Source organism: Mycobacterium senriense, from assembly GCF_019668465.1.
GTDB classification, from domain to species: domain Bacteria; phylum Actinomycetota; class Actinomycetes; order Mycobacteriales; family Mycobacteriaceae; genus Mycobacterium; species Mycobacterium senriense.
Genome location: NZ_AP024828.1, coordinates 1,884,854 through 2,000,196, shown reverse-complemented (window position 1 = coordinate 2,000,196; position 115,343 = coordinate 1,884,854). Strand labels below are relative to the sequence as shown.

Below are 115,343 nucleotides of genomic sequence, written 5' to 3'. Positions count from 1 at the left end.
GATCACGACGCGCCCCGGGTGATCGGCTGCGCGAGCATGGGCCTGCTGCGCCTGCTCGTCGTGCGGGTCGTAGCGCCGGGCGATCTCGGCCAGGAACCACAGAATGCGTTCGCGGTCCCGGACGACCTCGCTAATTCCCTTGAAGGACAACGACTTCGAATGACCCATCGAGGTGCCCATCGAAGAGATGACCACGCACGAGCGGGGATCGCGCATGATCGCTTTGACGCGAACGCGGGATTCCTCGGCGCACAGCCAAATTGCGCCTTCAGCGTGGATGAACGCCTCAGTCAGCGCGACCGGGTCGCCAGCGCGGTTCGTCCAGCAGAAGGTGCACTCGAATTGCTCTGCCAGCAGTTGCGCGACTTCCTCGTCGCTGAGTGTGAACGCGCGGGCATCAGCGAGCGAGTCAACCTGAACGTCGCCACGTGAGGGCGGCGAGGAACTTCGGGTCATCGAGCATGTCCTTCCATGCGGCGGCTCAACAGGTTTCGTGACACGTCCGACGTGACGTCAGGCCCGTGCGGTATGCACCACTTGAGGCTCGGTGAACGCCAGCAGCCCGTCGACCCCGTTCTCCACACCGATGCCGCTCCATTTGGCGCCACCGAACGGCACCGTCGGCAGCAGCGCCGCGTGGGTGTTGACGAAGGCTGTACCGCACTCGAGGCGTTCGGCCACCTCACGCGCCGCCACTTCATCGGAGCCCCACACCGAACCGCACAGGCCGTACATCGTCGCGTTGGCCCGCTCGACCGCTTCGTCCACCCGCGAATAGCGCAGGATCGGCAGCACCGGACCGAACTGCTCCTCATCGACGACCGCGACACCCTCGGCGACATCGGCGAGGATGGTGGGCTTGAAGTAGTAGCCCGGCCCGTCGATCGCGTCGCCACCGGCGACGACCCGGGCACCGTTTGCCACGGCGTCCTGCGCCAGGCCTTTGACGCGTTCGAATTGCGGTCGGGTGGACAGCGGACCCATTTGCGTCGCCGCATCGGTCGGGTCACCGACCGCGATCGCCGATGCCGCGGCTCCGAAGGCCTCGATCGCCTCGGCGTACACCCCGTCTGGCACGTAGATTCGCTTGGGCAGGGCGCACGCCTGGCCGGTATTGAAGAAAGCCACGCCGAGCAGCGCCGGGATCACCGAAGCCAGATCGGCGTCGGGCAACAGGATTGCGGCGTCATTGCCGCCGAGTTCCAATGTCAGCCGCTTGAGGTCGGCGCCGGCCGCGACGGCGACATTCTTGCCGCCGGCGATCGAACCGGTGAAGGTGATTTTGCGGGGAATCGGATGCGCTACCAGCGCCCGTCCCAAATCGTCTCCACCCGAGATCACGTTCAGCACGCCGGGCGGCAATACCTCGCCCATGATCTCGCCCAGCAGCAGGGTTGCCATCGGGGTGAAGGGTGAGGGCTTGACGACGACGGTGTTGCCGGCCAACAGCGCCGGCGCGATCTTCCACATCGCCAGACCCAGCGGGAAATTCCACGGTGTGATCGCGCCGACAACACCGATGGGCCGCTGCGCGACTTCGATGAGCGCGCTGCTGTCGTCCTGCAGGATCCGCCGCGGGATTTCCATCTGGGCGAACACCTGCAACCACGCGACGCAGATCTGCACCTCACTGGCGGACAGCGGGGCGGGCTTGCCCGTCTCCGCGGTCAGCGTGGTCGCGAGTTCGCTGTGGGCAGCGGCGATCGCGTCCGCCAGCCGCAGTAGCGCTTTGCGTCGCTCGGCTTCGTCCAGCCGCCACGACCGCCCGGCGGCTTGCGCACCTTCCAGCGTGTCATTGAGTTGCTCCACGGAGCACTCCGGCGCTTGACCCACCACGTCGCCCGTCGCGGGATTGATCACGTCAAAGGTCGCCTGCGCGTGGACTTTGTTCCCGTTAATCGTCATCGCGACCATAGTTCTCGCCTTCTCTTTCTCGAGTGAGGTAGCAGGCAGTCGATGCGGCCCGGCTGGGGCGCCAGGTGACCGCAGTCACAGGGTGTAAAGCTAACACCGATTGGTTTAGGCCGAAAGCATCGGCGTCGTCCGTATCACTTCCCGCATCGAACGGCATTGAGTAGCCTAACGTTGTTTGATAACCTCGGCCCCCAGCACGCTGCTCGAACACATCGGGTGAGGAGACAGTCAGTGAGCGGACCCTTGTCCAGAGAGCGCGACGCGGATGTCCTCGTTGTCGGCGGCGGCCACAATGGGCTGGTAGCCGCGTGCTATCTGGCTCGAGCCGGGCTGGACGTCCTGGTGCTGGAAAGTCGCGATGTGCTCGGGGGCTGTACGACCACGGAGATCCTGATCCCCGAGGCGCCCGAGCACTGGTTCAGCCCCTGCGCAGACGACGTCATATCGCTTCGAGCCTCGACGGTTCCCAGGGATCTCGAGCTCGCCCGGTACGGCTACCACGAGATCGACGTCGATCCCCCGTACGTAGCGCTCGCCCCCGACGGCGGGTCGCTCGCGTTCTGGCGCGACGTCGGTCGCACCGTGGCAGAGGTAGCACATTTCTCCCGGCGCGACGCCCGAACGTTCGAACAGCTCATCGAGCAGCTGATGCCGATATCGGATGCCGCGATCGAACTGATGGCGACCAATCCGACCCGGCCCGATCTGGGCAGCGTGCTGCGCGCCGCGCGCAAGCTGCGCCGCCCACGGGGTATCCCCACCCTCGCCTCGTTGGCCACCGTCTCGGCCGCCCAGGCGATTCAGGAGCGGTTCGAACATCCGATAGTGCAAAGCGGCCTGGCTCAGCTCGCCAACTTCGGTTCGCCGATTACCATGGAGCACACCGGGATCAACTTGCTGATCGTCCCACTGATCATGCGTGTCGGCATGGCACGCCCGCGCGGCGGGATGGGCATGCTGCCCCGAGCGCTCGAACGTTCCCTGGTCGCGGCCGGCGGCCGGGTCCAGACGTCGGCCCGCGTCCAAGGACTGCTGGTCGACGGCGGTCACATCGCCGGCGTGCGGCTGACCACGGGTGCGGAGCTGCGCGCCCGCACCGTGCTGACGGCGACCGAGCCGACACAGGTGTTGAACAAATGGCTACCGGACGGTGCATTGTCAGAACGCATGGCCGCGCGCGCTGCACACATACCGACGCGTAGCGGCAACTGCGCACACTTCAAGATTCAGGTCGCTTTTCGCGGCAAGCTGCGGTTGAAGCGGCACGACGCCGCGCGCACCGACGGACTCGATCTACGGCTGCCCACCCACGTCGTGGGAAGCATCGACGATATCTGCCGGGCGATCACCGACGCCGGCAGCGGCCGACTGCCCAACCCACTGCCCTACGCGAGCATGATCAACACCGCGATGGACTCAACTCTGGCACCCGCCGGCCAAGACTGTCTGAGCCTGTGGTCAGGATGGGTGCCGTTGGAACCCGCCGAAGGGTGGGACGACATGAAGGCCGCCACGGAGAAGGCTCTGGTCGAACACGCAATGAGTTACCTGGACGGCTTCGAGTCTTTGGAGGTCGCCCGCTGGGTCGAGTCACCACCGGAGATGATGGCACGAACCAGCGTGCCCACCGGCAACGTCTACCACGTCGACATGACCATGATGCACCTCGGCCCATTCCGGCCGGCGTGGGGTTTCGGGGGCTACCGGACACCGGTGCCGGGCCTATATCTCAGCGGCGGCGGCACCCATCCGGGGCCCTCGGTATCCGGCCTGCCCGGTCAGCAAGCTGCCCGCACCCTGCTGCGCGACCTGCGCAAAGGGAGAACACGCACGTCGGACAACGCACGGCTGGCAGAGCACGCGACCTGACGTCGGCCGTCGGCACGAGCGCTGGAGCGGCCGGGCGACTCTCAATTGCTGCCGTAGTCCAACTTGAGCTGCGCCCTGGACACCTTGCCGGTCACGTTGCGTGGCAACTGATCTACCACCGACAGTCGCTTGGGCAGCTTGTAGCGCGCCAAGCGCTGCGCGGCAAAGACGTTGAGCTCGTCGAGGGTCACTGCCGTGCCCGGGGCCGGTACCACGACCGCCAGCCCGACTTCGCCCCACGTCGCGTCGGTGACGCCGACAACGGCGACGTCGTGGACGTGCGGATGCAGAGCGAGCACCTGTTCGACCTCGGCCGGGTAGACGTTCTCGCCGCCTGATTTGAACATCTCCTTGGTGCGTCCCGACGGGTAGTAGAAGCCGTCGACGTCCCGGTAGGCGGCGTCGCCCGTCTTGAACCAGCCGTCCTCAGTGAAGTATGCGGCCTTGTCCTGCCCCCAGTAGCCGACGGTGATGCTCGGACCGCGCAACCAGATTTCGCCCGTCACCCCGGTTTCGACGTCACGGCCGGCGGAATCGACCAACCTGATCTGGGTGTGTGGTGCCGCGCGGCCCGTCGACCCCTTCTTGGCGACGCCGATGTTCGCCCTTTCGTTGTCCAAAACCGTTGCCATCGGCCCCATCTCGGTGCCACCGTACTGGGGCTGAAGCGGAAAACCGTGGTCGGCCCACCGCTGTAGCAGCTCCGGTCCGGCGACCGCCCCGGCGATCACCCCGTGCCGAAGGTGCGACAGGTTCGCACTCGAGAAACCGGGCAGGTCGGCGATGCGCTGGTACATCAGTGGAATCGCGGCGAAATGCGTGATCGGCGGCTGCCGGCTCAGCATCTGCTGCAGCACCTGCTCGGGGTCGAAGCGCGCCATCGTCGCCACTGCCCCGCCGAAGTAAAGAATCGGATTGGCCATCACGTTCAGTCCCCCGGCGTGGAACAACGGCATCGGGTTGAGATGGTGGCAGCCGGGTTGTGAGAAGCCGGTGGTGTGCGCGGCGCTGAGGGCCTGCCACACCAAAGTCGAGTTGGTCGAGATGGCACCCTTCGGCTTTCCCGTGGTGCCCGACGTATAGAGGATGTGGGTCGGGTCATCCATCGTGATCTCACCCGTCGCCCGCAACGGCCTGGCTGTCCAGATCGCATCTTCATAGTCGATAGGGCCTTGCGGGCAATCCCAGGAGAGCTGGCGCGGGATCCCTGCCTTGGTGGCGACCTCGAGAGCGACCTCTGCCCAGACACCGTCGTAAACAATGATGCGTGGCTGAGCGTCCTGACATATCTCTTGGATCTCAGCGGTATGCAGGCGCCAGTTGAGTGGGACGAACAGCGCCCCGAGGCGCATGCACGCGAATTGCACCTCGAACACCCGGGGATGATTCTCGGCGATCAGCGCAACCCGGTCACCGTGACCGGCGCCGAGTCCGCGCAGCGTGGCGGCAAGGCCTGCCACCCGTTGCTCGAGTTCGGCCCACGTCGTTCGGATTCCGTCTTCGGCGCAGCCGAGCGCGAGCGCATCCGGGCGGTGCTGCGCGTGGTAATGCACCCAGTCGGTGGCGAAGAAGGCCAATTTTGCTCCAATCGCAACGGAGTTACCAAACGACGTATGAATGGTAGTAAATGGCGCGCATGCTCACATCCGAAGCCGCACGGCGGGCAGGGCAATGTTGTTTTACCAAACGCTGATCGGTATCGTCCATCCCAATGGCGCCGGACGAAGAGGCCCTGTCGATAACCGGAGATCACCATGACGCAGTTCGACCACCATTCCGAGGATTTTGCGCAGAACTGGCGAGAGATTTACGCCAGCATGCGCAACGAATGCCCGGTGGCGCACAGCGACCAGCACGGGGGCTTTTATGTCCTCACCCGCTACGACGATGCGAAGCGGGTGTTGCGGGAGTCCGACACTTTCGTCTGCGGGCGCGACCTGACATTTGGTGACACCGTCGTCAAGGGCGGGGTGACAGTGCCGACCAACCCGGTCCGGATGGGCATGATGGAGATGGATCCTCCGCAGTCACAGGCCTATCGGCAAGTGCTGGCACCGTGGCTGTCACGCAAGGCCGTGGAGAGGTACCGGCCCCGCATGCAGGAGATCGTGTCCTGGATCGTCGACCGGGTGATCGAGGCCGGTCAGATCGATTTCGTCGACGACATCGCCAACCCGCTGCCCGCGATGGTCTCGCTCGACTACTTCGGCTTGTCGCTGGAGAAATGGAGTGACTACGCGACAATTCTGCACAAGGCCGTCTACCGTGAGCCGGGCTCTGCGCGCGACCTCGCCGGGCTGCTGGACGACTTGCGCGCCACCGTCAAGGCGCGACGCGCGACGGCGCACACCCCGGCGACCAATCTCACCGAGGCGCTGCTCAATGCCGAGGTCGAGGGCGTGCCCATCGACGACGAAACCGTCACCGAGATGGTGTTCATGTTGCTCAACGGGGGTGTTGACACCTCCACTGCGCTGATCGCCAGCATGTTCCTCTACTTGGACGAGCATCCCGACGAGCGGGCTAGGTTACAAGCGGACCCCGGGCTGATTCCCGCAGCGATCGACGAGATGCTGCGCTATTTCACGCCCGGTCCCGGAGTCGCCCGCACGGTCGCCCGCCCGGTCGACATCAACGGCCAGCACCTCGAACCGGGCGACCGGGTATGGCTCGCACTTGGTTCGGCGAATGCCGATCCCGCCACCTTCACCGATCCGGAGCGGATCAATTTCGACCGCGACCGTGGCAGCACGCACCTGGCATTCGGGTTCGGCATGCACCGCTGCCTCGGCGCGTTTTTGGCTCCAGTGGAGATCGCCATCCTCCTCGAGGAGGTGTTGCGCCGGTTGCCGGACTACCGCATCGATCGGGAACGGGTCCGGCACTATCCGACGATTCCGCTGGTCAACGGCTACCTCGCGATGCCGGCAACATTCACACCGGGACCACGGGTACTGAGCGGCTACGCCGAGGCGCTGCCGATTCGGCTGGAACCCGAGGTCGTGGGACGAGGCTGATCGTCGGTGCCCCGACGGCGCACGCTATTCCCGATCTAACGTCGGGTCGGCGATGACACTCCGGTCGAACTCGCTCTGCGCGCCGCGCGGATGGCAGTGGCCGCGCCTCAGCGCCGTCGACCGCCGCTCAGCGTCATCCGTCCTTGGCGAGTTCCGCCTGCAAACCGGCCATCAGCAGTTCAAGACCGAAGGTGAAGGCCTCGTCGTCCAGGTGGATGGCGTAGTCCGTGGCCAGGCCGGACAGGCTGGGGAACTCGGTCTCGGGCAGCTCTCGGATGCGCTCCGGCAAGTCGATCGGCGCCGCCGCCGCCTGCGCTCCCGCGAAGCCGAGCGCGTAGTTACACAGCACGCCAAGGGCGTGCAGCGCGGTCACCTCGGTAAAGCCGGCATCCAGCAGGGCGGTCAGCATCCGCTCACGCAGACGAAACAAGCCGGGGGTCGCCGAATGCTGACCCAGCACGAGGATCACCAGGTTCGGGTGGCGGCGGCCGACACCGTGCAGATGGCGCGCCTCGGCCCGCAGGCACTCATCCCAGGCCGGAGCCGTCCCCGCGGTGGGAAGGGGGTCTGACATGAGCTGCGCAACAAGGCCTTCCAGAATTTCTTCTTTGCTGCGTACGTATCCGTACAGGGTCATGACCCCGACGCCGAGATCATCGGCGACCCGACGCATCGTGAAGGCGCTAGGCGGGACCGAGTCGATGACCCGTAGCGCCGCCGACAGGACCTCGTCGCGGCTGAGCCGGGGACGCGGCCCTCGCTTCGCGGCCAGGGTCGTCGACTCTCTTGACACTCCCACACCGTACACAGTACGGTCCGAGACAGAAATTCCGTACACCGTACGGTAATACCTTCAATACTCAGCGAGGAGTCCGGACCGATGACCGTTACCGCAGATAAGGGACAGCTCGGCAGCGTCGAACTCCCGCCTGTGACAGACGATTTCAGCGCCTTCATCATCGCCGGCGCGGTGAGTTCGGATGGGAGCAAGTTCGAGCGCGAGACCGAAGGCCGGACCCCGGCTCAGGGCATCCAGGATGGGGTCGACGCCGAGCAGATCGGCTTTCGACGCGTCTTCATCTCCGAACGATGGGATCTGAAGGAAGCCGACGTCATCCTCGCTGGCATCGGTGCGCTGACGACCCGCCTCGAGCTGGTCACCGGGATCATCGTGCCGACCACGCGACATCCCTGGATGCCGGCCGCACTCGGGGCCACGATGCACTCGTGTTTTGGTCCGCGTTTCGTGCTCGGGCTCGGCCGCGGTGAGGCCGGTGCGTTCCGCGGCATGGGCATCCCGGTGACCACGACCAAGGCGATGGTGGAAAGCGCGAAGATCACCCGGCGGCTGTGGGCGGGCGAGTCGGTGTCCTACACCGGTCAGCTCGGTTCGTTCACCGCGTTGACTTTCGCCGAGACCTATCACGGACCGCAACCGCCGATCTGGATTGCGGGCTTCTGCCACGAACGCGGGGCGGCGGCTGCGGCCGAGGCGTTCGACGGGGTCATCCTGCCGCCCATGCTGACCCCTGACGCCGTCGCCGACGCGGTCCAGCGCATTCGCACCGCGTGCGAGCGGATTGGTCGCGACCCCGCAGAAATTCACATCGTCGCCCCGGTGGTGACCGCCCCAGACATGGACGAGATCGAGACCAAGTCCATCTCGGCCGGGCGACTGGTGACCTATCTCCAATACCCGCTGTACGGCGACGTCCTGGCCACCGCGAACCACTGGGATCTGGAGACCGTCAACCGCATGCGCAACCACGAGCAGTTCCACAACCTCAACCGCGCCGCGGACCTGACGTTTCACCGGCACGAGATGCTGGGGCCGGCATCGGTGCTGCCATCGAGCTGGATCACCGACTGCAGCGCGGTCGGCACCGTCTCCGAATGCGTAACGTCGCTGCAGCGTTTCATCGACGCCGGCGCCGACGAGGTCACCACATACGGGTCCACTCCCCGGCAGAACGCGGCGCTGCTCGCGGCATGGCGGGAGCGACCACAAGCGACGACATCGGTCGCGGCGAGCTCTCGGGCCGACGGGTCGTGACCGTCGCGGCGGACGCCCGGCAGTTCGCCAACGCGCCGGCCGAGTTCTTCGGCCATTCATGGCACGCGATGCAGCATGTGCCGGTCGACGAGCTCGCTGCTCTGCAGCTGGAGGCACTGCAGCTGCGCTTCGGCGAGCTCCGTCACACCGTTGCGACGCTCACCCGGCTCGCCGACGAAGCCGGGATCGACACGGTCGGTCAGCTCAATGACGTTGTCCCGCTGCTGTTCCAGCATTCGGTGTACAAGTCCTACCCGGCCACGCTGCTGGTGCGGAGTCGGTTCACCGAACTCACCCGCTGGCTTGATCGGCTGACCACGATCGACCTCGCCAGCGTCGACGTCTCGGACTGCGAGACGATCGATGCCTGGCTCGACACACTGGAGGCAGCCACGCCACTGCGGGCCGTGCACTCCTCGGGCACCACGGGGACGATGTCGTTTCTGCCGCGCTCGACACACGAGTGGGATCAGATGGGCCGGGCGTCGCGGTGCGGGCTGTTCCAATACAGTGACCCGCTCGGCGTGGGGGGCCGACACGACGGCGAATGGTTCGAGCTGATCTGGCCGCTGTGGCGCTCGGGCCGCAGCGCGATCACCCGCTTTCCCGGCATGGCCCTTCCCCACCTGCTCGGTTCGGAGGACCGGCTGCATGCGCTGCGCCCGGGGCGCATGAGCTCGGACGCGGCCTATCTCGCCGGACGGGTACGCGCCGCCGCGGCCCGCGGCGAGCTCGCCAAGCTCGAGATCAGCCCCGCGTTGCGGGCGCGGCGGGAGGAGTTCGAACGCGAGCAGCGCGAGATGGCGGAATCGCTGCCGAAGTTCATCAACGAGATCAGCCGGGATATGCGCGGACGGCGGATCTGGATGCTGGCCACCTGGAACGTGCTGTACAACATCTCCAAGGCCGGCCTCGACGCCGGCCTGGAGAACGTGTTCGCCTCCGATTCGCTCATCACCACCGGCGGTGGCGCCAAGGGCCAGGTCGTCCCCGATGACTGGGAGGAGACGGTCCGGCGGTTCTCCGGCGTGGAACACATCCAGCACAGCTACGTGATGTCGGAGATCACCGCGCTCAACAAGATGTGCGAACGCGGCCGCTACCACTTCGAACCGTGGATCATCCCGTTTGTCCTCGATCCTGTCGACGGATTGCCGTTCCCGCGGACCGGCGAGCACACCGGGCGGATGGCGGTATTCGATCTGCTCGCCGCCACCTACTGGGGCGGTTTCGTCAGTGGCGACGAGTTCACCCTCAGCTTCGAGCCATGCGGATGTGGGCGGACCACCGCCCACGCCGCGCCGACCATCGAGCGCTACAGCGACAAACACAACGGAGACGACAAAATCACCTGCGTCGCCGCTGAGGACGCGCACCGCGCGGCGCTGGAATTTCTCACCGGCGAACTCGTGTGACCGTCCGCCAATGAAAAACACCATGACCGGATTCGCCGCACCCGCGATCATCCGCGGGCAGTTGATCGACGACGACCTCGTAACATTCGGCGGCCGCGGCGGCACCGCCACCTTTCGGGCACCGGACCCGCACCGCCTGCTGGGTTCTTTGGAGCTGTCGGACCCCAGCCGGCTGCGCGAGGTTCAGGACCTGCCGTTCAGCGAGATCGTCTCCTACCTGGCGGCCCTCGGTGACGCGCTGGCGCTGCCCCGTAATACCCACATGCAAGAGGCGCTGGAGCTCTCCGCGCAGTTCTCCGACATGACCCCTCCGCTGGTCCGCTCATCGTTCGAACAGCTGCCGGCTCTGTTCAGCGCCGCCGCGGTGCGCGAACTTGCCGAGACCACAATCGGGATCCCGTACCTCGAGGGCTGGGTCCCTCGGGTAATGGCCGACGGCCGGACGGCGTCGGTCCGGGCGTTCGGCGCCCGCACCGTACACATCATCGCCGGCAACAGCCCACTGATCGCGGCGCTGAGCATCATCCGCAACGCGGTCGGGCGCTCGGACGCGATCATCAAAACCCCGTCCAACGATCCGCTGACCGCGCTTGCGATCGCCCGCACGATGCGCGAGCTCGACCCGGCGCACCCGATCACCCGTCATTTGTCCGTCGCGTACTGGAAGGGTGGGGATACCGGGTTCGAGGAGCGGCTCTTCCAGCCCGCCGGCGTTGAGAAGATCATCGCCTGGGGCGGGCTCGCCTCGGTCACCCATGTGCTCCGCTATGTCCAGCCGGGGCTCGAGCTGATCTCGCTCGATCCGAAACGCAGCGCGACGATCATCGGGCCGCAGGCTTTCGCGTCCGAGGAGGCGTTCGTCGATGTCGCGTTGCGTACGGCCACCGACATCGGTGCCCTCAACCAGCTCGGGTGCGTCAACGCGCGCGTTGTCTACGTAGCCAGCGGCACCAATCCCGACGGTCTCGAGCTTGCCAACCGGCTCGGCGAGGCGATCTATGCACAACTGCAGCGGTTGCCGGAGCGCCTCAGCACGCCTGCGAAATGGTCGGATCCAGAACTCGTCGCCGAGATCGACGCGCTGCGGTCCAGCCCCGACTGGTACCGGGTCATCGGCGGCCGCGGCGGCAAGGGGGCCGTCATCGTGTCGCAGCTCGATGAGCCGGTCGATTTTTCGGGACGGCTGTCGGGGCGGGTCGCCAACATCGTGCCCATCGACGATCCGGCAGACGCGATCCGCGGGATCAACGCGTACACCCAGACCGTTGGCATCTATCCCGAGTCGCTCAAAGCTCAGCTGCGGGAGCAACTTCCGTTGCACGGAGCTCAGCGCCTGGTGTCGCTGGGGTACGCGGCCGACCCGAGCGTGTCGCTGCCACAAGACGGAATCGAGCCGATGCGTCGAATGGTGAAGTGGATCGTCGACGAGCGGTGCGAACCCGACGTGGTTCGACCCCTGTGGGCCGGCGCCGACAGTAAGGAAGTCCGATGACACATATCGTCGACACGACCGACGAGCTGACCCCGCAATGGTTCACACAGGTGTTGCGCACCAACGGCGCCCTCGGAGCGCAGGACGCGGTGGGCTCAGTCGATGCCCGGGTGATCGGTACCGGGCAGGCTGGGTTCGTTGCTCGCGCACAGTTGGGGTACGCCGGTGGCGCCGCCGGTCCGGCCTCGCTGATCGTGAAACTGCCCTCGGCAGATGCCAGTTCGCGGCAGATGGGTGCGGCGATGGGCATCTACGAATCCGAGGTTCGCTTCTATCAGCAGGTTGCGCCCAGACTCAGTGCCGCGATACCTGCCATCTACTGGGGCGACGTCGAGCCGGCCAGCGGGCGGTTCACGCTGGTGCTCGAAGATCTGCAGGCGACCTCGGACGTCGGCGACATGGTCGGCGGCGGAAACCTGACACAGGCCGAACTGGCGATCGGAGCGCTGCCCGGGCTACAGGCACCGATCTGGAACGACCCGGGCCTGGCAGAGCTGCCGTGGGCCGGCCTCGCGCGCACCGAATTGTTGTTTGCCGCCGTCGAACCCTTGATCGAGGCGTTCGTCGCTCGATTCCACAACCGGGTCGACCCCACTCATCTGGAGTTGGCCAAGCGGCTGGCTCCCGCCGCGGCCGGCAGTGCACAGCGGCTGTGGGGTCCGCCGTTCGTGATAGCCCACGGCGACTACCGGCTGGACAACATGATGTTCGCCCGACTCGGCGGGGCGCCACCGGTCTCAGTGATCGATTGGCAAGGCGCCCGGCTCGGACCACCTCTGCTCGACGTGGCGATCTACCTGGGGTCGTGCCTGGGCGTCGACGAGCGCCGGGCGCACCAGGACCGCCTGCTGCACCTGTATCACGACGGACTGCGGGCGGCCGGTGTCGACGACTTTTCCTTCGCCCAGTGCCAAGACAGCTACCGGGTGAGCTCGCTGTATCCGTTCTTGCTGACGATCGCGGTGTCGATGACGCTGCAGCAGACCGAGCGGGGTGATCAGATGTGGGCGCAGATGTTCACCAATTCGGCATCGATCGTCGCCGACACCGGCGCGGACGCGCTGCTACTGAGCTGATCGAGACGATGGCGATCCCCTCTCCCCGAAGCGGCGCGGCGGCGCTGATCACCGGTGCGTCCTCAGGCATCGGCGCCGAACTGGCGCGCGGCCTGGTTGCGCGCGGCCATGACGCCATCTTGGTGGCGCGGCGGCGTGATCGGCTGACGGCGTATGCCCGCGAGCTGTCCGCCGGCGGCCGGCGCCGCATCGAGGTGATCGCCGCCGATGTCAGCGATCCCGACGGCCGCGCCGGACTGCTCGCGGACCTGGCGCAGTCCGGTTTGGAGATCGACGTGCTGGTGGCATGCGCCGGGTTCGGGATGGGAGGACCGTTCATCGACGCCGACCCCGGGCGGATCCAGGAGCTGATCCGCACCAACGTCGAGGGAACTTTCCTGCTCACCCGGGCGCTCGCTCCCGCGATGGTGGCGCGGGGTGAAGGGGCGATTCTGCTGGTCTCATCGATGGCGGGCAACCAGCCGATGCCGAACTTCGGGGCGTACGCCGCGACGAAGGCGGCGGTGACCTCGCTCGCCGAAGCGCTGCACTGGGAGCTCGGGCGCCACGGGGTGACGGTCACCGGGTTGTGTCCCGGTGGCGTGCGAACCGAGTTCTCCGAGGTGGCGGGGATGCTCGGCACCGAGAGCCGCACCCCGAGCGCGTTGATGGCCGAGCCTGCCGAGATCGCCGAGGCCGGGTTACGGGCGCTCGCACAGAGCAAACGCGTCGTCATCCCGCGCCGAAGCGTTCGCGCCTTCGCCTGGGTGGGTAGCCACGCCCCGCGGCGAATGTGGTTGCCGTTGGTCGGCCGCATGATGGGCGACGGGAACTGACTCCGACCGCCGCGCGATCACGACGACGACGCGGAGGTGTCGCTCATGTAGCTGTCGCGGGTGCCGTCCAGAAAGGTCTGGCGGGCTTTGCTGCTGTCGCCGAGCATATTCAGCTCGAAGGTGTAGCTCAGTTCCTGCCGATACAGCCGGCGCAAGTCGCGCCCCGCGGTGTTGTTGAGCGTCAACTTGAGGGCCCTGATCACCCGGGGCGCTTTGGCCGCGATCGTCGCCGCGACCTCGTAGGTTCTGACCAGCGCGGCGTCGGCCGTCGCTTCCACGTGGTACACGCTGCCATAACTGTGCAACTCGGCGATGTCGAACGGCTCGCAGGTGAACATCGCCGAACGCAGCCGGCGTTCCGGCAGCAGGCCCAGCGCCTGCACCGCGCCGGTCGTCGCGCCGTTGTCCGCCTCGGCGAGCACGAATCGTGTTCCCCGGGAACCGATCAGCACATCGCAGGTGCCGGCCAGCAGCACCCCCAGGCCGACGCAGTAGCCGTGTACGCAGCCGATGACCGGAACCGCGCACTCGGCAATGGCCACGCTGGTGTCCTGGGACCCCCGAGCCTGACCGAGGATGCCGTCGAATCCCGGCAGGCTCTGCACCTCTTTGACGTCACCGCCGCCGCAAAACCCTTTGCCCTGCGCTCGCAACACCACGGCCCGGACTTCTTCGCGACGCTCGTAGCTGCGCAACAGTTCGGTCAGCTCGGCCAGGTCGCCGATCGAATAGGCGTTGACCGGCGGGCTTTCAACGACCAGTTCCGCGACACCCGCCAGTCGGCCGCTGTCGTGGACGGTCTCGGTTACCGGCACGCAGGTTCTCCCAGCGCCACCCCTGCCTCGCCCAGCAGTCCGCGCGCCTGGGTCACGATTCGCCCGACCAGGTCGGCGACCGTCGGGATGTCGTGTATGGCCGCGGACACCTGACCGGCCACCATCAGGCCTTCCACCACGTCGCCCTCGCGCTGGGCCTTGCGGATCTGCTCTTCCTCCCACACCTGAAAGTCCTCGGGAGACATGGTCTTTCGCACGTCCTCCATGAGCTCCAAACCCTTGTTGCGCAGGCCACGGATCGGGGCGTAAATGCCGCCGTAAACGACATCCTCCCACTCCTTCGCCTCGACGATGCGCTGTTTGTACGCCGCGTGCCACTGGTGCTCCTGGGTGGCGATGAACCGGGTGCCCATTGCGGCGGCGGCGCCACCCATCGCCAGCACCGCGGCCAGCCCGCGGCCGTCGCAGATCCCGCCGGATACCACGACGGGGATGTCAAGCGCGTCGATCACCTGCGGGGCCAGCACCATGGTGTGCACCCCTTTGGCGTGCGTGTGGCCCCCCATTTCGTAGCCCGAGGCGATGATGACGTTGGCACCGCTCTCGGCAGCCTTGAGCGCGTGCCGGACCGACCCGACCTTGGCCATGTGCACCAGGCCGGATTCCCGGATGGCTGCGCCGAACTCACCGGCGAAGCCGGCCGAGGTGACGATGGCCCTCAGCTGGTCGCCGGTCCGTCCGCCTTCACGTTTGACCGCGATGGCCTCGTCGATGCAGATGCGGCTGACCAGCAGGAGCTCGCCGCTGGCCGTCCGGCCGACCGGGACGTTGACGGCAAACGGACGGTCCGTGCTGGACGCCACGTGCTCGATCGCCGCGCGGAATCCCTCGCGGAGGAACTGCTCTGAGCTGTTCACGATGGAAGGACAGCTGACGGTGCCCAGCCCGCCGGCCGCTGACACCGCGGCGGCCAGCAAAGTGGTCGGCGACGGGCCCATGCCGTCCTGCATGATCGGGTACTCGATCCCGACCATGTCCTGAAAACGACGCCACATGGTCGTCATGGGTTCCTCCTGCAAGAAATCAACGGCCGTCCTGGTCACGGCCAACGGAAACGGTTTTCGGATGGGGCATCGGGTGACGCACGTCTGGCGCCTCGTCCGGGGCCTGGTCTCGCACCCAGCCGACGGCCTGCGTGTAGGCCTCGATCAGTCGGTCCTCGGCCGGGTAATCGAACCTCGCCGGATACAGCGGGTAGTCCTCGCTGGTGACCGGATGCGCCTCGAGCCACTCTACGGCCTCCACCATCGCGTCGCGGGCGGATATGACCTCGCAGTAGCCCAGCTCGCGCTTCGCCTTATTGGTGTCCAGCAGGATGTGCGGCCGCCCGGTCGGCGGCAACAGTTCGATCAGCGCCGAACCCGCGAGCTCGCCGGGAATGCCGACGAATTCGAGCTCACCGCCCATGATCTGCGCGATCGCCTCGGCCCACTGACGCACGGTGTATTGGTCGTCGTCGCCGGCGTTGTAGGCCTGGCCGTTGGCGACGTCAGGGTTGTCGACGGCGCCGAGCACGACCTCGGCGGCGTTACGCCCAGCGGCCCGGGAGATGATCCATAAACCGTTGTCGGGCAGTATCATTCGGGTCCTGCCGTCGCGGATACGGCGCATCACAGACCATTCCCAGGGCACCAGGTTGCGTGGGCCGTAGATCGCGGGGTACCGGATCACCGTGCCGCGGAACGCGCCGGACGCCGCCCGATCCAGGACGGCGCGCTCGGCCGACCGGATCAGCTTGGCGAAACGCGGCACCGGTTCGGTGCCGTCGGCCAGCGGGCCATCCTCACGCGCGTTGAGCGCCATGCCGTAGGGCGTGACGGTTTCGGGCTGCAGACAACCGCGGTAGGCCGGCACCCCGCCGATGCTGATCAGCTGCCCGCACCGTCCGGCGAACACCTCCGCGATCGCAGCGACTCGCCCGTACATCGCCAGCACCACGTCGAAGGACTGGTCGCCCACCGCCTCGGTGATCGATTCGGCAAAGTGTGGGTCGGCGTGGATGTGCGGAACGTCCGGCAGGTCGGCCGGCTCGTGCACGCCGCGGTGCAGCATGGTCACGTCGTGACCCCGTTGCAGAAGTCCCTGCAGTACTGGGACGCCGGTTGCGCCGCTCCCGCCGATGACAAGCGCTTTCATACTTCATCCGCCTATCTACCGAACCAAACGGCAATTGGTTCTCTATACAACCACACGCCCGGCCGCCTTGGCCACCGCCTCCCCGATGAGGGCGCGGTCGTCGTGCAGGAGGGCCATCTGACGGCTCGGCGCTGCTATGGCGTCGGCTTTAGGCGGTAGCCCGCTCGACTGCAGCTATGATTGAATTCGAAATCAACCAATGTTTGGTTTGAGCGGAGGGTCGCATGAGCCTTGCCTACGTCAGCACCATCATCGAAAGCGACGTCGACACCGTGTGGTCGGTGATCGGCGACTTCCACGGGTTGCCCGCTTGGGTCACGATGGTTCGGTCCAACACGCCCGAGAACGGTGCCGGACCGGGCGCGGTGGGTTCGGTGCGCAACCTCACGCTGGAGCCCGGCGGCGGCACCGCCCGCGAACGGCTGGTGCGCTATGACGCACCCGCCCGCAGCTATTCCTACGACTTCGCCGACGAGATACCTTTTCCGGTGTCTACCTACCGCGGCACCATTCGCGTGCTGCCAGTGACCGACTCGAACACCACGTTTCTCGAGTGGTACGGCGAGTTCGACTGCGAGCCAGCTGTTCTCGAGACGATGACCGCGACCTTCCGGGCGATCTACTCGCAATTCATCGAAGATCTGCGCCAACACCTGAAAGACCGCGATTTGAGCGTCCCCCAAGCATGAGCGGCGAGCTCGACGGCCGGGTCGCGCTTGTCACCGGTGCCGCGTCCGGGATCGGCGCGGCAAGCGCGCAGGCGCTGGCCGAGGCGGGAGCGGCAATCGCGGTCACCGACGTCAACATCGACTCCGCCGAAGCCGTTGCCGCAGCAATCGAGCGAACCGGTGGGCGGGCCCTCGCGCTGCGGCTCGATGTGGCCGACGAAGAACACTGGGCCGCCGCGATGCCGGTCGTGCGCGCCCGGTTGGGGCCCGTCACGGTCTTGCACAGCAACGCCGCCGATGTCTCGATCTTCGACCGCGACAACGACTTACTGACGTTGGAGGTCGCGACGTGGGACCGCGCATTCGCCGTAGCGGCCCGCGGATCGATGCTCAGTGCCAAACACACCCTGCCGGACATGATCGAAGCCGGCCGGGGCAGCATCATCTACACCTCGTCGGTCAAAGGGCGCTCGGGCTCCACCCGCCAGGTCGCGTACTCGTCGGCGAAGGGCGCCATTGAGTCACTGACGCGCATTATCGCGACGACATACGGTCCGTCAGGTGTGCGTTGCAATGCAATCGCGCCGGGCGTTGTAGATACGCCGGCTGCGCGCGCGAACGTCTCTGACGAACTGCGCAGGCTGATCATCGAGGGCCAGGTAGTGGGTCGGCTCGCCGAACCGGCGGATATCGCCCGCGTCGCGGTCTTCCTTGCCTCCGACGCCGCCGCGATGATCACCGGTCAGGTTCTTGTCGTCGACGGCGGGATGACCGGACACATTCCGGCGCTGTCCTCACGGTGACGCGACCGGCCACTGGTGCCGGAGTCAGGCGCGGGTGACGCTTTGCGCCGAGGGCGACATCGCGGCCCGGATTCGCTCGGTCACCAAGCGTGCGGATTGCACGCAGCCGCTCTGGCCTGCCGTGGCCCACTCACGCACGCCGTCCCCGACGTTGAAAAGGTTTGCGATCGGGGTGGTTTGCGGCAAATCGCGGCCGGCGATGGCTCGCTGTGCGGGCCAGTCCTCCCCTGCGCAGATCTCGACCGACAAGATGCGGGCGGAGTCGAAGCCCGGAAAGTGTTCGTGCAGATCCGCTTTCAGCAACTCGACCTCGTGGTCGACGTCGAAATCGCCGGTCGCGGGGTGCGGCGTGGAGGCCGCCGCGTACAGGTTCCATCCTGCGGGCGCCATCTCCGGACATGTCGCGGTGAGATTGGCGGCGTAGGCCAGCCGGCGGGTAGGGCCGAAGAACACCAGGCCGGTGACCGAGCCCAACGGCTGCTCGCTGGCGAAATTCACGGTGATCAGGGTGCTCGGATTCGACTGTGCCCGAACATGTTCGGCGTAACCACCGGGCAAGTTGACGTCGCCGCACATGCGTACCGTCGCAACCGGTCCGGCGTTGCTGACCACCACGCGGGCGCTGATGCGGACCGTCCCGTCGGGCCGGCGGATCGTGGCACCGTCGACCCGACCCGAATCGTCGAATGTCAACGCGACGACCTGGCTGTTAAGCCAGAGCGTGCCGCCGTTGTGCTCGAAGTGATCTGCCAGCTGCCGCCACGGTCCGATGCTGCCCTCCGGATGCATGGCGTAGGTGTCGAGCGCCTTGGGCTTGGTGAGGTAGTCGAAGAATACGGCTGCCTCGACATCGCTGGGTTCGGCGGCGAACATCGCGCTGGTGAGGTTGCGAACCAATCCATGGAGGAAGGCCCCGGCCCGCAGGCGGGACAGCCACTGCGCGGTGCTGATACCGCGTGGCGGACGCATCCGTGGCGCGCGGCGAGCGACGGCGCCGACTAGCGCGAGCAGCGCGCGAAACATCAGGCCCGTCAGCCCGCTCATCATCGGCACATCCCAGCGGCCCAGCCGCAGCACTAGAGGCCGTTTGGGCGTCCGCGCGTTGATGGTGAGGCCGAGATCCTCGAACAGCTTGGCGTTTTCACCACCGAGCTCGATGATCAAGGCACCGGTGTTGACCCGGAATCCGTCGACATCAATGGTGGAAGCCCGCCCGCCGACACGGTCGTATCTTTCCACCAGCAGGGTCGTGAAGCCGCTGGCGTTCAGCCGGGCCGCGGCGGCCATTCCGCCGGCCCCGGCGCCAATCACTATCGCGTCGTAGGTCGCCAGGCTCTCTGCGTGATTGGTCACCACTGCCTCCCACAGGTCGTAAAGTTGCTGGGATGACTCAACCTGGCGCTCGCCGCGGACCCGGCCGTCCGTTGGGCGCCGACGGAGCCGAAACCCGGCTCAAGATTCTGCACAGTGCCCGAGAAGTGTTCAGCACCATAGGATTCGACCGTGCCAGCCTTCGGCAGATCGCCGAGGAAGCCGGCTTCACCCGCAACGCGATCGCCAACTATTACCCGAGCAAGATCGAGTTGTACCGGGCCGCTTTGGCATCCGTGCACGAGGTGGTGATCTCGGAGATCCTCGGCCCGGCGCTGTGCCAGACCGGCTCGATCGACCGCCGGATCGTGGCGGTCTTCGACCGTGCGGTGGCGACCATCCGGATTGACCAGACCTTCGTGCGCTTCTTCGTCACGTCGACGGCCGACGCGATCCATCACCCGGATCTGCGGGACCAGGCCATGCAGCCTCTGGTCGCGGTACGCGAGCACTTTGCTGCGGCACTGGCAGCGGCGCAACGCGACGGCGAAGTCGACGCCGGCATCGACACCGAAGCCACCACGCAGGTCCTGGTCGACCTGCTGTGGGGACTTGCCGTCGACGCCGGTTTTTACTCTGACCAACACCGGACCCGTCGAACACTGGAGGCGCTCGAGCGGATCGTCGTGGCACTCACTTGATGGAGGCACCGGCGTCGATCGGCAGCGACACCCCCGTGATGTAGCGAGCTTCATCGCTGGCCAAAAACAGCACCGCATTGGTGACGTCGATACTTTCGATCCACGGAATGGCCAGTGCGTTCATCTCGGTAGCCGGTACCGCGAACTTCTCCCGGGTGGGATTCGGGTCATCGGGGAGGAATACGCGGTATGTCGGCTCATTCTGGATCATGTCGGTGTCGACATTGGTCGGGTGGACGCTGTTGACCCGAATGTTGAACGGCGCCAACTCAAGTGCCAGTGTCTTCATCAACCCAACGACGCCGTGCTTGGCCGACACATAATGCGCTAGTCCGGGTTGGGCGATCAGGCCAGCGATGCTACTGGTCAGCACGATGGATCCACCGTTTCCGGCAGCGATCATGTGCGGAATGGCCGCCTTGGTGGTCCGCCACGATCCGCTGAGATTGATGTCGATCATCTCTGTCCAGGTCTGCTCCGTCAGTTCGAATGACGGACCGACAGAAAGGATGCCGGCGTTCGCGGACACGATGTCCAGACGGCCGAGTTCGCTCACCCCCTCGCCGACTGCCGCTGTCAACGCCTCGCCGTCGCGAACGTCGACCTGGCGAGCGACCACGCGTCGGCCTCGAGCTTTGATCTCGCGGGCGGTCTCGTCCAGATCAGCAGGAGTGGCCAACGGGTAGGGCGCAGACTCAACCTGGGCGGCGATGTCGAGCGCGATGATGTCGGCGCCCTCGTCGGCCAACCGCAGGGCGTGGCTGCGCCCCTGCCCGCGGGCGGCGCCGGTGATCAGTGCGACCTTGCCCTCGACGCGTCCGGTCATAGGGTTCTCCTCGTTGAAAGATGTTGTGGGGAAGAGGGATTGACAGCGAGTGTCTAGACCTTGTCGAAAATCAGCGGAACACGGTCCGGGTAGTTGGCGATTCCGGGCACCCACTTCAGGTCGGCCGGGTCTGCGTCCAGCCGGAAGTTGGTGACGCGAGCGAGCAATTCCTCGAACGCGATGGCGATCTCTACCCGGGCCAGGTGCATGCCGATGCAACGGTGGATTCCCAGGCCGAAACCGGCGTTGCCACCGCGGGGCGGATCGAACTGCAACTGGTCGGCATTGGGGAACTTGGCGTCGTCGCGGTTGGCCGAATCGAACCGGATGAGCAGACGCTCGCCCTTTTTGACCGGGCACCCGGCGATCTCGGTGTCCTTCATGACGGTGCGCCCGAACGTCCCCACCGGCGACGTCAGGCGGATGAACTCGTCCATGTCGTTGCGCACCCAACGGGGGTCTCGGACCCGTTGCTCGAGTTCGGGATTGAGCGCCATGTACATCGCGATGGCGCCGATCGCAGACCGGGTGGTGTCCAGCCCGCCGAGGAACAACACCGAGATCGCACCGAGTGCCTGCTCGTTGGTCAACCGCTCGCCATTGATAGTCCCGGTCGCCAGCGCCCGTAGGATGCCGTCCTCTTCCGGCGGATTCTCGATCGCCGCAAACAAGTACTCCGCCGAAAGCATCCCGAGGTTCATGAACGACTCCTCGGTGCCGTCCTCGGTAACCCGGTACACGATCTCTTTTGCGCGTTCCATCTTGGACATGTCGTTCTCGTTGAACACCATCCGCGCCAAGATGCGGGAGACGAACGGGCTCGCAAACTCGCTGAGCAACTCGACCTTGCCGTTTTCGATGAATCCGTCAATCAGCTCATTGGCGGTTTTGCGCATCTCGTCGGCGTATGTCAGCGCGAACTTGCGGGTGAGGTATGGGCTGAGCAGCGCGCGGAAGCCGGTGTGCTCGGGCGGGTCGGAATCCAGCGGACCCAACCGCACCGGCGCGGGAGCCGGCGATCCGCCCACCGAGGAGAACGTTTCTGGATCCTCGAGCACTCGCCGGACATCTTCGTAGCGCGTGATCATCCACATCGGCCCGGTGAGCTCGGTCTCGGTCCGCACCACCGGACAGTGCTGCCGCGCGTAGGCGAACGCGTCGTACTTCCACTCGACGTGGTCGCGATCGAACGGATCGTAAGACTCCAGCAGCGCGGCGAGGTCGCGGTCAGTACGTGCAGAGGTCATCGCATAGCTCCCCAAAGGTCGACAGCTTCGTCACTACCGTCACCGTGTTCAAACGCTGTTCGGTATTAATTGGCCACGATGCCATATGTCTTGCATCACGTCTAGGCCGGGGTGTGACGTGGCTCGTCAAGACGGCGAGAGGTCAGCCCTGCAGCACCGGGTCGAGCTTGAGTGGGCGCGAGGCCTCGACCATGATGATTTCCCACTCGATGCGCGGGTGCTGCTCCCACTCCCGCCGGGACTTGATCCGGGCCCGATCAGGGAAGCCGTGGTGGATGCCCTGCGGATCGTGACTGACCAGGCCGGCCTTCAACGGTCGACCGAGAGACTTGCCGCCGTGAATAAGCGCGATCTCGTCATAATCGGCGTTGCGGTGGAACCACGGGATGCGTTCGACACCCTGCACCGACTCGAACGGTCGCGGCAGCAGATTGATGATGTTGATGCCCTCCGCCACCAGGAAGCAATGCATCGACGGCGGGAGGTGCAGGCTGTCAGACATGATCACGTTCCAGTCGCGAATGTTGAATGCGAATGGGAAGTAGTCGCCCTTCCACCCCTCTACATCGCACGGGTGCGAGGCGGCGTAGATCGATGAATATTCGCCGTCGTATTTGACCCTGATCTCGTACTCGTGCTGGTCGGATGTCACCGGCACCGGTTCGGGTACGCGCACGACATCAGGGTCGAACGGAGCGTGCCGGCCCAGGCCGACGTACGTCGGCGCCCGCAACTCGCCGACTGTTTCGATGCCGAACAGCATGGTCTCACCGGGATCGACCACCCAACGATGGGTGACGGCCTTCGGGAGCACGACATAGTCGCCCTGCTCGTAGCTGATCGGCCCGAATTCAGTCTCGACTGTCCCCGAGCCGCGGTGCACGAACCAGCATTCGTCGCCGTCGACGTTGCGCCGGTAGAAGGGCATCGCTTCGGAACGCCGGGACAGCCAGATCGTCGCGTCGGCGTTGTAGTACAGCCGCTGCGCTGCGCCCCGGGCGTCGGTGAGGTCGTCGGTCTTGATATCGGTCAATACCGCGGAGGTGGACTTGAAGCGGCCTTCGGTGCGAAAGACCGTCGGGTCGTTGGAGCGATACAGAACCGCTTCACGTCCGTCGAAGCCGTGCCGGGTCAGTTCGTCGTCTTTGACCAACGTCCCGTTTGAACTCGAGTCCGGCAGGTCGCGATGGGCCTGCCGGCTTGTCTTGCCCTTGCTGTGCTGGATCAGGGTTCGCATGTTCATGCCCTGCAGCATACGAATATGTCAAGTTTTTGACAATCGCCATTTGGTTATGGGGTCCGCCGATCCGCGACGGTGGCCAAAAGGCGGCTGAGCAAGCGCTGTTCGGACGCGTCCAGGACCGAGAGCCACTGCCGCTGGCGGTCGGCCTGTTCGCGGATCGCATCGCGTAGTTCCGTCCGTCCTCGCTCGGTCAACTCCAGCCGGACCAGCCGCCGATCGTGGCTGTCTCTGGCGCGGTCCACCAGGCCGTCGCGCTCCAAAGTGTTCAGCGCACTCGAGATCGCTGCGCGCGATCCGCCGGACAGCCGGGCCACGTCGCGTTGCTCAACAGTGCCGAACACCCACAGCACGTTCATGATCCGAAAGCCCGCCCATGTCCACCCACGCCGGCGGTGCAAGACCTCGAAGTCCTGCGAGATTCGGGCGTGCAGCCGAGAGAGGTTGAAGACCAACTCCGCGTGCTCGGAAGCGTCGGCACCGACCGCGCCTTCCGCACGCAACCGCTGCGTGAGCAGCGCCCGATACGCCTCGACGCTCGTCGGGTTGCTCGCGTGGGACTGCGCTCGGCTGCCCCGGGGATCGTCCGACTTCGGCCCAGGCTTCATCGGCGCGAACCTACGCGCCGTCGTCCGACCACACAACCAAACTTTGTTTGATACTTTGATGGCGTGACAGGCGATTCCCCAATTTCGACCGAAGCTCCCCCGCTGAGCGGAGTGCGGGTCCTCGACCTCAGCGCACTCGGGCCGGGCCCGTTCTGTTCCATGCTGCTCGCGGACTTCGGCGCTGATGTCGTCGCCGTCGAACGACCGGGCGTCCCGCTCCCCTTCGATCCGGCCGCGAATCTGTCCCGGGGCAAGCGCTCAGCGGCCATCGACCTGCGCGCGCCCCGCGGTGCCGAGGTGATCGCCCGACTTGCCGACCACGCCGACGTGCTGCTGGAGAGCAACCGTCCCGGCACCATGGAGCGGCGCGGGCTGGGCCCGGACGTACTGTGCGCCCGAAACCCCCGGCTGATCTATGCGAGGTTGACCGGATGGGGCCAGGATGGGCCGTACAGCGACCGGGCCGGGCACGACATCAACTACACGGCGGTAGCGGGCACCCTCGGCACCATCGGCTCCGAAAAGCCTGTCACCCCCCTGGCCTACGTGGGTGACCTGGCAGGCGGGTCGCTGGTCACCGCCCTCGGAATCATGATGGCGCTCTTCGAACGGACCCGCACCGGCAAAGGGCAGGTGATCGACGGCGCTATCGTCGACGGCGCAGCCCTGCTTGCCGCGATCCACCTCGCGGAACTGAATAGCGGGCTGTGGTCCGGTCGCGGCAAGCACCTGTTGTCCGGCGGGGCGCCGTTCTACGGCGTTTACGAATGCGAAGACGGCCGATTTTTTGCCGTTGGCGCGATCGAACCCAAGTTCTACGCGCAATTCTTATCCGCGCTGGACATCGAGGACATCGCCTTAGCCGCTCAACTGGATCCGACCGGCTGGGCGCAGCTACGGGAGCGGATCGCCGAGGCGTTCCGGTCCAAAGCCCGCTCGCACTGGTCGGCGGTGTTCGCTGACATCGATGGCTGCGGCGCGCCAGTGCTGGAACTGGACGAATTGGCCGACGACCCGCACTTGCGGGCCCGCAACACGATCCTGGCAAGCGACGACGGGACAGTCACAGTGGCACCGGCGCCGCGGCTATCCCGCACCCCGGCACGCCTGCGACCGGCACCGGCCAGCCGGGGCGCCGACACGTCAGCGGTGCTCGGCGAGGCCGGCTTCACCGCAGACGAGATCCGTGAGCTGCAGGCGGACGGCACCATCACCACGACGGCTTGACGACCGACACTCAGTCGGACAGCCGGATCGCATTCTCAGGGCAGCTGAAGACCGCTTCGTCGACGTCGGGCGATGACCCGGCCTCGTCGTCCAATACCTTGCCGAAGCCGTCGTCGTCCATGTCGAAATGGGTCGGGGCGATCAGCACGCAGCGACCATGACCCTGGCATTTGCCGCTATCGATCGTTATTCGTGACACACCCATCTCCGCTCCTCAGAAATCATTTCGGTCCGCGCAGCCCAAGCCGGCGACGCCAGTCATGCGCCCCGGTGAGCCGGATCAGCCGCTTCTGCAGGCGACTCATCCGAGGCACGTAGGGATACCAGTGCGGCTCGGACTTGAGCCGGAACCGCTCGGAGACAATCGCCTGTTGCCGGCAGAATTTCAACATTCCCGCGGCTCCCCCGTTGCGACCCCCGACGCCAGAGGACTTCCAGCCGACCATCGGCAACGGGATGAGCATGGTGGCCGTCAGCGCGCTGTTGATGTTGACCGCGCCGGTCTCGAGTCGGCGCGCCACCCGGTCAGCGCGTTGCTCGTCGGCAGTCCAGACACTGGCCGCCAGCCCGTACGACGAGTCATTGGCGAGGCGGATCGCCTCCTCATCGTCCTTGACCTTCATCACCGGCAGCGTCGGACCGAACGTCTCCTCGCGCATGCACAGCATCGAATGATCGACCCCGGTCAGCACGGTCGGTTCGAAGAACAGACCCTCGTCTTTACGCCGGCCGCCGGTAACCGCGACCGCCCCGCGTTCGACGGCTTCGCCGACGTGGCGCTCGACGATCTGCACTTGGCGTTCGTTGGCCATCGCACCGATCTCGGTGGTGTAGCTGCCGTCGGGATCCATGCCTTGCCGCAGGGCTCGGACCTTGGCCACCAGCTTGTCGACGAACTCGTCGTAAACCCGCTCCTGGACGTAGATTCGCTCGACGGACACGCAGATCTGGCCCGAATTCCACAGGCCGCCCCAGACTGCGCCGCTGGTCGCGCGATCGATGTCAGCGTCGTCCAAGACGATCATCGCGTCTTTGCCGCCCAACTCCACGCTGTGCGGGATGAGGCGTTCGCCGGCACGAGCGGCGATCTTTCGCCCGGTCGCGATCGATCCGGTGAACTGGATCATGTCGACTTCGTCGAGCACCGCGGTTCCGGCGGCTCCACCACCGGTGACACACGCGATCACAGGGGGAGCGCCGAGTTCCTCGATCCAGCCGCGAGTGACCTCTGACCACGTCAACGGTGTCACCTCGGACGGCTTGAAGAGCACCGCGGCCCCGGCCATCAGTGCCGGGATGCCGTCGACGATCGGAGTCGCCAGCGGACCATTCCACGGTGTGATGATGCCAACGAGTGGGTGCGGCCGGATGAACACCCGCAGGTTCTTCGTCAACGACACCGGGCCGTCACGCTTCACCGCCCGATCCGCAAGGAAGTCGGCCGCGTGCTTGGTGAAGTAGTTGATGGTGTCGACGGCCACCGCGATCTCCATCGCCGCATCGCCCCACGACTTGCCGGTTTCCTCCTGCATGGTGCCGACCAGCCGGTCTTCGTTGTCCAATATCCAGTCGAGGAATCGGAGCAGATGCTTCTTGCGGCCGTGCGGCCCGAGCTCCTCCCACGCCGGCTGGGCGGCGCGCAGCCGGGCGGCCACCTCGTGCACCTCGGCTGCCGACATCTCGGGGACACTGCCGACAATTCGTCCATCCGCCGGACAGCGCACCACGATCCGGGCCGCTGCCGTGTCCGGATCCCCGACCTCTCGTGCGGTTGCCGTCATCGTGGACTGTCCTTTCCTCGCGAAACCGTCGAGCGCCGCACCATCACCGGATCCGAGAATACCTAACGCTGTTTGGTGGCTGGTGGCCAGCATGACATATGTTGCGCGCAACGTCGAGAGCGTCGGAACGCAGAATGTCGAGCAACTTCAGCGCAATTCAATGTCAACGGTGGCGCGGTCGCGGCCGTCGTCGCCAGTCGCCGACAGGGCGACAGACGGGCTGTCCGACGCCAACCGCTTCAGCTGCGCGGATTGCCCGCAGAACAGCGGCGCGACATTCCGGTGGCGCACGCGGTGCACACCGGCGTCCGGCGTTTCCAACCGCACGATCTCGGCAAGCGCTAACGTCACGAGCGGCCCGTGCACCACCAGCCCCGGATATCCCTCGACACGGGTCGCGTACGGCCAGTCGTAGTGAATGCGATGGGCATTGGCGGTTACGGCACTGAATCGCATCAGCAACGACGGATCCGTTTCGAACTCCCACTCCCACTCGCCGGTGCGCCGCAGCGGCGACGGTGTCGGAGGCATGATCGCGGCGTCAGCGGGATCGGAACCGCCGGAGGTCTGCGACGCCGCCTCCCGGAAGATCAGGTTCTGACGCTCAACGACGGCCAGATCGGAATGGTCGTTGTACAAGTGCGTCGTCACCCGCACGATGACCAGAGAGCCGGACCGGCCGGTCTTCTCCTCAACGCTATCCACCCACGACTCGCGTCGTATGACGCGACCGACGGTGAGCGCAGCGTGCAATTCGATCTCACCACCGGCGAACATCCGCCGTGGCAAGTCGATCGGCGGTAGGAAACTACCGCGTCGCGGATGGCCGTCGGACGACAGCGCAGAGGATGAACACCACTGCGGTAGCGCGACCCAGTGCCAGAGCGGCGGCAACTCGTCACCCGGTAACGGGGCCGGGTTGCTGTCGTCGAAGAGGGCCGACAGGGCCGCCACACGACCAGCGTCCACGACCACGTCCTCGCGGACGGTGTGCGGCTCCCATCGCGAGTCAATCACTAATGCACTATGGCTCATAGTCTTTCGCTACTGGTGTTGAGGCGGTGATCTGCAAGCGAAATTAGCAGGCCGCGTCGCTCGAGTTGGCGGCGCTGAGCAGTTCGGCAATGTCAACGAATTTCACGCGTGGCCGTGAAGTTTCGCGACCCCGTTCGCGTTCGGCGGCGTCGATGGCACGCCAACCCTGCCAGTCGACGGGCTCGGCCCCTCGCTCCGCGAGCAGATCGGCCATGGCGTCCCGGTCTGCGACCTCACGACCCAGCAAGCCCGAATCGTAGTCCTCCCAGAGCTTTTGGACCGTCTGCTCGGCACAGCTCCGATTGGTTCCGATCACGCCGCGCGGACCACGCTTGATCCATCCTGTGACATATACGCCGGGGACGTGCTGGCCGTCCTCGCGAAGTGCTCTGCCGTGTTCGTTGGATACCACGCCGTTCGCGTCGTCGAAGGGCACACCGTCGATCGGCACACCCCGCTGTCCGATCGAACGCAGGATCAGCCGGCTCTCGATCACTTCGCTTTCCCCGCCTGCATGCACCACGCGAAGACTCTCGGCATGCTCTTCACCACCCACTTCCACGGGTGAGACCATGAAACGGAACACGATCCGCTTGTTCTGCGGCTGCCTCGGCCGTTGAGTGAACTCGCGCGCGATCTCCAACTTCATGCGTGTCTCGACGTCGTCGTCGTCGTGCGCATCCAGTTCGTCGCTGTCAACGATGACATCGACCCCCGGCAGGTGGCCCAGCGCCAGGAACTCGCCGACCGAGAAGGCGGCCTCCCTTAGCCCTCGGCGCGCCAAGATGACCACTTCGTCAATTGCGCTGTCCGACAACTTATCCAACGCATGCTGCGCGATGTCGGTCTTCGCGAGATCCTCCGGCGCCATCAGCAAGATCCGGGCCACGTCCAGTGCGACATTGCCGTTGCCGATGATCACCGCCCGCTCTGCAGACAGGTCGAACGTGGAGTCAGCGTGGTCGGGGTGCCCGTTGTACCAGCCGACGAAGTCCGCGGCGGCATAACTTCCGGGCAGCTTCTCCCCCGGGATACCGAGGTCGCGGCCCTTCGGTGCCCCCACCGCGTAGATCACGGCGTGATGGTGCGCCAGCAGGTCTTCGTGCGTGATCGTCTTGCCGACCTCGACGTTGAAGTGGCACTCGAAGCGCGGGCTCGCGAACGCGGGATCGAAGAGCTTGACCACCGCCTTGGTGTGCTGATGATCCGGCGCCACTCCGGTGCGCACGAGACCGAACGGCGTCGCAAGCCGATCGAACATATTCACTTCCACGCCGGCGACGCGGGTCAGCTCCGCTGCGGCGTAACAGGCTGCCGGTCCTGCCCCGACGATCGCGACCCGTAACGAGCCCTGCTCCACGGCGGGATGATCAGTACCGGCTCGCTGCGAATCCATCGCCAAGGGATGGTGTTCGAAGTAGCTCGAATTGATGTCTTTGAACCGCTCCAGCTCAGGCGGCAGCTCCTCCTCGTAGTAGATCGCGTCGACGGGACACGCGTCGACGCACGCGCCGCAGTCGATGCACGTGACCGGGTCGATGTAGAGCATCTCGGTACCGGTGATTTCACCCGTCGCTCCCACCGGCCTGATGCAGTCCACCGGGCACACCGGCACGCAACTGGCGTCCTTGCAGCAACTCTGGGTGATGACGTAAGTCATTGCGGATGCTCCCTATTCATCGATAGACAGCGCGCCGGTCGGACAGTTGTTCACCGCCTCTTCGACTTCTGCCCTTTCGCCCTGCGCTGGTTCGGATTTGATGGCGTGCGCCTGGCCGTCGTCGCCGATCTCGAACACCGACGGTGCGGTGACCTCGCACAACCCGATTCCTGAACACTTGGTGGTGTCAACCTTGACTTTCATCAGAACAATCTCCGCATGATGTTGAGGGCGAGTCGGCTGTAGGGCGGGTAGACCAGACGCGGATCGGGTTTCGCCGTTTTGGACAGCACCGCGCGGCGGTGGCTGAGCGTTTCGAAGCCCCATCTACCGTGGTAGGCGCCCATGCCGCTGGCGCCCACACCGCCAAACGGCAGCGACGGCACCAGACAATGCATAGCAACGTGATTGATCACCGCGCCGCCGGATGGGATGCGATCAACAAGGCCGCGGCTCGCGCGTCCGGAGCCAAAAACATACAGCGCCAATGGTTTCGGTCGGCCGTTGACGAAATCGACTGCTTGGTCGACTGACCTGTAGGTGATGATCGGCAAAAGCGGACCGAAGATCTCGTCGGCCATGACCGGGTCGCTGGGTGACGGATCAACGATGACGGTCGGTTCGATGCGCAGCGTGCTGCTGTCCCAATGGCCGCCGGCGGCCACTTCGCCTTCGGTGCTGCCGATCAGCGAGACCAGCCGGTCGAATTGACGCTGGTTGACTATCGGCACCCCCAGACCACCTTCGTCCGAACGAAAGTCGCGAAGGTTGCCGACGATCTTGCCGACGAGTTCGTTGGAGATGCTGTGATCGGCGAGCACGTAATCCGGCGCGATGCACGTCTGGCCGGAGTTCAGCAGCTTGACCCATGCGATGCGACGGGCGGCGACATCGATATCGGCATCGGCCGTGACGATCACCGGGCTCTTGCCGCCCAGCTCCAGCGTGACGGGGGTGAGCGTTGGTGCCGCCGCGGCCATGATCTTCTTGCCGACTTCGGTTCCGCCGGTGAAAAGAACGTGGTCGAAGCCCGCCGCCAGCAAGTCTTGGGTGACCGCGGCGTCACCTTCCACGACACGTACAGCCTCGGGGTCGACGTACTGGCTGAGCTGTCGCGCCAACAACGCCGATGTGGCAGGCGCGAGTTCGGACGGCTTGATCACGGCGCAGTTGCCGGCCGCCACCGCGGCGACCAGCGGCGCCAGACTCAGATACAGCGGATAGTTCCACGGACCGATGATCAGCACAGCGCCCAACGGGTCGTATTGCACCCATGCCCGACCAGGCAACTGCGCCATCGGCAACGATTCCCGTCGCCGGCGCATCCACTTCTTCAGGTGCTTGCGCGCATAGACGGCCTCGCCCTTGGTCGAGGCGATATCGCCCAGCCAGGCCTCCGCAGCACTGCGACCGAGGTCATCGGCCAAGGCTGCAGCGATCGCGGGCTCGCGCTCCTCGACGAACCGCTCGATGCCGCGTAGCTGTTCCAGTCGCCACTGCAAGCCCCGCGTTCGACCGCTGTCGAAAACTTTCCGAAGATCGGCGAGCACATTGGCGCCAGCGGTGATCTTCGGTGCCGAGATAGTCACAGATTCTCCTGAGCGGTATAGGTTCTTCTTTGGGCGGTATCAGATTTCGGGCGCGGGGACTACGCCACTCGCGACCGCTCCGCTGATTCCGCCATCGACCGCGATAGCCTGACCGTTGACCCAGCGAGCGTCGTCGCCGGCCAGAAAAAGCACCACGTCGGCAACGTCGCCCGGATCGGCGTGACGCCCGAGCAGATTCTTCAATCCGTCAAGCGTGTCTTTGCCCATCGATTCTTCGAAGTCGACCAAGATCGGCGTTTCGACCGGTCCGGGCAGCACCGCATTGATCCGAAAACCCATCTCGGCCACCGCCAAACCCATCGACAGGGTGTAGACGGTGGAAACTTCCTTCGAGAAATTGTAGGCGTTGCCCTGCTGCGGGTTGGCCTTGAACCAGGCCGCACCCTCCTCAAAGGTGTCGGTCGCCAACAGATCCCGGATCAGGTCGAGCCGTTCCGGCCAGCCGAACCCTGCCGTCGACGACACGATGGTGATCGCGGCGCCCGGCTTTAATCGTTCGAAGAACGACTCCGTCAAGTGACGAACCGCAAGGCTGTTGACGGCCAGCACCAGGTCGGCCGGCGCGGTGCCCGGTATACCGGCGATGTTCATCAAGCCGTCGAATTCTCCGTCGAGTTGTTCCACCGCTGTGTCGATGCTGTGGGGGTTCGCCAAATCGACTTCGATGTGTCGGGTCACCGGCGCAGTCGGTTGGTTGCGGTCCAGGCAGTGCACCTCCGCTCCTGCAGACAGCAAACGTTCTGCCACCGCGTGTCCGATGCCTGATGCGGCGCCGGTGACGACGTAGCTTTTCCCGGAAAAGTCGGCCATAGCTCTCCTAGTCGATCGAGTAGGGCAGGGATTTGACTGCGGTGATGAAGTTTCCGGTCAAGTACTCGGGCTCGCCGACGCGCAGGCCCGGCGCCCGGAAGATCAGCTCGCGGAAGATCGACTCCAGCTGCATCTTGGCCATGAACGCACCCATACAGAAGTGCGGGCCGCCTCCGCCGAATGCGAGATGCGGATTGGGTGAGCGGGTGATGTCGAATACGTTGGGGTTGTTGAACACTCGCTCGTCGCGGTTGGCCGAGGAGTAGACCATCGTCACCCAGTCGCCCTCGCGGATGTGCTGGCCGTGCAGCTCGGTGTCCTGAGTGGCAGTGCGCCGGAACGTCATGACGGGGGTCGTCCAGCGGACGAACTCGTCCATCGCGACTTTGATCCGCCCGTCGAAATCCTGTGCCAGCAAGGCTTTCTGGTCGGGAAATTCCTGCAAAGCAATTGTGGTGAAGGTGGTGGTGGTGCGAGTGGTGTCGTTGCCTGCCACCGAGAGCAGGACGAAGTAAGGCCCCAGTTCGTCGTCGGTGAGCTGCCGTCCATCGACTTCCGCTTGGACCAGGGAGGTCATCAAGTCATTCTGCGGATGCGCCCGGCGCTTCTCGGCGAGACCGATCCCGATGTTGAGCAGCCCGACAAGGGAGTCGGTCAGCACTTCGCCGGGTTCACGACCGGCCGCGACATCGGGATCGGCCCACGCCACCATGCCCTCTGCCAGGTGCGCCGCCTCGTCGCGCTCGTCCTCGGGCAGTCCGAGCATCTCGTAGATGGTCCACATCGGAAGGCGTTTGGCCACCTGTTGTACGAAGTCGCCTTCCTTCGCCTCGATCAGATCGCTGACAATCGATTCCGCCTGGTGCTCGATCTGTTCTTTGATCTTGGCGACCTGGCGTGGCGTGAAGACTGAACTGACCAGCCGTCGCAAGCTCGAATGCTTCGCCCCGTCCATACCCAGGAAGGACTGCGTTGCATCGAGCATCTCTTCGGGAACGGCCTCGAACGTAATGCCCTGCCCGGAGCAGAAGATCTCGGGGTTTTTGCTGACGTAGCTGACGTCCTCGTGGCGGGTCACGACCCAGACCCCGTCGATTTCGGGCTCCATCATGGAACCTTCGATCGGCCGGTGCCAGCTCACGGGGCGTTCGTCGCGAAGGATCTTGAATGCCTTCTCGCGCTCGTCGAAGCTTTGCGCCCAGAATGCTTGTGACGAGATGTTTACCGGGTCGAAGGGCGGGCGGTCGGTTTTGGCTGGTGTCTCAGTAGTCATGCGGGTGCCTCCATATAGCGGTCCTTGAGACTTCTCTTAGCGAGCTTTCCGGTGGCTGTCCTGGGCAGCTCGTCGACGAAGTCGACGGAGCGGGGTGCTTTGAAATGCGCGATGCGCTCCCGGACGTAGGCGATGATCTCGTCTGCCAATTCAGGAGATGGCGTTGCCTCAGAGCGTAATTGGACGACGGCTTTGACCTGTTCCCCCATCTCCGCATCGGGCACGCCGATGATCGCGACATCGAAGACCTTCGGGTGCAGCGTCAAGACGTTCTCGATCTCCTGCGGATAGATGTTCACTCCGCCGGAGATGATCACGAATGCTTTCCGATCGGTCAGGAACAGGTAGCCGTCGTCGTCGACGTAACCGATGTCGCCGACAGTGGTCCAGTTCTCGTGGGCCGGATGCCTCGACGAAGCGGTCTTTTCCGGATCGTTGTGATACTCGAAGGGCGCCACGTCGCGCTCGAAGTAGACGGCCCCGACCTCACCCGGGGGCAACTCACGGCCCTCCTCGTCGCAGATGTGCAGGACACCCAGCGCGGCTTTGCCCACCGATCCACGCTTGTCTTTCCACTCCGCGGCGGTGATCACGGTGGTGCCGTGTTGCTCTGTGGCGCCATAGTATTCGACCAGCACAGGGCCCCACCAGTCGATCATGGCGTCTTTGACGTCTGGCGGACAGGGCGCTGCCGCGTGCACGGCCAGCCTCAGTGACGAGAGGTCGTAGCGGTTGCGAACTTCCTCTGGCAACTGCAGCATGCGGACGAACATCGTCGGGACCATCTGACTGACCGTCACTCGATACTTCTCGATGGCGGCCAGTGCCTGTTCGGCGTTGAACCGCTCCATCAGAATTACGGTGCCGCCCAATGCCTGAACCCCACCACACCACTTCAGCGGGGCGGTGTGGTAAATCGGTGCGGGCGACAGGTATACGTCATCGCTGGTGATCTTGAAGGCCTGGGCCAGCAGCCCCACCAGCGGATCCCCGGCCTCGTCAACCTGGATCGGAAGCAGGTGCGGCCTAATACCTTTGGGCCGTCCGGTGGTTCCCGATGAATACAACATCTCCGAACCGCGCGGCTGATCGGTGATCGTCGGGTTGGCGCTGGCCAGTAGGTCGTCGTAGGGCAGATAGCCGGCGATCGCATCGCCGAAGGAGTACCAATGTAGTACCCCTGAAGCCCGATCACGCAGGTGATTGGCCAATTCCCGGACCCCGGCCGAGGCGAACACGACGCTCGCGCCGCTGTCCTGCAGGATGTATGCCGCTTCCTCTGGAGCCAAGTGCCAATTGACAGCGGTGATGTACAGGCCAGAACGTAACGCGGCCCAATAGATCTCGAAAGCTTCGGGCGCGTTGTCCGAGACCAGCGCAATGACGTCGCCTCTGCGTAGGCCCATTCCGTGCAGTGCCGACGCGAGTCGGGCCGAATGATCGTCGAGTACGCCGTACGTCAGTGTCCGGCCCGACTCAGCCATGATCACAGCCGGTCGGTCCGGGGCAGACTGCGCGTGTGTACCGGGGAACATCGGCCTAGACGAGCAGGTCGTCGCGACCGTCGTTCTTGAGCCGCTCGATGTAGCTCGGATACAGCTTCTTTCCGAGGGGGGCCAGCTTGAGCAGGCTCGCGACGTTGCCGTCGACTTTGATCTTCTTCTTGGCCATCGCTAGTGGCAGGTTGACCTTGCCCTGCCAGTACCCGTTGCCGGTCTCGGCCGTCATGGACATGGTGGCGACCGGCGGCGCCCCGCCCTCGAGTCCTTCGCGCACGGATTTGTTCGCCATGTCGATGACCACAAGCGCCTCGGGATCGGAGAAGTCGAACGCCACCACGAGTCCGGTGGCGACTAGCTTCGGCCCGATTTCTTCATCCTCGAAAGCCGTCTCGAAAATCCCGCCGATGTATTTTGCGACCTCCGCCGAGTCCCTGAACCCCATGTTTCATGTCTCCTTAATCTCAGTTTTAATTTAATTAAGATTCAAATCGCCGCCGAGTCAGGTTTCGTGCCACGAAGTATGCTCAGCACGGTCTATGACCCCCGTCACAGGGACCTTACCATAAGTCCACTTATGGTAAGGCGCTGCTCCCCGTCACCAACCCGCCAATCACCCTTGCGGCCGGGCTCAGGACCCTCGCAAGACCGGGATCGATGCGGTATCGGCCTCGTCGTGCTGGTCGGCGTAATCGTCGTAGTCCTGAGCTGCGGCGTGCTTGCCGGCGTTCGCGAACGATTCGAGGATGGCCTCCTGGGCATGCTCGGGCAGCAGGTGCAGGTTCTCCCGAACCCGGGCCTGACGACGGGCCACAGCTTTGCGCTCGGGCATACCCGGAGTGCAGGTGATCTGGGGGGGCACGCCCTCGATCTCCTCGACACCACCGTCGTGGTGGCCGGCCTCAGTTTGGGCCTGCTCCTCGGCCATGGTGGCCTCGTCCTTTTCCTCGGACATGCCGATCGGCCCGATACGACGACCGTTGAGGAACTGACGCACCACCGGCTCGTCGCTGGTCAGCAACACTTCGCGGGGCCCGAACATGACCAGCTTGCGACGGAACAGCATCCCCATATTGTCGGGCACCGTGCGCGCGATGTTGATGTTGTGCGTCACGATCAAGATGGTCGCGTCGATCTGGGCGTTGATGTCGAGGATCAGCTGGCTCAGGTAGGCGGTACGGACCGGATCCAGACCCGAGTCGGGCTCGTCACACAGAATGATCTGCGGGTCCAACACCAGCGAGCGGGCCAGCCCGGCACGCTTGCGCATACCACCGGAGATCTCACCGGGGAACTTCTTCTCATCCCCGCCCAGACCGACGAGTTCCAGCTTCTCCATGACCATGTCACGGATCTCGCCTTCCCTCTTCTTGGTGTGCTCGCGCAATGGGAACGCGGTGTTGTCATACAGGTTCATCGAGCCGAACAGGGCGCCGTCCTGGAACATTACGCCGAACAGGGTGCGGATGTCGTAGAGCTCTTTGGGCGAACACTCGGTGACATCGGTGCCGCCCACCACGATCGAGCCGCTCTCCGGGCGCAGCAGACCGATCAACGACTTCAAGAACACCGACTTACCGGTACCCGACGGGCCCAGCAGCACGCTGACCTCGCCCTCCGGAATGTCCATCGTCACGTCTTCCCAAATTCGCTGAGCGCCGAACGACTTCGTCAGCCCCGTAACCGAAATACCGATACCCACGCCAAACCCCTCCCGTTTCGACACTTGCTCATCGCCGGTTCGCTCGGCGCGCGAGCAAACCGCTCATGCGTGTCCGCCGGGGCCAGCATAGCTTCGCTGCGTCGACGTGGCAGCAGGATTTTTATCTTAAATAGAAAAATCTCAGGCTGGTGCATGACGCCACCGATCGCGTCGCCTCACTGGCCACGATTGCCGATGAAGCTGATGCTGACCGCGTCTGGAGCGGTCAGCCCGAGCAGCTTCGCGACCAGTTGGGTAGCCGGATTGCTCAGCGCCATCGTGGCATCCGGCGGCAGAAGTCCGGCACCGATCATCAGGTGCGCCGCCCGAACCATCAGGATCGCCAACCGGGTTCCGGCCAAGACCTCGTAATAATCCAGGTTTCGCAACCGGTAACCCGTGATTTGCTCGTAGTAGTCGACCGTTTCGGCGTGATCGAGAATGCCCTCAGGCAGCGGCAGGCCCACACCTTCGGTGTGATGGCGCTGGAGGAACAGCCACCAGCCAATTTCTTGCTCACGGCTGGCCAGTACGACCATCTCCCAGTCGAGCACCGCCGCGGCCGCCAGGCTGTCAGAGAAGATGATGTTGCCGACCCGTGCATCGCCCCAATTGAGCACCTTCTCTGTATCGGATTCAGGCCGGTTCTCGTCGAGCCACGTAAGGGCCGCTTCGATCGTCGGGTTCGGCTCGCCCTCGGCCGCCCAGTCGAATGTCTTCCGCCAATGAGCCAGGCCGGCGTCGAGACCGCTGTGGTTCTCGGGTGCGTCGAGAAACCCCAACCCGGCCCCGAGCCAGTCGACTCCGTGAATGGCGGCCATCGTGTCGATGCCGTTATGCCACATCTGACGTCGCTGGTCAGGTGTCAGGTCGAGCACCCACCCGGCCGCCGTAAACGGTGGGTCGTCAGCCGGGATGCGTCCGTCGATGCGCTCCATGACCAGGAACGGCGAACCGAGAATGGACGGATCTTCTTCGTAGAAGTAGGCCTTGGGGACCGGCACCTTCGTGTGTCTACCCAATGCCTTGATGACGGCCCACTCCTTGTGCAGGTTGTAATCCGGGAACACGCCGGGGCCGTTGGGCTGCACCCGGGCGACCATGCCTCTCGTGACCGCCGCACCGTCCTGGTTCCAATTCACGGTGAACAGCACCGTTTCATTCGACAACCCGCCTGCACCGGGAACCTGCAAGTTAGTCACCGTGATCTGCTGGGCCTCAGGGATTTTCGAGGACAACCAGTAAGCCAGCTTGTCGGCTGCGACATCGGTGTCGATCACGTTCTTCAGTGCCATGAGATCTCCTCAACGAGAGTTCGAGATTCGCTGGCTGGCGCGACCGACCAAGCCGTTGGACCGCTTCATCTTTTTCAGTAGCCATCTGGCCGATTGCTGACCGGGAATGGCGCTGATACCGCCCGTGGGATGCGTCCCGGCGCCGCTGAGGAACAACCCCGGAACTGGCGTGTCGTAACTGCCGAAACCCGTTGCGGGCCGTAATGGTCCGAACCGCATCCCGGCTGGGTCGACGTGATACACGTTGCCGCCGGGCACATTGAAGCGCGTCGCCAGGTCCGGAATGTTGAACACCCGTCGCTCGATGACCATCGAGTCCAGTCCTTTGTAGAAGTCGGCAGCTGCGCTCAATGCGCGGTCGCCGATCTTGTCCCGGACGTCCTCCCACGGCTCGTCGGGATGTGCCGGCGTGATGCCGGACCAGTACCAGAACGTGTCCTTGCCGGCCGGTGCCTGGCTGGGATCCAGGGCTGTCGGAATGATCCCGATGCCGCAGATCGGGTCCGGCCAGCGTCCGGCAATGGTGTCCTCCCACGCCCGGATATGCTCTTCGAATGTCTGCCAGGCGCAGATCGGTTCGCGCAGATCCAAGCCGTCATCTCGCCAAGCCTGGTGGCGCGGCAGGGACAACTGACCGTCGAGTGCGACATCGATCTTGAGCGTCGCGGCCTCGACCACATCGACCGGGATGGCATCCGCGCGTCGTTGCATGGTGTCGTCGAGAACCCCGCGTGGCAAAAGCTCGCACAGGGTGAGTTTCGGGCTGCACGACGCCAACACATAAGGCGCGCGCACTACCTCGCCGCTTTCGAGTCGAACACCGCTGATCTGACCGCGGTCGAGCAACAACTCTTCCACGCGTGCGGACAGTCGTACCTTGCCGCCATGCGCCTCGAACGAACGCTGAATGGCCCCCGGCAACGCGCCCGAACCTCCCACCATCCGAGACGAGTTGGTACGCAAGCACATTGCGATATAGATCAACGCCCAACCGGTGCCATCCTGAGTCATCCAGCAGAACGGCGGCATCGACGCCAGTGCGGCGCGCAATAGTGGAGTGTCGAAGCGCTCGGTGATGATCTCGGCATGCGACCGGGTCAGGAAGCTGATCAGAGGCAGCAGATCCTTGCGCCGTCGCATCGCCACGGGTATCGCATTGAGGATCGCTTTACCTGATGGGTGGGTCGGGTGGCCGTTCATAAATGGCAGCGCGAGATCCATTGCCGCGTCCAGCTGTTTGGCGAACTCAAGATAGGCGCGAGCGTCTTTGCGCGAGAAGTACTTCAGCTCGTCAGCCGTACGCGCCGGGTCTTTCCAGAAAGCCAGCGATGGTCCGTCAGGATCGAGGTGCACGTGGAACGGATCGGCGATGACCTGCCGCAGGCCGTGGCGTTGCAGGTCCAGATCAGCCTCGACGGTACTCGAGCGGAACAGCGAAGCCTGAATACCGCCTTCGTTGATCAGATGCTGTGGTGCATTGTCGAAGATGGCGTTCGTGCCCAGCATGCCGCCAGACGTGGGCGAGGCCTCCAGCACGACCACCCGAAGTCCCGCCCGGGCGAGGTAGGCCGCGGCCGTCAGCCCGTTGTGGCCGGCGCCGATCACTACGACGTCGTAGTCATTGTTCTTCGAATGAAACACTTCCTGCCCTCCCATCACGACTGCCACGCGGCCAGCGCACGGCGTTTCATCAGTTGCTGATACTCGTGAAACCACAGTTCTTGGTACGTCGCGTAGGCGATCCGGCCCTGTTCGTCGGTCCAGCGATAGACGCTGTCGTGGAAGGACGTGTTAGGCCACGCCGGCAGCGACGCGCAGGCGATCGCCTCGCCCTGAAACCGGTACACCTCGCCAAGCTCGTCCTCGGTAGTGATCTCTTGACGCATCGGCAGATACGTTCGTTGGTGGTACTCGAGGACGTTGCGGCGTACCCACTTGATCGACCGGCTTTCGTCGCCGCGCTGAATCCAGGCGAAGTGGTGTGACGCGCGGTCGCCGACCTCGTAGAGCCCGGCCCACGCGGGATCGGTGTCCAGCGGTTCAAAGCTGATCTGGTTGAAGATCAAATCCGGACCGAAGTACATCGGTGACCAACCGACCGGCGGAACCGGGACTGCGCCGCGGCGTTCCACCCGGATCTGGCGCCACGATCGATCTCTCGGTGCGTAGCAGTTGACCGCATGAACGTCGCCGCGCAGTCGTAGTTCGCCGGTGACGTGCATGAATTGCTCAGTGCCGCCGGGCATCCGCGCTGATTCGTGGTGATCTTCCTCCCCCGGCATCACATGCCCTCGCGCCAGAAGCGGGGTTACCGCCTTGGCGATGACATCGATCGAGGCGGCTCCATCACCGCTGTCGTAGGTGAGCCGCGCGGTCTTTCCGGGCTCGGTGAAGTCGATCGTCAGCCCGTTGTCCGTGGTGATCGTGTTTCCCGACACTCTGGGCCACGGCATCGTTATCTCGTAGTCCAGGAAAGCCATGTCGGTGTATTCGATGTTGTCGGTGCCCTGAAAGATGCAGACACCGCCTTGTGATAACGGGAACGCCGGCTGGTAGCGGACGTAGAGGAATACGCCGATCGCCGCCTCGGGAACCGAGAAGCCGAAGTAATGCGTATGGATGAGGTGTGGATCCCACTGCTCCCCTGCTGCGGGCAGCGGTAACAGCAGATCGGTTTCAGCGGGATGGGTGTGTAGCGGCATGAACACTCCTATGCATCAACAGGTTTGATGGCAGACAGCAGCCGACGGATGGGCCCGCGGTAACCAGCTCGAAGCACGCGCGACCGTGCTCCCGACGCCGCCACGCCGGACACCAAGATGTTCACGATTGCCTTGCCGGCCCTGGGCATCGCCGCAAAGACCGGCGGCCCGGGATCGCCGACAGCAGCGGAGAAACCATCAGAATCTTCCTACTCATGTGGGCCAGTTCACGGCGCCACTCGAAGCTAACATGGACGTGAATAGGATTTCAAGCATGAATGCGTATTCAGCGCGTATGAATTCGGGCGTGGCCTCTGCTCCCGAAAGCAAGACGCTGACCCGCGTCGAGCGTCAGCGTCTCCGCACGCGGCAGTCGCTGATGGATGCCGCTCGCTCGCTGATCGCTGCGAAAGGCGTTGCTCGCGTGCGTATTCAGGACATCACCGAAGAAGCAGATATCGCCTTGGGCGGCTTCTACAACTACTTCTCCTCCAAAGAGGAGTTGCTGGAGGCGGTGATCACCGAGAGCCTGTCCAAACTCGCGCTGGCAACGATCAGCGACATCAACGCGGACACCGATCCGGCGATCGTGGTCGCGCTGGCCAACCTCAGGGTGATCCGACTGGCTTACGACGAACCTGACTTCGCCCGGCTGATCGTGAACATCGGCCATTCGGAGGCCCTGTTCGGCGAAGCGGTCCACCCCCATGCTCGGGTCGCTGTCGAACGCGGTATCGCGACCGACCGCTTCGTTGTCGCCGACATCGAGGTGGTACTGACTGCCGTGATCGGCGGCGCCTTCGCTCTCATTCGCGAGATCCTCGACGGACGGCATGGTCCAGACGCTGACCGGGCATTTGCCCAGCACGTCCTCGCGGCGCTCGGAATACCAGCCAGCGAAGCCCAAACCATCGTTCGCACGGCCGCTGAAGAACTGCACTGATCTGGCCTGTCCTCGCGGAGACGAAAGACACGCCCAGCACGGCGTCGCGCTCTAGATCCCTTGAGTCGCGGCTACCACCGAGACGAAAGAGACACAACTGCCCGGACGCCCGCCCAGGTTGTGGGTAAGCGCGGTATGCGGATCGGGCAGTTGTCGCTGGCCCGCCTCTCCGCGGAACTGCAGCCACGCCTCGTAGAGCATCCGCAGCCCGCTGGCGCCAACGGGATGCCCGAATGACTTCAGGCCACCGTCGGGGTTGATCGGCAAACGACCGTCAGCGTCGAAGTCGCCCGCCAGCACGTCTTTGCACGCCTGACCGGGGTCGGCGAATCCGAGATCTTCCATCAACACGATCTCGGTGGGTGTAAAGCAGTCGTGGACCTCGGCCAGAGAGAATGCGCTCCGCGGATCCGCTATGCCCGCCTGCCGGTAGGCGTCCTGGGCCGAGCGCACAACCTCGGGGAAACTGGTGTAGTCGTAACCGGGATCCATCGCGCCGCGGCCCGAGCCGGCGACCAGTGAGAGCCCGAGAACATACATCGGCGTTTCGGTGTATTCATGTGCGCGTTCGGCCGGCACGATGACTGCGCAGGCGGCGCCGTCGGACACCCCAGAGCAGTCGAAAACGCCGAGCCGTCCGGCCACCTTCGGCGCCTTGTCGATGGTTTCCCTGGCGACGGCAGAACGGAACTGCGCCTTGGGGTTACGGGCGCCGTTGGTGTGGTTCTTCCAGGCAACGTGAGTCATCGCCGCACGCATCTCGTCAGCGTGGGTGCCGTACTTCGCGCAGTAGGCCGGATCGAGCAGCGAAAAAGCCGCAGGTGCCGTCATCGACAGTTCGGGAGCGGTGCCGTCGCTGGGCGGATCTTGACGTAACAACCCGGAGAAGCCGGAATCCTTGAGCTTCTCCACCCCGACAGCCATCGCCACGTCGTAGGCACCACTGGCGACCGCGTAACAGGCGTTGCGGAAAGCCTCCGATCCGCTGGCGCACATGTTCTCCACCCGAGTCACCGGTTTGTCGCCGGTTCCCAGCGGCCGGCTCAGCGTCAGGCCCGACATCCCCGAACTCAAAGTGCCCAGCCAATAGGCGTCAATATCGTTCGCGCTCAAGCCCGGAACCGACGCCATGCACTCGCTGTAGGCCTCGAGTAGCAAGTCGTCGGCAGAGTCGGCCCACCGTTCGCCGAATCGCGAGCAGCCCATCGCCACGACTGCGACCCTGCCCGCTATTCCCCTGCTAGCCATCGCTGCTCCCGTCCAATCGGGCTTTCCAGAAATAGTTGTGCACATCGTTTGCGGTGAACAGGCGCCGGAAGGTGAATCCCACCGTTGATCCGACCTGGATGCGTTCCGGCTCGGCATCGGCAACTTGGCAGGCGAATCGGCCGCCACCGGACACGTCGACCACGGCCTGCACGACTGGCGGCGACGGTGAGTACGCCAGGTGGTCGACGGTGTAGGTAACCACGGTCCCTCGCATGGCCGCAACGGGTATGACGCCCATCTGGTCGGTAGCACCGCAACTCTTACAGACGCGGCCCGGTGGGAGATGGACGAATCCGCAAGCCTCGCAGCGCGATCCGCTGAGGCCGAACTTCCACGGCGCAGACCGCTGCGCCGCCGGCCCCGAGGGCCGGTCCGGCTCCGGACGGCGCGGGGGTTCCATCTCGACCAACCCGCGCCACGACAGGTACGTCAAGTGCGCGACGGGCAGGCCGTCGGCTCGTTGCTGGGTGACCGGCTGTGGTTGACGCGCGCCCGGCAGCGCGGTCGTGGCCCGCAACAGCATCGCGTCACAGCCATCGACTGCCCACAACACAAGGATGGTGTCCCCCGCATCGGCGGTATCGAGCACGCTGCACAATGCCAGTGCCGCATCACAGGCACCCGAGAAGCCGATGGGCGAGGTGACCACCGACTTCTCCCCTTTGACCAAGGCCGCCGCTCGCTTGACGATCGCGCTGTTCGGGCAAGCGAGCACCACGTGGTCAACGTCGGCTACACCGGCAGCGTTCAGAACGCGTTCGACCGCGGCACGGATGAGCGCCGCGTAACGCTCGGCGCCGAACCGCTCCTCCCATTGCTCGCCTGTCACCGAAGTAACCGCGCGCCAACGATCCAGGAATTCCGCTGTCAGCGATGCGCTAGCGACGACCTCGGCGAGAGCCTCATCGCTGTCTCCGAACAGCAATGCTGCCGCCCCGTCGCCGCCAAGCTTTTCGTCCGCCGATCCGGGCCGTCCCACGCGTATGTCGGCGCTCACCGCGAGGCCGCCGGTGCCCGCGGCGGCCAAGACTGCCGCGAACCCGCTTCGGCCCGTTCCGCAGAAGTCGACGGCCAGGCTGTCTTCCGCCAGACCGAGCGCGGCGTGGATCGCGGTGGCGTTGGTCTTGTCGGCGTAAGCCGGTGTGCTGGTGGCGAAATACAGCGCAGTGGCGTTCTGTGCGTCGGGTATCGCCGCTGCGGCCGCCACCGCCATCGTCGTGCTGTCCTCGTCGAACCCACCGACTACCCGGTCTCCTCGGCGTAACCCGATGTCGTTGCCGGCCAATCGGTAGCGGGGCAGGTATGCCGCGTAGCCGACCAGGTCCTTCATCGGCACACAACCTTCGCCTCGACTCGCCGCGCACCCTGGTCGCCGGTCATGACGATGTTCCACGGAATATCGCTGCGATCCCCTGCCCGCCACCAATACACATGGTCTCCAATGCCAAACCGCCACCGCGCCTGCGCAACTCGTGCAACATCGTGGTGAGTATGCGGACCCCGGTGGCGCCGATGGGGTGCCCCAGCGAGATGCCCGATCCATTGACGTTCAGCCGGTCTTCGACGTCGTCGAGCTTGACGCCCCATCCGGCCAGCACCGCCAATACCTGCACAGCGAACGCTTCGTTCAGCTCGATCAGCTCCAGGTCATCGAAGTTCAATCCTGTTCGACCAAAAAGCTTTTCCACTGCACCGACCGGACCGATGCCCATCCGTGACGGCTCACAGCCGACGGCGGCCCAGCCTTCGAAATAAGCGAGCGGTTCCAGGCCGAGATCGTCTAGCCGATCCTCGGCCACCACCAGGCAGGCTGCCGCGGCATCGTTTTGCTGGCTCGAGTTGCCTGCGGTGACGGTGCCGCCGGGCATCATTGTGCGCAGGCGGCTCAGCGTGTCCGATGTGGTGTCCGGACGGACGCCCTCGTCATGGTCGAAAACCAGCGCCTCGCCTTTACGCTGCGGCACCTGCACCGCGACGATCTCCTCGTCGAACAGACCTGCCCGCTGGGCCGCCGCGGCGCGTTGATGGCTGCGCGCGGCATAGCTGTCGGCCGCTTCGCGGTCGATGCCGTAATCGGTGGCCAGGTTCTCGGCCGTCTCGATCATGCCGCTGATCGGGCCGAATCGCGCGGGCGGCTGCGATAATTCGCGCCCGCGGTCGAGGCGATCGTAGAGAGTTTGGTTGCCCGAACGGGATCCCCACCTCGCCGTCGTGGTGTAGTGCTCGATGTTGCTCATCGACTCGACGCCGCCGGCCAGCACGACGTCGGCGGCGCCGGTCTGCACTGTCATCGCCGCGGTGACAACCGCCTGCAGTCCCCCACCGCAGCGCCGGTCGATCTGCAGACCGGGGACACTGATCGGAAGTCTGGCATGCAGTGCGGCCCACCGTCCGATGCACGGCGCCTCGGAATTCGCGTAGGACTGCGCGAATATGACGTCCTCGATGGCGGCCGGATCGACGGCGCTGTGCTCGACGACCGCGTCGATCACTCGCGCAGCGAGGTCCTCGGCGCGCAACGGCCGTAGCGTGCCGCCGAAGCCGCCGACGGCCGTGCGCAGCGGGCTGACTATCGCCGCGCGCCTCACGCGTCGCCCCGCCAACGATCGGACGAGGGATTCATCAGGGCGGTCAATCGATCCTCAGGCAGCCAGACGATGGTCTCCAGTTCCAACGCATCGAGGTAACGCACGCGACCAGATCGAAGGTCCTCCAGCCTCAGCCGCGGAGAATTACCTCTGATATCGAAATTTACTGACACTTGGGCGAACTCACTGCCGATAACCGGACCCACACCGGCCGCGCTCACGGCACCGCCGTCGCCGAATTCAATCGTCATCAAAGGCTCAGATCAGAAATCCGAGGGTAGGAATCGGCCGGTCTTTATCCACCAGATCCACCTTCTTGTACACCAGTCGTAACTCCCCGTCCAGGCGACGCACCCGGTACGTGACGCGGCCGCCCCACAGGTGATTGCCGCGAGCCCGCGATTCCAGCACCATGAAGTTGGCGCCCACCTCCAAGTCGACTCCGCCGCTGGGATTTGGCTGAGTACCGAGGATTTCGATGTTGGACAACAGACGACGAAGATTCGACGGCGGCGCCTGGGCATAACGCTTGCCGGTGCGAACCTGCTTGAGGCGAGTCGCGATGCGACTGCGGTTGTCGTAAATCACCGACATCGCGCGCAGCGGATCGTCGGTCGAGGCGACCGGAACCCAGTAGAGCGCATCATCGGTCCACAACGCCTCCCAGGCGTCGTAGTCGGACTCGTCTGCATAGCGCGCTTCCCGGTACAGGAATTGCTCGACCTCCCAGCGGTCGAAGCCCTCAGGCAGTCGCCCTACGGTGGGGGCGTCATCGCGCGTGCTCGTCACGATTCAGTCTCCATCAGCATCTTGTAATGCGACCAGAACCCGCGCATCCCAGTCTCATCGGTGGCTCCGCCGATAGTGAAGCCGTTCTCGTCGACGCTTTCGCGACTGAGTCCACGACGAACGTCGAGCCATTCTGGCGTCAGGTTCTCCAGGCCCAGTTGGTTACGCTCATACATCTCGGTGTCGTCGGCCAGCAGCATTCCGGCCGGCCCGACCGAACCCATGCACTGCGACACCATGCGCTTGTTCATCTCCGGCGCGCCGGCCAGTTGCACGGCCGTGGAGTACTGGATGCACTCACCCACCGACACCGGTTGGATGTTGAATACCTGGATCTCCGCGATGAACAGGTTGGGGAAGATCATCACGTGCGGCCCACCTTCGATGAGGATTTCATCTGCCGCATCGCCGTATCGCTTGCGGATCGCCGCGACATAGTTGGGCACCCGGTCCTCGCTGGTGCCGAACCACCGCAATGGCTGGGCGAACTTGCGGAACTCCGGCCGCAAGTCGTTTTCGCTATGACCGTTTCCCAGGTCTCGGGTCACCGCGGTCGACGATTCGCTGTACAGAGCACCGATCGGGCTACCGGTGACGCCGAAGATCGAGCCGTGCACGAACTGGGGGTGGTAACCGTCGGTTTCGTTCTCCGCCAACAATTTCCAGTTGGCACGGGTCTGATGCTGCAACCACCCGGCGGTGAGCTGGACTTCCCCCTCCGGCGAGAGCCTGACTAGCCGGTCTATCTCACCGGCGGCTGCGCCGAGGTGCTCGATAAGGCTGGGGCCGTCGGCGGCAAAGCTGCCGAACACGAACCCGCGGTAGGTATCCATTCGCGGCACCCTGCCCATTGGCAAGTCCAGCTTGCGCTCACCGTAGCCCTTGAAGAACGGGAACCCTACGAGTTCACCGTCGTTGCGGTAGGTCCATCCGTGATATGGACAACGGAAGGTCGACGAGTTGCCCTTGGCGTCGTCGCAGACCTGATTGCCACGGTGCGCGCAGCGATTGAGCAGTAGGTGCAGCTGCCCGTCGCGGTCGCGGGTCATGATGACGTCTTGTAATCCGAGGCGCTTACGCACATAGTCGCCCGCCTGGGACACCTCGCTCTCGTGACCGACGAAAACCCAGGACCGATACCAAACCTTGCGTAGCTCCTCGGCAAAGATGGTGGGGTCGGTATAGAGCGATCCATGCACCTTGTCGCGTTTGATCAACTGGTCGTAGCGACTGCCGGTCGCGGAGGCTGACTCGATCAACGAAGTCATTCTTGGGGCTCCTCTCGGGAGATCTCGCGCACGCTACCGTTTGCGATGAGGTCGGGTAAGGCGAACTTGCGCACCTTGCCGGTGGGCGTTCTGGGAAGGTCCTCAGTGAAGAACCAACGCTGCGGAACCTTGTGCGGTGTCAAGTGTTTGCGCGCACGCGCATGCAACCGATCAACGAGATCTGTCGGCAACGGATCGTGGGTCTCGATCACAGCGCCCACAACTTCGCCCAGGCGGTCATCGGGAAGACCGAAGACGCACACCCGGGCGTTCGCGTCATGCGTGGACAAACATGCCTCGATTTCTGCTGGGGCGATGTTCTCGCCACCGCGGATGATCAGCTCTTTGAGCCGGCCGGTGATGGTCAGGTAGCCACGTTCGTCCATGGCACCGATATCGCCGGTGTGCACAAAGCCGTCCGCATCAACCGTCGCAGCTGTGGCCTCAGGATCGTGCAGGTATCCGATCATCTGCTGATAGCCGCGCGCGCAGATCTCGCCCGGCTGCCCAACCGGCAAGACCACACCTGTGGCCGGGTCGACGACCTTGCAATCAACCTGCGGCAGTGCGCGACCCACGGTATGGAGCTGATCGGCACGGGCGTCGTCGGGCCGCGTTGCAGTGAGAACCGACGCCAGCTCGGTCTGACCGAAGACAGTCACCACTGCCGCGCCGAAAGTGCGTTCGGTCGCCTCGATGAGCTCCGCCGATACGGCGGACGCCCCGCCGAGGCAGATGGACAGCCGGGGTGGAGGATTGGTGGCGGTGCGCTGCGCTGCGACGAGACTGGACAGAATCGTGGGTACGAAGAATAGAACCGACGCCTGTGTGCGACGCAGGATCTCCAGCACCGTGGTGGGTTCGAACCGGCCGATCAGCACCTCGGTACCGCCGATCCACATCGGACCCAGCGTGCTGATCACGCAGGCGGCGGTGTGAAACATCGGCAGCGGGTTCACGGTTACCGCTCCGGCGGGGATGCCCGCAGACTGGACGGTCAGCTTCGCGACGTTGATCAGCGAACGGTGGCGCAGCAGTACTCCTTTCGGCGTGCCGGTGGTGCCCGAGGTGTACTGGAGCATGACTGCTTCATCAGGGTCGGTTGGAGCCGCGGCGATCACCGCGCCGTCGACAGCGTCAGCTCGCCACTGCGGTCGGGACGACAAGCTGATGGTGCGCAAGGCCGGGAGCGACTGGGCGATTTCGGCTACGACGGAGGCACAGTCATAGTCGCGGCTGCGGTCAGCATGGATCAGCACCGAGGCACCAGAATGCTGCAGCGCGTAGCGCAGTTCGCCGGCACGCATCGCAGGGTTGAGCGCGACAAGGACCACGCCGGCAAGGGCCGCGCCATACTGAATTACCGGCCACTCCACCACATTCGGCGCCCACAACGCGACATAATCACCGGGCTGCGTCAACCGGGACAGCGCGGTCGCTACCCGGGAGGCCTCATCCAGCAGCTCTCCGTACGTGAATCGCAGCTGCGCCCCATCGCCATGACGCGGGCCGACCAAGGCCTCCACATCGTGGTGGGTGTGGGCACGTTCGGTCAGCAGGCCACCGACGGTGTGGTCCACCAACTCCGTTCCGGTGTCGGCGTCCAGGTACGACCAGTCAAGGCGCCCGGCTAGTTTCGCGCTCACCGCGCCGGCGCTCCGAATTCCGGTCGTCGCTTGGTGCGGAAAGCGTCTATCCCCTCGGCGAAGTCGTCGGTGCCGAACAATTGTGCCTGGTGCTGAGCCTCGCGATCCAAGACGTCGAACGGGTCCATTGAAGGCCCCTGTGCGAGTAGCGATTTGATTACGCCGTATGCGTGCGTGGGGCCGGCGGCGAGTCGCTCAGCGTCGATTAATCCGGCTTGTAACGCAGATCCCGGCTCGACGAGCGCATCGACGAGACCCATGCTCAATGCCTCGATCGCGTCAAACGGCGTCGGCATCATCAGCATCTGCCGGGCGCGGGCCACACCGACACGGGCCGGCAGCGAGATGAAGGTGCCCATGTCGCCCGCCAGGCCCACATTGGTGAAAGTCGTCGCAAAGCGTACGTTTCGGGCGGCGACCACACGGTCGCACGCGGCCGCGAGCGCGACGCCCGCACCGTAGGCGGAGCCTTCCAAAGCGGCGACGACGGGCTTTGGGGTTCTCCAAATCGCGCGAATCACCTGCTGTGCCAGCTGAGCCCGTTCCAACGCCGGCTCGGGTTCCATACGTTGCATTGACGTGATGTCGCCACCCGAGCAAAATGCAGGCCCCGCACCTGTGAGCACGATTGCATGGATCGCGGTGTCGGCGTCGGCGCGCTCGAACGCGCCGGCAAGCTCGATTCGGACCCGAAGATCGATGGCGTTGCGCTTGTCGGGCCGGTTCAAGGTGATGATCCGCACCGCACCGCGGTCTTCGGTGACTACACAATCGGCGTTCATTGTCCGGTGAATTTCGGCTTGCGGCGTTCGATGACAGCCCGCAGGCCCTCGAGGGCGTCGGCGGTTCCGGAGAGTTCGGAAACCGTGCGCGCCTCTTCGGCCAGGCGTTCTTCGACCGACGACCCCAATCCGCTCCATACCAAGCGCTTGGTGGCCGACAAGGCGCGGTTCGGCAGCGTCGCCAGCTCGGCCGCCAATTCCTCTGCGCGATTGAGCAATTCGTCATCGTCGACGACCTCGGTGATCAACCCGATTTCAAGCGCCTCGTCGGCTGTCAGGGTGGGATTGGTCAGCAGGATCCGCAACGCCTGCCGCAGACCAACCAATTGCGCCAGCGTCACTGATGAGCCACCATCTGGTGCCATGCCGACCCGGACCGCGCCGGAGAAGAATCTTGCTGATCGCGCCGAGATGACGATGTCGGAAGCGCACACCAATCCCAGTCCGCCTCCCCCGGCAGCGAAGCCCTGGACGGCCGTCACCACCGGCGCCCGAAGCTGGATCAGCGCGGCAGTGGCCAGTTGCAGCCATGCCGTGGCCTCGCGCAGATAATCGGGGAGATCTGCACCCTTGGACTCGAAGGTGTGGATATCGCCGCCGGCGCAGAAATTGCGCCCCTCGCCTGTGAGCAACACCACGCGTACCGCGGGATCCGCATGACACGCCAGCACCTTCTCGTGCAGGGCCTTGAGGAACTCGACGTTCATCCCGTTGGACGCCTTCGGCCGGTTCAGACGCAGCCTGGCAACGCCGTCCGCGACATCGAGGGCGACCGGCGCCACAGTTTCTTTGACGCTCATCGTTTGACTCCTCGCTGTCTGAATGCGGCCGCCCCGTTCTGTCCGGCACCCTCGCAGATGTGGTTGACCACCGTGTCGATTTCGTCATCCAATCCGCGGGGTGACGCCACCTCGACTCCGGCGTAGACGAGGCGCTTGATCGACATGACAGCCTCGCGGCGCCGCCCGGCCAACGCGGTGACGAACCGTCTCACGCCCTCGTCGAAACCGGCTTGCGGAAAACTTCGATAGGCCAAACCGTGGCGTACCGCCTCGGCGCCAGAGAGTCGATCGCCGGAGAGCAGCAGTCCCAGTGCCTGCTGACGCCCCACCAGCCGGGCCAGCCGCTGACTGCTACCGCCGCCGGGAACCATCCCGAACTTGATGTGGTTGTCAGCGATTTTGGCGTCGTCGCTGACCAGCGCAATGTCTGCGGCTTGCATCAGCTCGAAACCGCCGGCCATTGCGACACCCTCGACCGCCGCGATGACCGGAACCTCGACGCGGGCAATGGCTTCACACGCACGCCGAAACCCCACGAAAAGTTCCCGCAGCGCATCAGATCCCTTCGACCGCAGGCGCTCTACTTCCTCGAAATCGCCTCCCGCGCAGAAGTTTCCGTTGGCGCCCCGGATGACGGCAACAGTGACGTCGGGGTTGTCACCTACCTCCAGGATGGTCTGCGCCAACTCCTCGTTCAGGCCGACGCTGATCGCATTCAGCTTCTCCGGTCGATTGAGCGTGACCCACGCTATTCCATCGACGACATCGCGTCGCACCAGCGTCATCGCTTGGGTCCTCCGGTGAACTGCATTACGGTAACGGTAAATTCGGCCAAATCAGCGGTACCCCTCACCCGACGCCCTTGTCGGTTATCTCCCGGTGGGCGTCGAGCCCCATCCCCGGTCGTAGCGCCGGACGGCCGGAGCCGCTGCCGTCGCCAGTGGTAGCGCGAGCGCACTGGTCGATCAACGACTCACCCATCGTGACCTCTCTCTATCGAATCCAGTTACCCCTATTTCTAATCCACGTTAAACTAAGATGACGGCGGTCACAACAGCCGCCCCAATGAGGAGCTTGGAATGGACCTTGGACTGAAAGCTGCCCGCGTGGTAGTGACCGGCGGCGCTTCGAACATCGGACGCGGCATCGTGCATGTGTTCGCCTCGGAGGGTGCTCGAATCGTGATCAGCGATATCGATAAAGCTCAGGCGGACCGGGTTCGCCGCGAAGCGCAAGATAGGGGCGCCGCCGAGGTCGAAGTCGCGATAGGTGATCTTACGGCTCCTGACCAAGCCGAGGCCGCAATTGGCGTCTCGGTCGATAGTTGGGGCGGCATCGACGTCTTGGTCAACAATGCCGGTTGGAGTGTGCCCGGTTTCATCGCGACCGACACCGACCGCGAAAAGTGGGAACGCACCATCGAAGTCAACCTGTTCACCGCGATCGCGGCCACGCAGGCCGCGATCGGCCCGATGAAGGAGGCCGGCGGCGGCGCGATCGCGTTTATCGCCAGCGACGCTGCATTCGGTCAGATACGTCAAGGCGTCTACGGTGCGTCGAAAGCAGCGATGGTCGCCCTGGCCCGCACCGTGGCGCGCGAACACGGCCGCCATGGGATCAGGTCCAATGTCATCTGCCCGGGCCTGGTGATTCCCGAGGGCCCGGAGGCGATCGGCGAATCGAGCCTGTGGTCCGTCGGCCAGGATGAGGTCTTCAACCAGGATCAAATCGACTACATGATCAAGGGCACTCCGCTTCGCCGCTTGACCAGCGCCGAGGACGTCGCGAAGGCAGTGGCGTGGTTCTGTTCGCCGACGGCGGCGCGGCAGGTCACCGGCCAACTCATCTCGGTCAGCGGCGGCTACACGATCCCGTAACAGCGGCCGTCCCGGCAGGGGCGAGCGCCGGTATCGGCGCGCCGGCAGCAGAGCCCGAAAGCAGCCGAGATTTCGCGTTCTAGGTTTGCGACTTCGTCACTACGAGTAGCACGGGCCGCCGCCGGGTGGCGCACACGATGCCGGCCCGAGCTGGACCCAGGCCAGGTCTATCCACGGCGCCGACAGCCAGGTCTTGGTGGGTTCGATGACGAACCTCATTGGCCCGCGCTCACAGTAGGTTCTGTTGTCGCCAGTTGCCGCGCAGCTCGTTCCCTCGTGGTCGATACGGGCGTGCGGCGGCAACGGTTTGTCGGCTTGGTTGCCGGGAAACCGCGCCGCTACCGACCAGTCATAGTGCACTGCCCGGTCTCCCTCGATCCAGCCGATATGGCCGATTCCCGGACCGGTGCCGGGAATATCGCCGGCACAGCCGAAGCTGCCCCGGCGCCAGATCCCACACGTCTGTCCTGTCGGGGACAAGAAAAACACTCCGCCCGGAGATGCGAAGTCTTCAGCGTTGACCTCGTCGTAAAACCGGATATCCGGAAAGGGGTCAGGCCCGGCGCCCGGTGCCGGATCGGCCTGCGCCACCCCGGGATCGCCGAGGGCCAGCATGCCTACCCCGACAGCGGCCGCAGTGCGGAAGAGGCCATCTCTGATCCCTCGACCGAGTCCGCGTCCGCGTCGAACAGTTCTTGGCTTTGACCTGATCACCAATTCTCCCGACCACCTCTCACGGCCCGCTTAGCGAAACGATGGAAATCTGCTCTGGCTACTAAGGCGATAAGGGTGGGTCTCATCGCGGGCCTACGTAATACGTGGCGTAATGCCGTAGCAAGCGGCATCACCGACATCGAGAGTGTTCTGGCACAGGAGCTTGCCCTGGTAAAAGATGCGCGCACTTACCCATTTGGACGGGCCCGCGGTCGGACGCCAATCTGCGCGAACCTGGCTTCCACTCGGTGGCGGAGCTTTTACCGAGGCTATCGTCGCGTCAATTCGCCAGGGCAGCGGCACGTTCGGTATCGCCACCCGCCCTGACGAATCCTCGTATTCGATGTTTGCCACGGTAATCACGTCGGACACGACTTCATAGGTGACGGATTCATCAGCCCGCGCAGTCGATGGGTTTATGAGCGCGGAAATGCTGATCGCCGCCAAGGCGGCGATCGACCCCGCGGCGCGCCGGAGACCGCGACTCCGCCGTTGCGCGCGCTGACCAGCCGGGATCATTTGCCCGCCAGGACGACGACAGCAAGCGAGAGGCCGGTATCTGCATTGTGGAGAAGGCTGACACCGAAATCGGTGTAGGAGCAATCCGCCAATGGCGCTGGACCCGTGTCTTCCAGCGTCTTGAACACACCCGGGCTGACATTCAAGCTAACGCCGGCGCCCTGCGTAGTCCCTTCCAGTATCGCGCCTTTGATCGCGTCGGCGTCGCTGTCGTGCCCAGCGCCCTGCAGCGACCACGATTTGCCCGCGCTGCTGCCGAGGTCCTTGAGGATGGGCAGTGCGCCTGTCGGCGAGTCCGCGGGGGAATTCCTGGTCGTGTGGCTGACGTAGGCGTCGGTCGAGCGGTTCACGATCTCCGCAGCGTGCTCGTCGATCGGGTCATACCGCAGCGGCGGGCAACTTGTGCCACTGCGCGCCGACATGACGGCTTGTTGGAGCGCGGGGGACGGATCGGCAGTGCTCAGCGGTGCGCACAGTACGGCGCTACTCAAGGCCGCGGCGAGCGCGACCAACGTCGCGCCGACTGCCGGCGCGCGACCTTGACGCGCCCGTGCCGGCACAGCCGTGCCGACATGAATTCTCAACACGTGTGCCTCCTCATCGAGATGCAGCCCACCGGACCACTTTCAGTCGCAGACATGGGACCGCTGGATCTTGCTGCCGTAGTGCATTACCCGCTGAAACGATGGTCCGGTGAACCAGGTCGGCTGATGGCCCTTGATGCCCGCGCTGACGTTCGACAGGTTCTGCCAGAGGATGTAAAAGCTTTGACCCTCGTAAATCGGGAAATACATATCTCCTGCATGGTCATAGCTCTGAGTCAGCGACTGAGTACGGGGAGCAAGGAAGTCCACCGACTGATCAATATTCGCAGTCATGGCAGCTTGCCGCTCCGGGATCCCCTCAGCATTCCAGTTACCGTTCCTGCTCAATACGCTGTTGTTGAATCTCTCGATCTGTAGCCTCAAATCCGCGTAATCGGCATTGAACCACCCACACATTTCGCGCTCGGCATTGATATCCGCGTCGGTGACGTTCCCCCGAGTCTGGTCGAACGGAAATGGAAATTTGGGCTGCCAATTTGCCATGGGCTTGACCGGCGCCAACGGCGGAGGCACCGTGTCGCGGCCCGGTGGATCTAGCGGATCAGCGCCGGCGCGAGCCATGAGAGCTGCCGTTCCAGAGAGAACGAGCAGCATGCACATCATCACGAGACTGCTCCGGAGACGAGTTCCGGTCCGGCCGGTTGCTACGGATTCCATCCCTCAGCACATCCTTTGAAACATCGCCCGTTATTTCTGTCCAAGAGCTGCGGCGATGCCGCCGACGTCGCTGATTTGCCAGTCTTTGTTGCTGTCGATTGTGAGACTGTAGGTAGCGGTCGACTGCAGTCCCTCAGGGGCTTGCATCGTCTTGGTCAGAACGCTGACGAAGGAGTCGACGACATAGGTCCCGCCCACATCTGAGCGGACTTTCGCAGCCAAGGGCCGCGCGGTCGAAACCCATTGCAGCGGAGTAAGGATCTGTTCCATTTCACCCGCGGCCTTGGTGAGCTTTTCCTTCAGTTCCGGGGAGGTGCCCTTGACGAGTTGCACCTTCCAAGCGTTGAGGTCCTGGAAGTTCATCTCGGCGGCATGCACGGCGTAGTCCTGGGCTATTTCTTCCGCATGCTTCCTGTTGCTGGTAGCGCGGGCTTCCGCACTCAATTTGTTCTGTGCGCCGATGTACAGCCACGTCAGCACTCCGATCGCGCTGGCAGCAACGCAAATGACGGCCGCGATGACCAACGTGCGCACCGATATCGACACCCGCGCGCGGGACTTGTCAGAGTCCGCCTTGGACTTGCTCTTGACGGTCGCTGCTTCGTCAGCTTCTGAAGTTGTTTCCTCTGGCTTCTCGTCCTTTGCCGGCTTCTTGTCGGCTTCTGGCTTCTCGTTCACTTCTGGCTTCTCGTCGTCGACGACGTCCGACGACGCGTTCTCGATGTCGTGGTCAGTGATGGACACGGCTTCCCCTCAAAACTTCGATGATTGCCCGGCCTACCGGTCGGGAACGGCAACGTGCAGTGTAATCGCGCCCTCCTTCGGGATGCTCTTCAATATGTTTGAGAGAATTTGTCCACTGTCGAAATTCATCAGAGCTCCGCCAATGCCTTTGAAATGCGGCAGAAGCGTCTCCGTCAGAACTTTGAGGTCAGGAGCCCGCGTGTCCAAGAATTTCTGAATTCGGTCCAGGTAATCACCGAACAGCGCCATGTCTCGCGGGTTATTCCATTCCAGGGTATGCATCATGCCTTGATAAGTACCGGCGGCCCCGAAACCCGCCGCTCGAATGGGCGAAATGAGATCACCGAGCAGGGGGCCAACCCAGCCCGCGTTGCGCAGCAGCGCCTGGAGATTGTCGATCACTTCCTGTCCCCGGCCATGCATGCTGGTCGCCTGACTCCGAAGTAGCGAGCTCGCATGTGCCAGGTTGGGCAGCACCTGCTCGGGCGCGGGCAGAGCAGCGTCGGCCTCGCCCAGAATGCGTTTGAGCTGGCCGGGATCGAGCTGGTTGAGCACGCGCACCACGCTGGTGGCCAGCTCCGAGATGGACGGCGGCGCTTCTATCGACTTCGGCGAGATACGTTGGCCGTCCTTGTATACCGGGCCTCCGCTGGTCCGTGGCGCCAGTCCGATGTAGGCCTCACCGAGCGCGGACAGATTGTCCAGCCGCACGTCGGTGTCGACGGGAATGTGGTGATCGCCGTCGACGTAGAAGTGCACGGTAGCGTCGCTGGTCGCCGTGTTGATTTGGGTCACCTTGCCCACCGGCTGGCCGCGGAGCAGCACATTCGAACCGACAACGAGGCCCTTGATGTCGGGGACCGCCATACTCAGGTTGGTCCGCTGAGCAGGCGGGCCGGTCCGAACACCGAACGACCAGATCACGCTGAGGGCGAACGCGATGATCACTCCGAACATCGCGAACGATAAGGCGCCCTTTAATTTCATGGCGTCGCTCCAAGAATCCGCAGCACGTCCTGCACGTTGTCGATGAGCTCTTTCCCATCCGGCCCTTTTATCGACGTGATGTTTATCGCCGGGTACTTATCTGCGGGAAGGAAGTAGTCCGTGAGTAGCCGCTGCCACGCGGGCGCTTCGTTCTCGAACGCCCATTTGCTCTCTTTCAGGGCTCCAAGCGCACCGCCGAGCGACTTCAGCAGGGGCACAAGCCAATAGCCACCGCTGTAGATACTGCCGATCGAGGGCAACACGGTAGCGATGTAAGACCCGACTTGGAATGAGCGTTTCCAGCCCAGCATCCCCTCCGTCGACCAGAAGTACTTGTATTCGGGTAGGTCGTTATACATGACCTGGGCTGTTCCGGATACGCCCGTAAGCCACTGATCGACCATGTCCATGTTGTTGCTCAGGTCCGCGAGGTCGGTGTCTACCCGCTTCACCAGGTCGCGGAATTCACCGCTTCGTGCCGGCGTCACCCTGTTGATCCCGATGATGGTGTTTTGGGCACGCTGAATGGATCCGCTGCCGACGAAGTTCGCCAAGTTGGCGATCGTGTCCTCCAGTTGGGGAGGAGACGTGGTCTGTGCCAACGGAACTGTCCCGGCCGGGCGCAGTGCCGGCGCAGCCGGACCCGACTCAGGACGTTCGAGCGCGACATAGGTGTCACCGAGCACCGTGGCTTGCTGCAACGTCGCATGCACGTTTGCCGGCACCACCACGTCGGGGTCGATCCGCGTTACGACGTCGACGTGATTGCTCGCCAGATTGATCTTGGTGACCAGTCCCACGGTCGTACCGTCCTGCACGACCTTCGCACGGTCGGGCAGGCTCAGGACGTTGGCGAACTGCAGGACGATTTCATAACCGTCGCCGTAGCTCTTACCCGGTTGGGGTAACGAGTTGACGGTCATGGAAGCACACGACGGAACCAACATGGCACTTGCCGCGACGGCGACAGCCGACCATATCCGCCGCCTCATCGCTTCGCCGCCTGCTGTAGCACGTACTGCAGGAGCGCGACGTCGACGGCAAAGGGCTGACCGTTGACATCCGCGCAACTGCCGGGCATCGACGCGTTCATCATGCCGCAGAGCGCGAGCCCGTCGTGGGTCCGAACCCGATACAGCGGGGGCCGATAGGCGAGGTTGAACGTGTGGAAATCACGCCTGTTGAAGTGATTGGCGATCGTGTTGATCCACCACGGCACCGGGGTGAAAAGATCCGACATCGCGGTCGCGTGGGGAGTCAGCTTCCGCACCGTGACGCTGACCGTGTCGAGCGCTTGCTGTGTCTCGTCACCCAATCTGGTTTGCAGGATCGCCACCAACTCGGCCAGTGGCCCGAGGGTCCCCATTCCGCCGCCGGGACCGGCGAGCCCTGTCGTACCGTCCAGCGCCAACGCCAAGTCCGGCGTCGTCTTGCGCGCGTCGTACATGATCTGCTTCAACGGCGGCATCAGTTCGCGCAGTACACCGGTCAGCTCGGCGGTGTTGCGGATGATCGAGCCGACGTCACTGATCGCTTCGTCCGGGCTGTCAAGTAGTGCGGACGTCCTGGTCACGAGCTGGTTGATCCCGGCGCCGTTGTTGTGCGCCAGTTCGTCAAGTCCGCGAACTGTGTCACCGACGTTCGTCGACCCGTTGGGGTTGATCGAGTTGAGAAAGGTGTAGGTCGATCCGACCACCTGCGAAATCGTCTTGGCCGAAAACGAGTGGTCGAGCCGAATGCACTTGCCGGCCTGGAGCCGCGGACCGGAACTGTAGTTGCCGACCAGTTCCAACGAACGGTCGGCAAGGATCGATGGCGACCGGATGACTGCCCTGACGTCGGGCGGGAGTGGCCTGCTCTGTGTGATTGAGAAGTCGACCCGGACCTGGGTGGGGCCAGCGGCGATGGACGTGACCTTGCCGATCTGATAGCCCATCTGGGTCACCGGGTTGCCGGCGTACAGACCGATGGTGTCTGGGAACATCGCGCAATAGGCGACGCTCTTCTCGCCGCCCATCATGGCGCACGACGAGGCACCGGCGACGGTTGCAGCGCCCGTGAGTGTAGCTACGGCGGTACGAAATATGCGGCGAACCTTTTGCGAGACCATCAGCACGGACTCCCCGCCATAGGGATGCAAAGATCTGTGGCAAGCAACTCGGGCGGCGCGTTCTGCGCGTCCAGCATCCGCTCGATCTTGTTCCTGATTCGCCGAAGTCTGGGAATGATCCGGCTGTTGTGGTCCTTCCACCGGGTGACTCTGTCCTGCCAATCGCGAACCTTCTCGATGAACTCCTCGCGGTGGTTCACCCAGAAGTCGCCGAAGGGACGCAGGAACGCATCACCGACGTCGCCCATACCTTTCAGGGCCTCGCCGAAACCCTTGCCGTACAGAACGAGCGTCTCCTCGAGGATGGCAAGCTTGCTCACCAGGACCTTCAATTCCCCGGTGAAATTACGCAGCGCCTCGATGTACTCGTCGGAAAGATTGAGGATCGAAGTAACCTGCCCCCGCTGACGCTCGATCGTGGACGTGAGGGCATTGCCCGCATCGATAACGGCAGAAAGAGTCTGCACGTTTGTGCCGGTGAGTCCCTCCTGGATTTGATCCAATGATTCGCGAATCGGCTTCGGATTAACTCGCTCGGTGATTTTTGTCGAGTCGGTCAGCGCCCGCATCAGGCTATATGGCATCGTCACGCGCTCTACCGGGATCGGATTTGCACCCAGTGGCTTTCTGCCCAGCGATACCAAATTGACATAATAACCGCCGACCACCGTGAGCATACGGACCTGAATTTGTGACTGATCACCGACAAATGCGTCGTGATCCACGGTTGCGCGAACCTTGACCTGATTCGGTTCGATTGACAGATCTTTCACTTTGCCGACCGTGATCCCGGAAATCCGCACGGTATCACCTGGATGGATCGCCGCCGCATCATCGGTGTAGAAGGAGACCGTCTTTTGGCCAGGAGGACTGATGTTGATTTCGGCAGCAGTGATCGCCAGCACGGCGACCAGTACCAGCGCGGTGACACCCCAGAACGTCGAACTCTTGAAAATTTTCATCGATTGCACAAGATCACCCTTTGGCCATTCAAGAGCACGTCCATTGAGTCGGGCAGTTGCGCGCGACCCCGCGAACAGGGCAATGGTGTATCAGGCGCCCCTGGCGGGGGAACGTTATCCCACATCACCGGTATCAGCTTGAGGACGTCCCGACTGTAGTCATCGAAACGCGTGATTGCCTTGTCGAGACCGTCGGCGATGTCGCTCCGCGAGGAGTCGACGACGTCGATTCTGCCGTCGGGTTGCTGCACCCGAGTGGCGGGCCCGAGCGGAAACCCTGCGTTGGCAAGGACTTGGAGAGTAGGCGCGGTGAAGGCAGGCCCATACAGTTCCGACTTACGAAACTCGTCCATGACCGAGATCGCCGCGTCCAACGGCTGATTCAGCCACTTCAGGACCTGGACGAAATCTTTCGAATGCCCGCCGAACGTGTCGGCCACAGCGTCGAGGTTGCGCATCACCGTCGCGATGACTTGTTCGCGGTCGGACGCGAACTGAGTCAGCTTTCGGACGCTGTCGAGCATCGGCTTGAGTCCGCCCTCACCCGACAGATACGTCGCGGCATTCTCGGTGAAGGTGTCGATATCGCTGGGACTCAAGGTCGCGATGACGGGCTGCAGCCCGTTGAACAGAGTGGTGATGTCGAACGACGGTTGCGTCATGGTGATCGGAACATGCGACACAATGCTCGCCGCCGGCGCCGTCTCGGACGGATTGACGACATCGACGTAGCGCAACCCGGTGAGCGCCTGGTATTTGATGGCCAACCGCGACGTGGACACCACTGCGTAGCGCTTGTCGAGACTGAACTCGACCGTCGCGAGGCTCTGTCCAGCCCTACGCTCGAGCGCCAGCGATTTGACTTTCCCGACCCGCACTCCCCGGACCCGCACGTCAGCGTCGACGTGCAGGCCCGACGCATCCGTGAATTGAGCTGTGTAGGAGCGTGTGGGTGCGGCAACTGGTTGTCGCAGCACATTGACCAGGACGATGAACACCGCCAGTGCGGCGGCGGCGGCCAACGCGAATCGCCATAATGCGGCCTTGGGCGTGATCACTGGGCTCCTATCGCACCGAGCGGGGCAGCCACACCGGGTAATTCATCCAGGACGATGTGTGTCTGTATCGCCCGTTGATCAGGGGATCCCGCATACAGATTTTCCAGTCGAGTTCGCAATTCCACCAAGTCTGAGGAGATATTGGCCGGTGTTATCAGACCGGGCACCACATCGGTCAGAGTTTTGACCAGATCGACCGCAGGCATCAAGTCTTGCGGGTGGGATGACAATAGCTTGCCCAATGCACCGAAGAACCTATTCGCCAGCAGGTCAAGCGTCGCTATAGACCGCTTGTTCCAATATTCATCTGTTTGATACTGGCCGAGGGAAGGGGCAAGGTTGACAAAATCTTGACCGGGCAGGCAGCCGTCGGCGGTCTGCATGAACCTCACGAATCCAGAGTTGTGATCGAAGTTATAGCCAGCAGAAGTAATCGAGTCCAGCGTGCCGGGGAATGCCACACTCACACCGGTCGTATTTCTCAAAAGTTGCTCGGTACTTACCGTCTGCACCTTGGTCACCGCCTCGGCCGCGACCACGATCGTCTCGATGAGTGGATTGAGCCCGTCGGTGAACCGCGTGGCGCGGTCCATCACGCGCACCAATTGCGGCGTCACCACGCCGCCGGTGATTTCACCCAGCCGGTAGAGCAACGCCTGCAGGGTGAAGTTTCCCTTTGGAACGGTGTCGATTCGCGAGCCATTTCGCAGCGGTGCGCCGCCCGTGCCGGCAACCAGGTTGATGGCGGTGACACCGAAATAATTGGACGGCCGAAAGTCGACGTTCATCTTGTCGGTTAAACCGGCAGTGGGTCCCGACCGGACGTCGGCGTTGAGCCGGACACCACCGCTGGCAAGGCTCGACACGGAGGTGACTTGGCCGACGTTGACCCCGTGCATTATCAGCGCGGTACCCGCAGTGACTCCCTGACCCAGATACGGCAGATCCATGACGATCGAGATCCGGCCCGCCGGGCGGCTTCGGAATGGGTTCACGGCGATCAACACGCCCGTCACCAACAAGCACAGCGCGAGCACCGCGCCGATGATGGTCAGCCGGCGCGCTTCGGCCGCCTCCGACATCCGGAATAGCAAGCTTTTCCCCTAGCCCTTGAACTCGAATTTCGGCGTCCAGCCCCAAATCATGACGGTCGTCATAATGTCGAGGACCATAATGGTGACGAGACTCGCGCGAATTGCGCGTCCGGAAGCCTGTCCGACCCCAACGGGTCCGCCCGATGCAAAATAACCGTAATAACAATGAATCAACGTTGCGGCGGCGCAGTAAATAATCGCCTTGGTGAGCGAATATGCAATGTCCGTCGGGGAGAGGAATTGAACAAAATAGTGATTGTATGTTCCGGCTGGTTGATTGTAGGAAACGCGAATCACCAGATCCGAGGTGAAGAAAGCAACCATCAACTCGAGCAGAAAGCCGGGTACCACACATATCATTCCGCCGACGAGACGCGTGCCCACGACGAACGGGATCGATCGCAGCCCCATCGACTCGGTGGCATCGATTTCGTCCGCGATCCGCATGGAGCCGATTTCGGCAGTCATCCGGCAGCCGGCTTGGGAGGCGAACGCGACGCCGGTGACCAGCGGTGCCATCTCCCGGACGTTTCCCCACCCGCCGATGATTCCGGACAGCGCGCCGAGGCCGATCAAGTTGAGCGTCGCATAGGCTTCGATGGCCACCATTGCGCCGATGGTCACACCAAGGATTGTCAGGATGCTGATCACGCCGCCGTCGACGACTATTGAACCCCGGCCCCACGCCAGGCTGTTCATCACTCGCACTGTTTCCCGTGAATACCGCCGAATGGTTGTCGGTAGCAGCCACACGGTCTGGGCGATGAACACCACCCATTGGCCCGCGGTTCTCAGCGTGCCATTAACGAGTCTGACCGGTGCCCGGCCAAAACTCAGATACTTTGACGGGACGGCGCGAGAGCCTGGCAGTGTCGGCTGCGCCACTATGCCACCGCCATGGGGAAGAACATCGTCTCCAGCTGAGTGATCGCCAGATTTGCGGTCACGATGCAGACGACGTTGAGTACGACAGCGGCGTTGACCGCATCCGCCACACCACGCGGCCCGCCCTTGGCCTCCATGCCCCGCATCGAGGAGATGATTGCGACAAACGCGGCGAAGGTGACGGTCTTGCCCATCGCAAACCAGACGTCGACCATCTTCGCAAACGAACCGAATGACAGCCAGAAGCTTCCGGGCGTCACGTCATTGACGGTGACCGAGATCGTGAAGGCTGCTGCCACGCCGGATGCGATGACGATGGTGCACAAAATCGGCGCGATGAGGATCAGGGCCAGAAAGCGCGGCACGACCAGACGCTGCACCGGATCGATACCGAGTGTTCTCAGTGCGTCGAGTTCCTCGCGGATCGCTCTGGCCCCGAAGTCGGCAGCGATCGCCGACGCCGCGGCGCCACCCATGAGCAAACCCGCGGTCATCGGTGCGCCCTGACGAACCACACCCACGCCGATTGCCGACCCAATAAGTGAGTTTGCCCCCACCTCGTTGACGAGGCCGGACACCTGGACAGCGATCATCGCGCCGAAGGGCACCGCCATCAGCACCGCTGGAACTGCCGTCACCTTGAGCAGGGTCCAGGCCTGTACGATGAGCTCACCGACGGGCAACCGCATCGAAATTGTGTCGATGACGGCATACCGCAAGACCGCGGCCGCCATCAGTACAGCGCGACCCGTGGTCGCCGTACTGCGCGCCGGAATCGTGCCGACTCGCGATGCAGCCTTGGCGACGCTGGCGCCGGGCTGCGTCAGTACCGCGCGCCAGCCATCCGGCGGGGCGCCGTTGCCGAAAGGTGCGCGATGCAGGGCGCCGCGGTGCCCGCTGTCGCCGTTTGCTGACCCGGCGTGCGTAGTCGCCGCCGTCGGCGTCTCTGTTGCCATCGAAAACTCGCCTCCTCCCCGTCGCGCTGACCACTGTCGTTTGCCTTGTGCTCCGGCTCACAACGCTGCTCCTGAGGCAAGGTACACCACATCGGAGCATTTTTGAACACAGTCTCAAAAATTCTCGATAGAACTTCCAAGGAACCAGACGGCGCGACGCCGACACACCTGCAGCGGCTCCCGAGTCGTCCCGCAAGACGAAGTAAGGCCGAAGGTCAGACGAGTCGATTCCGTTGATTGGCAAGGACATTCGCGCGACCCGGGGCTCAGCGCGGACATGGGCGTCATTGACGACGCCGATCGCGTCGCCCGTCGGCCACCTCGGAAAGGAGGCCGCATCGGGGCGCACGACAGGCCGCGGCGCCACCTCGTACGCCCTTGCGGGCGGACTTACCGGCTGCTTGCGGGTCCAGGCGCGGCATACCCCTACTCCTCATATGACAGCCCTTAGAGGCACCGCCGTGCCACCGCGAACGCTGACTGTAACGGCTGTCACAGTAGCCGTCCGCCAACGCAGTTGTCAAATAGTCGGCATCACCGTAACCTGCGTCCGGCGGCGTCGAAGTTATGGCTGGAATGGCCAGGTCCGCACGCGTCCCTAACATCGCCATGTCTCCCTATGGTCGGTGACCCGGCGCTCGTGTCCGGACCGTTCTGGACTTCACCAAGCGCACGGTGACTCCCGGGTAGGGGAGTTAATCAGCTCAACAACATCCCGCTTGGTGGTGGGGGACTTGCCATTTCGGGTGAACGGCGAATCTCCGGAGAATCCGCGCCGCAGGCAAGCGGCCGAGAGGTTTCGGTGTCGGTAATTGCACGGCCCCGAGAGGAGCGTGACGGCCCTGCGTGCATCACGGGCGCGGTTCCGGCCCCGGCCAGCAGCTCGGTGATTTCTGTTGGCAGATTGACGCCACCGCCCAAGGCCAAAAGCCGGAGCTCGTCGAGGCATCGCGGTCGTACATCGTTACGGCGAACCTCTTTGTCTCTGTTCGGATTCCGAACCACCTCGGGCGACGTGAAATGTCTGACCGCCAGCCGGCTTGACACCGGTTTAGGTCAGGTACGAGAAGTCGCCCGCAGTAATCATCCAAGGCAGCACGTCGGCGACGACCAAACCCGACTTGATCGCCGGGTCGTTTTCCGCGATACGGGAAGCCTCAGCCGCGTCGATGCGGGGACTGAGGATCATCAGTCCACCAGCGCCTTTCGCCAGCAGCGGTCCACTCAGCAGGATCGCCCCCGCCTCTTCGAGTTGCTGGACGTATGCAAAGTGTTCCGCGACGCCGTCCTGTTCGGTGGGCGCGACCTCAGGTCGAAAGTTCGGGCCTGGGAGGTGCCTGATTACGAACAGAGTTGGACGGTTGTCAAACTGGTCGGCCATTGCTTTCATACCTTTCGCTACCCACGAGGAGGGCGCTCACTATCGGCAGTGGCGCGCCACCCAACAGACGATGCTACGTTTGCGTTGATAAATCAACTACATCGTAGATCTGCCAACGATTGTTGCTCAACTGCTCGGTGGCCGGGCTGCGGCCCAGCCGGGTGATCAATTCACGCCGCGGCATCGGCGGCGAAAACGCCGACGGCGCAAAGATTGTCGACGATCAAGCCGGCGCGCGATCCCCCCGGTGGAGCCAGATTTGATGACTCAGTCCGTAAGCGGTCCCAAGCCGTCACCCGCGCCCCCGCTCTAGATCAAGTTCGGCGGCAAAATCCGCAGCCTCGAGGCGACGCTTGATCGTACTCAAGAAACGGCCGGCATCGGCGCCATCCACCAGTCGATGGTCATAGGTCATTGACAGGTAGCAGACCGACCGCACGCCGATTGACTCGTTGCCGATCGCGTCGAGCACCACCCTGGGTTCCTTACGGATCACTCCGGTGGCCAGGATCGCCGCCTGGGGTTGCACCAGGATCGGCGTATCAAACAGCCCACCCTCACTGCCGATGTTGGTGATGGTGAAGGTTCCACCCGACAATTCGTTTGGAGCCAGGTCGCCAGAACGCGCCCGCGCGGCAACGTCGACGATTGCCCGCGCCAACCCGCCAAGCGAGAGGTCACCGGCATTGGACACCACAGGAGCCAACAGTCCCCTCGCCGTATCGACGGCGAAACCAAGGTGTTCGGCGTCATGGTAGGTAATGGTTTTGGACTTCTCGTCATAGCTGGCGTTGATGTTGGGATGGGCTTTCAATGCATCGATCGCGGCGGTCGCAATGAACGGAAGGAACGTCAAGTTGACTCCTTCCCGCTCGGCGAAGGATTTTTTTGCCCGCGCCCGAAGCGCCGCGATCGCCGTCATGTCGACCTCGTGGGTCTGCGTCAATTGCGCTGTGCTCAAGAGTGATTCGTGGGTCTTTGCGGCGGTGAGCTGGCGGATCCTGCTGGCCTTCTGGACCGTGCCGCGCACCGGCGCATCGGCACGCGACGGTGAGATTTGCTGACTGCGGTCTGCTGGGTGCGTGTGTCCGGCAGTGGAGCGCCCGTCCACCGGTGCCGGCGCGGGCGGTGCGGCGGGCTTGGGGGCGGGCTCGGGGGCGAGCCTGGCTGCCGGGTCGGCACCGGGCGCCGGGTCGTCACGGGGCTCCGCGTCCGTTACGAACTGCGGTGCCGGCTCTCGTGCCGTCTGAGCTTCTCGTTGGGATTGTGGCGGCGCCTCCGATGCTCTCGGTGGCGCGGATGAAAGTGTCCGAGCCGCGCCGATCTTGCCCAGCTCGGCACCGACTGGGACGACCTGGTCTGCAGCGGCGGTGATGGCCAACAGCGTCCCCGCAGCCGGCGACGGGATCTCCGTATCGACCTTGTCGGTGGACACTTCTACGAGCGCGTCATTCACTTCCACGTAGTCGCCGACGTCCTTCAGCCAGCGAGTCACCGTGCCCTCGGTGATCGACTCGCCCAGCTCGGGCATCGTCACCGACAACGTCTCAGCGTCCCCACTGGCGGCCTGCTCTGCGGCGTCGAGTTCCGATCCGGACTGCCTGTCGGGAGCGGGCCCCCGGACGGGTTCGGGGGGCGCACCGACATAAGTCGGCGGCGGCCGGTCGTCGACCATTACGTCGGTGGGTGCGGAATCAGCTTCGCCGATGAGCGCCAGATCGCTGCCCACCGCGACGGTTTCATCCTCGCGCGCGAGGATCTCTGTGAGCACGCCCGCCGCCGGGGAGGGTATTTCGGTGTCGACTTTGTCTGTCGACACCTCCAGCAGAGGCTCGTCGAGGGCGACGGTGTCCCCCTCCTGCTTGAGCCACCGGGTCACTGTCCCTTCCGTGACGCTCTCGCCGAGCGTCGGCATTTGGACGGTGATGGGCATGTGTCGACTCCTTGAGTCCGAGCAGCTGTGAACGACATGAGTTTACACATACGACTGATAGTTGACTGTAGCGTTGATTCGATCACTGGCGCGACATCGGCTTGCGGTTCGGAGACACCCGACGAATGGCTGCTCACCGCCCCGCAGGATGACCCGATGGGTGCCACGCGTCTTCGGCGAGCGTGGCGTGGGGACTCTTGGCGCACCGCGCGTCCGGATCTCCGAAGATTGAGCGTTGCGGCAATTAAGATGGTTCGATGGCGAAAGCGACAGAGACCGCGTCGGGTTCCGGGGCACGTGAGGCAGCCCGGGACGGCAATGCGCAGTCCCCGCCGGCAGCCAGCATGCGCAAAGAGCTAGTCGAAAACCAGATGTACGAAACCGCGGCGAAGCTTTTCGCCGAGCGCGGCTTCGCCGGCACCAGTCTCCAAGATATCGCCGACGCCATGGGCATCACCCGTCCGGCTCTCTACTACTACGTCAAGAGCAAGGAAGATCTGCTCTCCAGGCTCGTCACCGAGATCACGGCGGGAAACACGGCGCAGATAGTGCGGGTGACAACCAACAAGACGATCGACCCTGTGCAGAAACTGTCCAAGGTTGCCTATCTGATGGCGCATAACCGTGCCCTGCACCCCACGCGCTTCTTACTGCTGGCTCGTTCCGAAGCCGAATTGCCCGAAGATCTGGCGAAGGTTCACGAGACCACCAAGCGCAAGATGTTGCGCAACCTCATCGAAGTCATCCAAGCTGGCATTGACGCAGGCCAGTTTCGCCCGGTGAACCCGCGGATCGCCGCATTGGCCGTGATCGGTATGTGCAACTGGGTAGCGTGGTGGTTCCACGAAGACGACCCGGCCAGCGCTGATCAGGTCGCCACCGACGTCGCCGACATGGCAGTAGCGAGCGTGCTGCAGGCGGAGAACCGGGTGACAGCGGCGACTGGACCGCGAGCCGCGTTGTCGCTGCTCCGTCAGGATGTCGCCTACCTCGAGCGCTTGCTCGACGATGCCGATAAGAAGCGCTGATCCCCTACCGGCAGAGCAACACCCGCCAGCACCGGTACGGTTCGCGATTGGCCGCCGTCAAGCTTGCCCGGAAGACAGTGGAGATTTCTGCTGCCACTGCGATCTGAGCGAGGCCATACGTTCCCAGAAGACTTCTCGACCGCTCCTGGCGTCGAGTCGACGAGCCCACAACGCGGCGAAAAGTGCGTCGTATGCCTCCATCGACGCGTCGATGATCGCTTGGTCGTCGCCGCGCTGAAGCATAAGGCCCTCCGATAAGAGAGCCCATGCAACGCCGAGTTGGATCACCGAGTCCGGGGTATCGCCCTGATCTTCTTGCAGGACGTGGTGCACGCCGGCGCGAATGACGGCGGCCATATCCGCCAGGACCGGTGATTGCAGGCTGTAGGCGCGCAGAATCTTGTCGAAAGTCGTGCCGTCGTGATCATGCATCCCCAACGCTGCGCCCGGAAGTGCGAACGGTGTGGCGTCTTCGGGCCACGGCCCGTCGGCATCGACAAAGAGAAATTGCGCCTCCGGATCCACGAAGCGTTTGATGAGCCACGGTGAGGCGACACGATCGAGGTGCACCGTCTGGCGCGTGACCCATTTCATCGACGATTACCCTTCATCGGCGAGCAATGTCGCGATCTCTTCGCGAAGAATCGCCTTATTCACTTTGTGGATATTGGTCAGCGGGAGTTCAGTTCGGATCTCAAGGCGCTCAGGCCATTTGAACTTTGCCACGCCTTGATCCGAAAGGAATTGCTTGATGGTCTCGAGCTCGATTGCCTCGGATCCCTGACGTAAAACCACGAAGGCGCAGGCCCGCTCGCCTAAACGCGAGTCGGGCATCGCCACCACTGCCGCACGCTCGATCCCCTCGTGCCTGAGTAGTAACAGCTCGACCTCTTCGGCGTTGATCTTCTCGCCACCCCGATTGATCAGGTCCTTTATCCGGTCCTCGAGTCGGTAGTAGGACTTGTCGCCGTCGAGAATCTCTGTGACGATGTCGCCCGTACGGTAGAAGCCGTCGGAAGTGAAGGCTTCGGCGTTGCGTTCCGGGGCAGCGAAATAACCGCGGATGGTGTATGGACCCCTGGCGCACAGCTCCCCCGATGTTCCCGGCGGTACCTGTCGCTCACTGCCGGGTTCGAGTACCCGCACTTCATCCCCGGGAGAGATTGGGGTTCCCTGTGTACCGTGCCGGATCTCCGCCGATGCGTCGCGTGGGGAGAACATGCACATGCCCTCGCCCATACCGAACATCTGGATGACCTTGCACGCTCCGGTCTCGTACTCGTCGATCACTGCGCTGGGCACTGAGCGGTCGGCCCAGGCGACCGTGCGCAGCCCCGCCAGGGCCGCCCGCAGCCGTGTATCAGCCTCGATGACACGCGCGATCGGTCGCGTCATCAGCATGTGGGTGATAGTTACAGTCGACGCCAACCGCAAGAATGCCGCGGTATCCGGCGGGCTGGTGGCAAAACACGCCCCGACTGAATGTGCCGCGTGAAGGGCACACACGATGCCGGCATTGTGGATCAACGGAAGCAGATGCACGGCAACGCTGGTCGAGTCCATGTTCATCGCGTCGCCCCACTGAGCGGCGTTGTACCAGTACTCGGTGCTCAGGCGCGGAATGAGTTTGGGCACACTCGTTGTTCCGCCGGAGAGTTGTAGCACCGCCAGACTCTCCGGGGAGAGTTGGCGTTGCACCTGCTCTATGGTGAGGCGTCGCTCCTGACCCGTAGATTCGTTGGCTTCGGCCAGCGATTCGATCGAGAGTTCGTCCGAGGCAGGTGCGGTCGTTCCGACCGTGAGCTTGATGCGCAGGCTCGGTTGTGCGTGTGCGATTTCTGTTGCGAGGCTGCGCAAATCATGACCAGCGAACCCGGGCTCGTACAGGTGCGCGGCCGGCGCACACTGCCCGGCGATCGCACTGATTTCGTGCCAACGATGCTGGGCCAGCGTCGCAACCGGAACGAGGCCGGCTTTCAGCACGCCGTACCAGCCCAGCACGGCCCAGACGTGATTGGTCGTCTGGAACAAGACACGCTCGCCGGGCTTCAGACCCGCCTGAAGCAAGCCGGTCGCAATCCGATCGGTGAGATCTCCCAGCTCGGCGTAGGTCAAGCTGACACCGGGATCGACCACAGCGAGCCGATCGGAAAAGCGTTCGACAGACTCCTGCAACTCCTGACACAGCGTCCGAGGCCTCCAGAATCCGGCTGCCCGATAGCGCGCGGCCAACGAATCAGGATAGGGAGTTACCTTGTCCGCGATGTCCACGTCGTCGATCCCGATCATCGCGAAGCCCGTTCGCCGGCCCACGTGGTTATCTTGTGTCCCGCCAACGGCATACCGTCAGGCTCACCATCCGCGAGCGGTCGACCGAAGTGGTCGGCGCGAATCGGATGATGGGTCACGTCAGCAGACGCTGCACTCGCCATCGCCTCGCTGATGTCGCTGGGAAACACCGAGCAGTCACCGGTGAACTCGATGATGAGTACTGGCACGGATACACCCGCCAGGGAGCGGGCCACCGATGCGTTGGCCGACAGACCAGACCATGTCGACAGCCAGGCCTCGGGTGTGGTCAGCCGACCGAACCCGTTGACGCCGTAATTTGACACTGACGGCTTGGCGCTGATCACTGAACCGTAGGGCCGCTCGGATTTGTCCAGCCGCAGGTCCGTACAGCGGAGGTCCGCGTCGGTGCGGTAGGTGGTGATGACCGGGGTGAGGATGCTGCGGCGCTTATCCGCGCGAGTAGCGGTACCGGCCTTGATCTTCTTGCGGGCCGATAGCTGCTCGGCAATCAGTTCGCGCGCCCGCGCGTCGATGCGGGCCACCCGCTCTGCCTGTGCGTCCCGGTAGGCGATAACAAAAGCCTCCGAATACTGCGAGCCGCCCTCTTCAGCGGTTCCAAAGCCATTGGCAGGATCGAAGGGATCCAGGCTCGGATCGACCGAGAAAGGATCGGCTTCGTCGGTAACCGATGGGTCGATGGCCGCTTGCAGGAGTTTGCCTTGGCCCGGATGCGGAGCGATGAGCACCAGGCCGTCGGGTGCGGGCATCGGCGCATCCCCAAGCTTCGTTGGCGCGCCGCCCGGGGTACGTGAGATTCGCGAATCCGGTTGCGCTTCTGCTTGTTCAGCGTAGTACGAGTAGAGGCCGCCGCCTCCCGAATGGCCGATCAGGAAGATGTGTTCAAAGCCTTCCCGCCGCAGCCACTCCATCGCTGCGGCCACGTCGAGTAACGCGTTTTCGTGCACAAGCCGCAGATCGTTGCCGACATCACGCCCCACCTGTGCCCATACCGCGCTCCCCGATCTGAGTAACTCGGGGATCAGCGGGTGTTGACGAAGGTCTTGACGTGGATGCATCAGGCAGAACACGGTGCGTGCGCGTGCAGGCGGTTGATACAGCGTTCCGCGGGTGACTTCGCCGTCGAAGGTAATCAGGGTTTCCGAACGCGCGGATACGCCATCGGGGAGGCGTGCGGGCCAAAAGTCGATCGCGAGCGCCGCGCGGCCCCTCCCCGAGGGTTGATAGCCGGCCGGTGCCGGCACATGCCCGGTGGTGGTTTGAGTCATCTGTCCCTACCTAGTGCTGCTATTACGTCCGTGTTGCCGTATTGCTCAGTGCTTCAGCTAATTTGGGAAGCAGGCGGACCGATCGGAGACCGGGCCCATCGACAGCGGCCTGAACCTGCTTCACACGCACGATCACCGCCGGGTTCGTTTCGCCGACCTTGGTGAATTCGGAACGAAAGGTGACCGATCGCTCGGAGACCGTGTCGACCGACAATGTGGCCTGCACTCGATCGTCGAGCCGCAGCGCCGACGCGTATTCCATTTCGCACCGCACGGCGGGCAGACCATACCCGTTGGCCAGCGCGTCGAAGGTTCCGCAGCCGACGTCGGCGAGCCAGGTGGAAACCAGCCGCTCGGCCCATAGCAGCGGGGCTCCGAAGTAGATAACCTGCGCCGCGTCAGTGTCGGCCATCACCACTCGAAATGAGCTCCGTGTCAACAGAGACGAGCTATCAGGGGCCCGGTCTGACATAGACACGCGGAATTCGCTCCTCGGTGCGACGGCGGTGATCGGTGAGCCCGACAGATCAGAAGAACGGCACGTCCGGAGCCAGTCCGCAGCGGACCCGGCCGTGCAGTTCGGCATTTGTGCTGAAGACGAGGAACGAGTGCACCGTGAGCGCTTCGATGTCATCCACGATGCGGCCCATCGGATTCGACAGGGTCAGAGCGCTTGCGCCGGCGGCTTGGCGGATGACCTCGATCGCCTCACGGCTGCGGCGAAAGCACCAGGCTGCATCCGACCGGATTCGCACCCGGCTCGCCACATCGGCGAGGTTCTCAGAGACCTTCAAGGCGGTCTCGACGGCCCGCTCGGCATGGAAGCGCGCCTCGTCGATCTTCATGATCGCTTCATCCATCTGCAGATGCGTGACCACCGCGTCGGACTGCTTGGCGTAAGTCGTGTACGTGATACCACGCTTGTGAATTCGGGATGCGAACAAATCCATTGCCGCCCGCGCCATTCCGAGTGGGGCCCCGGTGGCTCCGGCAGTAAAGAACGGGATATGAGGCACTTTAAAGTAGCTATCGGAGGCCAGCGATTCAGAACGGGTCTCCGCCATGGCTGCAACCGCGATGGGCTGCACCATGTGCTCAGGAACGAACAAATCCTCAACCGAGAGCGTGTTGGATCCCGATCCGCGCAGACCACTGACGTGCCAGTCGTCAGCGGCCACCATGTCGGAGCGTCGGATGATGAACGTGGCGGGCTCGGGATCTTGACCGTCGCGCACGATCATCGAGGCCATCAGGCCCCAGTCAGCGTGATGCTGGCCGCTGCAGAACCGCCACGAGGCCGTGATGCGATAGCCGCCATCGGTGGGAATGGCCTGCCCTGAGGGTGTGAAGTTCGAACACATCAAAGGCGCACCATCGGCGAACACCTCGTCGAGCGCCCGGTCCGGGAAGGTGCAGCTCATATAGATGCCGCCGTTGTAGATGCTGGTGACCCACGACGTTGATGCACACCCCCGCGCCAACTCTTCGCCGATCCTGATGAAGGTCGGTAGCGACACCTGGTAGCCACCGCGTGATCGAGGCGTCGTCAGCTTGAACATGCCGGCGTCACGAAGCGCCTCGATGACCGTATCAGCTGGCCGGGTCAGTTGCGACGCTTCGTCGGCGTGCTCGGCGAGCAGCGTGGACAACTCCGCAGCCTTGGCGATCAGCTGCTCCTCTGTATCCGGTTCCAGGGCCTCGTCAGTGGTGGTCATTGCGGACACAGAATTCCTCCCAGGCGATGTTCTTGTGCGCGAGAATCGCTGTAATGCCAGTCACGTTAGGGGCACCCAACGCTATTGTCAAATAGTCGGCGTCACCGTAAGCTGACACCTGCCGGCTGGTGGCAACACCGAACAAGCAGCCGCGTTGCGAAATCAACCCGACATCAGGAGGCAGCGTTGTCACCGATCGGCATCGAGCGTGTCAACTACATCGCACTGAACGCTAAAAACCCGGAGACGGCCGCGGCATTCGCGGCTGAAAGGATGGGATTCTCGCTCGTCCACGCCGATCCTGACGGTACTCACTATCTCAGTGCGCACGGTGTCGATCGATACTCCCTGGTCTACAAACCCGGCGACGATCACGGTCTGCACCACGTGAGTTATCTCGTGCACGATGCCAAGACACTGGACGCAGCGGTCAGCCGCTTGGAGGCGACGGGCGCCAAGGTATCCAAACTTGAATCGGCCGGGTGGGAGGGAGCGCCCGCGGTCAGGGTTTTGACGCCGGCCGGCCACTGTCTCGAGTTGACGACAGGCGTGAGCACTGCCATTCCGGTTGCCCATCTCATCGAGGCACCTGAGACCGGCGGCCCCGAACCCGTTGTCGCCGATCACCTCGGACTTGGAGCCGCCGATTTCGAGGCCGAGGAAGCCTTCATGCTCGACACGCTCGGTCAGCTGTACTCCAGCCGCATCATGGGTCCTGGCGGAGTACAGGTGATGGGTTTCATGCGTTCCCCTGGCCGCTACCTTTATCACGATGTGGTGTTGGTGAGGACGCCGGCCACTGCGCTGCACCATTTGCAGTTCAGCATGAAGAACGTCGATTCCTTTTACGCCACCGCAGAAGCTCTGCAAGCCAACGATGTACGCATCGAATGGGGCCCGTTGCGGCACGGTCCGGGACACAACATCGCTCTTTACTTCCGCGACGCCGAGGGTTACTGGTTCGAATACTCGGTGGAAGAGGAGATCATCCTCCACGACCCGACCTACGTGCCGCGCACGTGGACCGTCGCCGATTCACACGCCGTCGATGAATGGAACACCGGCGCACCCCCGGCCGAGTTGATGGGTCCGCCCCCACCCGATGCGTTGCTGGGAGCGGATCTCAACGAGACCTTTGCAGTCACCGACAGCTGATACCGGCGCGGCGGGTCTTCGTCGTGGTCTTGATCAGAGGAGTTTTACATGAGTGCGCTCACAGTGGGTTTCATCGGCGTGGGCCGGCTGGGCTTGCCCTTGGCAAAGGGGTTGCTTGACAACGGGTTTCGTGTCATCTCCACCAAGCGCGGCCGATCCGAGGAATTGATTGCCGCCGGCGGCGCTGTTGCAGGAGACGGGTCGCCCCGCGACGTGGCCGAAGCCGCCGACGTCATCGTGACCTGCATGCCGTCCGCAGCGACGTTTCAGGACGTCATCGACGGCCCAGACGGAATTCTTCGAGCCAGTGCAGTCCCAACCGTCATCGAGTGCAGCACCCTGCCCTTGGATGTCAAGCAAGGCGCGCGAAAGCTGTTGATCGACAGGCGTTCTCAATTTATCGATGCGCCAGTGAGCGGTACGCCACCGATGGTGGCTATGAAGATCGCGATGATCTATGCCAGCGGCGACCGCGACGCATACCTCACTTACGAAGCGGTACTGCAGGCCATGTGCCCCAAGGTCACCTATGTCGGGACCGAATTCAACGGTTCGAAGATCAAGTTCGTCGCCCAGTTCTTGGCGACCATCCATGTCACGGCCGCCGTCGAGGCGATGGTGTATGCCCAACGTGCCGGTCTCGATCTCAGCCAGGTCGCCGAACTCATCTCAGCGAGCCCCGGCGCCACCTCGGGGCAGTTTCAGATTCGCGCCCCGATGATCGCCGCCGGTAACTTCGACGCAACACTTGTCACCGTCGACATGACATTGAAGGATGTCGACGAGGTCATTGCATTCGCCCGAGAAATCGGTGCTCCCACTGATTTGTCGCAGATCGTCGCAGATCGCTATCACCGGCTCAGCGATGCAGGCCGCGGCAACGCTGAGCCGGCGGCGCTGTTCCGCGCTCTGTGTGACGGCGAACAATGACCGCCTCCCGACGGTTCGCCGACGATCGAGGCGAGCGAGGATGAGGCTCGTCCGCGCACACGGTGGTGCCACCGGCCTGATACTCGAGGCCGATGGGCGCCTCGAGGTACTCGACATCTCTGCAGCCGGCGAGACGCTGCGCGCTGCGAAGCCCCACATCGCCGACGGGGTTCAGGCTTTGTTTGATGACAAGCGGCAGAGCTGGCTGCCGATGATCGAGCGGTGGACCGATGCGCGCGAGACGCTTCGGTTGCTTGCCGAGCATGCTTTTGGGTGCTGGGACATCAGTACTCATAATCTCCCGCTGACACCCCTGAATGAGTTGGAGCTCGAACCCCCGTTGCCCGATCCGGGCTCTCGGATCTTTGCAATGGGCGGTAACTTTCCGGCCCACGCCTCGAAGATGTCCGGAGTGCTGAATCTGCCGGAGTCCGTGACGAATTCAGCTGCCCACGATGCGCCGCCCTGGGGGTTCTACGTGATTCCCGGCACGGTGGTCGGACCAAACCACACGATCGTACCTCCGCCAGGAACCAAATACCTGGACTACGAAGCTGAAGTGGCCGTGGTGCTCGGCAGCGATGCGCACGACGAGCTATCCACTCGTTTCTGGGGATATACAGCATGGAACGACTTCAGTATCCGCGACACAGCTCTCGGGGCTGCACAAACTGACCATGGACCCTTGACCTGGTCGTTGACGAAGAACTTCCACACCGGGAATAGCTGCGGGCCCTGGATGGTCGTCAACTACCCGCCCGTCGACAATCTTTCGATCACCTGTCATGTCAACGACGAGTTACGACAGTCGGGCAGCACCGCGCAGATGGCCCATTCGTTTGGCCGAATCGCCAGCTATATCAGCGAATTCGTTCCGCTGAGCGCCGGCGACATGATTCTGTCCGGCACACCCGCCGGCACCGCGATCGAAGGCGGAGTTAACGGCGCATTCCTGCAGGCCGGCGATCACGTTGATGTTCGGATCGATGGGGTCGACACGTTGCGCAACGTGATCGGCGCCGGTGACTGATCGTCTTCGCTTGATCGGAAGCCTCTTCCCATCACCTGCACAAATCTTCTGACGGAGGCATAGAGACACCATGCTCGTAAAGATCATCGGCGGTGGGCCCGCCGGCGCATTAACCGCCAGATTAGCAGCCTCGCGTCACCCCGACTGGACGATCGAGGTTTTCGAAACGCTGCCGCCCGATGATACTTTCGGATTTGGCGTCGGTCTGACCAGGGCTCTGTTGCACGCCGTGCAAGTAGCCGATCCCGTGGTCTTTGATCGCTTGATGGCGGCTACCTTCCCCTTCTCTTCCGCCAGCTTCCGCCTTCCCCAGGGCACAACGCAATTCGGGCAGTTCCATAGCGGTGCCATCAGGCGTTCGGAACTGCTCCGGATACTGCTCGAAAGTGCCGCTGAGGCCGGCGCCGACGTCAACATCGGCAAGAGCGTCCATGTCGACGATTTGACGGAAGAAGCCGACATCGTCGTCGGAGCCGACGGGCTATCGAGCTCAACCCGCGCACGATTCGCGCCGCAGCTGGGCGTCCACCAGTCCAACGGCCGCGGCGCCTTCATCTGGTGCGCCGCTGACATCGAGTTGGACGGCACAGTCTTTCATCCGGTGCAGACGTCGGCTGGGACTTTTGTGGCGCATGCCTACCCCTATGCCCCCGGTCTTTCGACGTTCGTCGTCGAAGCCAGCGTTGACACGCTAGAGCGCGCCGGGTTCGTCAACCGCACGTGGGAATCGGAATCCTCCTCCGATAAGGAGGCTTTGAACTATCTGTCCGAGGCCTTCGGCGCGTTGCTCAAGGGCGGCCACTTCTTCGGCAACCGCTCGCGTTGGACGCACTTCACCACGTTGGCATGTGACCGTTGGTCCTACCGCAATGTAGTGCTGTTGGGTGACGCGGTGGCGACCGTGCACCCGTCGCTGGGCTCGGGCACCAAGGTGGCCCTCGAAAGTGCCATCGCACTTGTCGACTACCTGGACACCGTTGAGGGCCAGCCCGTCTCTGATGCCCTGGCCGGGTTCAGTCGCAGCCGGCGGCCCAGTGTCGCACGCCTGCAGGAGCGAGCGGCACGCAGCCAACTCTGGTGGGAGTCCTTTTCCCAGCGGCTGCACCTCTCGCCATCGCGCGTGGCAGTGGCCTATCTCAGTCGCGCCGGCGTGGTATCGCTGGACAGCTTGGCTAAGACAGAGCCGGCGTTGGCGGCCAACGCAATTGCGGACTTCGCAGACATTCCTGTCGACGATGTACCCGATTCCAACTTGACAGACTGGGTTTTGAATCTCCCGCTGCATACTGAGGCGATCAAGCTTGACGACCGCAGATTGCCGCCGCCGTCCGGACACGACGCGGCGTCGGGCATCGCGACGATCGAGGTCAACTCCGGGGACGCCTGGGGGCCGCACGGCGAAGACTATCTAGATCTGGCACGCGAATACTTGCAGTCCGGCGCCACCGTTATCGCGTTGCACGGTGGCGATACCCGCTCCGATGTGATGGATCGGTTGGCTGTCGCGGAGCGCATCCGCATCGAAACGGGCAGCGTCGTCGCCGTCCGAGCTCGACGAGACCACCAAGACATCGTCGCTGACGGCATTGTCGCCGGGCGAACAGACCTCATTCAACTCGAAGGAGTAAGGAGCCGTCCCGTGTCGAAGTTCAACAGCAATTCTCTGCTTCCCGAAGGATCGGTGCTGGCGATGCTCAAGGCGGCGGTCAACGCGGCGCGCGAGCTCGAGGCGCCGTCGGGTGTGGCAATCGTGGACGCTACGGGTCTGTTGCGAGCCTGGGTGCTGATGGACGGCGCCACTCCGCTCGCCGTGGAAGTCGTGCCGAAAAAAGCGCGCACTGCCGCGTTCAGCGGCCTACCCACCGGCGATGTGCCGGCCGAAATCTCAGCCCAGCTCGCCACGGCGTCGCAAACATTCGTCGCGTTGCCTGGCGGATTGCCGATCGCCATCGGCGGCGCCATCGTCGGTGGAATCGCCGCCGGAGGTGAGTCGGCGGAAAACGATGTCGCGATCGCTCAGGCCGGGCTCGACGTCCTGGCAACGCTTTAGCCCCGTAGCGTGAGCCGAGTCGGTCTAGCTCGGACTCATCGCAAAGCATCCGGGACGGTTTTCCTCGGCGACGCGTGGGCCGGGCCGATCGTAAAGCCTCAGCGATGAGGTGAACACGCATCTGAGCGGTTGCCGCCCCCAAGCGGGGCGCGGTCATCAACTGCGCCCAGCCAGGCGGTTTCATGGTTTGTTGCAAAAGTAGTTCCTGTCGGATTGACAGTAGCCGAGTACCCCGACTTGATGTCCCAGCCGGCCGGCGGGCCCCGAAGCGATACCGGGGCGCGATAACGGCCTAGACACCCTCGCATGACACCGTTTTTGGGCGATCTCGCGCATGATCGCTCGACGGGGCCTGGCCCAGCGGGGATGCCATCGAGCGGATCAACTCACATCGAGCGGTGCCGATCACGATCTGTTCGCGTTCATCAGCCGACAACCGCGACCGTTTCTGCCCGTGGGGCACTGACGATCGAGGATTCACATCACCAGACCGGCGAAACCGCTTGCTACTACACGTCGCCGACACGCCGCCGCATCCCCGGCATCCTTAAGGCAACCCGGCTGCGGTCAACTACCAATACCGACGTTGCTCCGACAACAGCTGAGGCTGGCCCGTCATCAACACTCCTGACTACGAAGTGTTGCAATCACCCCAAGAGCCCAAGCCAGCGCCAATCGTAGTGTTCACCGACCCTGACCGGTAGCCATGACTGGCCACGTCGTTCACCAGGCGGTGACGAGTCGATGCGGGGGTTGGCCCTATTTGTAGCGACGGCCATCAAAGGACGGTCAAACGGCGCTAGTTGGGGTCGGATCGATATTTTTGTTGTATCGCAGCATGTTCTGCGGATCCCATTTGATCTTCGCATCGACTAGGCGGCGATATTTTTCGGGTGATCCCCACGCACCTTTGCGCCACGCGGAGCCGAGGTCGGTTGTGAGATTGATGTAGCAGTTATCCCTGAACTCAGGCCGCAGGTCAGCATCGAGGGCGTCAGCCCACGCCATGAACGTGGCGTCGTCGGACGGGTCATCCCATTGCGTCGCCACTTCCCAGAACCAGGTGGCACCCTCTCGGGAGAAAGCGCAGGAATCTTCCTCGAAGTCGTCGCTGATCGCACCGCCGAGGGCCCAAAGGTTCTGCACGGTGCTGGGCGTCGGAGGTGCCGTGGGAGCAGGGGCGATCCCCGCGTGCTTGATGGTCGCGTCGATCGCACTGTCGGACAGCTCGCTCAGGTACCCGCCCTTGGTGTACACACGTCGCCCGTATGGCGCGATAACGTCGAGCATCGAATTGGCTGCGGGCCACGGAACCGGTTGCACAGCAACGGTAGCCGGCCTACCCAAACTTGCTAGTTGTGCCATCACCCGATCGGAGTCGCTTTGTGGACCGGTGAACACGACTACGAACATGAGCACGTCAGTGCCGTGTGCTTCGACCGGCACCGGCGGCAGGGGGGGACACTGGGTGAGGGCAGCAATCAGCGCCAATTCCCTTGGCGCCGTGGGCATATACTCGCGGAGAGACTGAAGGACCTCGGATGCCTGATCCAGCGAGAACGGGATCATGCCGGCTGACACCATCTGCGGTATGGGATGCGCCTGGAACTCGAAGTTGACCACCACGCCGAAGTTGCCGCCTCCACCGCGAACCGCCCAGAACAAGTCTGGGTTCTCGTCGGCGCTCGCACGTACTAGGCGCCCGTCGGTCGTGACGATCTCGCATGCGAGAAGGCTGTCTACCGTCGCGCCGCGGGCGCGCATGTTGTAGCCCACGCCTCCGCCGATTGTGAGCCCGGCGACCCCGGTGGTGCTCACCGTCCCGGCGGGCACCACTAGACCATATTCGGCGAGCGCTCCATCCATCTCGCCCAGCAGCACACCGGCGCCGAGTCGCACCCGACGCGAGTCGGGTTCGACGGAGATCTGCTTGAACTCACTGAGGTCGACTACCAGTGCATCGTCGGGCATCGCGCTTCCGTCGACCCCGTGCCCGCCGGCCCGGATCGCAAGACCGCGCCGCTGCTCGGCAGCGAATCGCACGGCGGCGATGACGTCATCGGCGTCCAAAGCACGTGCGATAGCCGATGGCTGTTGATCGCTCATCCGGGTGTTGTAAATGGCGCGCGATCGCACGAACATTTCGTCGCCGGGCGTATATACCGGTCCCCGAAAGTTGGAAAGGCCTTTCGACACAGGCACCGACATGTCACTCCTCCGAAATGTAATCGCGGTTGATTGCCAAAGACCTGCCGAGGTGCAAGTTGTTCTCTCGTCAGATCGATTGGTTGCCGGTCGTCACTCCGGCTGGATATGCAGCTGGTCGCTGTCGAACTGGGTCACCTTGCCGTTGCTCAGCGCGCCGATCGCGCTGAACCAGACTGCGCGTCGCGCACGCGCTTTCTTTCGGTCGATGACCAACGAGCCTTTACTGCTGATCTCGACGTAGTGGCCGATCACCCGCGCATGGTCGGCGACGGCGGTGCCCTCGTCGATGACGGGTTTGAATTCGGGCACGTTGAGCACATACAGGCGGATCACCGAATCAGCTCCGCGGCCGGTGAGACATCCTCGCTGTGTTCCAGGATAAGTTCGGCTTTGCGCGCCCACAGCGCCGCCAGCGAAGGCTTTTCCGACGAAGCAACCACATCGAGCAAAGCTCGCACGGTCAACTCGGCATCATCATCGTCGGCAACGGTGGTCGCCCTCGTGGGATAGGTGAATTCGACCAGATACCCGTTGGGGTCATGGGTGTAGATCGACTCGATCGTCTCGTGCTTGACCCGCATTTCGACACGCCAATCGTTGGACTGCAGACGGCGTTGGTATTCCTCGAGCACGTCAACCGAATCCACATGGATCGCCAAGTGACGGGAATCTCGGAAGAACCCCGGAATCTCCGGGCCGTGGGTGGCGTACGCGTCGCCGTCGGGACTGAACCGCTCTACCCCGAAGTAGTAGAAGAAGGCGATTCGATCGCCTTTGCCGATGTCAAAGAAGAAGTGTACGAAATCCGGGTGGTCCACTGGCCCCCAGCCCACTGCGCAGACCGAGTGCACGATCGGAAAACCCAAGATGTCGTGGTAGAAGCGGACGGTGCCTGCGGGGTCGAACGTCGGGAATGCCGCATGGTCAACGCCGCGCGCCAAGTGCTCAAGCCCCGTGGGCGTGCTGTCAGCCACGTGTTCCACCTTCCTCCATCCAGGTGCTGCTGTGGTCCAGCCTAGGCGCCACTGGACCGCTCGTCAACACCATCGTCAACTATTAGTCTTATCCGTAAAACCCCTGTGCGCGCTTATCCTCGACAATGACCGCTTTGGTCGGGCACAGCTTTTGTGCGAATTCGACTTCTCCTCGCATGCTCTCGGGGGGGCTTTCCAGTACAACGTGTGCGTATTCGTCGGAGTCCGCCATCTCGAAGACCTGCGGTGCTGCGCTTACGCACTGCCCGTGGCCCTCACAGAGTCCGGCATCGACCCTCACCTTCATAGTCACGACTTGAACACCGCGGGAAGCGATGGGATCGCCGCGGTTTCGGTCCCGCGGAACTCGTAAACCGCAGACGCGGGATCGACCAGGGCGATTTCGGGGGCCCGCGTCAGAAGCTCTTCGAGCGCCACCTTCATCTGCATGCGGGCAATGGGCGCTCCGGGGCAGGCGTGGATGCCGAAGCCGAAAGTCAGGTGCCTGTTACGTCGAGACTGCTTGCGATCCAGGGAAAAAGCATCGGGATCGTCGTAGACCTTCGGATCACGGTTGGCCGCAGCCCAGCACAACAGCACCGACTCATTCTCGGCAATGTCGGCGTCACCAATGGTCGCCGGCTTGACCGCACGGCGGAATAACCCGAAGAAGGGGGGGTGTAGACGCAGTGTCTCTTCGATGGCTACGGGAATCAGGTCGTGATCGGCACAGAGCCGAGCTTTCACTTCGGGTGCCGATAGAACGTCGCACAGCAGACTTGACAGACCCGCCACGGTAGTGCCGTGACCGGCCACGAGGAAACTACTCATGGTCATGGCGATCTGCTCGACACTGAGCAACTCGCCATCAATCTCGGCGGTAGACAACTCGGTGAGGAAGTCATCGCGCGGCTGGTCGCGTCGCGCGAGGACCTCTTCGACACCCAATTGAGCCAGGGCCATGAAAGTGGCGCCCGCAAGCTCTTGGTCTCCCAGGCTGCCCACCATCTCTAGTGCCTTTGCGCGGACGGCATCCCGCTTCTCGGCGTCGAATCCGAGAAAGTGACACAGCGCCAACAAGGGCAACTCTTCGGCGAAATCCGCGACGAGATCGAAAGAGCCACTCTCACGTAGCCGGTCGATCAGTGTGATGACATCGGCCCGGACAAGAGGTTCGATCTGGGCGGCGGTCTCGTTGTTCAATATCCGGCTGAACAGCTCGCGCCATGAGGTGTGTTCGGGGGGATCCTGCTCCAGCGGTGGAAAGGCGGGGCGTTCGGCGAACGGGCGCGTCACGCTCGGTGACGATGCGTAGGTCTTCCAGTCACCCTGGACAGCCTTGACATCGTCGTAGTTCAGCAGGAGTCGGAAGCCACCTTGCTTGTCACTGCGACCGACAGGGCAGGTTTCTCTGGCTTCCGCAAACAGTTCATAAGCGAGTTCAGGGGTGGTTTCGTCTGAGGAGAAATTGCGGAGTTTCTCGATGAGGTCTTCGTGGGACACGGACAACGGGGGTAGCCTTTCACTCGAATTACTGGGGGCGCTGGGTTCAGATATCGATAGTCAATTTTGTTCCGAGGCAGCGTGATACGCAGATCATCATCGACTCGTTCGACGCGCGCTCCTGAGGGCTCAGAAACGAGTCCCGATGGTCTGGTAGGCCGTCGAGAACATCTACCTCGCAGGTGCCGCAGGTGCCTTCCATGCATGAGCTGAGCAGCTCGAGTCCGGCATCTTGGGCGACTTCGAGAATGGATCTACCGGGAGGCACGGTAAGGGTGAGATCCGAAGTACTGCAATAGACTTCGAATTCCGACTCGGGCTCGAGGATCGCGTTCTGCTTGGGCGCGAAGCGTTCGACGTGCAGTGTCACGTCGTCTCGGGTCTCACAAATTTGCTCCGTGGCTTCGATCATCGGCTCCGGCCCGCAGCAGTACACCGCCGTCCCCGGCTCTAGATCAGCACATATAGCTTGGAGGTCGAGCAGGCCCTCTTCATCTTCAGGGCGGCTCACGACTCTGTTTCCGTAAGTGGAGAGTTCGGCGAGAAAGGGCATCGCTGCGCGTGTCCGCCCGCCATAGTGCAACTGCCAGTGCGCGCGCCGGCGCGCAAGCTCGGCCATCATGGGTAGCAGCGGCGTGATGCCTATGCCGCCGGCGAGAAAGACATACCGTCGAGCGTCGCTGACGAGCGGAAAGCCATTCCGCGGGCCGCGGACAGTCAGCACCGACCCCTCAGACACTTGGTCGTGCAGTCGAATGGATCCCCCTCGGCCATCGGGCACTCGACGCACAGCAATCTGCCATCGGCGAACGTCGTCGGGGTCTCCGCACAGTGAGTATTGGCGAACGGTTGCCTCGTCGATGACCACGTCGATGTGTGATCCTGGGGTCCAGATTGGCAGTGGCCCGCTGTCTTCGGCTCGTAGGGTGAGCTTGATGACGTCGGCAGCGGCGTGCTCGACGCTCTCGACGGTCAAGTCTGTAACGGCCTCGGCCCCGGGTGGCGCGGCCGCACCCGTGGGGGTCCGTGAGGTGTGGGTCACAGTCATTGAAGCGATAGTAAACTATTCGACGTTGCCGTAGCAATGCATTCAGGCTATGCGGGCGTCGATCAGCGACGGGGCCGCCCAGAGTTGTCCGTGGGTCGCTCGAGTGATCCGGTGCCGATACCGGTCAGTCTCCGCGCTACCGCGCACCAACTTTGATTGTTCTACGGGTATGATTATTTTTCGACAAATAAGTCAGGACCGGGGCACACGGTAAACCCGCGGCCGCGGCCGGCTTCACCAACGGCCAATTGCGCGTGACAACAGACAAGAGGTGCTGATTGTTCGAGCCTGAAAACCGTACTGCGGGGGGCGCTGCGCACGCTGCCCGGATCCTGCATCGCAGATCGTACAAGCGCCTACCGGGCCCCGGCCGGCCCCGATCCACCCGCGGCGTCGGCTGCCGGGCGAATCGCCTGGCACGTCCGCCTGAACTTGCCCTACTTGCCCGCCAGGAGTGCCCGTGACAACTACTCAGGTTGATGACCACACGACATCAACAACCGAACCCCTTCAGCGGATCGCCGACCACGTGCGGTGGCTGGCAACTGCGATCGTCCATCACGCGAACCACGTTCGGCCAAACCCCAGCGGGTTGAAAGTCGGTGGGCACCAGAGTTCATCCGCGTCGATGGTCGAGATAATGACGGCGCTCTACTTCGAGGAACTCCGAGAAGGTGACCGGGCCTCGGTCAAGCCGCACGCGTCGCCGGTCCTGCACGCGATCAACTACCTGCTTGGTTGGCTCGATGAGAAGTACCTGACCACGCTGCGCGATTTTGGCGGGCTGCAAAGCTATCCCAGCCGATCGAAGGATCCTGATCCCGTCGACTATTCGACGGGATCAGTCGGCATCGGCGCCACCGCGCCCATCTGGGGGGCCTTCGCGCGCCGGTACGTCGACGCGAACTTCGGCAGCACCGGCACCGGCCGCCAGTATTCGCTCGTCGGGGACGCCGAACTGGACGAGGGTGCGGTCTGGGAAGCGATTCTGGATCCATCTGTTCAAGAGCTGGGCGAAATCGTCTGGATCGTCGACATGAATCGTCAATCGCTGGACCGCGTCGTTCCCAACATAGCCGCCGGCAGACTGGCCACGATGTTCGATGCCGCTGGCTGGCAGGTCATCGATGTCAAATTCGGTGCGCTGCTAGAAGATTTGTTCACCCGCCCAGGCGGTGCGGAGCTGAGAACCCGCATCGTCGAGATGGCCAACCCCGAATACCAGCGCCTGCTGCGCTGTCCGGCTGACGAGTTGCGCGCCCGACTGCCGGGTGACGGCGCCGGCTCGGCGGCGATCGCGCAACTTATCAGCGCCCTCGACGACGAGACCGTCGTCGCGGCCATCAGCAACCTCGGTGGGCACGACCTCACGGCCTTGCGGAATGCGTTCGCACAGATCGACGACGCTCGCCCCACGATCATCATCGCCTACACGATCAAGGGGTTCGGCCTTCCCACGCAGGGACATCCGCAGAATCACTCGTCGCTGCTGAGCGTAGAGCAGTTCGAGCAACTCGCGGCAGCCACCGGCCAGGATGCTGCTCACCCATGGTCAAGGTTTGCATCCGACACTCCAGAAGGCCAGATCTGCGAGGCCGCCGCTCAGCGGTTACGCCGCTCGATCGGCAAGCGCAATTCGCCGCCGGCACTGCCCGTAGAGATCGGACGTACTCCGCTAGCCATCACCACCACCCAGGCGGCGCTGGGGCGTACTCTGCTCGACCTGACCCGCGAGGCCCCCGAGGCCGCCCGCCGGGTCGTCACCGTCAGCCCCGACGTCAGCTCGAGCACGAATCTCGCCGGCTGGTTGAACAAAGTCGGCGTGTGGTCGGCGGCCGAACGGCTCGATTGGTTCGCCGACGACGCGGAAACCATCATGCATTGGCGCGAAAGACCAACCGGCCAACACATGGAGCTCGGCATCGCTGAGACGAATCTCGTCGGACTCATCGGCGAACTCGGCGCCACCTGGAGCCGTTGGGGAGAGCCGCTATTGCCAATCGGTGTCTTGTACGACCCGTTCGTGGAACGCGCGCTCGAGCCATGGTCCTACGGCATTTACGCCGGTGGGCAATCTATTCTCGTCGGCACACCCTCCGGTGTGACGTTGGCCGCCGAAGGTGGCGCGCACCAGTCGATCAAGACACCATCGATCGGTTTGGAGCAACCGGGCTGCGAGAGCTACGAGCCGGCTTTCGCCATCGAGGTCGAGTGGATGTTATTGCACGCCCTGTCTCGATTGGGGCGCCCCGACGGCGAATCCGCCTACTTGCGCCTCTCGACGCGTCCGGTCAAGCAGGAGCTGGCCGATTTACCAACCGACCCGGCCGTGCGGGAACGTCGCCGCCAGCATGTCCTGGCCGGCGCATACACCATTCGAGCCTGCTCCAACCCGCAGGCGACGATCGTGGCAATGGGTGCCGTCGTGACCGAAGCCCTTGACGCCGCAACCCGATTGGAACAACTCGGGGTGCATTGCGAGGTCATCGTCGTCACGTGCCCAAGTCGGCTCTTCGAGTCCGTTCAGGCCCGACGAGGTCTTGCCGATGCGGCCTCGTGGATCGTCGACCAGGTGTTCCCCGCGCAACACGCTGCACCTATGGTGACCGTTCTAGATGGACATCCCCACACGTTGGCATTTTTATCGACGATCAACCGGGTGCCGACAAAATCCTTGGGAGTCAGCAAGTTTGGACAGGTCGGGTCTCTGGACGCCGTGTATCGCTACCACGGCATCGATACCGACAGCATCGTCCGGGCAGCTCTGGACCTTCAGGACTGACCGGAACCAACCTGCGCAGTCTCCCGACCACACCCCACAGAAGGAACGATGACCGAGAATCTCACGGGTCCGCTCGCCGGGATACGCGTCCTCGAACTCGGCAATTTCATCGCGGCGCCCACCGCCGGCCGGATCCTCGCCGATTTCGGCGCCGACGTCATCAAAGTCGAGCGGCCTGGAGTCGGAGACGAACTGCGTCGATGGCGGCTGCACGCAGGGTCGACGTCACTGCTGTTTCGCACCCTTGGCCGCAACAAGCGCAGCATCACCCTGGATGTCGGGACGCCGCAAGGCAAGCAGGTCGCGCTGCGGCTGATCGAGAAATCCGATGTGATCCTCGAGAATTTCCGACCGGGCACGCTCGAGAAATGGGGCCTTGGACCCAGCGAGATCAAACGAAGGAATCCCCAAGCCGTCCTTGTTCGCATCTCGGGCTATGGGCAAACCGGACCGTACCGCGACAGGCCTGGATTCGGTGGCGTCGCTGAAGCCATCGGCGGATTGCGCCATGTCGTCGGTTACCCTGATCGCCCACCAGTGCGGGTAGGCGTCAGCCTTGCCGACACCGTCTCCGGCCTCTACGCGGTGATCGGCGCGTTGATGGGCTTGCTGCAACGAGGCCGCGAGCCCGGCGGCGAAGTTGTCGATGTTGCGCTCTATGAAGCCGTGTACTCGCTGATGGAGTCGCTGGTGCCCGACCACGACGCCTTCGGTATCCGCCGCATGCCAGAGGGAGCGGGCCTACCCGGCATCTCTCCGTCGAACACCTTCGCCTGTGCCGATGGCAGATACGTGGTCATCAGCGGTAACGGCGACGCCATCTTCAAGCGGTTGATGAACACAATCGGACGCCCCGACCTCGCGGACAACCCAGAGCTTTCCGACAACGCCGGGCGGGTCGCCCACAATCAGGAATTGGAGGACGCGATCGCAGGCTGGGCGGCGACCCTGCCGTCCGACCAGATCCTCGCTGAACTCGAACGGGCCGCAGTACCTTCCGGCCCGATATATCAAGCCAGCGACATCCTTGCCGACCCGCACTTCGCTGACCGAGGGATGCTGGAAACACACTGCGTCGATATCGGGCATGATCGCCCGCAGCCGGTCGTGTTCCCAGGCATCGTGCCGGCGCTGCAGAACCGTCCCGGCGCCACGCGATGGCTAGGACCGGAACTGGGAGCGCACACCAGCGAAGTTCTCCGCGAACTGGGCTTCGACAGTGAAGCCGAAAACGAATTGCGCCAACAAGGAGTGATATAGCGATGCCCGCAGACGACACAGTGGTGGTCACCGAGGTCTCGCTCCGGGACGGTCTACAGATCGAGCCCGTGATCGTCCCCACCGACAAGAAGGTGGCCTTCGCTCATCGACTCGTCGATGCCGGCTTCACACAACTCGAAGTCGGTGCCTTCGTCAATGCGGCCAAGGTGCCGGCCATGGCCGACTCCGCGGAGGTGGTGCATCAGCTCGGCGACCTTCCGGTGACCCTGCATGCGCTGGTGTTCAACCTGAAAGGCGCCCAGCGTGCCATCGCCAGCGGATGCCGCAACGTGCGATTCGTCGTGTCGGCCAGCGACGGGCACAGCCACGCCAACGCGGGAGTCTCGACCTCTGATGCACTCGACCGCGTCGACGAAGCCGCAGAACTGTTGCGCGAAAACGATGTACACCTCGAAGCCACCATCGCCACCGCTTTTGTCTGTCCCTTCGACGGCGACACCGCGGTCGAACGGGTGTTGCGGGTCGCTGAGCGACTAATTCGTACCGGCATCGATGTCTTGCATCTCGCGGACACGGTTGGCGCGGCGTCACCCGGTGATATCAGACGCACAATCACTGCCGTCAGCGCTGAATATACCGATGTGCCACTGGGACTGCACCTGCACAACACCTACGGCATGGCGGCCGCCAATGTCTGGGAGGGGTTGCAACTTGGAATCCGAAGGTTCGACGCCGCGCTCGGGGGTCTTGGCGGCTGCCCCTTCGCACCAGGAGCCGCCGGCAACATCGGCGCCGATGATTTGGTGCACTTCCTACATCGCGAAGGCTTCGTTACCGGCGTTCAGCCAGATCGGCTGGCGGAAGCGCGCGAGGAACTGACTCAATTGGTTGGGCACCAGCTCGATTCGTCCCTCGCGCGTGCCAACAAGCCACCGGCCATGCTGCGGATCGCCTGACGGCTAGCAACGTGTAGGCCGGCCAGTGTCTGACGGTGTAGGAGCAGAGCCAGCGGATACCCGGTCCCGCGGTGCCAGCGGTGCACGCCACACCGAGCTCCTGACGGATGCGATCTTGGGTGCGCGGCGGGAGTTCACCAGCCACGAGATCGCCGCCGCAGCAGACGTTCCGGTGTACCGAGCCCGGCGTTTCTGGCGCGCGCTCGGGTTGGCGGACCCCGAGGAGGGTGCCGCAGAATTCACCGTTGCCGACGGCGATGCGCTACGGCGCCTACTCCTTCTCATTTCCGACGGCATCGTCGACGAGAGCCACGCACTGCACATAACTCGATCACTGGGTGGGTCAACGGCACGGGTAGCGCGCGCATTCGTCGAGGCGATGCTCGATCCGCTCCCGCCCGACGTGGATGGGGCTGAACGCACATTCGCCGTCGGCACTGAGGAACTCATCCGTGCGCTGAGCGACATGGAGAGCCTTCTGGTTTACAGCTGGCGGCGACAGGTCACCGCGGCGCTGCCGGTGCTTCAACGGCGCGGTCCACGCAGCAGCATCGCCGTCGGATTTGCAGACCTCGTTTCCTTTACGCATCTCAGTCGCCAACTCTCAGATCGCGAACTCACCAGTCTCGTCACACGATTCGAGGAGCGAGCAGGCAACCTCATCACCGCCTACGGCGGACGGATAGTGAAGTCGATCGGTGACGAAGTCTTTTTTGCCGCCGACTCCCCTTCCGTCGCGGCTACCATCGCGCACCGGATAGCCGAGAGCGTCAAGCGGCGCCGTATCCCCGGAATACGGATTGGAGTCGAATACGGGCCAGTCATCACCCACGGCGGGGATCTATTCGGTGACACAGTGAATCTTGCGAGTCGGCTCACGGCAATGGCCGAGCCCAACCAGATCGTGGTGGGGCCGTCGTTGATGGCCGCCTTGGCGACGGTGGCGGGCTTCGAGATCCATCCGCTCCCAGTCACCGACGTGAAGGGTTTCGGCAGCATGACGCCCGGAGTTCTAAAGTCGTGCGGCCGCTAACCGGCCCGGACTCGACCGCGCTGACGTAGGGCGAGGCGCCCGCGGTCACGCGCCAGCGGTCGCCAGCTCCCCGTGGTCAATCGAACCACCCAGCGCGGCTTTGAGTAGTCCCAATTTCGATCTGACGTGCACCTCGTCTTCGGCGCGACCGACAACGAACGACAACGCCCACACGAAGGTCAGAGCCAACCCGAGTGTGACCAACCAAGCCAGATGGGTCACCCATAGTGGTGCGCTGCGGTTGAGTGCCGTCCACACTGGCCATGCGGCCGCGCCGTTACCGATCCCGTCGGCCATCGGTATGAAGGCGATGACGAGCGCCAACTTCCAACCCGGCAGGTGTGGCCGCAATCGGTAGATCAGAGTGCCCGCGATGAGTGGCATAAGGGGATTCACGCACACCCACCACAGCGGGAGCCCCCAGAAGTTCAGCGGTTGCGGGCCGTAGTACTCGTAGGCCCCCATCAGGACTCCCGGACTTTCCAGCCAGATGTTGATGAACACATCGATCAGGTATATGGCGAACACCATCCGGCGGGTGATTCCCACGTTGAAGATTCGATAGGCGAGGTAGGCCAGTCCCCCGACGTACCAGATGTAGACGAAGTTGATGAACAACGGGAAGTCTCTGCCCATCGAGTAAAACGTCGTCGTAGCTGCTCCCTGCCGGATGTAGCAGAGACCGAGGGTGTCGACGATCGGCTCGAACAGGCACGCAATCCCGCCGCCGATCAGGCAGTACGTCAGCAACGGACCGCGCCCGTTCAGCAGGTGTTTGACGGCGAAGAAACAGCCGATCAGAACGGGCACTCCCAGGAAGATCGTGAACAACACCTCGGGCATGAACGGCATTGGAGTCTTAGGGTGCGCGGGAACGGCGCGCGCGGCCACGATCGCGTAATGCGAGGTCATTGTCGTCTCATCGCCCGTCTATTCGTGGATGCTCAATCAGGAGTCGTGCGGCCCTTGGTGGGCTGTTCGGGGTTTTAAGCTCCGCTCTGGGTCAGCATAACTTTGTGCTGAACATATTTTCAAGGATGAACTGTAATTCATCTAGCGGCCGTCCCCAAAGCGTGAACCCCTGCCCTAAGGGCGCCCAACGCGGCGGTCCGTCCGGATGATTTCTAATGCGGAATCATTTTCTGGGCTGCGTCCCGACCCGACGGCGCCGCCAGATGAACATCAGCCAAGGAGCGGTCTGATGTGTCGTCCCGGTCTCCTCCGCGGCATCATCCAGGGTTCCGCCCAGCTGCACAGGGTCATCTTCAGACCTCGCGCAGCAGCGGCGGCCGAGCAAGTGGCGCAGGATGGTTCGCCGCTGCGGTCGGCAAATTTCCGTGACATCGCCGGGATCCGTTCCGGGAGGCCGACCATCGGCAGACCCGTGCGACGGGAGGCCGTCCTCCGGTACGGAGGACTCGACGGATACCCGACGACGGGGCTCGGGATCGTCCCAGACACGCTCGTCGAGATTCGAGCGAAATTACTCGGCTAGTACGCGTTGACCAAGAGTCGACGCACCCTGCTCATTGCGCAGACAACCGGTGAAACCCACTGCGGTGAAAGATGATCGGTTGCACCTCGGAGTAAAGAGTGACGCCCAGAACCGAAAGCACCACCATGGTGTGGTCGCCGACACCGACGAGCTCGTGGATCGCCGTCTCCAGCCACGCACTGGTCCCTTCGAGGAACACCGCACCCGTCTCGGCGGTCACCGTGGTTAGCTTCACGAACCGATCGCCGCTCTTGGCCGACAGCAACCGTGCAGCATCCTCGTGATCTTCTGCAAGCAGGCTCAGCCCGAGTCGCGGCCGGGCGACCAGCTTCGGCCAGGTGGTCGACGTGTTCTGTACGAAGAACGCCACCAGCGGTGGATCCAGGGATACCGGCACGAATGTGCTCGCGGCAAATCCCACCGGCTGATCGTCGACTGTCGCGGCCACGGCGACCACCCCCGAGGGAAAGTGGCCATACGCAGCGCGGAGCGAGAGTTGGTCGGTTCCTACACCAGCTGGACCCACCGCGTCACCCCTCTAACCATTTCAACGGATACGCCAATTATTCAACGCTACCGTATTCGCGCGATTTCGGGCGCGGAGCGCGAGGTTCGGGCCGTCACGTCTCAATCCGTGGCTCTACGATTGCCGCCACGCGGGTGGGGCGGCCGCGCAGCACCACCTCCGCGAACTGATACAGCAAGGCTCCGGTCGCGGCGTGGATGATGACGCCGAGCAGCGGGAACTCGATTAACGGGAGGCCAGTCTGGGGATCGCGCGGAAATCGCGGGGTCACCAGCAGATCGGCTAGCGGCACGAAGTACGCGCGAGCGACCTCGCTAGGATTCGGATGAATCGTTGGGTGAGATTCTGCCCAGCACACGATCGTGCTGATGAGATGATCGGAGCGCGTCACATAGTCATCAAGGCGCCCCAACACATCGTGGCGCCCCAACACGATCCCTGTTTCTTCTTCGAGTTCGCGTAGACCTGTGGCAATGACGTCCTCGCCCGGTTCAGACCGCCCGCCCGGCAATGCGTATTGGCCGGGAGCATGACGCAGTCCCGACGCCCGTTCAATGATCCAGATTCCGAATTCCTCGCCCCGACGGTGAACGACAATCACCACGGTTGCTCGTCGCAGCCCGCCGCCGTCGAACGCCCAATGCGAGAAGCGTTGCAGTGCAGCGATGATGGCTTCGCGGGCCACGTTCGAACGCTCTGGTCGAACTTGCCGGCCTGCGCCGTCGACACCGATGTCGGTTGGTGAGTCCGTCACGGCGCAGTCAACGGCGGACCGTACTCCCTCGCGGCCACGTCGTCGATCGTTGTCGGCGGTCGTCCCAGGAGCTGGGTGAGCACGAACGGGTTACCGCGAAACCCGTGGCGGTCGTAGTGGGCGTAGGTGGAGATCATGTCAGCGGCCGCCACCGGGTCTTCAACCGCTCGGGGCGGCAGGGGGCCTCTGGCAACTGGAACCGTGCAGGCATGCAGGTCCCTTCCGCGCGCCCGGCCGAGCGCGCGGACCGCCTCTCGCATCGTCGTGGCGGGACCGGCTAACTCGTAGCCGGCGTAGTCATGCGCACCGGGCTCGAGCAACGTTCGCAAGGCAACTGCAGCCCAGTCATCGAGATCGATGATCGACATGTCGGCGTCGATGTCGAACGGGACCCTCACGGTGCTGTCCTGAGTCGGGCCGAACATCGCAAATACCACCTGCGCGTACATCGACGGTTGCAGGATGGTCCATTTCAGCGAGGAACTCGCGCGCAGCACGCATTCGACACTGGCTTTGCGCTGATGGTTGCGTAGGAAGGGCGTATTCGAGTGCAGCACAGAGTGATAAACGAAACGCTCCACGCCGACGGCTTCGGCCGCCCGAATGGCGTTGATGAGGAATTCGTCCTCGCGAGGATGCAAGGCGGGTGGGATTGCATATACCACAGAGGTATTCGTCAACGCCGAAGCCAAGCTCTCGGGCTCACCCAGGTCCGCGACGACAGGTCTGGGCGCTCCGGCCTCCACCAACCGGGCCGCGCCGATGTCGCTATGGCTGACCACGCGATAGTCGGCCCGCGCAGCGTTGAGGGCGCGGACCAGACGTAGACCGGCCGTGCCGGCCGCACCGATGAGAACGATCTCACTCACCGCACTCCATTCCCCGCTCCGCTAACCGAATGGCCGTGCCGGCAAATCTACGGGGCCGCGTGTGCGCTCGCGTCCGAGTCCCTCACCGTCATCAGGTCAGTCATTTCGAGCATCCGTCGACGGCCCTGAAGGATAGCGGTGCCCGTCGGGATCGTCAACGAATTGGTCAAGAATTGGTCCCCAGCGTAAGCTGCTGATGAACTTGCTGGGTTCCGCATTCGGTAGCCCCAGCGCGACAAGAGCGGGGAGATGGTGAGACCCTCCGACGGCGCCAAGCCTGCTCGCCTCAAGCGGCAACGCTCAGAAGAGAACTCATCGAGTCTGCGTCGAGACCTCGTCGAGCACCGGATGTATGCCACTGCAACCGAATTGTTCGCGCAGCGCGGTTTTGCCGGCACCAGCTTGCAGGACATCGCCGACGCAATGGGCATCACACGGCCTGCGCTCTACTACTACGTCAAGAGTAAGGACGACTTACTGGCTCGACTCATCGCCGAGATCACCGCGGGCAACACCGCACAGATCCGCGAGGTCGCAGAAAACGCGGCCTTGGACCCGGTCGCGAAGCTCTCGAAGATCGCCGAAATCATGGCGCTCAACCGAGCACGGCAACCGTCGCGGTTCGTCCTGCTGGCGCGCTCCGAAGCGGCGCTTCCGACCGATCTGGCCACGATCCACGAAACGACCAAGCGCGCAATGCTGCGCATACTCATCGGCGTGATCCGTGATGGCGTCGACACCGGCCACTTCCGCCACGTGGAGCCGCGGATGGCGGCATTGCAGATCATCGGCATGTGTAACTGGGTCGCGTGGTGGTTTCACAAAGATGACGCGACCAGTGCCGAGATTGTCGCCGCCGATATCGCCGATCTGGCGGTCGCAAGCCTGGTTCGGTCGGGCGAACCGGCAGCTGCCGCCAGCGGCCCCCGCGCGGCGGTGGACCTGTTGCGCCGCGACCTGGACTATCTCGAACGCCTCATCGCTGAATCCGAACAGCCCGAGGCGATTTAGTCTTCGGTCGCCTCGAGGCGTTCGCGAAATACCCGGGTCATCGATCGACAATGGGTTCGACGGCCCGAGGTCGCATGACAGTGTCCAGGATGAGGATTAACTCCCGCCGAGTGGCGGCCGCCCGGTGAGAAAGAAGTGCTGGCTTATGAGTGCCGGCCCAATTTCTACGCTCCACGGCGTGACTGAGGCGGAGTCAATCTCACCCTGCTCCACAGCTGTTCGAAGGATAGAATCGGTCACCGTCAACCGCGGGCCGGATTACAAAATCTACGAAGATGGCGGGCGCCGCGCGCTCGTGTAGAAGCTGAGCGATGACGTTCAGGCCAGGGAACCCGGTCTTGCCCGCCAGCAGATCGCGATGTGCAGTCAACACGACCAGCAGGTTTTCCCGTGCCGACCGGCGGGCGCTGGGTGCAGGCAGCGGAGGTATAGCAGAACCAGTGCAGCGCACGGTAACTCGCGCTTGCTTGCCCATCGACTGTATAGCGAGGCTTTGCCGGTACGTGCTCGGGCCGCAATTCCGCCCATCGTCAGTGCGGTGTATCCGTGATCCGCCAGCTCGGTCAGCGTGGCATCGAGCAGCACTCACTCCAGTACCCAGCCCCCGTTTGCGCCCGTGGCAGGTACTCGCCGACGGGCCGCAACGCAGGCGCTCGCTCATCACCACCCATCCCGGTGCAGGCCTACACGGAGAGACCCCGGCGCGTAGTCTCGAGAACGCAGCCTGCCGGCTCTGGCCCGACGTGGCATTCTCGACCGGCGACGGTCGGGTCAGGCCAGTCGTTTTCCGGGCAACATAGCCGTCGGATTCAACCCTGTCAACGTCTACGTCAATCATTAGTCGTACGAGTAAATCGCTTGGTGGGCATGCGTCTTCAGATCAAACTCGACGGGATCTCTTCGGCGGCCCGGTCCATGCCCACCACAGCCCGATCGCGCAGCGCCTCCTGGCCGTAGTGCGCTCGAGGTATTGGTTGAGCGTCCGCAGCACCTTGATGGCCGGGTCTTCCCACAGCTGGCCGTGCGTATACGCCAGGGTGCGTATGAGATTCTGGTCGGACCCACGAACCGTGGCACCCTAGGTGGCAGCGATGTCCTCCATGATCGTGATTCCAAACCTTGGTAATTCACGCCACACCGACTCACGGATAACCGCTGATATCCATACACTTTGCTGTCGTGAGATGCGTCGCTAAAGCCATCCGCTTGATGGGCGACCGCCGATGTCCCTGGTGTACAGCGCAATTCGCGAGCCCGATAAATTGCGGCCGGAAGCGAGTGGGTACCGCCAAGGGACGCTAAGACTTAGGTCAGCTAGCGCGATTCCTATCTTTTACGGCGGATCCGCCATTTCCACGTCACGAAGATGGGAATTCCGCCATCTTGGATGGGAACCGACAGCAGCTGTCGAGATGCAGGGAAGATTGACAAGACACGCCTGCCTACTTTGACAAAACGTCGGCGTGTCGCGAGAGCTTGCTAATCTTCGCTGCATAACCGCAGTTCAGGCGCCTGCGTACTCACTCGGCGCCCGACGTCGCTGCTGACTTCACATAGACGACGGTTACCCCTTGATTCGTCAGCGACACGCGCCGAAGTCAATACACACTGAAGTCGGGCCTCTGTGGGATGTTGGTTGGCTGCCCACGCGAAGGGCGGCCACACCCGCTGTAAGACATGAAGCAAGGAACCTACGTGGACGCCGGAGAGCAGATAGACGCAGAGCGGCTACAAGATCAGTTAGACCGACTGCAAGAGTTTATGTCGTCCTTAGACGACATAAACGAAACGAATCCGGTTGATTTCTGCGAGAAGGCCTGCGAGGCATGGCAAGTCGTTGCTTTCGCCGAGCCGCCGCCGCCGCCCGCGACACCTGCCATACTAGTGATCCTCTCGGCGTTGCAAGCGTTTACGAATGTGATGACCGCAGCGATGGATGACTACTACGACACTCCAGATGCCAGAGACCGGATGACTCGCGGCGCCCTTCAACAAACCTTAGAGGCGGCCCTGAACACCATCCTCAGCGACGGCCGACGCTGGCTAGCTGAAGGCCTGCCCTCGGCCGAAGAGATCAAGCGCCGCAACACTTCTACGCTCCGTAGCTTGCAGACCGCCAAGGACGCAGCTGACAACAGACGAGCGGAAGAAGATGCTCATGAGGCGGAGATGTCGGCAGATCCTTACGGTGCAATTTTGATCCACCTCGACCCCACCCGTTCTGACGCGCCAATTCTCGAGAAAGTGTGTTCCTTGACAGAAGATGAGGACAAGACCTATCGAGGTGCATACGAGCGGCTTCGGTGCATGGTCGACAGTGAGTTACTCGAGCACATTGAAGACGAGAGCAAGAGGTTCTTTGACCAGCTGATCGCTGTACTCACCGACCTGCGCGACAACCGCATCTCACTGTTTGACGCGGATGCGTGGGATGAACACAGGCGCAAGGTGCGGTCGGCATTGATTTCGTTCACAGCCGCCCTACACATTCACCGCGAACAAACGATGAGGGCAGCCAAAAAGGACTTCGGCCGCGACAGCGAGGAGCTCCGCGCGGTCGAGGCGCTCTTCAGCGAGCTCAGAAAGAAATCGTTCGACTACGGCTGGCTCGAAGAACTGCGGGGCGCGCTGCAGCACGGCGATATCAACGCCTTCAGTTGGGGTTTCGGGGCCTCAATGCAGGGCGAACCCGCTGCCAACGTCTACATGAAGCGGCAATTCGTGCTGGATTTCACGAGGCAGTCAGCGCAGAAGAAGTGGCTGAAACGCCGCGAGTTGGAACAGAGAGACTCCGATCCCAGCGTGCTGGACATGATCAAAGCCGTACAGCCGCTAATGGGCCCGCTCCAGGAGAAGCTGGACAAGCTTTTGTATCCCAACGTGGCTGATGACGTCGCCACGGTTCGCGAATTGCTGAGCCGGTACCCGCACCCGCGAGGACTGCATGTTTTGCAAAACGACGCGGGCTTCACCCGCCGCAATCCGTGGCCGCCGTTTAGCCCTTTAGCCCCGCGCGTACTGCGCTTCGTCTCTACGTACGAGTCCGAAGAGGACTCCGACAACGTGTCTCCGGGAGTCGATGAGGACAACTAGCGCATCGTTTCATTGATATCGCTCTAATCGTGTTGCGTGCGCAGAACGGCAGCCCAAGACGCTCTCGTCGTCCGATCTCCCCGGTGCTCTTGGTTGATGCATAACTCCTGCGGGCCAGAGATGCAGAAAATTACTACTTCTGTGCGACGCCGATAATCCCGACATCTGTCGGCTCGGTCCACTCGCCAACACCGGCTCCAGGTCCCGATCTAGCCGATCGGCGTGTCGACGTGGGGCGAGGTGGCGAAGCTTCTCTCCGCTTCGTCGCGGATCTTAGAACGTACCGTTCGACAGGACTCGGATCTGTTCAGGGTCGACCGCTGCAGGTCGGGCGGTTGCCAGGGTGCACGAGTTGCCAAGAACCTCTCCACCACAATGTCTTTCGAGGGTTCAGCGTGCGCCGCCGCGGCCAGCGCCTGGATCTTGAACGTGGCGGCTGCCTGGCTGATCTGATGCGCGACCGCGATCATTTGCCGTTCAACGGCCACCGAGTCGGTGTCACCCCACAGCACGACCTCGGTTGACCCGCTGTCGATCGCCGCATTGACTCGTGCGCAAACGCGGGGATCACTGCGGTAGAGCTGGACGGAGGTAGCGATGGCCGCCGGCCGCGGATGTTCAGGCGCTTCGAGGGTCGGCTTCAGATCGGCAACATCAGCACCGATGATTTGGAGCGCTCGAATATCGGCGCAGTTGTCGAGCAGCACCGCGGTATCCCAGCCCAGGCAGCGGCGGTCGAACAGCAGGCCGCCTAGGTTGCGAACGACGTCGAGGGTCGTATGCGCCATCGCCTCGATGCGGTAGCGCGACGGGTCGTCATGATCAGCCGAATGTCCGAGTCGCACTGAGAATCCTATTCGTCGGCACGCTGCTCGAGGCGTGGGTAGACGCGGTGGCTTGAGCATCTCGGCGGCGACCGAAACCAATCGTCTGGACCGCACTACCCGCCTTACCTTACAACATGTAAGATAACTTGTCTGGGCGGCGCTTCCCTGGGCAGAAGGTGCGATCCCGTCCTTCTGCAAGCTGTTCTCGGACTAGGACGGAGCAATTGTCATGGAAACCCTTGAATCCAAGGTCGCAGTAGTCACCGGCGCGGCGTCGGGTATCGGATTGGGAATGGCGCGGGCGTTCGGACATCAAGGCATGCGCGTCGTTCTCTCCGACGTGTCCGAGGACGGCCTGAACAAGGCCTTCACCGACCTTCGGTCCGAAGGTATCGAGTGCATCGGCCAGATCGCCGACGTCCGTAGTCTCGAGGCCGTCGAGGCTTTGGCCCGCGCCGCCCTCGACACCTACGGGCAGATACACGTGGTCTGCAACAACGCCGGCGTCGGGGTCTTCGGTCGACAGTGGGAGCTTTCCGAGCAAGATTGGGCCTTGGCCGTCGACGTCTGCTTGTGGGGTGTCATCAACGGTGTGCGGGTGTTCGTGCCGCGAATGCTTGCCTCCGGACTGCCGTGCCACGTGGTGAATACGGCGTCGATGGGAGGGCTGCTCAGCGCTCCTTTCGTCGGTCCATACGCCGCGGCCAAGCACGGCGTCGTTGGCCTGTCGAAGTCCTTGCGTGTCGAACTCGGTGGCACGAATATCGGCGTGACGGTCGTCTGCCCGGGCAACGTGCGCACTAATGTCGCGCGCGCGATGCGTGAGCAGCGCGAGGGCCAGCGCCGTGGCGGCGACGCGGACCTCGACGACTTCTTGGGCTTCCTCGAATCGGGTCTGGAGGACGACAGTGCGATGGACCCAGCCGAGGTCGGCAAGCTTGTCGTGCAGGCCATCAAGGCAAACCAATTCTGGCTGCTTGCCAACGGCGCGCCACAGCTACCCCTGGTCGAGGCCGACTTCGAGGAGATGCGCAGCAGCAGCGCGTCGCTAGTCACCGAATAGCACGCTGGCGCAACACCTCTAGCGAGAACGGGAGATGCCGGGATGAACCTGATCGTGCTGAACAACCCCGCAGAGCTTCCGTGGCAGACCAATCTGTACGACCTCGTGCTGCTGACCATGTTTCTGTCCGAGGTGGTGTACTGCATCGTGCAGTTCCGGCGCGGTCGGCGCATCTACAGCGTGGTGTTGGTGGCCGCCACCATCTACGGGCTGGCGCTTGAGCTCGCCGGGATGGCCACCCTCAACATGTATCACCAGGGCGATTTCGCAGTGATGATCAACTGGCCTGCATTTCCCCTGTGGCAGGGCACCACGATGATGCCCTCCTACGTCTTGATCCTCTACCCGGCGTTCCTGTTCACGGGGTTCAAAGTCATAGAGGCGCTGGGCATTGAAAAGCGTTGGCACGCAGCCATTGTCGGTGGTCTTTTCTTGATCGCACTGGACGCTCCGTACATGATCGAGGGCCCGCTGCGACATGTCCAGTGGTGGGCATGGGACCCGAATTTCAACTACTTCCAGTACTTTGTCGGCTGGCCGCTGGTCGACGTCTGCTGGCAAGGGACGTGGGAGGCCCTGTTTCTGTACGTCATGCTGTGGGCGCTACGGCGGATCGACGGCAGCGAAAACAGTGCAGCGCGATGGTCAAACGCTAAAGCCCTCGGCGCGTTTCCGCCGCTGGCCGCCCTCACGGTGTTGGTGATCGGCCCGTTCCTGCTGGTGCCTGTCACGGGCGTCACCGCGCTCGGCGGCCCCCAGTGGCCCGTCGTCGCGCTGCTGATCGCCGCCTACATTGCGGTTGCTGTGATCGCCTTGCGCACCGCTAGTCCCGCAAGCTCGGTCGAGCCCGTCACGGCGTTCATCGTCTTCGTTTATGTCGGGAGCTTCGCCACGATGGTGATCGAGAACATTGCCCACGAAGGCCGGCTCACCGGATACATCTTGGCGCAGATCATCGCCTTGATCGTGGTGAGCGGGCTGGCGCTGTTCCCCCTGCACGCCCGCCGACGCCGCGGTCAGCAAGCCGTTAGCGCCGTGGCCACCGGGACAGGAGCCGTTGGCGTTCATTGATGCGCCGTCCCGCACCACAATTCGATGTCGAGCAGCTCTCTTATCTTGTGAGTGACGCCTCGTGTCTCGCTCAGGCTGGTGTTGCCTGAGCGAGGGACGGGCGAGCTGCCGTTGGCGCGCTGGGGTCGTCGTAGAACCGCGTGAACCAGCGCCGGAATGCTCCGATCATCCGTTCTTGCGGATTTTGGAATGCCGGGTGCTCCACGTACCGCTTGTTTCCCCAAATCACTAGGTCGGCGTCGATTTGATCGAACACCGCCTCGGAGATGACCGGCATGAGCGCCTCCGCTGCGGCCTCGTCGGTGTTTTCGTCGATACGAATATTGACCATGCAGAGCAAGGTGATTTCCCGCTCGTTGATCGGCGTGATGTACACCCGCGTCAGCTGAGGGATCGGCACCTCTTGTGCCGTCATCGTATTGACCCCCAACCCCGGGCCGTAGGCAAACACGCCGCCTTCGACCGGGATCGCGTCGATACGCACGTCGGGGTCCACAGCTTCGGGCGCCGACCGTGCGCGGTAGGTAAACACGTTTCCGTCTGAACTGACTTCGCTGATCGGTTCGATCATGTGCGATCTGTGGACGAAGTGGAAGTGTGCGAAATCCGTTATGTTCTCCAGGATTTCCTGAGGGTGAGACGTCAGGGTGCGCCGCGTCACCGTGGTGGGCGACCATTGACCGTCATCGAGCAACGGCGGTAGATACCAAGTGGGTTCCCCTTGCCCCCGCCATAGCAGTACGACGCCGTCCTGTTCCACGACCGGCACCGCCCCCGCCCTGATTTTGGGCACGCCCTTGCGGCCGTAGGGCACGGCCAGACAGCTGCCGTCGCCGGCCCACCGCCAACCGTGGAACGGGCATTCGAGGGCCCCGTCTTTGACCGTGCCGCCGAAGCCGAGGTGCGCGCCCATGTGCGGGCAATAGGCGTCCAGGGCCGCGATCGCGCCGTCTTCCGAGCGGAACACGACGAGATCCTGGTCGAACCAGTGCGCAGGTTTCGCCTCTCCCGGCGCAAAGTCGCTCGATTGGCCAATTGCGAACCATCCAAACGGCGACGGCAATGATATTTCGCCCATTACGCACCTCCAATCTGGGAGATAGCTTACGTTCTGTAAGTTAATTTGACAATCACATGCGCCGCTCAGTCACGGACGTGGTACGAACGCTGTTTCGCGAAGGTGCTTGCATGAACGCAGCGCACATCTCGCCGATCATGTACGACGGAGCGTTGGTGTTGCCGCCGGTGACACTCGGCATGATCGAGGCGTCCGCGACTCGCAGGCACTCGATACCGCGCACCCGCAACTGCGGGTCCACCACTGCCCGCTCGTCGCTGCCCATCCGACAGGTGCCGACGGGGTGGTAAGCGGAATGCACGCGATTGGGCAGCTCACGACGCAGCGCGGCCTGGTCCCGATAGTCGGGGCCGGGAGTCAATTCTTCGACCTTGCCCATCGCCGGATGGGCCGCGATGTCGCGGACCATCTCCATGCTTTCCATCAGGAACTCGGTGTCCGCCCGGTCGGTCAGGTAGCCGGGGTCGATGAGCGGAGCGGCCAGCGGGTCGACCGAGGCCAACCGGACTTCGCCGCGACTCTTGGGGTAGATAAGCGTCGGCAGGATGGTGAAGCCCTCACGCAAATCGATCAGGTGCACCTTGTCCTCGTCCTGGTTGGGGACCGGATAGCTCCAGGGCAGGGTATGGATTTGCAGATCTGGGATGCCTTCCGCGAACGAGGTTTTGACGAAACCGACGGCCTCGAAGAGGGCGCGGCCGAACCACGAACTGCCGGGCCGCAACTGTTCCCGGATGATCCCGGAGGCGAAGTGGGTCAGGGTGCCGCGGTGGATCGCGTCCTTGGTGAGGTACGTCATCGGCACGAACAGGTGGTCGTGCAGGTTCTGGCCCACCGGCAGGTCGGCGTTGACGTCGAGGCCGAGGCCGCGCAAATGGCCGGCCGGACCGATGCCCGACAACATCAGAATTTGCGGGGAACCGATGACGCCGCCGGAGACCACGACTTCCTTGCCCGCACGGATGATATGGCTGCCGCCCTTGGCGTCGATCACCTCGACGCCGACGGCCCGGCCATTTTCGATGACGACCCTCGCGACATGGGCCTTGGTCTGCACCTGCAAAGTCGGCAGCTCGCGGTTGGTGAGATAGCTGCGGGAGGAACTGTAACGCAGACCGTCGCGCACACTCTGCTGGAAGACGCTGATGCCTTCCTGGTCGAAGCCGTTGTAGTCTTCGATAATTGGCGCCTCCAGCGTGGCCGATGCGGCTTCCATAAAGTGGTGGGAAGCGGGGGTGAGGTTACTTTGCCGGGTGACCTCGACCGGGCCGCCCACGCCGCGCACGTCGCTGGCCCCGCCTTCCCAGTTCTCCAGCCGCTTGTAGGTGGCCAGCACCTTCTCCCACTCCCAGCCTCCGCAGCCCTCGGCCGCCCAGGATTGGTAGTTGGCCTTGTTGCCGCGCACGAACAACATGCCGTTGATCGAGCTGGAGCCGCCAAGCACCTTGCCGCGCGGCACCGGGATCGTGCGGTCGTTGGCGAACTTCTGGGGAACCGAGTACTGCTTCCAACACACCCGTGCCTTCAGCCGCGGCACGGTCGACACCAGGGAAACCAGACCCGGCACCGTGACCAGGCGGGTGTTGTCCTTGCGACCGGCCTCGAGCAGGATCACACTCGCGCCGCGCTCGGCAAGCCTGCTTGCCACGATTACACCCGCGCTGCCCGCACCGACCACGACATAGTCGGCCTCGAGGGACATAGTTCTCGCGCTGCGCAACACGTTACGGCCCGACGGTTTCGGTGGGCGTAAAGACGACCGGCATCGCCTCGATGCCGCTGATGAAGTTCGCCGGCCGCAGCGGCAGCGCTTCGTCACTGGCCAAGCGCAGGTCGGGCAAGCGCTCGATGAGCTGGCGCGTCATCAGCGATATCTCCAGACGCGCCAGCTGGTTTCCCATGCAGAAGTGGGGGCCAAATCCGAACGCCAGATGATTGTTTGGCCGTCGCTCGATGTCGAATTTCTCGGGATTGTCGAACTGCTGCTCGTCGAAGTTGGCCGACTCGAACAGCAGCATGATCTTTTCGCCCGAGTTAAGGGCGGTGCCGTGAAACTCCGCGTCGGCGGTCAACTTGCGGCACATGTTCTTCACCGGTGAGGTCCAACGCAGCATCTCCTCGACAGCGGTGGGCAGCAGCGCGTCGGTGTCGCGGCGCAGCCGGTCGTAGGAATCGTGATGGCGCAGCAGCTGTTCGGTGCCACCTGTCAGTACGTGCCGCGTCGTCTCGTCGCCGCCCAGCAGGATCAGCAGCGTTTCCATGACGATGTCCTCGTCCGTCAGCTTCTCGCCGTCGACCACCGCGTGGGTGAGCACGCTGATCAAATCGTCGGTCGGCTCCGCGCGGCGCCGCGCAATCATGTCGCGAGTGAACTCGTTGAAGGCGACGAACGCATTCAACGACGCCTCCACGTCGACGTCGAACACCCTTGAGGTCAGCGTGGTCATCAAGACGTCGGACCACGCCAACAAGGTTGCATGATCATCGGGCAGCACACCGAGCATGTCCCCGATGACCGCCATCGGCAGCGGCCGTGCCAGGTCACGAACGAAGTCGCACGCCCCCTGCTCACAGACCGAGTCGATGAGGGTGTCGCACAGGCTGCGGATCGAATCGGTCAGATTGTGGACGCGCCCGTGCGTGAAGCCGGTGTTGACCAATTTGCGGCGCCGCAGGTGCAGCGGGTCGTCCATGTCGATCATCGCCGGCACGGTCGGCTCGTGATCGGGCCGAGTACCGCCGGTGTTGGAAAACAGATCGGGGCGGCGCGCGGTTTCGATCACTGCGCGATGGGTGGCAACTCCCGCCAGGCCGTTGCGATCCCGAAACACCGGCTCGTTCTCCCGCATCCACTGGTAGGCCTGCCGGGAACGGCCGGCATAGAATTCGCCGTCGATGAAGTCGAGGTCCGGTCGTGTCGAGAGGTCGAAATCGATACTCAAGGGTTGCTCCTATCGCGGGCTGTCGAAATCAGCGATCAGTGCCGGTCATTGGTTCACGCCGGCGCATCTTCGGCCAGCTTCGCCAGGGCGGCGCGGGCTAGCTCCGGGTTGGCATATCCCCGCCAGGACGCGATCTTGCCGTCGCGGAACCCCATCACGCCGATGTACTGGTTCTCGTAGACGACCGACTTGTGGCGATACATCCCGTCAACGAGCCACTGCGCGACGAGGACGTTGGGATCGACGAGGTCGTAGATGTGGGTGATGGTGAGTTCCAGCTTCTCGAACATCGCGAACATCATCGACAGCAGTTGAAGAAAGCTGTCACGATCCCCGTCGGGCACATCCGATTCGAAGGGGAGCACGAAATCCACCGACTCGTTCAGTTCGGCCCCGACCGCGTCGATGTCATGGGCAGAGATAGCTTTCATCGCCCGCCGCAGCGTCTCCTTGTTCGCCTCGCGCGTGGTTGCGCCGTCAAGAGTCATGTCGTGATCTTTCTGCGGGGTGTCCTCAATTCGTGAATGAGGTTGTGCTTTACGCACTCTGGCCTATGCCGGATTCGTGTTGTACCACCGGTCACACCAGTTATGTTACATCATGTAAGCTAACTCGCTAGATCGCTGGCGCAGGCTGGCGTCCTCGCACAAGACGTCCGGGCCGAGCGTCGGTGGGTTTGCCGTCTCGGGCGATGATCTCGCCGGCCACGATGGTGGCGACATAGCCGTCCGCGGTCTGGTCCAACCGCCGGCCGCCGGCCGGAAGGTCGTAGACGACCACGGGTTTGTGCAGGCGAAGCGCGTCGGCGTCGATCACATTGAGGTCAGCCTTGTAGCCCACGGCGATGCGCCCACGGTCGAGCAGCCCGCCGACACGGGCGGGGACCGAGGTCAGCTCGCGTACCGCGTCGGCGACACTGAGCCGACCGGTGGCGCGATCGCGCACCCAGTGCGTCAGCAGGTGCGTCGGGAAGCTCGCGTCGCAGACCAAGCCATAGTGCGCACCGCCGTCGCCCAGCCCCAGCACGACGTCCTCGCGCCGAATGAGCTCGCCAATGGTGTCCAACGAACCATTGCTGTAGTTGCCCAAGGCCAATAGCAACATGGCGTGCCCGTCGTCGTCGAGCAGTCGGTCGTAGGCCTCCTCCAACGGGCTCACCCCACGGGCACGTGCCCGAGCAGCGATGCTCTCCGAGGGATCGGGTTCGTAGTTGGGCGGTTCGCCCAGCGGGAAAATGTAATCCCAGGCTTGCATCATGAAGAACAACGGAGGTCCATCCGGGATCGGGGAATCGCCCAGGATGCGTTGTCGCACTTCCGGTTTACGCATCTCCGTGACCCGCTCAGCCACCGATAGATCAGCGATCTGGCGGTAGCTGGGAAACAGCACGAAGGGGTTGGCCGTCAGCTGTAGACCGAGCACCACGCCGATCGGGCGCGAGAAGATCTGAGCGGTGATCTGCCCGCCGGCGGCGTTGGCGTTTTCCACCATCCGCAATGCGTCCAGGTAATAGGGTTCACCGCCATTGCCGACCGCCAGCGAAAACGTCACCGGAAGGCCCACATCGGCGGCCACACCAAACACGTTCTGCAACACCGGTTCATAGTCGCCGGCCACAATATCGGGAACGAACTGGATCAGCCCCCCGCCAGCGTCCTTGACACCGCGCGCGATCGCCTCGATCTCCTCGCGCCCAGCGTCATAACTCGGGATCGGGCGCCCGCTCTCGGTCTTGTGAATGACCAACCGTGACGAGGCGAATCCAAGCGCACCCGCGTCCACCGCTTCGGCGGCCAGTTTCCGCATCTGGGTCAGATCCTCATGGGTGGGGGGTTCAAGGTCAGCACCGCGCTGGCCCATCACATACACCCGGAGCGGCGAATGTGGCAGCAGCGCAGCCACATCGATGTCACGCGCACGCGCCTCGATCGCGTCGAGGTATTCCGGGAACGTCTCCCACGTCCACGGCAACCCGTCGACCATCACCACACCAGGGATATCCTCCACCCCGGCCATCAGATCGACCAACACATCGTGGTCGGCCTTGCGGCACGGCGCGAACCCGACACCGCAGTTACCCATCACCGCGGTCGTGACGCCATGCGCAGAAGACGGCGTCATCCGGTCGCTCCACGATGCCTGCCCGTCGTAATGAGTATGCAAATCAATAAATCCCGGAGTCACCAACAACCCGGTCGCATCGATCTCATCCGTGGCATTCCCGCTCACACCACCAACGGCAACGATGACCCCACCACGTATTGCGACATCGCCCCGATAGGGCTGACTACCCAGACCATCAACGATGGTGCCGTTGCGAATCAACAGGTCGTAGTTCATCGGCATGGTCTCCTCGTATAGCGCTGTGCAGCTACGCTTTTAACACCGCGGGCTCACGCGGCGACTTTGTAAAGCTTTGCAGCGTTCTCGAACAACAGCTTTCGCCGTATGTCTTCAGGCAACTGTCCCATCGCTGAGTCGATGTACACCCCGGCTGTCGTGGCTGGGGTCTGCGGACTGGGGTGCTGGCTGGTGGGGTGGGGAAAGTCAGTTTCGAACAACATGTTGTCGGGGTATGCCAGCACGGCCGGCGTCAGCACGTCCTGTTCGTACCAGAAGCAGCCAAAGATCTGGCGTCGGAAGTATTCCGAAGGCAACAGATCGTATTCGGGGTGTTCGACGGCCACGCCGCCGTTCCGCCACTGCCAGTCCGCCGCCTCCAAGAAGGCAGGGATCATCCCGACGCCGCTTTCGACCGACACGAAGTTCAGATCCGGGAATCGGTGACACACTCCGCCGTTGATGAGGTCGGCCATGCAGCGAAGGTTGTCCGCGAACATCGTCGATGACACGCGGGAGAAGTTGGCGCGAAAGCCCATCTCCATTCCAGTCATGAACAGGTCCACAATCCGGCCGCCGCCGATGTGGAAGTTCACGGTCACTCCGGCATCACGCGCGACGGTCCAGATCGGGTCCCAGTGCCGGTCCCACAACGGGGGTTGGCCGTGCACCTGGGGGCAGTTGACAAAGTTCACCCCGCGATGGCCGTTTCCGAGACAGCGTTCGATCTCGGCGACGGACGCTTCGACGTCCCAAAAGGGCACCGAGACGATCGGCAGCAACCGGTCGGGCGCCACCGACGCGAAGTCGGTCTGGAAGTCGTTGAACGCCTTCACGCAATCCAGTGCGAATTGGCGGTCGTCGACATCGAGCCATACCGCTGCGCCGAATCCGCCCACGTTGGGGTAAAGCACGTGGGCGCGGATGCCCTGTTCGTCCATGAATGCCACGCGGGTCTTGGCGTCCCAGGCCGCCGGGTGCATGTCGGCGTAGGTTGGCGGCCCGTCGGGCACAGTTCCATCAAAGCCGGCCATTGCGGTGTTGCCGGGTCGGGAGAACGGCCGTCCGTCGATGACCCAGGTGTCCCACCCCTCGATGCGCTCGATGTGAGGGATTCGGTCGCCGTACTTCGACGGCATCCGGGCAGTCCATGTGTCGGGGGGCTCGGTGATGTGGGTGTCTACATCGATGACGGTGTAATTCGACAGCAACATTGCTTGCTCCTACCTGGTTTCGCGTTCCGAGGTAGTAAACAACATTTATTACTACATTGACAAGGTGTGCGGTTCACGAGGACGGTCATCGATCGCGGAAGACTCGGGTGGATTCGCCTAGGTGAGGAGCCGCGAGCACTACGCGGTGATTGCTCCCAGAAACATGTCGACCAGGTTGCGGCGGAACAGCTCGTCATCGACGATCTGTTCATGCCGTGTCCGGGCGGCGCGCAACGCAGCGGCATGAACGAAGCTGTTGGTGGCAACCGCTATACGCTCCCACAACAATGGCTCCGGTATTGCCGGAAAGTGTTGGTGGAAAAGCTCATACGACTTATAGGTCCCAGTATCACCGACCAAGTCGAGAATCTCCTGGAACGTCAAAGAGTGATCGTCGAGGAGCTGGCTGAGGAATCTCACAACCAATTTCTGATGTCCTGATCCGGTCGCCATTTCGGCAAACGGCAAAACGAAGACCGCAGCGACCGACCACGGATCGTCGCTACCCGCGAGCAGCTCCTTGCGTCTTGCGACAAGCGCGGGTAATTCCCGCTCCAAAAGCGCACGCAAGAGCCCTGCCCTGTCGCGGAAGTGGTATTGCAGGGCCGCGGTGTTGCTTTGGCCCGCGGCGATCCGTATTTCCCGCATCGTGCTTCCGCTGATGCCCCGCTCTGCAAAGAGCCGAAGCGCAGCGTCGAGCAGTTTGCGGCGGGCGGGTTCGGGACTGCGCGGCACGCAAAGAGCGTACGGCTCAGCAATGGCACGCGTGTCTAGGGCCGTATTTCGTAGTCTTGCGGGTTGGGGCGGCTGGTCCACTTCCAGTAGTCGACGATCCGCGACCCGTACAAGGTGGGAACGGCGCCCGTGGAATTCCGGTAGTAGCTAGCAACTTTCGGATGGGTATACACCATCTTCTGGAGTCTGTCCTGATTACGCCGGTGGTAATCCTCGCAGACGTCGGCACGCGGGACCGCCGACCTGCCGTTTGCAGTGAGCACCATGTCGATGCACCCCAGCACATAACGCATCTGGCACTCGGAGTTGTAGATGATGCTGGTCCCGTTCACCGCGTTGGTACCGGGGCCATACATGCAGTAAAAGTTCGGGAAGCCCGGCACGGTAACACCGAGGTAGGCGTACGCGGCATCTCCCCACGCCTCGTTGAGCGCCAGCCCGTCCAGGCCGCGCACATTGATCGGCCCGAGTTGGTGGTTGACGTCGAACCCGGTGGCCCACACCAGCACGTCGGCGCGACGATGCACGCCATCGACGGTCTTCACCCCGTCACGCGTGATCTCGGCGATCCCGTCGGTGATCAATTCGACGTCGTCGCGTTGCAGCGTCTTGAGCCAGGTTCCGTTGTCCTGCAACATCCGTTTGCCCATCGGCGGGTAATCCGGAATCACCTTCGCCAGAAGCTCCTCGTCGTCGGTGAAGGACCGCATCCAGGCGATGAACATCTCGCGCAGCGCGTGATTGGTCTCGCTGCACGACTTGCCACCGGTGTCCCAGTCGGGATCGATCACCACCCGATCCTGCACGGCGTCGGTGAGAGGCCACCATGACACCAAGCGCAACCAACGTCCGTAGAACGGCAGATGGCGGATCGCCCACTTTGCCCCGTCGCCGATCGCTGCGTGGTAGTTGACGTTAGGGGACATCCATTGGGGGGTGCGCTGGTAGACGTCGACGTGTGCGGTGCGCTCGGCGATCGCCGGGACGAGCTGGAATCCGCTGGCGCCAGCTCCGATCACGGCGACGCGCTTACCGGCGAGATCGACGTCGTCGCGCCAGTCGGCGGTGTGGAAGGCAGGCCCGTCGAACTCGTTGCCGCCCTTGATATCAGGGATCACCGGGTTACTGAACTGGCCGACCGCGCAGATCAGGCCGCGGGCAGTCAGCGTCTCCTCGCCCCCGTCGATCGAGCGGACGGCCACCCGCCAAGTGGCGGACTGGTCGTCCCAGTCGGCGGCAGTGACCTCGGTGGAGAAACGTACGTGGGGCGCGATGTCGTGCCGCGTCATCACCTCGGTGAGGTAGCCAACGATCTCGGGCTGCACCGCGAAGAAGTGCGACCAGAAGTCGTTGGATTCGAACGAATAGGAGTAGTACTGGCTGGGGATATCGACGCGGAGGCCGGGATAGTGGTTGGCCCGCCAGGTTCCGCCGACCCCCGCCTGCCGCTCCACGATCGTGAAGGGCACGCCGGCCTGCTTGAGCTTGATACCGGCCAACAGGCCGGCTTCGCCGCATCCGATCACCACCACGGGGAACTCGCTGCGCTGTTGCGGTGTGGAGGTCAGCCGGGGGCCGCACTGATCGGCGTCGCTGAACCGCAGATCGGCGGCGACGTAATCCACGTACTCCTCGGTGATTTGACCTCCGGAGATGACATCGAACATCACCCGCATTTGGTCGGAGTCGGGGATGAACAGCGGCGGGCACCCGCGATCCCGGTAAGCACGCACCACGTCGAACGCCCGGTCGCGCACCGCCTGCTTGTCCGTCTCGCTCATCGCGCCGTCTAGGTCCATCGCGATGAGCATGGCCGGCCGCGGGAGTTCGTCGAGCAAACCGAGATCACCGGTCATGTGCACCAACGACATCAGCAGCGCAGGCACGCTGGCTTCGTCGATAGCGGTGCGGATGACACCGTCGGCATCGTCGAAAGGCAACCCGATCAGGGCGTTGCCATCTAAAAAGCTGGCGGTGTTGGCACTTCTCACGGTCGACTCACGTCGCGCTCACGACCCCGCGTAGCGCCTCGGCCCCGAAAATTGGCTCGAACATCGCTGACATGTCCGGTCCCCGGCGTAGGTGTTGGCCGCCGTCGACATTGATGATTTCTCCGGTGATCCAACTTGCGAGGTCACTGAGCAGGAACACCGCGAGATTGCCAACATCGCCGACTTCACCAACCCTGGGCAGCGGAGTGTTGATCCGGTAGTCCGCACTTATCTCCGGCGAGGACAACACCGCTTCCACCAACTCCGTCCGGGTCAGACCCGGCCGGATGGCGTTGACCCTGATCGATGATGCACCCAGTTCGTCCGCGGCCAGTTGCACAAGATGGTCCAGACCGGCCTTGCTGACACCGTAGGCGCCGAACCACCGGTGGGTCACCGCTGAGGCGATTGACGACACCGCGACGAACGAGCCGCCTCCGCTTCGGATCATCGCGGGTGAACTGTGTTTCAACAGGTACATCGACCCATTGATGTTGAGGTCGACAGTGCGGCGCCACGCCGCCGAGTCCATTTGCGGCAGCGGACCGATTGACTCCGATCCGCCTGCGCAGTGCACGACACCGTCCAACCGGCCAAACCAGTCGGCGGTCTGTGCTACCGCGGAGCTGATCTGTTCCTCGTCGGTGACATCGGCTGGTACGCAGCGGATGGTGTCGGGTTGCGCACCGGCAGAAATGAATTTGTTGGCAGCAGCAGTCAGCTTGTCGTGATTGCGCCCCAGCAGTACAACGCGCCCGCCGGCCTCAACAACAGCCTCACCGACGCCGGCGCCGATGCCGCTCCCGCCGCCGGTCACCAAGACGACGCGATCCTTCAATGGTGCGAGCATCGTTTTGCATCTTCCCTTCATCGCGCTCGAACAATCGAGCTTCCATCGACGACATTCGAGCCCGGGCTACGCGCTTGGTCAGATGGTGACACGGTGGCTCGCGCTGACAACGTGGCCACTGTGGACCCCTGTGGCCCAACCGGTTCCACGTTCGCCAGCCGAAACTCTAGGGGTTTCCTTACATGCTGTAATATAATGTGGTGCGGCTGGTCGCGCAACAACCTGAAGTTGCGCCCTGACGATCGCAGCGGCCTCAATCGCCTGCTGCGCAGTCTCGGACGTAGGCAGTTTCATCTCCCACCAACAGAAAGGCACGTCGTGACAACCACAGACGACGCAAGCACGCGCGAAGCGAACAAAGAAGTGTTACGCCGCGCGATGGCCGCGGTCAGCGCCCTCGACACAGACGCAGTCCTTGCCGAGATGCACGACACCGCGGTCTTTTCGCTTCCGTTCGAATCTTTGGTGCCCGACAGTGATATGGCCGGCTATCGCCAGCTGCTGACAGCGACATTTACGATGTTCAAGAAATTCGACGTCACGATCACCGATTTTTACGACCTCGTTGACCCCAGCGTGGTCATCGCTCGGTACCGCAGCGACAGCGAGGGCCGCGACAAACCCGTTGTCTACCAAAACGAGTACATCGGTGTCTTTCACTTCCGCGACGGAAAGATGACCTCCTGGCGGGAGTGGGCCAACCCCGAGGTATCCCACGCCGCCATCGCGGGATTCGCCGATGACGCACCTGTGGTGAACGCATGACCACTAACGGCCGCTGCTAACGGCGATGGACAGCCTCGAATCAAAGGTCGCAGTCATCACCGGCGCGGCCTCCGGTATTGGGTTAGGGATGGCGCGCGAGTTCGGACATCAAGGCATGCGCGTGGTGCTCTCCGATGTTGCCGAGGAAGCGCTGAACGATGCTGTCACCGAGCTGCAGTCAGACGGCATCGACTGCTGCGGCCAAATCGCCGACGTCCGCAGAGCAGCTGACGTCGAAGCACTGGCCCAGTCCGCCGTCGATGCTTACGGGCAAGTGCAGGTGATCTGCAACAACGCCGGTGTAGTCCCGTTCGGTCGGCAATGGGAACTTTCCGAGCGGGATTGGGCCTGGGGGATCGATGTTTGCTTGTGGGGTGTGATCAACGGTGTTCGTGCATTCGTGCCGAGAATGCTCGCCTCTGCAGAGCCATGCCACGTGGTGAACACCGCGTCGATGGGCGGCCTCCTCAGCGCCCCGTTCATCGGCCCGTACGCGGCGGCCAAGCACGGCGTCGTCGGCCTCTCGAAATCGTTGCGCGTCGAACTCGGCGGTACCAATGTCGGCGTGACAGTCGTGTGTCCTGGCCATGTACGCACCAACCTCGCGCGCACGCTGCGACAGCAGTCCGACGGCCAACCACGCGTGGTCAGCGCGGACCTCGATGACTTCCGGAATTTCCTCGCAACTGGAGAGCAAGGCGAAGATTCTATGGACCCAGCCGTGGTCGGAAAGCTGGTCGTGCACGCCATCCAGACCAATCAATTCTGGCTGCTGCCCAACGCGGCACCGCAATTCCCCATCGTGGAACAAGACTTCGAAGAAATGCGTGCCAGCGGCTCCTCGCCGGTCGCTGGATAGCGCAGCGGCGCAACATGACTGGCAAAGGCGGTCCGGTGGTAAAGCTGGTGTTCTGCTGTCGGCGACGTGCTGAGCTGACAACCGAGGAATTTCAGGCCTACTGGCGCAACAGCCATGCCGATCTGGTGCGATCCGTCCGCGCCGCGATCCCCACGATGACTCGTTATGTCCAGAACCACACCGTTTTCGGCGCACTGACCGACGGTGTGCGCGATAGTCGCGGGACCGGTGAACCCTACGACGGTGTAGCCGAGATCTGGGTCGACTTCGACGCGACAGCCGAGGATCCCGAGGCGATGGCCATCGCGATGCAGCAGCTACTCGACGACGAGTTGACCTTCGTCGACATGGCGCGCTCGAGTGTCTTCATCGCCGAAGAACACGTCATCTTCTAGGCGATCGCTTCCTCGGTGATCGTTGTGTCGCCACGTTCGCCACGCCATGCAGGATGATTGAGCGCAGGTGCTCGATGAGCGCGGCGCCATCCAGTGACGGATTGATCAGGGTGTGCAACATGACCGCGCCGCGGACGGTATCCAATAGCGCGCTGCCGTCAACGTCTGGCCGCACCACGCCTTCGGCCTTGCCGCGGTCGATCAACCGGACATACGCCGCCCTGATCGGGGCGATGTACTTGCTCTCGATCAGTTCAACGAGGTCGGGCCGGTTGTAGAGGTCGGCCGACAACCCGGGAAGACCTGCGAGGTATGCCGGATCGGATTGGATCGCCACCATCGCAGTGAGCAGATCGGTCAGCGACTCGGCGAATGGCTTGTCATCATCGATCAACGGCCTCGGATCATCCGTAGTGAAGATCGCGTCCTCCACGAGCGCGAACTTCGTGCCCCAGTTGTCGTAGACAAACGGTCGCGACACCCCGGCCACTCGCGCGACCTCCGATAACGTGACCTCGTCATAACCCTTGGCGATCAGCAGTTCCCGCGTAGCCGCCAGCGCTGCTTCACGGCGCACCTCGTCCTTGGGACGACCGCCCCGCGTGCTGACCATCCTCGGCTCCTCCGGGGGCTCAGGTGAGACCCTGCGTTGGGAGGAGCGGCGCGCCATCACGCTGCGACTCTACGCGGAACGCGGGCGCAGATCAGAGTTCGGGGGTATAGCCGAACGGCAGCAGCACGCTTTTGCTCTCGCAGTAGGCGTCGATGCCCTCGGGCCCGTTCTCGCGGCCGATACCGGAGTTCTTGTACCCGCCGAATGGGGCGCAAGGGTCATTGCCGTACATGTTGACCGCGTAAGTGCCGGTGCGGATCTGCTTTGCGATCTCGATGGCCCTGTCGTTGTCCGTGGTCCACACACTGCCGGCCAGGCCGTACACCGAGTCGTTGGCGATGCTGATCGCGTCATCCTCGGTGTCGTAAGGAATCACCGCAAGCACCGGCCCGAAGATCTCCTCCTGAGCGATCGTCATCGAGTTGTCGACATCGGCGAACACCGTGGGTTGCACAAACCAGCCATGTTCCA

Annotated in this window: 108 protein-coding genes and 1 pseudogene (2 of these 109 running past the window's edge); 29 read left to right on the top strand and 80 right to left on the bottom strand. The window is 63.4% G+C overall.

Annotated elements, in window-relative coordinates; translation table 11 throughout:
- Positions 1-456: the 5' portion of a pyridoxamine 5'-phosphate oxidase family protein gene (locus tag MTY59_RS09520; protein ID WP_221045421.1), read on the bottom strand. Its footprint begins 69 nt before the window's first position; 456 of the gene's 525 nt are visible here — the first part of the coding sequence; its start codon is at positions 454-456; its stop codon lies beyond the left edge, outside the window.
- 57 nt (positions 457-513) lie between these two features.
- Positions 514-1,905 (bottom strand): aldehyde dehydrogenase family protein, encoded by a 1,392-nt coding sequence (locus MTY59_RS09515; RefSeq protein WP_250160781.1) that lies wholly within the window; start codon positions 1,903-1,905, stop codon positions 514-516.
- Between the two features lie 240 nt (positions 1,906-2,145).
- Between MTY59_RS09515 and MTY59_RS09510 the strand changes: the two genes are divergently transcribed.
- Entirely contained in the window at positions 2,146-3,783 is a 1,638-nt protein-coding gene (locus tag MTY59_RS09510; protein WP_221045419.1) for a phytoene desaturase family protein, read from the top strand.
- Between the two features lie 41 nt (positions 3,784-3,824).
- Here the strand turns inward: MTY59_RS09510 and MTY59_RS09505 are convergent, their stop codons facing one another.
- Positions 3,825-5,360: an AMP-binding protein gene (locus tag MTY59_RS09505; RefSeq protein ID WP_221045418.1), complete on the bottom strand. Its 1,536-nt coding sequence runs from the start codon at positions 5,358-5,360 to the stop codon at positions 3,825-3,827.
- A gap of 177 nt (positions 5,361-5,537) precedes the next feature.
- Here MTY59_RS09505 and MTY59_RS09500 point away from each other — a divergent pair, with 177 nt between their 5' ends.
- The gene (locus MTY59_RS09500) at positions 5,538-6,800 is read left to right on the top strand and encodes a cytochrome P450 (RefSeq protein ID WP_221045417.1); all 1,263 of its coding nucleotides are present in this window, start codon (positions 5,538-5,540) and stop codon (positions 6,798-6,800) included.
- 133 nt (positions 6,801-6,933) lie between these two features.
- Here the strand turns inward: MTY59_RS09500 and MTY59_RS09495 are convergent, their stop codons facing one another.
- Positions 6,934-7,599, bottom strand: a complete 666-nt coding sequence (locus tag MTY59_RS09495) for a TetR/AcrR family transcriptional regulator (RefSeq protein ID WP_250160780.1) — start codon at positions 7,597-7,599, stop codon at positions 6,934-6,936.
- Positions 7,600-7,680: 81 nt separating this feature from the next.
- On the opposite strand from MTY59_RS09495, the gene MTY59_RS09490 reads away from it, so the two are divergent.
- Genes MTY59_RS09490 through MTY59_RS09470 form a run of 5 tightly spaced genes read left to right on the top strand, consistent with a single transcriptional unit; the run spans position 7,681 to position 13,651 of the window.
- Entirely contained in the window at positions 7,681-8,853 is a 1,173-nt protein-coding gene (locus tag MTY59_RS09490; RefSeq protein WP_221045415.1) for a TIGR03857 family LLM class F420-dependent oxidoreductase, read from the top strand.
- Positions 8,790-10,268, top strand: coding sequence for a hypothetical protein (locus tag MTY59_RS09485; protein WP_250160779.1), 1,479 nt, complete (start codon positions 8,790-8,792; stop codon positions 10,266-10,268). The genes MTY59_RS09490 and MTY59_RS09485 overlap by 64 nt, the downstream gene beginning before the upstream one ends.
- A gap of 10 nt (positions 10,269-10,278) precedes the next feature.
- Positions 10,279-11,760 (top strand): acyl-CoA reductase, encoded by a 1,482-nt coding sequence (locus MTY59_RS09480; RefSeq protein ID WP_221045414.1) that lies wholly within the window; start codon positions 10,279-10,281, stop codon positions 11,758-11,760.
- Positions 11,757-12,836, top strand: coding sequence for a phosphotransferase (locus MTY59_RS09475; RefSeq protein ID WP_221045413.1), 1,080 nt, complete (start codon positions 11,757-11,759; stop codon positions 12,834-12,836). The genes MTY59_RS09480 and MTY59_RS09475 overlap by 4 nt, the downstream gene beginning before the upstream one ends.
- A gap of 8 nt (positions 12,837-12,844) precedes the next feature.
- On the top strand, positions 12,845-13,651 hold the full coding sequence (locus tag MTY59_RS09470) for an SDR family NAD(P)-dependent oxidoreductase (RefSeq protein ID WP_014941045.1): 807 nt from the start codon (positions 12,845-12,847) through the stop codon (positions 13,649-13,651).
- Between the two features lie 17 nt (positions 13,652-13,668).
- On the opposite strand, the gene MTY59_RS09465 is transcribed toward MTY59_RS09470, so the two are convergent.
- From MTY59_RS09465 to MTY59_RS09455, 3 genes are read right to left on the bottom strand one after another with little or no spacing between them, the layout of a single operon-like run.
- On the bottom strand, positions 13,669-14,466 hold the full coding sequence (locus MTY59_RS09465) for an enoyl-CoA hydratase-related protein (RefSeq protein WP_014941044.1): 798 nt from the start codon (positions 14,464-14,466) through the stop codon (positions 13,669-13,671).
- Positions 14,457-15,491, bottom strand: coding sequence for an NAD(P)H-dependent flavin oxidoreductase (locus tag MTY59_RS09460; RefSeq protein WP_221045412.1), 1,035 nt, complete (start codon positions 15,489-15,491; stop codon positions 14,457-14,459). The genes MTY59_RS09465 and MTY59_RS09460 overlap by 10 nt, the downstream gene beginning before the upstream one ends.
- A gap of 19 nt (positions 15,492-15,510) precedes the next feature.
- The gene (locus MTY59_RS09455; RefSeq protein ID WP_014941042.1) at positions 15,511-16,623 is read right to left on the bottom strand and encodes a Rossmann-fold NAD(P)-binding domain-containing protein; all 1,113 of its coding nucleotides are present in this window, start codon (positions 16,621-16,623) and stop codon (positions 15,511-15,513) included.
- 224 nt (positions 16,624-16,847) lie between these two features.
- Here MTY59_RS09455 and MTY59_RS09450 point away from each other — a divergent pair, with 224 nt between their 5' ends.
- Both MTY59_RS09450 and MTY59_RS09445 read left to right on the top strand, forming a co-directional pair.
- Positions 16,848-17,312: an SRPBCC family protein gene (locus tag MTY59_RS09450; protein ID WP_221045411.1), complete on the top strand. Its 465-nt coding sequence runs from the start codon at positions 16,848-16,850 to the stop codon at positions 17,310-17,312.
- Complete coding sequence (locus MTY59_RS09445; protein WP_007170533.1) at positions 17,309-18,094, top strand: SDR family NAD(P)-dependent oxidoreductase; 786 nt, start codon at positions 17,309-17,311, stop codon at positions 18,092-18,094. The genes MTY59_RS09450 and MTY59_RS09445 overlap by 4 nt, the downstream gene beginning before the upstream one ends.
- Before the next feature lie 24 nt (positions 18,095-18,118).
- On the opposite strand, the gene MTY59_RS09440 is transcribed toward MTY59_RS09445, so the two are convergent.
- Entirely contained in the window at positions 18,119-19,447 is a 1,329-nt protein-coding gene (locus tag MTY59_RS09440) for a phytoene desaturase family protein (protein WP_221045410.1), read from the bottom strand.
- 32 nt (positions 19,448-19,479) lie between these two features.
- Here MTY59_RS09440 and MTY59_RS09435 point away from each other — a divergent pair, with 32 nt between their 5' ends.
- Positions 19,480-20,106: a TetR/AcrR family transcriptional regulator gene (locus tag MTY59_RS09435; protein WP_043954262.1), complete on the top strand. Its 627-nt coding sequence runs from the start codon at positions 19,480-19,482 to the stop codon at positions 20,104-20,106.
- Here MTY59_RS09435 and MTY59_RS09430 read toward each other — a convergent pair.
- The 4 genes from MTY59_RS09430 to MTY59_RS09415 form a co-directional block, all read right to left on the bottom strand.
- Entirely contained in the window at positions 20,099-20,932 is an 834-nt protein-coding gene (locus MTY59_RS09430; protein ID WP_014941037.1) for a mycofactocin-coupled SDR family oxidoreductase, read from the bottom strand. The two genes, MTY59_RS09435 and MTY59_RS09430, sit on opposite strands and share 8 nt — an antisense overlap.
- Before the next feature lie 53 nt (positions 20,933-20,985).
- Positions 20,986-22,179 carry a cytochrome P450 gene (locus MTY59_RS09425; RefSeq protein WP_007170537.1) on the bottom strand — a complete coding sequence of 398 codons (1,194 nt, stop codon included), beginning with the start codon at positions 22,177-22,179 and terminating at the stop codon, positions 20,986-20,988.
- A gap of 142 nt (positions 22,180-22,321) precedes the next feature.
- Entirely contained in the window at positions 22,322-23,422 is a 1,101-nt protein-coding gene (locus MTY59_RS09420; RefSeq protein ID WP_250160778.1) for a homogentisate 1,2-dioxygenase, read from the bottom strand.
- A gap of 47 nt (positions 23,423-23,469) precedes the next feature.
- The gene (locus tag MTY59_RS09415) at positions 23,470-24,027 is read right to left on the bottom strand and encodes a MarR family winged helix-turn-helix transcriptional regulator (RefSeq protein ID WP_221045408.1); all 558 of its coding nucleotides are present in this window, start codon (positions 24,025-24,027) and stop codon (positions 23,470-23,472) included.
- Positions 24,028-24,138: 111 nt separating this feature from the next.
- On the opposite strand from MTY59_RS09415, the gene MTY59_RS09410 reads away from it, so the two are divergent.
- Positions 24,139-25,254: a CaiB/BaiF CoA transferase family protein gene (locus MTY59_RS09410; RefSeq protein WP_014941033.1), complete on the top strand. Its 1,116-nt coding sequence runs from the start codon at positions 24,139-24,141 to the stop codon at positions 25,252-25,254.
- Between the two features lie 10 nt (positions 25,255-25,264).
- On the opposite strand, the gene MTY59_RS09405 is transcribed toward MTY59_RS09410, so the two are convergent.
- The 14 genes from MTY59_RS09405 to MTY59_RS09340 all read right to left on the bottom strand — a co-directional run bounded on the left by MTY59_RS09405 (position 25,265) and on the right by MTY59_RS09340 (position 40,621).
- Positions 25,265-25,459 (bottom strand): ferredoxin, encoded by a 195-nt coding sequence (locus MTY59_RS09405; RefSeq protein WP_083862979.1) that lies wholly within the window; start codon positions 25,457-25,459, stop codon positions 25,265-25,267.
- A gap of 16 nt (positions 25,460-25,475) precedes the next feature.
- Positions 25,476-27,035 (bottom strand): aldehyde dehydrogenase family protein, encoded by a 1,560-nt coding sequence (locus MTY59_RS09400; RefSeq protein ID WP_043954260.1) that lies wholly within the window; start codon positions 27,033-27,035, stop codon positions 25,476-25,478.
- A 147-nt stretch (positions 27,036-27,182) separates the two neighbouring features.
- Positions 27,183-28,052 carry an HTD2 family dehydratase gene (locus tag MTY59_RS09395; protein ID WP_250160777.1) on the bottom strand — a complete coding sequence of 290 codons (870 nt, stop codon included), beginning with the start codon at positions 28,050-28,052 and terminating at the stop codon, positions 27,183-27,185.
- A gap of 61 nt (positions 28,053-28,113) precedes the next feature.
- Entirely contained in the window at positions 28,114-29,730 is a 1,617-nt protein-coding gene (locus tag MTY59_RS09390; RefSeq protein WP_221045406.1) for an FAD-dependent oxidoreductase, read from the bottom strand.
- 12 nt (positions 29,731-29,742) lie between these two features.
- A complete protein-coding gene (locus tag MTY59_RS09385; RefSeq protein ID WP_007170544.1) occupies positions 29,743-29,934 on the bottom strand; it encodes a ferredoxin in 192 nt (63 codons plus the stop codon).
- Positions 29,934-31,319, bottom strand: a complete 1,386-nt coding sequence (locus tag MTY59_RS09380) for an aldehyde dehydrogenase family protein (protein WP_221045405.1) — start codon at positions 31,317-31,319, stop codon at positions 29,934-29,936. Before MTY59_RS09380 ends, MTY59_RS09385 begins: the two co-directional genes overlap by 1 nt.
- A gap of 39 nt (positions 31,320-31,358) precedes the next feature.
- Positions 31,359-32,150: a coniferyl-alcohol dehydrogenase gene (locus MTY59_RS09375; protein ID WP_221045404.1), complete on the bottom strand. Its 792-nt coding sequence runs from the start codon at positions 32,148-32,150 to the stop codon at positions 31,359-31,361.
- Between the two features lie 7 nt (positions 32,151-32,157).
- On the bottom strand, positions 32,158-33,423 hold the full coding sequence (locus MTY59_RS09370; protein ID WP_221045403.1) for a cytochrome P450: 1,266 nt from the start codon (positions 33,421-33,423) through the stop codon (positions 32,158-32,160).
- Entirely contained in the window at positions 33,420-34,958 is a 1,539-nt protein-coding gene (locus tag MTY59_RS09365) for an acyl-CoA synthetase (protein ID WP_221045402.1), read from the bottom strand. The genes MTY59_RS09370 and MTY59_RS09365 overlap by 4 nt, the downstream gene beginning before the upstream one ends.
- A 4-nt stretch (positions 34,959-34,962) precedes the next feature.
- Positions 34,963-35,367, bottom strand: coding sequence for an SCP2 sterol-binding domain-containing protein (locus MTY59_RS09360; RefSeq protein WP_221045401.1), 405 nt, complete (start codon positions 35,365-35,367; stop codon positions 34,963-34,965).
- Between the two features lie 186 nt (positions 35,368-35,553).
- On the bottom strand, positions 35,554-36,624 hold the full coding sequence (locus tag MTY59_RS09355; RefSeq protein ID WP_221045400.1) for an ABC transporter ATP-binding protein: 1,071 nt from the start codon (positions 36,622-36,624) through the stop codon (positions 35,554-35,556).
- 176 nt (positions 36,625-36,800) lie between these two features.
- Positions 36,801-37,919, bottom strand: a complete 1,119-nt coding sequence (locus tag MTY59_RS09350; protein WP_221045399.1) for a phosphotransferase family protein — start codon at positions 37,917-37,919, stop codon at positions 36,801-36,803.
- A 9-nt stretch (positions 37,920-37,928) separates the two neighbouring features.
- Entirely contained in the window at positions 37,929-39,575 is a 1,647-nt protein-coding gene (locus MTY59_RS09345; RefSeq protein WP_221046347.1) for a phytoene desaturase family protein, read from the bottom strand.
- On the bottom strand, positions 39,575-40,621 hold the full coding sequence (locus tag MTY59_RS09340) for a DUF7064 domain-containing protein (protein ID WP_221045398.1): 1,047 nt from the start codon (positions 40,619-40,621) through the stop codon (positions 39,575-39,577). The genes MTY59_RS09345 and MTY59_RS09340 overlap by 1 nt, the downstream gene beginning before the upstream one ends.
- 295 nt (positions 40,622-40,916) lie before the next feature.
- Between MTY59_RS09340 and MTY59_RS09335 the strand changes: the two genes are divergently transcribed.
- The gene (locus MTY59_RS09335; RefSeq protein ID WP_221046346.1) at positions 40,917-41,564 is read left to right on the top strand and encodes a TetR/AcrR family transcriptional regulator; all 648 of its coding nucleotides are present in this window, start codon (positions 40,917-40,919) and stop codon (positions 41,562-41,564) included.
- Between the two features lie 51 nt (positions 41,565-41,615).
- On the opposite strand, the gene MTY59_RS09330 is transcribed toward MTY59_RS09335, so the two are convergent.
- From MTY59_RS09330 to MTY59_RS09285, 10 genes are read right to left on the bottom strand one after another with little or no spacing between them, the layout of a single operon-like run.
- Complete coding sequence (locus tag MTY59_RS09330; protein ID WP_221045397.1) at positions 41,616-42,812, bottom strand: acetyl-CoA acetyltransferase; 1,197 nt, start codon at positions 42,810-42,812, stop codon at positions 41,616-41,618.
- The gene (locus MTY59_RS09325) at positions 42,805-44,163 is read right to left on the bottom strand and encodes an OB-fold domain-containing protein (protein WP_221045396.1); all 1,359 of its coding nucleotides are present in this window, start codon (positions 44,161-44,163) and stop codon (positions 42,805-42,807) included. Before MTY59_RS09325 ends, MTY59_RS09330 begins: the two co-directional genes overlap by 8 nt.
- Positions 44,164-44,209: 46 nt before the next feature.
- The gene (locus MTY59_RS09320; protein ID WP_221045395.1) at positions 44,210-45,421 is read right to left on the bottom strand and encodes an acetyl-CoA C-acetyltransferase; all 1,212 of its coding nucleotides are present in this window, start codon (positions 45,419-45,421) and stop codon (positions 44,210-44,212) included.
- Positions 45,418-45,672 (bottom strand): hypothetical protein, encoded by a 255-nt coding sequence (locus MTY59_RS09315; protein ID WP_221045394.1) that lies wholly within the window; start codon positions 45,670-45,672, stop codon positions 45,418-45,420. Before MTY59_RS09315 ends, MTY59_RS09320 begins: the two co-directional genes overlap by 4 nt.
- A gap of 7 nt (positions 45,673-45,679) precedes the next feature.
- A complete protein-coding gene (locus MTY59_RS09310) occupies positions 45,680-46,210 on the bottom strand; it encodes an aromatic-ring-hydroxylating dioxygenase subunit beta (protein WP_221045393.1) in 531 nt (176 codons plus the stop codon).
- Positions 46,207-47,478, bottom strand: a complete 1,272-nt coding sequence (locus MTY59_RS09305; RefSeq protein ID WP_221045392.1) for an aromatic ring-hydroxylating oxygenase subunit alpha — start codon at positions 47,476-47,478, stop codon at positions 46,207-46,209. Before MTY59_RS09305 ends, MTY59_RS09310 begins: the two co-directional genes overlap by 4 nt.
- On the bottom strand, positions 47,475-49,124 hold the full coding sequence (locus MTY59_RS09300) for a class I adenylate-forming enzyme family protein (protein WP_221045391.1): 1,650 nt from the start codon (positions 49,122-49,124) through the stop codon (positions 47,475-47,477). The genes MTY59_RS09305 and MTY59_RS09300 overlap by 4 nt, the downstream gene beginning before the upstream one ends.
- Positions 49,121-49,906 carry an enoyl-CoA hydratase/isomerase family protein gene (locus MTY59_RS09295; RefSeq protein WP_221045390.1) on the bottom strand — a complete coding sequence of 262 codons (786 nt, stop codon included), beginning with the start codon at positions 49,904-49,906 and terminating at the stop codon, positions 49,121-49,123. The genes MTY59_RS09300 and MTY59_RS09295 overlap by 4 nt, the downstream gene beginning before the upstream one ends.
- The gene (locus tag MTY59_RS09290; protein WP_221045389.1) at positions 49,903-50,706 is read right to left on the bottom strand and encodes an enoyl-CoA hydratase/isomerase family protein; all 804 of its coding nucleotides are present in this window, start codon (positions 50,704-50,706) and stop codon (positions 49,903-49,905) included. Before MTY59_RS09290 ends, MTY59_RS09295 begins: the two co-directional genes overlap by 4 nt.
- Positions 50,703-51,473, bottom strand: a complete 771-nt coding sequence (locus tag MTY59_RS09285) for an enoyl-CoA hydratase/isomerase family protein (RefSeq protein ID WP_221045388.1) — start codon at positions 51,471-51,473, stop codon at positions 50,703-50,705. The genes MTY59_RS09290 and MTY59_RS09285 overlap by 4 nt, the downstream gene beginning before the upstream one ends.
- Before the next feature lie 294 nt (positions 51,474-51,767).
- Here MTY59_RS09285 and MTY59_RS09280 point away from each other — a divergent pair, with 294 nt between their 5' ends.
- Positions 51,768-52,565, top strand: a complete 798-nt coding sequence (locus MTY59_RS09280; protein ID WP_043954249.1) for an SDR family NAD(P)-dependent oxidoreductase — start codon at positions 51,768-51,770, stop codon at positions 52,563-52,565.
- Between the two features lie 99 nt (positions 52,566-52,664).
- Here the strand turns inward: MTY59_RS09280 and MTY59_RS09275 are convergent, their stop codons facing one another.
- The 15 genes from MTY59_RS09275 to MTY59_RS09205 form a co-directional block, all read right to left on the bottom strand.
- Entirely contained in the window at positions 52,665-53,180 is a 516-nt protein-coding gene (locus MTY59_RS09275; protein ID WP_084032433.1) for a hypothetical protein, read from the bottom strand.
- Positions 53,181-53,372: 192 nt separating this feature from the next.
- On the bottom strand, positions 53,373-53,726 hold the full coding sequence (locus tag MTY59_RS09270) for a hypothetical protein (RefSeq protein WP_084032446.1): 354 nt from the start codon (positions 53,724-53,726) through the stop codon (positions 53,373-53,375).
- Positions 53,727-53,794: 68 nt separating this feature from the next.
- The gene (locus tag MTY59_RS09265) at positions 53,795-54,220 is read right to left on the bottom strand and encodes a hypothetical protein (protein ID WP_250160776.1); all 426 of its coding nucleotides are present in this window, start codon (positions 54,218-54,220) and stop codon (positions 53,795-53,797) included.
- A 204-nt stretch (positions 54,221-54,424) separates the two neighbouring features.
- Positions 54,425-55,006, bottom strand: coding sequence for a hypothetical protein (locus MTY59_RS09260; protein ID WP_221045386.1), 582 nt, complete (start codon positions 55,004-55,006; stop codon positions 54,425-54,427).
- Positions 55,007-55,090: 84 nt separating this feature from the next.
- Positions 55,091-55,804, bottom strand: coding sequence for a hypothetical protein (locus MTY59_RS09255; protein ID WP_221045385.1), 714 nt, complete (start codon positions 55,802-55,804; stop codon positions 55,091-55,093).
- A 33-nt stretch (positions 55,805-55,837) separates the two neighbouring features.
- Positions 55,838-56,791 (bottom strand): MlaD family protein, encoded by a 954-nt coding sequence (locus MTY59_RS09250; RefSeq protein WP_221045384.1) that lies wholly within the window; start codon positions 56,789-56,791, stop codon positions 55,838-55,840.
- On the bottom strand, positions 56,788-57,783 hold the full coding sequence (locus tag MTY59_RS09245; protein ID WP_221045383.1) for an MlaD family protein: 996 nt from the start codon (positions 57,781-57,783) through the stop codon (positions 56,788-56,790). The genes MTY59_RS09250 and MTY59_RS09245 overlap by 4 nt, the downstream gene beginning before the upstream one ends.
- Positions 57,780-58,811 carry an MlaD family protein gene (locus MTY59_RS09240; RefSeq protein ID WP_221045382.1) on the bottom strand — a complete coding sequence of 344 codons (1,032 nt, stop codon included), beginning with the start codon at positions 58,809-58,811 and terminating at the stop codon, positions 57,780-57,782. Before MTY59_RS09240 ends, MTY59_RS09245 begins: the two co-directional genes overlap by 4 nt.
- 89 nt (positions 58,812-58,900) lie before the next feature.
- Entirely contained in the window at positions 58,901-59,863 is a 963-nt protein-coding gene (locus MTY59_RS09235) for an MlaD family protein (RefSeq protein WP_221046345.1), read from the bottom strand.
- Positions 59,860-60,921: an MlaD family protein gene (locus MTY59_RS09230; protein ID WP_007170576.1), complete on the bottom strand. Its 1,062-nt coding sequence runs from the start codon at positions 60,919-60,921 to the stop codon at positions 59,860-59,862. Before MTY59_RS09230 ends, MTY59_RS09235 begins: the two co-directional genes overlap by 4 nt.
- Positions 60,918-62,003 (bottom strand): MlaD family protein, encoded by a 1,086-nt coding sequence (locus MTY59_RS09225; RefSeq protein WP_221045381.1) that lies wholly within the window; start codon positions 62,001-62,003, stop codon positions 60,918-60,920. The genes MTY59_RS09230 and MTY59_RS09225 overlap by 4 nt, the downstream gene beginning before the upstream one ends.
- A gap of 21 nt (positions 62,004-62,024) precedes the next feature.
- Entirely contained in the window at positions 62,025-62,789 is a 765-nt protein-coding gene (locus MTY59_RS09220; protein ID WP_014711199.1) for an ABC transporter permease, read from the bottom strand.
- Positions 62,790-62,899: 110 nt separating this feature from the next.
- The gene (locus tag MTY59_RS09215) at positions 62,900-63,856 is read right to left on the bottom strand and encodes an MlaE family ABC transporter permease (RefSeq protein ID WP_221045380.1); all 957 of its coding nucleotides are present in this window, start codon (positions 63,854-63,856) and stop codon (positions 62,900-62,902) included.
- Between the two features lie 1,051 nt (positions 63,857-64,907).
- Positions 64,908-65,237, bottom strand: a complete 330-nt coding sequence (locus MTY59_RS09210) for a YciI family protein (protein WP_221045379.1) — start codon at positions 65,235-65,237, stop codon at positions 64,908-64,910.
- 292 nt (positions 65,238-65,529) lie between these two features.
- Positions 65,530-67,170, bottom strand: coding sequence for a 2-oxo acid dehydrogenase subunit E2 (locus tag MTY59_RS09205; RefSeq protein WP_221045378.1), 1,641 nt, complete (start codon positions 67,168-67,170; stop codon positions 65,530-65,532).
- Between the two features lie 257 nt (positions 67,171-67,427).
- On the opposite strand from MTY59_RS09205, the gene MTY59_RS09200 reads away from it, so the two are divergent.
- Positions 67,428-68,198: a TetR/AcrR family transcriptional regulator gene (locus tag MTY59_RS09200; RefSeq protein WP_221045377.1), complete on the top strand. Its 771-nt coding sequence runs from the start codon at positions 67,428-67,430 to the stop codon at positions 68,196-68,198.
- A gap of 57 nt (positions 68,199-68,255) precedes the next feature.
- On the opposite strand, the gene MTY59_RS09195 is transcribed toward MTY59_RS09200, so the two are convergent.
- The 5 genes from MTY59_RS09195 to MTY59_RS09175 all read right to left on the bottom strand — a co-directional run bounded on the left by MTY59_RS09195 (position 68,256) and on the right by MTY59_RS09175 (position 73,491).
- On the bottom strand, positions 68,256-68,792 hold the full coding sequence (locus MTY59_RS09195) for a chromate resistance protein ChrB domain-containing protein (RefSeq protein WP_221045376.1): 537 nt from the start codon (positions 68,790-68,792) through the stop codon (positions 68,256-68,258).
- A gap of 6 nt (positions 68,793-68,798) precedes the next feature.
- Positions 68,799-70,487 (bottom strand): AMP-binding protein, encoded by a 1,689-nt coding sequence (locus tag MTY59_RS09190; RefSeq protein WP_250160775.1) that lies wholly within the window; start codon positions 70,485-70,487, stop codon positions 68,799-68,801.
- On the bottom strand, positions 70,484-71,776 hold the full coding sequence (locus MTY59_RS09185) for an alpha/beta hydrolase (protein ID WP_221045374.1): 1,293 nt from the start codon (positions 71,774-71,776) through the stop codon (positions 70,484-70,486). Before MTY59_RS09185 ends, MTY59_RS09190 begins: the two co-directional genes overlap by 4 nt.
- Before the next feature lie 22 nt (positions 71,777-71,798).
- Positions 71,799-72,188, bottom strand: coding sequence for an acyl-CoA thioesterase (locus tag MTY59_RS09180; protein WP_250160855.1), 390 nt, complete (start codon positions 72,186-72,188; stop codon positions 71,799-71,801).
- Positions 72,189-72,303: 115 nt separating this feature from the next.
- Entirely contained in the window at positions 72,304-73,491 is a 1,188-nt protein-coding gene (locus tag MTY59_RS09175) for an acyl-CoA dehydrogenase family protein (RefSeq protein WP_221045372.1), read from the bottom strand.
- Positions 73,492-73,677: 186 nt separating this feature from the next.
- Here MTY59_RS09175 and MTY59_RS09170 point away from each other — a divergent pair, with 186 nt between their 5' ends.
- The 4 genes from MTY59_RS09170 to MTY59_RS09155 all read left to right on the top strand — a co-directional run bounded on the left by MTY59_RS09170 (position 73,678) and on the right by MTY59_RS09155 (position 78,656).
- Positions 73,678-74,646 (top strand): VOC family protein, encoded by a 969-nt coding sequence (locus MTY59_RS09170; protein WP_014711189.1) that lies wholly within the window; start codon positions 73,678-73,680, stop codon positions 74,644-74,646.
- 48 nt (positions 74,647-74,694) lie between these two features.
- Complete coding sequence (locus tag MTY59_RS09165) at positions 74,695-75,576, top strand: NAD(P)-dependent oxidoreductase (protein ID WP_221045371.1); 882 nt, start codon at positions 74,695-74,697, stop codon at positions 75,574-75,576.
- 40 nt (positions 75,577-75,616) lie between these two features.
- Complete coding sequence (locus tag MTY59_RS09160) at positions 75,617-76,606, top strand: fumarylacetoacetate hydrolase family protein (protein ID WP_221045370.1); 990 nt, start codon at positions 75,617-75,619, stop codon at positions 76,604-76,606.
- Positions 76,607-76,676: 70 nt separating this feature from the next.
- Positions 76,677-78,656, top strand: a complete 1,980-nt coding sequence (locus MTY59_RS09155; protein WP_221045369.1) for a heme-binding protein — start codon at positions 76,677-76,679, stop codon at positions 78,654-78,656.
- A 215-nt stretch (positions 78,657-78,871) separates the two neighbouring features.
- On the opposite strand, the pseudogene MTY59_RS27935 reads toward MTY59_RS09155, so the two are convergent.
- From MTY59_RS27935 to MTY59_RS09125, 7 genes and pseudogenes are all read right to left on the bottom strand, one after another.
- Positions 78,872-79,227: pseudogene (locus MTY59_RS27935) on the bottom strand (helix-turn-helix domain-containing protein); the annotation flags it as partial.
- 218 nt (positions 79,228-79,445) lie between these two features.
- The gene (locus MTY59_RS09150; protein WP_221045368.1) at positions 79,446-80,864 is read right to left on the bottom strand and encodes an FAD-binding oxidoreductase; all 1,419 of its coding nucleotides are present in this window, start codon (positions 80,862-80,864) and stop codon (positions 79,446-79,448) included.
- 90 nt (positions 80,865-80,954) lie between these two features.
- Positions 80,955-81,197 carry a glyoxalase gene (locus MTY59_RS09145; RefSeq protein ID WP_221045367.1) on the bottom strand — a complete coding sequence of 81 codons (243 nt, stop codon included), beginning with the start codon at positions 81,195-81,197 and terminating at the stop codon, positions 80,955-80,957.
- Positions 81,194-81,847, bottom strand: coding sequence for a VOC family protein (locus MTY59_RS09140; RefSeq protein ID WP_221045366.1), 654 nt, complete (start codon positions 81,845-81,847; stop codon positions 81,194-81,196). Before MTY59_RS09140 ends, MTY59_RS09145 begins: the two co-directional genes overlap by 4 nt.
- Before the next feature lie 79 nt (positions 81,848-81,926).
- Positions 81,927-82,145: a ferredoxin gene (locus MTY59_RS09135; RefSeq protein ID WP_221046344.1), complete on the bottom strand. Its 219-nt coding sequence runs from the start codon at positions 82,143-82,145 to the stop codon at positions 81,927-81,929.
- Positions 82,146-82,147: 2 nt separating this feature from the next.
- Complete coding sequence (locus tag MTY59_RS09130; RefSeq protein WP_250160774.1) at positions 82,148-83,341, bottom strand: cytochrome P450; 1,194 nt, start codon at positions 83,339-83,341, stop codon at positions 82,148-82,150.
- Between the two features lie 46 nt (positions 83,342-83,387).
- Positions 83,388-84,317 (bottom strand): PDR/VanB family oxidoreductase, encoded by a 930-nt coding sequence (locus MTY59_RS09125; RefSeq protein WP_221046343.1) that lies wholly within the window; start codon positions 84,315-84,317, stop codon positions 83,388-83,390.
- 712 nt (positions 84,318-85,029) lie between these two features.
- Here MTY59_RS09125 and MTY59_RS09120 point away from each other — a divergent pair.
- The 4 genes from MTY59_RS09120 to MTY59_RS09105 all read left to right on the top strand — a co-directional run bounded on the left by MTY59_RS09120 (position 85,030) and on the right by MTY59_RS09105 (position 90,381).
- On the top strand, positions 85,030-87,171 hold the full coding sequence (locus MTY59_RS09120; RefSeq protein WP_250160772.1) for a transketolase-like TK C-terminal-containing protein: 2,142 nt from the start codon (positions 85,030-85,032) through the stop codon (positions 87,169-87,171).
- Between the two features lie 48 nt (positions 87,172-87,219).
- A complete protein-coding gene (locus MTY59_RS09115; protein WP_221045363.1) occupies positions 87,220-88,431 on the top strand; it encodes a CaiB/BaiF CoA transferase family protein in 1,212 nt (403 codons plus the stop codon).
- Positions 88,432-88,433: 2 nt separating this feature from the next.
- Positions 88,434-89,348: a hydroxymethylglutaryl-CoA lyase gene (locus MTY59_RS09110; protein WP_221045362.1), complete on the top strand. Its 915-nt coding sequence runs from the start codon at positions 88,434-88,436 to the stop codon at positions 89,346-89,348.
- Between the two features lie 115 nt (positions 89,349-89,463).
- Complete coding sequence (locus MTY59_RS09105; RefSeq protein ID WP_250160771.1) at positions 89,464-90,381, top strand: adenylate/guanylate cyclase domain-containing protein; 918 nt, start codon at positions 89,464-89,466, stop codon at positions 90,379-90,381.
- Between the two features lie 45 nt (positions 90,382-90,426).
- Here the strand turns inward: MTY59_RS09105 and MTY59_RS09100 are convergent, their stop codons facing one another.
- The 4 genes from MTY59_RS09100 to MTY59_RS09085 form a co-directional block, all read right to left on the bottom strand.
- On the bottom strand, positions 90,427-91,293 hold the full coding sequence (locus MTY59_RS09100) for a hypothetical protein (RefSeq protein ID WP_221045360.1): 867 nt from the start codon (positions 91,291-91,293) through the stop codon (positions 90,427-90,429).
- Positions 91,294-91,907: 614 nt separating this feature from the next.
- Entirely contained in the window at positions 91,908-92,402 is a 495-nt protein-coding gene (locus tag MTY59_RS09095; protein ID WP_221045359.1) for a flavin reductase family protein, read from the bottom strand.
- A 94-nt stretch (positions 92,403-92,496) separates the two neighbouring features.
- A complete protein-coding gene (locus MTY59_RS09090) occupies positions 92,497-93,087 on the bottom strand; it encodes an NUDIX hydrolase (RefSeq protein ID WP_250160770.1) in 591 nt (196 codons plus the stop codon).
- Between the two features lie 65 nt (positions 93,088-93,152).
- Complete coding sequence (locus tag MTY59_RS09085) at positions 93,153-94,025, bottom strand: NmrA family NAD(P)-binding protein (RefSeq protein ID WP_221045357.1); 873 nt, start codon at positions 94,023-94,025, stop codon at positions 93,153-93,155.
- A 249-nt stretch (positions 94,026-94,274) separates the two neighbouring features.
- Here MTY59_RS09085 and MTY59_RS09080 point away from each other — a divergent pair, with 249 nt between their 5' ends.
- Positions 94,275-95,036, top strand: a complete 762-nt coding sequence (locus MTY59_RS09080; RefSeq protein WP_221045356.1) for a TetR/AcrR family transcriptional regulator — start codon at positions 94,275-94,277, stop codon at positions 95,034-95,036.
- A 366-nt stretch (positions 95,037-95,402) separates the two neighbouring features.
- Here MTY59_RS09080 and MTY59_RS27930 read toward each other — a convergent pair whose 3' ends face one another.
- On the bottom strand, positions 95,403-95,564 hold the full coding sequence (locus tag MTY59_RS27930) for a hypothetical protein (protein ID WP_415822249.1): 162 nt from the start codon (positions 95,562-95,564) through the stop codon (positions 95,403-95,405).
- 1,167 nt (positions 95,565-96,731) lie between these two features.
- On the opposite strand from MTY59_RS27930, the gene MTY59_RS09070 reads away from it, so the two are divergent.
- On the top strand, positions 96,732-98,129 hold the full coding sequence (locus MTY59_RS09070) for a hypothetical protein (RefSeq protein WP_221045355.1): 1,398 nt from the start codon (positions 96,732-96,734) through the stop codon (positions 98,127-98,129).
- A 209-nt stretch (positions 98,130-98,338) separates the two neighbouring features.
- Here MTY59_RS09070 and MTY59_RS09065 read toward each other — a convergent pair whose 3' ends face one another.
- Positions 98,339-98,974, bottom strand: coding sequence for a hypothetical protein (locus MTY59_RS09065; protein ID WP_221045354.1), 636 nt, complete (start codon positions 98,972-98,974; stop codon positions 98,339-98,341).
- A 211-nt stretch (positions 98,975-99,185) separates the two neighbouring features.
- On the opposite strand from MTY59_RS09065, the gene MTY59_RS09060 reads away from it, so the two are divergent.
- Entirely contained in the window at positions 99,186-100,019 is an 834-nt protein-coding gene (locus tag MTY59_RS09060) for an SDR family NAD(P)-dependent oxidoreductase (RefSeq protein ID WP_221045353.1), read from the top strand.
- A 42-nt stretch (positions 100,020-100,061) separates the two neighbouring features.
- Positions 100,062-101,090, top strand: coding sequence for a hypothetical protein (locus MTY59_RS09055; RefSeq protein WP_221045352.1), 1,029 nt, complete (start codon positions 100,062-100,064; stop codon positions 101,088-101,090).
- Between the two features lie 70 nt (positions 101,091-101,160).
- Here MTY59_RS09055 and MTY59_RS09050 read toward each other — a convergent pair whose 3' ends face one another.
- The 9 genes from MTY59_RS09050 to MTY59_RS09010 all read right to left on the bottom strand — a co-directional run bounded on the left by MTY59_RS09050 (position 101,161) and on the right by MTY59_RS09010 (position 112,240).
- Entirely contained in the window at positions 101,161-102,168 is a 1,008-nt protein-coding gene (locus MTY59_RS09050) for a Rieske 2Fe-2S domain-containing protein (RefSeq protein ID WP_221045351.1), read from the bottom strand.
- Positions 102,169-102,220: 52 nt separating this feature from the next.
- On the bottom strand, positions 102,221-103,870 hold the full coding sequence (locus MTY59_RS09045) for a GMC family oxidoreductase (protein ID WP_221045350.1): 1,650 nt from the start codon (positions 103,868-103,870) through the stop codon (positions 102,221-102,223).
- Positions 103,871-103,892: 22 nt separating this feature from the next.
- Positions 103,893-105,017: a cytochrome P450 gene (locus MTY59_RS09040; RefSeq protein ID WP_221046342.1), complete on the bottom strand. Its 1,125-nt coding sequence runs from the start codon at positions 105,015-105,017 to the stop codon at positions 103,893-103,895.
- A 146-nt stretch (positions 105,018-105,163) separates the two neighbouring features.
- Positions 105,164-105,598, bottom strand: coding sequence for a nuclear transport factor 2 family protein (locus MTY59_RS09035; RefSeq protein ID WP_221045349.1), 435 nt, complete (start codon positions 105,596-105,598; stop codon positions 105,164-105,166).
- A gap of 127 nt (positions 105,599-105,725) precedes the next feature.
- The gene (locus MTY59_RS09030; RefSeq protein ID WP_221045348.1) at positions 105,726-107,450 is read right to left on the bottom strand and encodes an N-acyl-D-amino-acid deacylase family protein; all 1,725 of its coding nucleotides are present in this window, start codon (positions 107,448-107,450) and stop codon (positions 105,726-105,728) included.
- 53 nt (positions 107,451-107,503) lie between these two features.
- Positions 107,504-108,664: an amidohydrolase family protein gene (locus MTY59_RS09025; protein WP_221045347.1), complete on the bottom strand. Its 1,161-nt coding sequence runs from the start codon at positions 108,662-108,664 to the stop codon at positions 107,504-107,506.
- 138 nt (positions 108,665-108,802) lie between these two features.
- Positions 108,803-109,399, bottom strand: a complete 597-nt coding sequence (locus MTY59_RS09020; RefSeq protein WP_221045346.1) for a TetR/AcrR family transcriptional regulator — start codon at positions 109,397-109,399, stop codon at positions 108,803-108,805.
- 35 nt (positions 109,400-109,434) lie between these two features.
- Positions 109,435-111,390: a flavin-containing monooxygenase gene (locus MTY59_RS09015; RefSeq protein WP_250160768.1), complete on the bottom strand. Its 1,956-nt coding sequence runs from the start codon at positions 111,388-111,390 to the stop codon at positions 109,435-109,437.
- Between the two features lie 7 nt (positions 111,391-111,397).
- Positions 111,398-112,240: an SDR family oxidoreductase gene (locus MTY59_RS09010; protein WP_221045345.1), complete on the bottom strand. Its 843-nt coding sequence runs from the start codon at positions 112,238-112,240 to the stop codon at positions 111,398-111,400.
- 195 nt (positions 112,241-112,435) lie between these two features.
- Between MTY59_RS09010 and MTY59_RS09005 the strand changes: the two genes are divergently transcribed.
- Genes MTY59_RS09005 through MTY59_RS08995 form a run of 3 tightly spaced genes read left to right on the top strand, consistent with a single transcriptional unit; the run spans position 112,436 to position 114,259 of the window.
- Positions 112,436-113,005 carry a nuclear transport factor 2 family protein gene (locus MTY59_RS09005; protein WP_221045344.1) on the top strand — a complete coding sequence of 190 codons (570 nt, stop codon included), beginning with the start codon at positions 112,436-112,438 and terminating at the stop codon, positions 113,003-113,005.
- Positions 113,006-113,030: 25 nt separating this feature from the next.
- Positions 113,031-113,864: an SDR family NAD(P)-dependent oxidoreductase gene (locus tag MTY59_RS09000; RefSeq protein ID WP_221045343.1), complete on the top strand. Its 834-nt coding sequence runs from the start codon at positions 113,031-113,033 to the stop codon at positions 113,862-113,864.
- A gap of 14 nt (positions 113,865-113,878) precedes the next feature.
- Positions 113,879-114,259: an EthD domain-containing protein gene (locus MTY59_RS08995; RefSeq protein WP_221045342.1), complete on the top strand. Its 381-nt coding sequence runs from the start codon at positions 113,879-113,881 to the stop codon at positions 114,257-114,259.
- Here the strand turns inward: MTY59_RS08995 and MTY59_RS08990 are convergent.
- On the bottom strand, positions 114,249-114,929 hold the full coding sequence (locus MTY59_RS08990; protein WP_250160854.1) for a TetR/AcrR family transcriptional regulator: 681 nt from the start codon (positions 114,927-114,929) through the stop codon (positions 114,249-114,251). The genes MTY59_RS08995 and MTY59_RS08990 overlap by 11 nt on opposite strands.
- 34 nt (positions 114,930-114,963) lie before the next feature.
- Positions 114,964-115,343, bottom strand: the end of a protein-coding gene (locus MTY59_RS08985) for an aldehyde dehydrogenase (RefSeq protein ID WP_221045340.1). The gene runs 1,102 nt beyond the window's last position; 380 of the gene's 1,482 nt are visible here — the last part of the coding sequence; its start codon lies off the right edge, out of view; the stop codon is at positions 114,964-114,966.

What these genes read in the sequence shown, in the direction of transcription:
- MTY59_RS09515 (WP_250160781.1), bottom strand. Translation starts at nt 1,905, where the DNA reads ATGACGATTAACGGGAACAAAGTCCACGCGCAGGCGACCTTTGACGTG.
- MTY59_RS09500 (WP_221045417.1), top strand. Translation starts at nt 5,538, where the DNA reads ATGACGCAGTTCGACCACCATTCCGAGGATTTTGCGCAGAACTGGCGA.
- MTY59_RS09490 (WP_221045415.1), top strand. Translation starts at nt 7,681, where the DNA reads ATGACCGTTACCGCAGATAAGGGACAGCTCGGCAGCGTCGAACTCCCG.
- MTY59_RS09485 (WP_250160779.1), top strand. Translation starts at nt 8,790, where the DNA reads ATGGCGGGAGCGACCACAAGCGACGACATCGGTCGCGGCGAGCTCTCG.
- MTY59_RS09480 (WP_221045414.1), top strand. Translation starts at nt 10,279, where the DNA reads ATGAAAAACACCATGACCGGATTCGCCGCACCCGCGATCATCCGCGGG.
- MTY59_RS09475 (WP_221045413.1), top strand. Translation starts at nt 11,757, where the DNA reads ATGACACATATCGTCGACACGACCGACGAGCTGACCCCGCAATGGTTC.
- MTY59_RS09470 (WP_014941045.1), top strand. Translation starts at nt 12,845, where the DNA reads ATGGCGATCCCCTCTCCCCGAAGCGGCGCGGCGGCGCTGATCACCGGT.
- MTY59_RS09460 (WP_221045412.1), bottom strand. Translation starts at nt 15,491, where the DNA reads ATGACGACCATGTGGCGTCGTTTTCAGGACATGGTCGGGATCGAGTAC.
- MTY59_RS09455 (WP_014941042.1), bottom strand. Translation starts at nt 16,623, where the DNA reads ATGAAAGCGCTTGTCATCGGCGGGAGCGGCGCAACCGGCGTCCCAGTA.
- MTY59_RS09450 (WP_221045411.1), top strand. Translation starts at nt 16,848, where the DNA reads ATGAGCCTTGCCTACGTCAGCACCATCATCGAAAGCGACGTCGACACC.
- MTY59_RS09445 (WP_007170533.1), top strand. Translation starts at nt 17,309, where the DNA reads ATGAGCGGCGAGCTCGACGGCCGGGTCGCGCTTGTCACCGGTGCCGCG.
- MTY59_RS09435 (WP_043954262.1), top strand. Translation starts at nt 19,480, where the DNA reads ATGACTCAACCTGGCGCTCGCCGCGGACCCGGCCGTCCGTTGGGCGCC.
- MTY59_RS09430 (WP_014941037.1), bottom strand. Translation starts at nt 20,932, where the DNA reads ATGACCGGACGCGTCGAGGGCAAGGTCGCACTGATCACCGGCGCCGCC.
- MTY59_RS09425 (WP_007170537.1), bottom strand. Translation starts at nt 22,179, where the DNA reads ATGACCTCTGCACGTACTGACCGCGACCTCGCCGCGCTGCTGGAGTCT.
- MTY59_RS09420 (WP_250160778.1), bottom strand. Translation starts at nt 23,422, where the DNA reads ATGAACATGCGAACCCTGATCCAGCACAGCAAGGGCAAGACAAGCCGG.
- MTY59_RS09415 (WP_221045408.1), bottom strand. Translation starts at nt 24,027, where the DNA reads ATGAAGCCTGGGCCGAAGTCGGACGATCCCCGGGGCAGCCGAGCGCAG.
- MTY59_RS09405 (WP_083862979.1), bottom strand. Translation starts at nt 25,459, where the DNA reads ATGGGTGTGTCACGAATAACGATCGATAGCGGCAAATGCCAGGGTCAT.
- MTY59_RS09400 (WP_043954260.1), bottom strand. Translation starts at nt 27,035, where the DNA reads ATGACGGCAACCGCACGAGAGGTCGGGGATCCGGACACGGCAGCGGCC.
- MTY59_RS09390 (WP_221045406.1), bottom strand. Translation starts at nt 29,730, where the DNA reads ATGACTTACGTCATCACCCAGAGTTGCTGCAAGGACGCCAGTTGCGTG.
- MTY59_RS09385 (WP_007170544.1), bottom strand. Translation starts at nt 29,934, where the DNA reads ATGAAAGTCAAGGTTGACACCACCAAGTGTTCAGGAATCGGGTTGTGC.
- MTY59_RS09375 (WP_221045404.1), bottom strand. Translation starts at nt 32,150, where the DNA reads ATGGCCGACTTTTCCGGGAAAAGCTACGTCGTCACCGGCGCCGCATCA.
- MTY59_RS09370 (WP_221045403.1), bottom strand. Translation starts at nt 33,423, where the DNA reads ATGACTACTGAGACACCAGCCAAAACCGACCGCCCGCCCTTCGACCCG.
- MTY59_RS09365 (WP_221045402.1), bottom strand. Translation starts at nt 34,958, where the DNA reads ATGTTCCCCGGTACACACGCGCAGTCTGCCCCGGACCGACCGGCTGTG.
- MTY59_RS09360 (WP_221045401.1), bottom strand. Translation starts at nt 35,367, where the DNA reads ATGGGGTTCAGGGACTCGGCGGAGGTCGCAAAATACATCGGCGGGATT.
- MTY59_RS09350 (WP_221045399.1), bottom strand. Translation starts at nt 37,919, where the DNA reads ATGGCACTGAAGAACGTGATCGACACCGATGTCGCAGCCGACAAGCTG.
- MTY59_RS09345 (WP_221046347.1), bottom strand. Translation starts at nt 39,575, where the DNA reads ATGGGAGGGCAGGAAGTGTTTCATTCGAAGAACAATGACTACGACGTC.
- MTY59_RS09340 (WP_221045398.1), bottom strand. Translation starts at nt 40,621, where the DNA reads ATGCCGCTACACACCCATCCCGCTGAAACCGATCTGCTGTTACCGCTG.
- MTY59_RS09335 (WP_221046346.1), top strand. Translation starts at nt 40,917, where the DNA reads ATGAATTCGGGCGTGGCCTCTGCTCCCGAAAGCAAGACGCTGACCCGC.
- MTY59_RS09330 (WP_221045397.1), bottom strand. Translation starts at nt 42,812, where the DNA reads ATGGCTAGCAGGGGAATAGCGGGCAGGGTCGCAGTCGTGGCGATGGGC.
- MTY59_RS09325 (WP_221045396.1), bottom strand. Translation starts at nt 44,163, where the DNA reads ATGAAGGACCTGGTCGGCTACGCGGCATACCTGCCCCGCTACCGATTG.
- MTY59_RS09315 (WP_221045394.1), bottom strand. Translation starts at nt 45,672, where the DNA reads ATGACGATTGAATTCGGCGACGGCGGTGCCGTGAGCGCGGCCGGTGTG.
- MTY59_RS09305 (WP_221045392.1), bottom strand. Translation starts at nt 47,478, where the DNA reads ATGACTTCGTTGATCGAGTCAGCCTCCGCGACCGGCAGTCGCTACGAC.
- MTY59_RS09295 (WP_221045390.1), bottom strand. Translation starts at nt 49,906, where the DNA reads ATGAACGCCGATTGTGTAGTCACCGAAGACCGCGGTGCGGTGCGGATC.
- MTY59_RS09290 (WP_221045389.1), bottom strand. Translation starts at nt 50,706, where the DNA reads ATGAGCGTCAAAGAAACTGTGGCGCCGGTCGCCCTCGATGTCGCGGAC.
- MTY59_RS09285 (WP_221045388.1), bottom strand. Translation starts at nt 51,473, where the DNA reads ATGACGCTGGTGCGACGCGATGTCGTCGATGGAATAGCGTGGGTCACG.
- MTY59_RS09280 (WP_043954249.1), top strand. Translation starts at nt 51,768, where the DNA reads ATGGACCTTGGACTGAAAGCTGCCCGCGTGGTAGTGACCGGCGGCGCT.
- MTY59_RS09275 (WP_084032433.1), bottom strand. Translation starts at nt 53,180, where the DNA reads ATGCTGGCCCTCGGCGATCCCGGGGTGGCGCAGGCCGATCCGGCACCG.
- MTY59_RS09265 (WP_250160776.1), bottom strand. Translation starts at nt 54,220, where the DNA reads ATGTCGGCGCGCAGTGGCACAAGTTGCCCGCCGCTGCGGTATGACCCG.
- MTY59_RS09260 (WP_221045386.1), bottom strand. Translation starts at nt 55,006, where the DNA reads ATGATGTGCATGCTGCTCGTTCTCTCTGGAACGGCAGCTCTCATGGCT.
- MTY59_RS09250 (WP_221045384.1), bottom strand. Translation starts at nt 56,791, where the DNA reads ATGAAATTAAAGGGCGCCTTATCGTTCGCGATGTTCGGAGTGATCATC.
- MTY59_RS09245 (WP_221045383.1), bottom strand. Translation starts at nt 57,783, where the DNA reads ATGAGGCGGCGGATATGGTCGGCTGTCGCCGTCGCGGCAAGTGCCATG.
- MTY59_RS09240 (WP_221045382.1), bottom strand. Translation starts at nt 58,811, where the DNA reads ATGATGGGCGGCGAGAAGAGCGTCGCCTATTGCGCGATGTTCCCAGAC.
- MTY59_RS09235 (WP_221046345.1), bottom strand. Translation starts at nt 59,863, where the DNA reads ATGAAAATTTTCAAGAGTTCGACGTTCTGGGGTGTCACCGCGCTGGTA.
- MTY59_RS09225 (WP_221045381.1), bottom strand. Translation starts at nt 62,003, where the DNA reads ATGTCGGAGGCGGCCGAAGCGCGCCGGCTGACCATCATCGGCGCGGTG.
- MTY59_RS09215 (WP_221045380.1), bottom strand. Translation starts at nt 63,856, where the DNA reads ATGGCAACAGAGACGCCGACGGCGGCGACTACGCACGCCGGGTCAGCA.
- MTY59_RS09210 (WP_221045379.1), bottom strand. Translation starts at nt 65,237, where the DNA reads ATGGCCGACCAGTTTGACAACCGTCCAACTCTGTTCGTAATCAGGCAC.
- MTY59_RS09205 (WP_221045378.1), bottom strand. Translation starts at nt 67,170, where the DNA reads ATGCCCATCACCGTCCAAATGCCGACGCTCGGCGAGAGCGTCACGGAA.
- MTY59_RS09200 (WP_221045377.1), top strand. Translation starts at nt 67,428, where the DNA reads ATGGCGAAAGCGACAGAGACCGCGTCGGGTTCCGGGGCACGTGAGGCA.
- MTY59_RS09195 (WP_221045376.1), bottom strand. Translation starts at nt 68,792, where the DNA reads ATGAAATGGGTCACGCGCCAGACGGTGCACCTCGATCGTGTCGCCTCA.
- MTY59_RS09190 (WP_250160775.1), bottom strand. Translation starts at nt 70,487, where the DNA reads ATGATCGGGATCGACGACGTGGACATCGCGGACAAGGTAACTCCCTAT.
- MTY59_RS09185 (WP_221045374.1), bottom strand. Translation starts at nt 71,776, where the DNA reads ATGACTCAAACCACCACCGGGCATGTGCCGGCACCGGCCGGCTATCAA.
- MTY59_RS09180 (WP_250160855.1), bottom strand. Translation starts at nt 72,188, where the DNA reads ATGGCCGACACTGACGCGGCGCAGGTTATCTACTTCGGAGCCCCGCTG.
- MTY59_RS09175 (WP_221045372.1), bottom strand. Translation starts at nt 73,491, where the DNA reads ATGACCACCACTGACGAGGCCCTGGAACCGGATACAGAGGAGCAGCTG.
- MTY59_RS09165 (WP_221045371.1), top strand. Translation starts at nt 74,695, where the DNA reads ATGAGTGCGCTCACAGTGGGTTTCATCGGCGTGGGCCGGCTGGGCTTG.
- MTY59_RS09160 (WP_221045370.1), top strand. Translation starts at nt 75,617, where the DNA reads ATGAGGCTCGTCCGCGCACACGGTGGTGCCACCGGCCTGATACTCGAG.
- MTY59_RS09155 (WP_221045369.1), top strand. Translation starts at nt 76,677, where the DNA reads ATGCTCGTAAAGATCATCGGCGGTGGGCCCGCCGGCGCATTAACCGCC.
- MTY59_RS09150 (WP_221045368.1), bottom strand. Translation starts at nt 80,864, where the DNA reads ATGTCGGTGCCTGTGTCGAAAGGCCTTTCCAACTTTCGGGGACCGGTA.
- MTY59_RS09135 (WP_221046344.1), bottom strand. Translation starts at nt 82,145, where the DNA reads ATGAAGGTGAGGGTCGATGCCGGACTCTGTGAGGGCCACGGGCAGTGC.
- MTY59_RS09120 (WP_250160772.1), top strand. Translation starts at nt 85,030, where the DNA reads ATGACGGCGCTCTACTTCGAGGAACTCCGAGAAGGTGACCGGGCCTCG.
- MTY59_RS09115 (WP_221045363.1), top strand. Translation starts at nt 87,220, where the DNA reads ATGACCGAGAATCTCACGGGTCCGCTCGCCGGGATACGCGTCCTCGAA.
- MTY59_RS09110 (WP_221045362.1), top strand. Translation starts at nt 88,434, where the DNA reads ATGCCCGCAGACGACACAGTGGTGGTCACCGAGGTCTCGCTCCGGGAC.
- MTY59_RS09100 (WP_221045360.1), bottom strand. Translation starts at nt 91,293, where the DNA reads ATGACCTCGCATTACGCGATCGTGGCCGCGCGCGCCGTTCCCGCGCAC.
- MTY59_RS09080 (WP_221045356.1), top strand. Translation starts at nt 94,275, where the DNA reads ATGGTGAGACCCTCCGACGGCGCCAAGCCTGCTCGCCTCAAGCGGCAA.
- MTY59_RS27930 (WP_415822249.1), bottom strand. Translation starts at nt 95,564, where the DNA reads ATGGGCGGAATTGCGGCCCGAGCACGTACCGGCAAAGCCTCGCTATAC.
- MTY59_RS09060 (WP_221045353.1), top strand. Translation starts at nt 99,186, where the DNA reads ATGGAAACCCTTGAATCCAAGGTCGCAGTAGTCACCGGCGCGGCGTCG.
- MTY59_RS09055 (WP_221045352.1), top strand. Translation starts at nt 100,062, where the DNA reads ATGAACCTGATCGTGCTGAACAACCCCGCAGAGCTTCCGTGGCAGACC.
- MTY59_RS09050 (WP_221045351.1), bottom strand. Translation starts at nt 102,168, where the DNA reads ATGGGCGAAATATCATTGCCGTCGCCGTTTGGATGGTTCGCAATTGGC.
- MTY59_RS09045 (WP_221045350.1), bottom strand. Translation starts at nt 103,870, where the DNA reads ATGTCCCTCGAGGCCGACTATGTCGTGGTCGGTGCGGGCAGCGCGGGT.
- MTY59_RS09040 (WP_221046342.1), bottom strand. Translation starts at nt 105,017, where the DNA reads ATGCGGGAGAACGAGCCGGTGTTTCGGGATCGCAACGGCCTGGCGGGA.
- MTY59_RS09035 (WP_221045349.1), bottom strand. Translation starts at nt 105,598, where the DNA reads ATGACTCTTGACGGCGCAACCACGCGCGAGGCGAACAAGGAGACGCTG.
- MTY59_RS09030 (WP_221045348.1), bottom strand. Translation starts at nt 107,450, where the DNA reads ATGAACTACGACCTGTTGATTCGCAACGGCACCATCGTTGATGGTCTG.
- MTY59_RS09025 (WP_221045347.1), bottom strand. Translation starts at nt 108,664, where the DNA reads ATGTTGCTGTCGAATTACACCGTCATCGATGTAGACACCCACATCACC.
- MTY59_RS09010 (WP_221045345.1), bottom strand. Translation starts at nt 112,240, where the DNA reads ATGCTCGCACCATTGAAGGATCGCGTCGTCTTGGTGACCGGCGGCGGG.
- MTY59_RS09005 (WP_221045344.1), top strand. Translation starts at nt 112,436, where the DNA reads ATGTGGTGCGGCTGGTCGCGCAACAACCTGAAGTTGCGCCCTGACGAT.
- MTY59_RS09000 (WP_221045343.1), top strand. Translation starts at nt 113,031, where the DNA reads ATGGACAGCCTCGAATCAAAGGTCGCAGTCATCACCGGCGCGGCCTCC.
- MTY59_RS08995 (WP_221045342.1), top strand. Translation starts at nt 113,879, where the DNA reads ATGACTGGCAAAGGCGGTCCGGTGGTAAAGCTGGTGTTCTGCTGTCGG.
- MTY59_RS08990 (WP_250160854.1), bottom strand. Translation starts at nt 114,929, where the DNA reads ATGGCGCGCCGCTCCTCCCAACGCAGGGTCTCACCTGAGCCCCCGGAG.